Genomic DNA, 115,343 nt, shown 5'->3' on the forward strand with positions numbered 1-115,343 from the left:
CTGACAAACCTTGAAAGTGATGAACGACATAACCTTTTTGTACCGGCCAGAGGTGGTATTGGAGAGGCTCTGACTGTACAAGCCAACTCAGTTTCTGCTATGATGGCAATGAGGTCAAATGGTGAACATCGGGCACTTTATGTCCCAGAACAATTAAGTTCTGACACGTATCGTTCCCTTATGAAGGAACCCTCAATCCTTGAGGTGTTAAACTTGATAAGCCATGCTGACTGTGTTATTCATAGTATTGGGCGTGCTTTGCATATGGCGGCTAGACGCAAGATGAGTGAAAATGAAATCTTGATGCTAAAACAAGCCAATGCAGTCGCTGAATCATTTGGTTATTTCTTTGATGAAACTGGTAAAGTGGTCTATAAAGTGCCACGGATTGGTTTACAATTAAAAGATTTACAAAAGGTGCCAATTATTTTAGCTGTTGCCGGTGGCAAAACTAAAGCTAAAGCAATTAATGCGTATATGCAAAATGCACCAAAACAAACGTGGCTTCTAACTGATGAAGCTGCTGCAAATGAGATTTTAAAAGGGGTAACCCTTTAAAATAAAAAACCTGATTTTCATAAGGAGGAAATCGCAATATGACAGTTAAAGTAGGTATTAATGGATTTGGACGTATCGGCCGTTTGGCATTCCGCCGCATCCAAGACGTAGACGGAATTGAAGTTGTTGCAATCAACGACTTAACAGATGCGAACATGCTTGCACACTTGCTAAAATACGATACAACTCAAGGACGTTTCAACGGTACAGTTGAAGTTCACGATGGTTCTTTCAACGTTAACGGTAAAGAAGTTAAAGTTTTAGCTAACCGTAACCCTGAAGAATTACCATGGGGCGAACTAGGTGTAGAAATCGTATTAGAATGTACTGGTTTCTTCACTTCTAAAGAAAAAGCTGAATTACACTTAAAAGCTGGTGCTAAACGTGTAGTTATCTCAGCTCCTGGTGGTAACGATGTACCAACAATCGTTTACAACACTAACCATGAAACACTTACAGGTGACGAAACAGTTATTTCTGGTGCTTCTTGTACTACTAACTGCTTAGCTCCTATGGCTAAAACTTTACAAGACAAATTTGGTATCATCGAAGGCTTGATGACAACTATCCATGCTTACACTGGTGACCAAAACACATTAGATGCTCCACACCCTAAAGGCGACTTCCGTCGTGCGCGTGCGGCTGCAGCTAACATCGTACCTAACACAACTGGTGCTGCTAAAGCTATCGGCTTAGTAATTCCTGAATTGAACGGCAAATTAGACGGTGCTGCTCAACGTGTTCCAGTTCCAACTGGTTCATTAACAGAATTAGTAACTGTTTTAGATACTAAAGTTACTGCTGACGAAGTAAATGCAGCAATGAAAGAAGCTTCAGACGAATCATTTGGTTACACTGCTGACCCAATCGTCTCTTCTGACATCGTTGGTATGACTTTCGGTTCATTATTTGACGAAACTCAAACTAAAGTAATGACAGTTGGCGACAAACAATTAGTTAAAACTGTTGCTTGGTACGACAATGAAATGTCTTACACTGCTCAATTAGTTCGTACTTTAGAATACTTCGCTAAATTATAAGATTCGCTTACGTGTAATCTAATGTAGTGATTTTAAAGCGGGGAAGCGACGCGCTTCTCCGCTTTTTTTATGAGATAAATTTAGGAGGCAAACATACAGATGGCTAAAAAAACAATCGAAGACATTCAATTAAAAGATAAAAAAGTTTTAGTCCGTGTTGACTTTAACGTGCCGTTAAAAGATGGTGTAATTGGTGATGATACACGTATCAAAGCTGCTTTACCAACTATCAAATATGTAATCGACAATGGCGGCAAAGCAATCTTATTCTCACACTTAGGTCGTGTGAAAACACAAGAAGATAAAGCTGGCAAATCTTTAGCACCCGTTGCAAAACGATTGGGCGAATTATTAGGTAAAGAAGTAACTTTCGTACCTGAAACTCGTGGTAAAGAATTAGAAGACGCCATTGCAAATATGCAAGACGGCGATGTTTTAGTATTTGAAAACACACGTTTTGAAGATATCGACGGTAAAAAAGAAAGCGGTAATGACGCTGAATTGGGCAAATACTGGGCATCTTTAGGCGATGTATTCGTAAACGATGCATTCGGTACTGCTCACCGTGCCCATGCTTCTAACGTTGGTATTGCTTCAACAGGTATCCCAACTGTTGCTGGTTTCTTAATGGAAAAAGAAATCAAATTCATCGGTGAAGCTGTTGAAAATCCTAAACGTCCAATGATCGCTATCTTAGGTGGCGCTAAAGTATCTGATAAAATCGGTGTAATTGAAAACTTGATTCCAAAAGCGGACAAGATTTTAATCGGCGGTGGTATGACATATACTTTCTACGCAGCTAAAGGTATGGCAATTGGTAAATCATTAGTTGAAACAGACAAAATCGAATTAGCAAAAAGCTTAATCGAAAAAGCTGGCGACAAATTAGTTTTACCAATCGACAATATTTGTGCAGCAGAATTTTCAAATGATGTGCCAACTGAAACTGTTGAAGGCGAAATAAAAGGCGATGTTATGGCTTTAGATATCGGTCCTGCATCTATTGCTTTATTTGCTGAAACATTAGCTGGAGCAAAAACTGTTGTTTGGAACGGACCTATGGGTGTGTTTGAAATGTCTAACTTTGCTAATGGTACAATTGGTGTTTGTGAAGCAATTGCTAACCTTGAAGATGCAACAACAATCATCGGTGGTGGTGATTCTGCAGCAGCAGCTGAACAATTAGGCTTTGCTGACAAATTCACGCACATTTCAACTGGTGGTGGTGCCTCTCTAGAATTATTAGAAGGTAAAACATTACCAGGTTTAGCTGCTATTAACGACAAATAATTTAAAGTTGAAATGGTCTTGAAAGGGGAACCTTTTGAGCTAATTTTACGAGTAAATTTTTAAAAGAGGAGTTGCACAAAATGCGTAAACCAATTATCGCCGGAAACTGGAAAATGAACAAAACCTTATCAGAAGCACAAAGCTTTGCAGAAGCAGTGAAAACTGCGGTTCCTTCAAAAGATTTGGTAGATTCTGTGATCGGTTCACCTGCTTTATTCTTAGCACCATTAGCTTGGAGCTTGAAAGATTCTGAAGTACAATTATCTGCTCAAAACTGTTTCTGGGAAAACGAAGGAGCCTACACTGGTGAAAACTCACCAGCTGCGATCGCAGACCTTGGCGTACAATATGTGATCATTGGTCACTCAGAACGTCGCGAATATTTCCACGAAACAGACGCAGAAATTAACAAAAAAGCAAAAGCAATTTTTGCCAACGGTATGACACCAATCTTGTGCTGTGGTGAAACTTTGGAAACTTACGAAGCAGGCAAAACTGCTGAATGGATCGAAGGTCAAATCACTGCTGGTTTAGCTGATTTATCTGCTGAACAAGTTTCAAGTATGGTAATTGCTTATGAACCAATCTGGGCAATCGGTACTGGTAAATCTGCTGATGCTAACATTGCAGACGAAATCTGTGGTGTTGTACGTCAAACAGTTGCTAAATTATATGGTTCAGAAGTTGCTGATAAAGTACGTATCCAATACGGCGGTTCAGTTAAACCTGAAAACATTGCAGAATACATGGCCAAAGAAAACGTTGACGGCGCATTAGTCGGCGGCGCAAGCTTACAAGCGGATTCATTCTTAGCCTTATTAGATGCAGTTAAATAATCTAACAACAACATTAAAAAAATGAGTTTTAATTTGCAGAAATGCATAAAATTCACTAAAATTGTGGATGAAGGGTTTTAACCCTTTTGAAATACAAATCAAAGGAGAGAGACAAACATGTCAATTATTACTGATGTTTACGCACGCGAAGTCCTTGATTCACGTGGTAACCCAACAATCGAAGTAGAAGTATACACAGAATCAGGTGCTTTTGGTCGCGGTATGGTTCCTTCAGGCGCTTCAACTGGTGAATATGAAGCCGTTGAATTACGCGATGGTGACAAATCTCGTTATGGCGGCAAAGGCGTTCAAAAAGCCGTAGACAACGTAAACAACATTATTGCAGAAGCTATCATTGGCTACGATGTTCGTGACCAAATGGCTATCGACAAAGCAATGATCGAATTAGACGGAACTCCTAATAAAGGTAAATTAGGTGCCAACGCAATCTTAGGCGTTTCAATCGCTGTAGCTCGTGCAGCTGCTGATTACTTGGAAGTACCTTTATACCACTACTTAGGCGGTTTCAATACTAAAGTGTTGCCAACTCCTATGATGAACATCATCAATGGTGGTTCTCACTCAGATGCGCCAATCGCATTCCAAGAATTCATGATCTTACCTGTAGGTGCACCTACATTTAAAGAAGGCTTGCGTATGGGTGCTGAAGTATTCCACGCATTGAAATCTATCTTATCTGAACGCGGCTTAGAAACTTCAGTCGGTGACGAAGGTGGTTTTGCACCTCGTTTTGAAGGTACTGAAGATGCTGTTGAAACAATCGTTAAAGCAGTTGAAAAAGCTGGCTACAAAATCGGCGACGATGTACGTTTAGGGTTTGACTGTGCAGCTTCTGAATTCTACGAAAACGGCGTATATGACTATGCTAAATTCGAAGGTGAAGGCGGAGCAAAACGTACTTCAGAAGAACAAGTTGCTTACTTGAAAGAATTAGTTGAAAAATATCCATTCATCATCACTATTGAAGATGGTATGGACGAAAACGACTGGGAAGGCTGGGAAAAATTAACAGCTGAACTAGGAGACAAAGTTCAATTAGTTGGTGACGACTTGTTCGTTACAAACACTGAAAAATTATCTGAAGGTATCGAACGTAACGTTGGTAACTCAATTCTTATCAAAGTTAACCAAATCGGTACATTAACAGAAACTTTCAATGCTATTGAAATGGCTAAAGAAGCTGGTTACACAGCAGTTGTTTCTCACCGTTCTGGTGAAACAGAAGATTCAACAATCTCTGATATCGCTGTTGCAACAAACGCTGGCCAAATCAAAACTGGTTCTCTTTCACGTACTGACCGGATTGCTAAATACAACCAATTATTACGTATCGAAGACCAACTTGGCGACGTTGCGGAATACAAAGGCGTTAAATCTTTCTACAACTTGAAAAACAAATAATCTGGTAATGTAAAAGCAGCTATACCAATTTTTCAGAAATGATAAAATTAGTGTAAAAAGTGTTTCTACTTTTATGTTCTAGTATTATTGCTAAGTGCCTTTCTTATGTCAACTAATGACATGAGAGGGGCATTTTTTTATGCACTATGAACGATTAGTAAAGGAATACTTGTTAGAATTGAAATTGGAAAATTATTCAAAAAGAACGATTGAGTCTTATGAACAACATCATCGAAAATTTATAGACTATTACAGAAAAGAAATTAGTTCACCGATTTTAATTGAAGATGTTTCAAAAATTCATTATAAGTTGTTCATCAGTTTTTTATTGGATTGCCAATTAAAAAGTAGTTATATAAATGCAATTTTAAAAACTCACAAAGCTTTCTGGAACTATTTAGTAGCTGAGAAAGTAGTCAAAGTTAGTCCTCTGGAAACGATAAGGTTATTAAAGGAAACAAAGCCATTATTAACTACATTCAATGATAAAGAAGTAAAGGATATGCTGAATGTGTGGAAATTTGATACCTATTTAGGAGCAAGAAATAAGTGTATTATTGCTCTTTTAGCAGATACAGGTATACGTGTATCTGAACTATTAAATTTAAAGGATACAGATTTAGCTGAAAACTATATCCGAATATTAGGAAAGGGGAGTAAATGGCGAGTAGTGCCAATCTCATCTGAATTAAATTATTTTATTACTCGATATAGAAGGATTCGAGATAGTCATTTTTATACACTTAGAAATTATCATGGCAAAACAAGAAAATTAGATGAACAGCTATTTTTAGGGAAAACAGGAAGAAAAATTAAGACGGTGACGAATATTGAATTGATATTGAAAGAAACAGGTAAGAGAGCAGGCGTTAGGGCAACTGTTAGGTGTAGTCCTCATACACTAAGGCATTATTGGACGGTAAAGAATTTGCAGATGGGGCAAGATATTTTTACAATAAGTAAGATGTTGGGGCATTCCAAACTAGATACAACGAAAATTTATATCAGTAGTATCACGGATGAACAATTAGTAGATAAAGCGGTAAAGACAAGTCCTTTGGGTAGTATACTTTAAATTAGTAGTCAAATTCAGGAGAACATGCTTAAATAGTGTTCTCCTTTTGATTTTCATATATTTAATCACTTGTGATTGTGTGTTCTACAAATTTGCAACCTCCAGATTATGATGCTATAAAGGTCCTTAGCAGGGATACTTTTATAATTAGTATCCATCATGAATCCTATTCTATCAATGTTTTATTTTTGATTTATAAGGAAATGGATACTTTTATATTGAAATGCACTATAAGTATCCATAAATAGTGCATATTTGGGAGGTAATTTATGGGACAAAAAAAGATTAATGTCAAACCGATAAAAAATAAAGAAACGCTAATTCAATTTGGAGAAGAATTACAAAAGGGCAAACACGGAAAAAGAGATTTTTTGATTATGGCAATTGGAATAAAGACAGGGTTACGGATTTCAGATATTCTGAACTTAAAGGTATCTGATGTGAAAAATAAGATACAGACAGAAATTGTTGAAATAAAGACTGGTAAAAAAAGAACTCTTCATCTGAAATCATTAACATCAAACATTATTGATTATTTAAATACAGAACATAGTGCGGAATCTGAGTGGCTATTTCCAAGTCCAACAGATAGTAGTAGACATTTAGCCAGTCATCAGTATTATAAAATCCTACAGAAAGTTGCAGATAATCTAGGGTTAGATTATATTGGCACACATACACTTAGAAAAACATTCTCTTATTTCTTTCTAAAACAGAATAAGGGTGATATTGTTACTCTGATGAAGATTTTAAATCATAGTAGCCAAGCAGTAACTTTGCGATACGCAGGAATTGAAGAAGAAGATATAAAAGCTAAACTTGAAGATTTTGACCCGTTTAAGTAAGTAAAAGCACAATCATTTAAGATTGTGCTTTTTGCTTGACTCGTTTTAATTGAATAGTATTATACTTTTCCTTATTCAAATAACTCTGAAAATACAAGACATCTGCATTATCATAATCTGCTTTGTCATTAGAAAGATAAATGGTATCCTTAGAGTTTTTGTGCAAGGTTAAATAATAGAAGAAGTCAACTACAGAATAAATTGCTCGTAATGTATATTGATTATTTTCTTTCACAAAATAACCAAGGGTATTAGAATCATTCAGATAAATCAAAATATCATCCCGAATAAGTGTGGTATTATTTTCCAAGTTTCTAAATGAGACATCTGCTAAGTTGGATTGTATGGCAGGGATATACTCTTTATTAGGAATAGCTAATATATCTACAGTATCTATAGAAGTTGTATAGTAGCGTTTTTCTAGCATATCTGAAAAAGAAGCTACTCTAATTGGGAATTTAGTCAATTCGTTGATGATAAATTGACTAAAATACTTTCTATCTTCTTCAGAAGATAATTGATTGAACCGGTTATTTGCAAGTTTTTTTATAGATTTATCATTTTTATAGTTATATTTACCTGAAGCAAATACTGAAAGATAGAGCTGTTTATTTTTATCTAGGGAATCAATTACTTGAATTTTATTGGTATACAAGCCAATTGAAACCAAATATTGAACGACCATTGACTGCAAGTCTAAATCCTTCATATGTTTCAAGTCATATTTATCAACATAATAAAAATGTTTATTTAATTTTCCTTTAGAAATGATTTTATTCTTTTTTAAGGTCTTTAATCGTGCTTCTAAGCTGATGCGATTGCATTGCAAGAGCTTAATCAAGGTGTTCTCATATATTCCGTTTGATTGGGTAATGATGTCTACTAATTCCTCAGAGTCAATTGCTCGTTTGTTGACAAAAAGTGTGGTCATATACACTCCCTCCTATATTTTTATCTGTTAATTTTTTAAAAGTATCTATTCTCGAAACTATCCATTAGTAACCCTACACTCATAACTATCCATTCTCATTTCTATCCATCTGTAAGAGGTGTGATTCACATAGAAATTTTTTAAAATTCTTCATGGGCAGCTGTTTTTGAAAATTCACGGAGGTTTCCATTGTAATTTCTCCGAATTCACATCAAAATTGGCATAGTTTTCAAAAAGTTATCACAAAAGTTCTCATTTTGTTATCATCTATTTTTTTGGAAAAACCTCTTTTTTAGGGTTGATGGAGGGTTTAGGTAGGGTATGAAAATTAATAAATGTAAGGATTATGAAGGGGTTCATAATTTAGTAAAGTATCCCTGATTTAAAAAGTATCCATCTCGTAATTATCCCTTTTATTAACTATCCATCTCTATTTTATCATCTAAAAGTAGGAGATGGAAATTTGAACGTTGAGTGCAAATTTACTTGACTATAAAAGTAGTGTGTTCTAAAAAAATCCTTAACAAATTTTGTTAAGGATTAATATTTTACTGAATGAACATAGTTAAATTTAGATTAAGCATTTCGCTTACTGACGAATAATTTTAAAATTATTTCCGAATTGTTCGATATAAAGACCTTCTCCATATTTAGTTGAGATTTCTATATATTGACCAATTACAAAAGTATTCTCCATGTTATGGTTTGTTGTAGTTGCATCATATCTAGACAAGGTGTTTGGTAGATAAAATGTTTGAACTAAATTCTTATTGGTAAAAGCAGTATAGCCTAAAAAAGTTACACCTTCAGGAATGTATACCTCAGTAATTTTAGTATTAGTAAATACAGAGTCTTTTATCTCTTTTAAAGTATTTGGTAACGTTATTTTTTCTAAATTCGTAGCATTCAGACCAAAAAGATTATCCAATACTGTAGCACCATCAGGTAAATATAATTCCTTTATTTTTGAACCGTCTAAGAAATTGCTTTTAAATATATGAGAACCATCAAATCCTTTTTCAAAATTTACTTTTGTAACTTTAGTATCCGAGAATGTTGTGCTAGAAATGTAGGTTATTTTTTTACCATCTATTTCTTTTGGAATTGTTATCTCAGTTTCTTCGCCAGTATAATCATATATAAAGGCTTCATTACCATCAGGGAGTGTTTTAAAGTAAACAGATTCAGTAGGATTTTCTTCAGTGATATTTCCAATTAAATTATCTTGAGATTGCTCTAAACTATCAGTAAAAATTCCTGATAATGTAGGTTTCAACGTATCTTTAAATAATATATAACTAATCAATACAAAAATACCAAAAATTATTATACCAACGACTATGAATAGTCCTTGACTTGTTCCATTTGTCATGAAAAATGACCTCCTTTTTTGTTTTTTAATACATATGTTATTATAGCATATAATGGAGTTGATATAAATTTTTTAATACACTATAAATGTTGATATATAGGTTCATATAGACTATTCTTATTAAGAAAATTGGGAAATAATAGAAAAGTAAAGTGATGATTTATTTACTAGACAATTGTTATTTTTTATGTGATAATAAAACTACCTTGACGAGAACCATTTGAATAGCCTCTATGGTTTTAAATGATTTTTTCATTTACCCTGTCTATTTCCCAGTAGTCAGGGTATTTTTGTATTTAAAAAGAAATTATTAAACTAAGGAAAAGAAAGGAGGAGACCTCGCATGAGAAATAAAACGATTGGCTATATTCGCACTAGCAAAAATACGCAGGACTTAGGACTAGAAGTGCAGAGAAAGGCATTGGAAAAGTTTGAACCTGATGAATTATTTTCTGAGCAGATTAGTGGAAGAAAGGAACATCGAACAGAACTTGACAAAGCATTGAAACGTTTAGAAAAAGGAGATACCTTACTAATTTATAATTTAGCTCGGTTAAGCAGGTCATCTAGGCAATTGGTAAATCTGATGTCTGAACTGAATGAGAAAGAGATATATCTGAAAAGTATTCAAGAATCCATTGATACCAGAACAGCGAGCGGACGACTATTCTTCACCGTTTTAGCAGGTATAGCAGAATTTGAAGCAGAAAGTATTAGTTTACGAACAAAAGAGGCGTTAGCTAACTCGGATAAACGACTAGGGAGACCACCAATTAAGAAAAGTAAATGCAAAAAAATTATTATTTTGTATACAGAAAATCAGCTATCACTGAAAGAAATTGCAAACAAATGTGGTGTGTCTGAGAAAACTGTTTATAACATTGCTAAAAAAGCAGGCTTGTCCAGAAAATGAGACTTGTCATTTCAAGGGACAAACGATAGAATTTAGTAGTATAAGTTGGTAATTAACCGGCAATAAATCAACGTTTTTTACCGATACCAAATTAAAAAAATAATTTACATAAAAAAGACGATTGTATCAACATTTCAGAAGTTGATTCAGTGGTCTTATTTTTGTGCAGAAAAAACGTTGATTTTTTGCATCAAGAAAGTTTAAGAAAGGATTGAAATAATGGCGTTAAAGGGCGGAAGGATTTTTCAAGAAATGATAGAAGTACCTGACGAAAAAGAAAAAGGGTGTGGCTGTATTGGTTGGATAGTATTATTAGTAATTGTCATAACCATTTTGATACATGTATTGGATTTTGTTTTCCAACATCTGTTTATTTCCTTTTTGTTTGTTGCTGGAATAGTGTTTGTGATTAATTTATTTAATAAAAGATAACAGAAGAGGTGAATAAAATGAAAAAATGGATGAAAATGGGAACAGCGTTAATTGGAATTGTTCTGATAAGCGGTGGAACAGAAGCTTATTTATATTCACAAATAAAAGAACCAGTGGTAGCAAAAGCAGTTAATAGTAATTCTTCGACAATTAAAGAAAAACCTATTGAAAATGAAAGTAGTTTTAACAGTAATATATCGATAGATTCAACTGAAAAAGTTGAAGAATTAAGTGCGATAGATGAATTTAAACAGTTGCAAAACGATGAAAGTCACTCTGAAGTATCATTAGAAGATAAAATAAAAATCGATGATGACAGGTTCAATACGAATATTGTTGTAAATCAACAAGATATTTATGAAGCTTTTGAGATGGATGGATTAAATGTAGGCACTTTATTTTATAATGGGAATCCTAGTGCTTCAAACCCATTTTTTTATATAGGTAACTCTAAAGCCGAAGTAGTCGAGGCAACAGTAATTGGTTCAAATCTACAAATTGACAGTAGTAAATATGATAAATTTGTGACTCTGCTTTTAAATCAAGGTTCTGGTGAAACAAATTATTATTTAGTAACTCAAAAAGCTGATGAAATAATAATAAGTTTACACACTGTAAAAGACTTGGTAACAGAAGAAAATCGTGTAGAAAAAGCATTACTGGTAGTAAAACCTATCCATTCAAAGGAAGCAACGGACACAAGAGATATAAGTAAAATGTTAAGTAGTCTAGAAAATGAGGAAGCTCCATCACTTGCAGTTTTAAACAACCAAATGAGTATAAATGGAAAAAATACTTCTCATTTGGATAACGTATATGTCTCACTAACCGATAATAATGAACCTATTTATTTATACAAGCAAGTGTTTGATGGTGCTTTAGATAAATTTGAACAATATTTTTTCACTATTGCAATGTTTGACCACTTTTTCATGTAAGGAGAATAGATGAATACTAATCAATTAGCCCGAAAGAAATATGTTCAAAATAAAGTGAAGAAAGTATTTGTTCAAGCGAATGTAACTATTCCTAAAGTAGTAATCAATAAAATAGCTAAGGCTCTATACACGGAATTTACAAATTTATCTATTGAAGAACAAGAGAGAGTATTATTCAGTGAAGAATTAGTAGCTTGTCTTTGGGAGAAACATGTAGTAACAAAAGAAAAAGAATTGTTAGAAGAGATGTGAGTAAAGTCATGTCTCTTTTTTTTACAAAAATCTATCTCAAAAATATTGTCAAAAACCACTTAAAAAATGACCCTTTAAAAAGCCAGTAAAATCAAGGGTTTTCTACTTGTTGACAGAAATACAAGATTATTGTAATATCAACGATTTTTCAATGGATTTTTGAAAAAACACCTCTCAAACGACACGAAAAAATTTTTGTGGGTAATTCTACGCTTAAATGAATCTGAGAGGTGTTTTTTTAATATGTAGATATATATATAATTAGAATAAACCTTGATATATCAAGGTTATTAAGTTCTTTTTATCTATTTAAAAAAGTCGTAGAAAAAGGGAAGTTATAAAAGATGATTTTTGATAAAAAGCCACTAATTATTTTTTAGTGTCTGATTGTGACAGAATTACTTTACTTCAGATTGAAATGATGATATAGTCCGGCAACAATGATTAATAAAATAATTAATGGAGGATAAATATATGAATGTAAAAAAATTAACAGAAGAGGAATTGATTGAGAAACAAGAAAAGGTAAAAGCTTTGCTACATATCTTAGATAAAATTTACGGAGTTAAAATGACTGTGTTTTCTAAGGCAATCGGTATTCATAACCAAAACTTGCATAATTTTAGAAAAGGAAAACGTGGATTGACAGAAGAAAAAACGGTGCTTTTAGAGAAAGTAATTGTTAGAAAATACGGAAGATTACTAATGTTGGAGGACAGTGACTATGAAAGTTTATCTAAGTAATATTCCGAATAAAGAAAAACCCAATCAGTATATGGTGAAAAAGATTTCTAATACGATTATGAATAATCTAAGAGAAATAACAATACAAGAATTTGCAGAAGAATTAGCAGTAAATGGAAAAACAGTGGTTTTAGCTGAATTATCAGAAAATAAGTTATCAAAAATGACGAAGATTGTCGGACAAGAACTAGTGATGTTGGATTTTGATAATAAGGATGAAAATAATTTCTATACTATCGAAGATTTAGAACAAGACACATTTATGCAAGAAAATGCTTGTTTTATTTATCGAACATTTAGCGATATATATTCTGAAATTGATAAATTTAGAGTGGTCTTTCATTTAGACAAATTGGTGACTGAGAACCAAGTGATAGAACAGATTTATCAATCTTTATTTAAAAAGTATCCACAAGCAGATAGTAGCGTTGGTCAAACCAATAGATTATTTTTTGGAAGCAATAGTGGCTATGAAGTGATTGATTGGGATAATCGGTTAGATACTATAAAATTAGCAGAGGTAAGAAATACAGATATTTCTAAAGAGGTCAAAGCTATAAGTGGTGAAATGATTGATGATTCTATACCTAATTATGAATTATTAAAATTAGGTAGATTGGATATTGTTAAAAATAAACTAGGAGATAATTATAAACAAGAATTTCCTGATGATTATAATGCAATGAACTATTTTAAATCATTAGACATGAGAGAGTTTCTTGAATTATCTGAAGAAAATCCATTTTTTGATATTTTCCATAAAGAAGATAATCCTAGTGCAAGTGTGTTTTATGCTGAAGAACATGGCATTTATCTATATAAATGTTTTTCTGCCAGCAATAAGTATTGTGGGAATATTATCTCTTTACTGGAGCGTTATTTAAAAATATCTTCAATCGAAGTAGTTAATTTATTAGTAGAACTTACTGGCTCGACTGTAACAAATACTTCACAACTAGGTCAAAGTAAATTTAATGCTCAAAAATTTAAGCGAGAACTACAATCAGGAGAATTAAAACAAACGTATCCTGAACTCTATCAATATTTTAGTAAATATCAAGTTGAGATTCCTATTGTTTTAGACTTTATGTATGATTATGTTTATATGGATGATAATGGTGAACTAAGATATTTAAATTATTACAGCATTAAAAATCTGGCAAAGCAATTAGCTAGAGTAACGAACCAAAAGAAAGTAAGCTTAGATAGGACAAGAAAAATTCTTTATCATATGATTGTTACTGAGATTGTTAAAAAGAAACCAGAAGCAGAAATTCCTAAGGATATATTTAATGGTTTGATACTGGAACAAAAGAAAGATTGCACTAAGCTAAGAACGAGTAACATCTACGAACCAACAAACTTGACGGATGAAAACACAGCAGTTAGTGAAGGAATCGCTAAGGTTTTAAGAGAAAATAAAGTAACAGTCGGTAGTTTAAGTTATGAATTGGTATATAGACTTTTTGGAGAAGAAAAGGCTTATCAGGATTTTCCACAATCTTATAAACCACTTGTTGAACAGAAAAAAATAAAGATGAGTAAAGCAGACAGTAATTTAAGCCAAGCAAGTGAGAAATTGGAAAAAGCTTCAGTTAGAATTATCATGAACGAGATAGAAGAAAAAGGATATGTATACGAAAAGGATGTTATTTCTAAGTTAGCTAAAGCAAGAAGATTAAAGGTTCGTGACACTGCAGAAAGATTTAAGAAACTAAGAGCGGATATATACAATAAATATGGTTTAAATACGTGTAGACTAACTAAAGAATTGTATAATCAGTTAGGGATTAAGGAGAAGTATTCATCTAAGAATGTTATATATAAAGTGAATTAGCATATTAGACAGGTAGTGTTTCTATCTGTCTTTTTCTATTAGAAATCATTGATAATAAAGGGTTATTTCTATATATTAAGAATATTATCTCTTTTATATCAATTCAAAATTGCGTATTGAACAAGAAAAATACGTATAGTTTTCCCTAGAAAATACTGGCATAATTGATAGAAATCATTATACACATCTATATAGGATATTCCCTCTAGATGTGTATAATGAGGAGGCTTATAAAAGCCAATAAAATCAATAGAAAACTACGTGTTTTTTCTAAAATCAATACGCACTTTTTATATTCCCTCTAGATGTGTATAATGGGAAGGTCAAAAAAAGTCAATAGATTCTAGGGTAATTTAACTGTTTTCACACATATCTTTACGCAAAAACTTATTTACACTTGATAATTGTGTGATAAAAATAGCTATAAAACGTTGATATATCAGTGTTTATATTTTATGGTGACAGCAAGATGTCATCTTGCTTACTTAATCGATGTGCTTAGGTTCAGTAAAATAGCTAAAATTTACTCTTTACCAGTGATTATGTATTTTTATATATAACGAAATTCTATATTTATCTCTTTTTGATTTAACTAAATGAAAGTACTTAGATAATCTATAAGAGCCTCTATCTAACAACAATATACATAATATTATATAAAATGAATTAATGAAGTTTTTAGATAATAAAATAACTCTAAATGTGTTTTAAACAGCATATATTATCTTTAGAGAGTGTTAGAAATTATTTTCGATAAATTATACATAAAAATTTAAAACGTCTTAGAACGTAAAATAAGCAGCATAGAATCAATTGTAGAAATCCATAAAATATTTTTGAACTTTTAAATAGTAAAATGACTTTGTGGATATTAATTTAAATCATAATCTGATGGAAAGATAAAAATTTTACTTGTACCAGTTTTATGATTTGAAAAACTATATGTAAATATTGATATACAAACGTTTAAGTATAGTTTATGAAAATCTTCGATACAAAAAACACCTTTCAGATAACTTTAAGCGTAGAATTACCCACAAATTTTTCTTCGTGTCGTCTGAGAGGTATTTTTTGAAAAATAGTCCTTTAAAAGCTTGATTTAACAATAATCTATTGATTTTGTCAACAAGCAGAAAACTATTGATTTTACTGGCTTTTTTGAAGGTCGATTTTTAAATGGATTTTATCACAAAATTTGAGATAAAAAAATCATAATTATGAATAGCCAATTTAGATTAATTTCTTTAATTCGGTTGCAACAATTTCAGTGCTGATAAAATATTCTGGTGTTTGCTTTGATAAGGAGTATTTGCCAATACTTTCAAAGTAGTCGGTTGCAGATTTGTTTGAAAATCAATAGCTTCAGTAAAGAATTGAAAATGTTGAATCATGTTATTGTTGATACTGAGAATTGAACGATTATAAGTTTGAAGAAATTTCCAATCTACCAGCTTTTAGAAAATACTTTTAATTTCAAGAGGTTTGAAAATAGAGGCAATGCTTTTTTTGGTGGTATGATATTCATAATGTCCTCTAAGTGATTTTCTTTTTTATATCAGATGAACTTCTGTTAGGAATTGATTAATATACGTTTGTTGAAAGCAATAAAATACCCTTTACTTTTTTATTAAATATAACAATTAATTGGATTTATATAAATAAGTAAAGTTAGATGTGAAGTGTTGATACGACAGTTAAAATTGCAATTTAAAAATGACGATGATACTATATAAATATAACATGAATATTCATTATTCTTGTATAAAATTTTATATTAAAGGAGGTCATTTTTCATGACAGATGGAGCTTCACAAGGACTTTTTGTAATCGTAGCGGTGGTAATTTTTGGTATTTTTGTATTAATCGCATATCTTTTATTCCGTGAGACACTAAAAGATTCATTGGAAGGAATCTTCAAAAACGCAACTTCTGCTGCAGAATCAAGCTTGAGTTATGTGAAACCAAAAGGTTAAAACATAAAAAGTGTTCTACAAATTTGCAATTATAGAAATAGGATGTTATCTTATTTATAGAGATGCGAAACAAAAAAAGTCATATTTAAATTAAGAGAACAGTCTAGTCCACTGTTCTCTTTCCTTTTGGGCGAGTAGATTATTCTGCTTGTCTTTTTAGTTATTTTACTTGGTATTAAAAGCCTATCATAATATAATGAGAATGTAGGTTTTTCAATTTAGGATGTGAAAATTGTGAAGAAAAATGATTTTGGAAAGGAGAAGAAGGTAACAAAGCAACAGAAAAAAATACAAGATGCGTTTGATAATAAGCGTAAGGTAGAAGTTATTCCTGCAAAAATATCTGATTCGCATATCCAGAAGAAAAGAGTAGCTGCATATTGCAGAGTAAGCACGTATGCAGAATCCCAATCAGGGAGTTTCGAGCTACAAATACAATCGTATAAAGAGAAAATTAGGTTGAATCCTGAATGGAAACTAGTTGATATTTATGCGGATAGAGGAGCATCGGGTACCACTATCAAAAAAAGAGAACAATTCAATCGTATGTTAAATGATTGCCGATTGAATAAGATTGATTTGATTATTGTGAAAAATATTAGTCGATTCTCAAGAAATGTATTAGATTTTATTTCAATTTACAGGGAATTGAAAGCGTTAACTAATCCTGTAGGAGTATATATTGAAGATTTGAATATAAATACTTTAGATACTACTAGTGAAACATTATTATTAATGTTAAGTGTAGTAGCACAAGCAGAGAGTGAACAGAAGAGTGAAGCTATTACATGGTCTATTATTGAACGATTTAAAAAAGGATTACCTATAATTCCCACACATAACTTCTTAGGATTTACTAAAGATAGATTTGGTAAGGTTGTTATTGAGGAATCAGAAGCTGAAATAGTTCGTTTCATCTATAAAAATTTTCTTGAAGGAGTTCGGGCTGTTGATATAGCAAGTCTTTTAAATGAAACGAATATACCAACTGTAGCAGGCAATAAGTGGAAATCTTCATCAATTTATCGTGTGTTAAGAAATGAGAAGTATTTTGGCTTAGTTATCATGCAAAAGACTTTTACCGTAGATTGCTTTACACATAAGAAAAAAGTCAATCATGGTGAGAAGCCCCAGTATTTATTGAGAAATGGGTTACCTGCTATTGTATCTGAAGAAGATTGGGAATTGGTTCAAGAATTATTGTTAAATCCAAGAAAAGGGTTCAAAAAGAAAGTTGTCAAAAATATTGAAAAACCTAGGAATTTTGTTTCTACTATTAAGTCAGGTGTATTTAAAGGATTTATTGTGATTGATACGAAATGGACAAAAGAAGAAGTCGCTGAAGTATTGTCGAAAGGAGAACACCAATAATGAGTAAAATAAATTTTGACGATTATAATTTTGAAGTAATTAGCGTAGAAACGACTGGTAGTTATTTGTTGACTCTCAATAAAAATTCGTTGACGTTTGATAAATCAATCGCAGAAGCATTAGGTTATACAAGTCACGTAAAACCACTTTTAGATAGAGAAAATAAAGTGTTTGCTATTCAAGCATGTAAAGCAAATTCTCTAAAGTCTATTCCGTTTTCAAAACCTGAAAGTCAACAAAAAGGAAGTATCAAGATGCAATATGGTGCAATAAGAAATTTACTCAGGTCACTAATGGGAGATAAATGGAAAGAAGAGATGAGGTATCAATTTAAAGGAGATTTAATACCTGACAAAAAAGCTATGATTTTTGAATTAGAAAAGTTTGAAGAATTATCGCCGTTCATTCCTAGGAATACAAAGTAAATATAAGTTCTAAAGACAGGCATGGTCATGCTTGTCTTTTATTTATACATGACTTATACGAGGCTGCTTGCTATAATTAGAAAGGCAAGATTATGATTAGGGGCTGACAAATGGATACTCGATTAATGCAACAAATTAAAGATATTTTAAAAGAGTTCCCGCAATATTGGAACGGTGAAGAGCTACAAAGACCAATGGTTATTGATGATTTGAAAAATTATGATGCTTTGTTAATTTCAGCATTATTAAAAAATCAGAAAATTAGAGAAAATTATTCGATAAAAGCTGGAGATGTCGTTATTTTTAAAGTGCAAGAATTTATTGACATTTTGAGATATAAAGATTATTGGACAGATAGCTATACTAAATATTCAAATACGATTGGACTATCAAGTGAGGGGAAATATCTTCAATATAATACAGATGTGGTGTTAGATTTTCCTTACAAAGACTGCATTTTAGAAGGTGGTATGACCAAAGAAGATACTGGAAAAGAAGAAGTTTTCTATAATGAAGTCATTGCCAGAGATGAAATAGATACCCTTTTAGCACCGAAAGCATTTGTGAATGTAAAAAAATATGATTCTGATGGTGAACATAAAGTTGACTCTTTTAGTAATGAAGATAATTTAATTATTAAAGGTAATAATCTATTAGCTTTGCATTCATTGAAAGAAAGATATGCAGGGAAAGTAAAATGTATTTATATTGACCCACCATACAATACCGGAAAAGATGGATTTCAATACAACGACAAGTTTAATAGAAGTTCTTGGCTAATTTTCATGAAAAATAGACTTCAAAGTTGTTATGACTTACTAACAAATGAAGGTGTTATTTTAGTCCAAATAACTGACAAAGAAGGTCATTATTTAAAGGTATTAATGGATGGTATATTTGGTGAAAATAATTTTATCTGTCAAATTATTTGGAAAAAGCGTGGTGGTGCCCCTAATGATAAAGTGATTGGGGCTGTTCATGAATATATTCTGATGTATGTCAAAAATGTTGAACAGTTAGAAATATTCAAAATGAAAAGAAATAAAGAACAACTTGCTAGGTATAAAAATCCTGATAATCATCCCAAAGGGGCGTGGGCATCAGATAACCTAATGGCAAATGTCAAAGGTGGACGTTATGTAAAATCACTTTATTATCCTATAATAAATCCAAATACAGGAGAAGAATTCTATCCAAGTTCAAATGGTAATTGGCGATACAATAAAGCCAGAATGCAAAATTTACTTGATAATGATGAGATTTTTTTCGGTATTGATGGGAAAGGTAGACCTAAACTAAAAAGATTTTTATCTGACTTAAAAGATGGCGTTCCTTATTCTACAATATGGGATGATATACCAAAAGGCAATTCTGGAACTAAGGAAGTTCTAGGTTTATTTGGAAGTGTGAATATTTTTGATACAGCTAAACCAGAGGGACTAATTAAGAGAATTCTAGATATGACTACTAAAGAAAATGATATAGTCTTGGATTTTTTCATGGGTTCAGCAACAACCCAAGCTGCTGCTATGAAAATGAATAGAAGATTTATTGGAATTGAACAGATGGACTATATCAATACTGTTTCTGTTCCAAGGCTCCAAAAAGTAATTGAAGGAGAACAAGGCGGAATTTCTAAAGATGTCAATTGGCAAGGTGGAGGTTCATTTGTTTATGCTGAATTGATGGAATTAAATCAATTATATATGAACAAAATTGACCAAGCATCTACCAAAGAAGAATTGGCTGAATTATGGGATGAATTAGATAACAATGCTGATTTGAACTTCCAATTGGATAAAGAAAAATTAACTAATGAATTGTTAAAAGAGCAAGACGAAGAGGATTCTATTACTTTTAATGACCTAACTTTTGACGAACAAAAAGAAATTTTCAAAAAAGCATTAGATAAGAATCAATTATATGTTCCATATTCTGAAATTGAAGATGCAAATGTTATCATATCTGATGATGATAAATTCTTTAACCATAGTTTTTATAATGGCGAGGTGGACTAGTCATGGTAAAAGAACGGTTATATGAATGGTTAGATAGAGAAATGAGAACCATTACTTATGCAATGAATACCCATGAAGTTCCTAAATATGTAAAAGCTAATTTAAAAGATGAACTTCGTCCTTATCAAGAAGAAGCCTTTAGAAGATTTCAATTTATGCAAGATGATAATTTACTTTCAGGCATTAGTGATGCAGGCTTTCAAAGAAAACATTTGCTTTTTAATATGGCTACTGGTTCTGGGAAGACTATGGTAATGGCAAGTTTGATGTTGTATTTATTCAAAGAATTTAACTATCAAAACTTCATTTTTATTGTAAATACAGATGCGATTATTAAGAAAACACATGAAAACATGTTAAACAGTAGTTCTAGTAAATATCTTTTTAATCCAAATGGTATTTTTATTGATGGCGAACAAATTATGATTCAATCAGTAGCTAACTTTCCAACAGTAAAAGATAAAAACACTATTTATCTAAAGTTGACTACCATTCAAAAAATTCATGGAGAATTGAATAAGCCTAGGGAAAATGGTATATCTCTAGAGAGTTTAGAAGAGGAAGATATTGTCATATTAGGTGATGAAGCCCATCATTTTAATGCTTCCACAAAGAAAGAAAAAGAGCAAGAAACTTCTTGGGAAAATACTATTAACAAAATGCTGTATCAGAGAAATAGTAATAAACTCTTAGAGTTTTCTGCAACTATTAATATGGATAATAAGAATATATCACAAAAATATAGTGATAAAATTCTTTACAAATATGATTTAGGCGAATTCATGAATGATAGGTATTCCAAGAATGTATTAAGACTTCAATCTTCTGATAATGATGATGAGAAAATGAAAGATGCTATACTTTTAAGCCAATATCGAAAATTAATTGCTAGAGAAAATGGTATATCTTATTTCAAACCAATTGTCATGTTTAAATCAAGCAAAATTAAGATTTCTGAGGAAAAACAACAAGATTTCAATACTATCATAGAGAATTTATCTGTTGAAAGTTTATCTAAATATATCAATCAAAGGCAAACAACTGTATCATCGAATTCCACACTTTATAAAGCTTTTTCTTATTATTTAGAACAGGATTTAGATAGTGTTATTCGAGAAATTCAGGAGGATTTTGAACCCAGAAACATTCTAAATGCAAATGAGAAAAATATGTTGAGTGTTGATAATGCTGTATTACTAAATAGCTTGGAAAACATCAATAATCCCATACGAGTTATTTTTGCAGTAGCAAAGCTTAATGAGGGGTGGGATGTTTTAAATCTGTATGATATTGTCCGCATATCAGAAGGTGCAGGAGTAACTAGAACCGCTACAGATAGTGAAGCACAATTAGTTGGACGTGGTGCCAGATATTTTCCATTTGAATATGAAAGAGAAAAAAGCTACCAACGTAGATTTGATAATGTGAATAGTGACTTGCGTTTCTTAGAAACGTTGCACTATCATACGATTAATGAAAAAGGTTATTTAGCTAATCTTGAAAAATCAATGAATGCTGTTAATTTGATTAGTTCTAGTGATGAAACTATTCGTTATCTCTCTACAAAATTAAAAAATTCATTCAAAAATTCCCCAGTCTATAAACAAGGAAAACTATTTATAAACGAAAGTAGAGTTACTACTTCTGCAGATTTCAACTCCTTAAAAAAATTTGCTATACCTGATGTGTGGGAAATTGAGTATATCGGTTCAACGATTGAGACGGATTACCAAGGAAATATAAAACAAGTAGATACCTTGGAAAGAAATATTGAATTTTTAACAGTAGACAAAAGATTCTTTAAAAAGGCATTGCAACGAAATCCGTTTTATAAATTCTCCAATTTAAAAAAATTTCTACCTATGCTTAAATCTAAAAGCGAGTTATTAACAAGTAATGATTATTTTAATGGAATGAAAATTAGAGTTTCTTTGCCTAATGGGCAGACTATTTCTAATTTATCTGCTTATGAAAAAATTGATATTTTAGATAAGTTTTTAGGTTTTTGTGAAGATAAAATTCGTAAAAACTATAAAAAGAATTTGGGTTAAAAGTATTTAAACCAATACCTATCAATGAAACTTTATCGGATTATGAAGTAGTTGTTCCTAAATATGAAACTGGCTATATTTCCCAACATATTGATATTTATAATATGAAAGGGAAGGATAAAAACTGGTATGTGTATAATGAGGCTATTATGAATCGTTTAGAGTATGACCTAGTAAAATTGATGGGGAGCTTTATTCAAGAGTTAGAAGCTAAATATCAACAAGTGTATCTAATCCGAAATGATGAAAAATCGACTCGATATAGATTAACTGAGTTTGATGGAACAAGAGGATTTATGCCTGATTTTATCCTCTATTTGGAGAACCAAGAGTTCGTTTATCAAGTATTTATCGAACCTAAAGGTGAGGATAGGGAAAAAGAAGATATTTGGAAACAAGAAATGCTTTATGAAATGAATAAGCAGATAGAAATTATTGGGGAAAATAAAGATGTTTGCTTATATGGCGTAAAATTTTATAATGCTAAGAATAAAGAAGAATTTATTCATGAATTGTCTGAAAAAGTAAATGATGGAAATTCTTTGGATGGTAAATTAGATTTGTTTATGGAATAGGTATGAATAATCTATAACTGGGAATAATGCGAAATAATTTTTAAGATAGACTCTTTAATTCGTTAAAATATAACTTTTATTAAATTAAGGAGTCTATATTATTGATTGGAGTAGATAAGTTTGAATATCCAAAAAGCATTAATCGAGCTAACGATAAATGGAGTAGTTACTTGTAAACAGCTTGCCGATTTTTACGATACTTACCACAAAAATAAAGAATTTATGGATGCAGTTGATTTTCTAAGTGGAAGTATTCAAATAGATATGGGGCAATTAAAGGACGAATTGTATGCTTCTGAAGATTCACATGTATTAGGGGCTGTGGAATATATGCAAAAACATTATCCTTCAGCAATCTTATTGATAGATTTAATTCCTAAAAATAAGAGAAAATTTATTCACTAGTTACTTGGAATGTTCAAATCTCTAATATAAAAAATATTAATTAGTTATGCACAAGTTTCCAGTATTGCAAAGTAGAAACAGTAATTTTTATGTTTCTACTATTATATACTGGAAAATCTAGACATCGTTTGATAAGATGCTAGAGACATAAGAAATGCAACCTAAAGATTGTAGATAGCTGACCAGTATTTATAGTTTCTCGATTGAAAATGCTGATTTATCAGCATTTATTGAGAAGAAGAGCAAAAGAAAGTTTTAAGTGCTGTTGCAACAAACCGCTGGTGAAATCAAAGGGAATAACTTGCGAAGCAACGTTATTCGATGGTTCATTGTCTCGTACTGACCGGATTGCTAAATACAACCAATTATTACGTATCGAAGACCAATTAGGCGAAGTTGCTGAATACAAAGGCGTTAACGCATTCTACAACTTGAAAAACAAATAATCATTGCTAATTAATTAGTGAATTGAAGCAATTTAAAGCCTGTGAGAATTTTCTCATAGGCTTTTTTGCTATTTTAGGCTATTAAGGATACCAATTTTTGCGTACTGCCAGTTTTCACGTATTGCTAAGTACAAAAGGTGCCAAGTTAGTCATACCTGCGTATTAACTAGATGAGTTAAAAAATATAAAAAAGGCTATTAAGCAAGCACGATTAATCTCAACATTAGTTGACTGGAAAAGCTATTTGCCATTTCGTTGAAGAAAATTTGCGCAAGTAAAACCCTATGCGTGTTAGGCTGTAGTTGAATAAAAGAAAATCGTTAGTGTTATGACAAATCCCATCAACTACTAACACCGACAATATGACTTGAAATACGGTCACAAATCAGCAAAGCCATTTCGTCAGCACTCTCAATCATACCGCCATTACACCAACTTCTGATAACATTAAATAAGCCGCCAGCAAGGAACTTGATATTATACGATCGATATTTTGGTGAACATTCTATATTGCATACCAATTTTTCAGAGAATGATTCTAGAAATTCAACTAATTCAGATAGAATGAGTATTGCCGAAGTTGATTTAAATATTGTGATAAAGAAATCCTGTTCTTGCCGCAAAGTTTCAAAATATATCCGTGTCAAATTAAAATTATCAACGTCCTCTTCAGTAAGACTATTTCTATACTTGTTATTGATTTCCCTAATCTGACATTTTACTACATCTTCTAAGCTATCGTAATTTCTGTAAAAGGCCATTCTAGAAACACCAGCTTTATTAGCTACCTCGCTAACTGATATCTTGTTGTAATCTTTATTTTTGGCGAGCAATATGAGAGCCTGAGAAATAGAATTTCTTGTAAGTTCCTTTTGCTCTTCATTATATGAATTGGACATAACAAAGCCTCCCGTTCTGTAACATCGCTGTGTATAAGAATTGCTTATTTCAATAGCAAAAACTATACTACAAATCACAAGGCGTTACAACTGAAACGTCAATTCGATATTGGAGTGATTTTATTGTGAAAACTTGGTTTATAACTGGTGCTACAGGTGGGCTTGCAACAGCTGTAATTAAACAATTACTTGAAAATGGTGACAGGATTGCGGTTACTTCCAGAAAAGAGGGTGCTTTTGACGACTTGAAAAAACAATATGGTGATCAGCTTTGGCAAAGTTCATTAGACTTATCCGATGAAGATGATGTAAAGCGTACTGTAAACGCGGCATTTAATGATCTTGGAAAGATCGATGTTTTACTAAACAATGCTGCATATGGTTTGTATGGTGCTATCGAAGAAATTTCTGAGCGGCAAATGAAAGACGTTTTTGAAATCAATCTTTTTGGCTCTTTGAGAACCGCAAAAGCTTTTCTTCCTCATTTTAGAAAACAGGGTGGTGGACAAATCATACAAATATCAAGTATGGCTGGCCATTATTCTACACCTGCAATGGGAATGTATAGTGCCTCAAAATGGGCTGTTGAAGCTGCTTTTGAGGCTTTGTCACAAGAAGTTGCTCCCTTCAATATTCGTGTAACAATTGTGGATCCTGGCGGTATAAGAACTAACTTTGTTGGTAGAAATGGTGCTTTTGGCGATCGTTTATCTGCCTACGATAATACGCCGACAGGAAAAATTACGGATATCATGCAAAATGGCTTAACTGGAGCAAGTCAAGCAGAAATTGATTCTTATCTTAAAACAATTGCAGGGGATCCCCAAAAAATGGCGACAAAGATTGTATCGCTTACACAAACCGATACTCCTCCGTTAAGAATAGTCTTAGGTAGTGACGCATTTCAAAAAATTCATTCTAGCTTAATCTCGCGAATTCATGCTCTAGAAGAAAATAAAACATTATCATGGTCTACTGACGCAGACGATTACACTAAATAGTGGTGTTAGGATGATTTAGTGGACACAGATCTTTTAGGTTAGTTTTCTGTTCAATTCTAACATAAAAGTTTTCTGTGTTTTTGAGAACGTTAACCTTTTTAAACTTATGGTGGAAAAAATTATCAGGTATAGCCGACCGGATTGCTAAATACAACCAATTATTACGTATCGAAGACCAATTAGGCGAAGTTGCTGAGTACAAAGGCGTTAACGCATTCTACAACTTGAAAAACAAATAATTATTGCTTAGTTTAAGACCACAGACAGTTTTGTCTGTGGTCTTTTTTTGTCTCTATGCAAAAATATAAAATTCTACACGAATAGTCATTTTAAAGAAGTTGATTTCTGTCTGCTTCATACTCAGATTTTCTTATAGGTGTTTCTAATTCTTATTTAACAGGAAGCGGTATTTTTATTTGTCGTAGAAAGATTAGCGCACAAGCGATAAAGACAACGCCTAAAACAGCAGGGGTTACGTGGCTAAAGCGATAAAGTTGCCCAACAACAATAGGACCGATAATCCGTGCCAAAGCTTGGATGCTTTGGGCACCACCTTGTACTTGTCCTTGGGTATTTTCATCAGCAGATTTTGACAGCAGGCCGTTAAATGCAGGGCCAAAGATAGCATCGCCTAAACTAAAAATTATCATGCCTAAAACAAAAATGATTGCCTGATGGGTAAGATAGGCGCTACCAATAAAGAGATAGCCGAAAATTTCTGCTATCATACCCAAGGAGATAATTTTTTGATCGGAAAAATGTTTCAAAAGTAAAGGCATAATAAAGGTTTGAGATAGAATATCTAAAATACCGATCAGCGAGAATATCAGACCGATAATTGTCGGCTTCCAAGCAAAAGTATCGATTGAAAATTGTGAAAAAATTGCCTGCAAGCCGCCATTAGGTAACCAAAGTAAAAAGGCGGTAAATAAAAGGCGATTAATGATGGGTAACTTTAAAATTGTAAGCAATTGCTTTAACGGATTCAATTTTTGAAAAGAAATGTTTTGACTTCTTCTTTCTTGTGACAAGCTTTCAGGCATAAAAAAGAAACCATAAGCTGCATTCAATAAGCTAATTGCGGCCCCAACAAAAAATGGGGTGCTGTTACCAAAATTAGCTAACAAGCCGCCGATAACTGGTCCTAGTGCGGTACCAATACCTACAATGGCGCTAATCCAGCCAAAATATTGTGTTCGTTTTTCAAAGGGCGTAATATCGGCAAAGTAAGCGAAAATCGCTGCAATTTCACCGCCGGTAATGCCGTCAATGATGCGTCCTAAGAACAATAGCCATAACGAGCCACCGACACCAAAAATACTATAACCAATGGCAGCCCCAATTAAACTGATAATCAAAATCGGGCGTCTACCAAAGTGATCACTTAATGCACCTAAAATCGGCGCTGCTAAAAACAGCGCGGTTGCATAAGCTGCGGCTAAACATGTTACAACGCTTGCTTGTTGACTAACCTTAACATAAGGTGCGACTAAAAATGGTAAGACTGGATTTACAATCGTTAGGCCTAGTCCGGTTAAAAAGACTGAAATAAAACCAAAAATTAATGCATGTTTATTTGAATAAGAGTGGTTCATCTAAATTTCCTCCAATGTAATTTTGTTTCTTTGTTAACAAAAACGAGTGTAAAACTTTTATGTTTCTTTGTCAACAAAAAAACCACACGCATGATTTACTTTCAAGTGTGTGGCTTTTACAAATTATTGATTAGAGTAAGCTAGGGAATTAGCGGGATTTTGGCAATTTTTTCAAGTGTTCACGGTAGCGGCCGATAAAACGAAAAACAGTGTCAAATTCTTCATCGGTCATATTCGTAAAAACTTCTTTATCACGATTGGCAAAGCGCTGATGTAGCATTTGGTGGGTTTGGTTAATGTGTTCTCCTTGAGTTGTTAAACGAAAATAGATTTCTTTTTTATTTTCAGGTAATTGATAACTGGTGATTAACTCTTTTTCCATTAGTTTTTTAGTTAGTTTACTAATGGCACCGCGGGTCATATAAGTAGCATTGGCTAACTTGGTCACGTTGGGATGAGTGAGTAATCCGATTTTTTCAAGCAACTCAATTTCGTTTAGTTTATACCCTTTTAAGGCACTTTGCATTTCTGGTCGATTGAGCCAAACTAATTCATTCGTTAAATCCATCAGTTGACCCATCAGTACTTGTTGACGCTGCATAATTTTCACCTTCAATAAAATATGTTCTGGCGTAAGTATAGCATGTTTTTTATCGGTACCAACGTAAAAGATTTAAAAGAGAAAAATAAAAGGTTGAAAAAAACGATAAAAAAACATCAATTTTCTATTGTCATTTTGAAGATAATTGCGTATAGTTAATTGCGAGTGAGAATCATTATCAATTAGATAGTTAGGATTGTGCATGTGAAAAAAATAGGAATCTTTTTACTTGTCATTTTATGTCTGTTTTCAATTTTTATTGGTGTGGGAGAAATGCACCTTACTGGTTTGATAGCTGGAACCAAGAGCCAATGGCTTCTTTTAGAAGAAACGCGTTTACCTCGGACTGTCAGTATTGTTTTAGCGGGAAGTATGCTAAGTGTTTGTGGTCTTGTGATGCAAAAGGTATTACAAAATCGTTTTGTTTCTACGAGTTCGATTGGCATGATGGACTCAGCTCGTTTTGGAATCTTACTAGTCATGTTATTTATGCCCAACAGTAGTATCTTGCAACGTTCCTTTGTTGCTTTTATTTTTAGCTACATTGGTGTTTTAGCTTTCCTATTTTTGACCCGGCTATTGCCAAAAAATAACCCATTAATCGTTCCATTAACAGGCATGATGTTTGGTAATGTGCTTGGTGCACTTGCCAATTTTTTTGGCTATCAATTTCAGTTGGTGCAAAATATGTCTTCTTGGTTACAAGGAAATTTTGCGACAATTATGAAAGAAGATTATCGTTTGATTTATTTAACGATCCCGGTGTTTATCATTATTTTTTTGTTGTTACAACAAATTATGGTGTTAAGTTTAGGTGATGATTTGGCACAAAATTTAGGAGTGAATGTTAAATTAATGCAGTTTTGCGTCTTGGGCTTAGTCGCATTAGGCTCGAGTGTTGTTTTAATCATGGTCGGCAGTATCCCTTTTTTAGGGATAGTCGTGCCAAATCTTGTGACGTGGTATTTCGGAGATCATTTGAATCACTCTTTGGGTTTTACTGCCATTTTCGGTGCAAACTTCTTATTAATTTGCGATTTATTGGCCCGCGTGTTAATTGCCCTCTACGAGTTGCCGGTTAGTGTTGTCGTCGGGGTGATTGGTGGCATTATTTTTCTAACGTTAATTATAAGGAGGCGCAAATTTGCATGAAAATTTATGGGATAAAAGTTCTATTGCTAACGCTTTTAGCCTGCCTTTTAGTAGGACTATATCTAAGTTATGGGACATATGGAAATTGGTCTTTTGCCTTGGAATTGCGAGGAAAGAAGCTTTTAGCCTTCATCTTAGTTGCGATTTTAACCACAGTTAGCACGATTACTTTTCAAACATTGACGCAAAATAAGTTTTTAACCCCTGGTATCTTGGGAATTGATCAGTTATATGTACTGGTGCAAACAGGCTTGTTTTTTCTACTAGGTGGTGTGAATCTCTTGGCAGAAAAGTCAACGGGATTGTTTTTATTGAACATTATCTTAATGGCAGGACTCAGTGTTGTTTTTATTGTTTTTTTTCTAGGAAAATCAGGAAAAGACTTATTTACTCTCTTACTAGTGGGGATGGTTGCCTCAAGCTTATTTTCAAGTATTAGTACTTTTTTGCAGGTTTTAATGGATCCAAATGAATATGATTTATTGCAAGGACGGCTTTTTGCTAGTTTTAGTAATGTTTCAAGCCATCATTTAGTTATCAGCGCAGGATTATTGCTGATCATTGTCGGGTTTTTCTGGTATTTTACCCCTGAGTTAGATGCCTTGCACTTAGGAGTCGATCTAGCTGTCAATTTAGGGATTTCGGTTGCTTTTTTACAAAAGGTATTGCTATTTTTGATTGCTGCCGCTACTGGAATTGCTACGGCTTTAGTAGGCCCCACAATCTTTTTAGGTTTTGTGATTGCAACCATTAGCTATGAAGTCTTCCCTAAGGAAAACCATCGCCAGCTTTTTGTAGGAGCCAGTTTAATTGCGGTAATCTTTTTAGTTGGCGGCCAATTTTTATTAGAACAAGTATTTGGCTTAAAAACGACAATCAGCATTTTAATCCAATTTATTGGGGGATTATTTTTTATCATTAAAATTATTTTGGAAAGGAAAAAGGCATGATTGAAGTTAAAGAAGTAAGTAAAGTGTATCAACAAAAAATTGTCTTAGATAAAATTGAACTCCAACTTCCTAAAGGTGAGCTCGTTGCCTTTATCGGTCCCAATGGTGCCGGCAAAAGTACCTTGTTAAGTATTATGAGCCGCCTGCAAGGTGAATTTAGCGGAGAACTTTTTATTGATAATGGTGAAATCAGAACATGGCATTCCAAAGAATTAGCCAAACGACTGGCCATTTTAAAGCAGAATAATCAACTTCAAGCACGCTTAACAGTAGCCGAATTAGTCGCGTTTGGTCGCTTTCCGTATAGTCGTGGTCGTTTAAATGAAGCAGATAAAAAAATTGTATCTGCGGCCATTGCTGCCATGTCTTTGACAGATCTCTCGGCAGCTGAGTTGCAAAATTTATCTGGCGGGCAATTACAAAGAGCCTATATCGCCATGATTTTAGCACAAGATACAGAATATATTTTATTAGATGAGCCATTAAACAATTTAGATATGAACCATGCTAATCAGATGATGCGCCTTTTAAAAAAATTAGTAAAAGAAACAAATAAAACGATTTTCTTAGTTATTCACGATATTAATTTTGCTGCCGCTTTTGCCGATACCATCGTCGCCTTGAAAGACGGTGCATTATTCAAGATAGGGACAGCCGCAGAAGTCATTACTTCTGAAGTTTTAGGTGAGCTTTATGAAATGGAAGTACGGGTTTGTGAGTTGATGGGAAAACGAGTCTGCATGTATTTTGACGCAACAGATATTAGCGGTTAACCGCTTATCAATAACTTTTTTTGGGAGGATATGATGAAAAAAACAGTTTTAATGGTGATAGCAACGGTGATGTTGGTATTAGCCGGATGTAGTAATAATAGTAGTGCCGATACAAAAGAGTCAACGGCTGCAAAAGATAAGAGTGAAGTGACAATTCAAGATGCTAATGGCAAAATAACCGTGCCCAAAGCGCCAAAAAAAGTAGTCGTCTTTGACAATAGTGCTTTAGATACGATGAATGTTTTAGGTGTTGGCGATAAAGTAGTGGGTGCTGCAACAGATAACTTGCCTGATTTCTTACAAGACTATAAAAAAGTTGAATCTGCAGGTGGAATTAAAGAACCAGACCTGGAGAAAATTAACGCATTAAAGCCCGACTTAATTATTATTTCAGGGCGGCAACAAGATTTTCAAAAAGATTTAGAAAAAATTGCGCCCACAATTTTCTTTTCAACGGATAATAACGATACGTGGGGCTCGATTCAAAAACAAATAAACGCCATTGCTAAAATCTTCGATAAAGAAGCAAAAGCGAAAAAAGAAATTGCTTTGTTACAAGAAAAAATTGATGCCACACATAAAAAAGCCTCTACTAGTGGAAAGGCATTGGTATTATTAGCAAATGAAGGCAGTATCTCAGCTTATGGTAAAGGTTCTCGTTTTGGCATTGTCCATGATACCTTTGGCTTTAAAGAAGCTGATGATAAAATCAAAGCTTCAACCCATGGACAAAATGTTTCTTATGAATATGTATTGGAAAAAAATCCTGCAATTATCTTTGTCGTAGATCGCACGAAGGCAATTGGTGGGGATGATAGTCAAAATAACGTTGCCGCTAATGAATTAGTGAAACAAACAGATGCTGGCAAAAATCAAAAGGTTATTAGTTTAGATCCAAGCGTTTGGTATCTGGCAGGTTCAGGTTTAGAGTCTGTTAAAAGCATGCTTGAAAATGTCAATCAAGCCTTTTAATACTCTTCAAAAAGCGTATCTTAGTGATTGTAACTAAGGTGCGCTTTTATTATTGCGAATTTGTATCGTTTGTATTATAATTTATAATACAAAGGGGTGAGGGCATGTTATTAGAGATCAACACACGTTCTGAAATTCCAATTTACCAGCAACTAAGCGAGCAAATAATTATGGGAATCGCAACTGGCGAACTTGCAATCGGTGAAAGTTTGCCAACGGTACGACAATTGGCAGACGAATTAGGCGTTAATACGATGACGATTTCAAAATCGTACAATCAATTAAAAGAAGCGGGCTATTTAATTACCGACCGCAGAAAAGGCTCCGTTGTGACTTTGCCGCAAGCTTACCAAGAGACAGACAAAACAGACTTAAAAAAACGATTGGCACAGCTATTAGCAGAAGCCAAAATTCACCAACTAAAAGAAGTGGAATTACAAACGTTTGTTGCTGATATCTGGTCGAATTTTCCAGAACTGGAGGAAAAAAAAGACTAGCTTTATCTGCTTAATAGAAAGAAGGAATGAAAAATGCTTGTTGTGATTTTAATTGGGGTACTTATTTTTGTGAATGTCATTATGGCTTTTTCATTGGGACTCGCAGCTAAACCCCACAAAAATGTTATTTTGGAAAATACATTGCCAAAAGAAGTCTTGGAAAAACAAGAAGTCAAGGCTTTAACCAAAAAGTATCGGTTGCGTTTATGGCAGATTGCAGGGATTTTTAGTCTATTGAATTTTACGATGTTTTTGACACAGTATGAATCTTTTTTAATGACTCTATTTTGGCTGTTACTGCTTATTCCCATGGGTGCTTTTTATGGGACCGAGATTTTTTATATTCGTCAAATGGCGCAACTGAAAGCAAAAAAAGGGTGGCAATTACCAGTAACTCCTATTTTGGTTGATACCAAGCTAACTCAGACTAAAAATCGAAAAATGCTTGGTTTTAAATATTTAATCCCTGCCTTTATTTTGTCTGTTGTCTTAGCTTTAATCATGTTGAAAAGTCAAAATGATAATGCTGTGATTTTATCGATTTCTTTGGTTGTTGGAGGGCTGATTTCTGCAGGTCTTTTGTACAGCGTGAAACGTTTGCCCGTCTCTGCACCAACGAAGGATGAAGCCATTAATCGACAATATAACGATTTAACTAAGCATGACTGGTCAGTTGTTGCCGTTGGCAGCGCTTATGGTATCTTAGTTGCCTTAGTAATGCCCTTTTTTGCGAGTCAATTAAGTGGACTTTGGGCCCAAATCACGGTTTGGCTACTTTTAATTCTGGTGGTTGGCTTTAGTTTTTTACTGGTGGCCTATTTAATTTCACTGCGGAAAAAACAAGATGCACTTTTAAGCCAAGTGACAGAATTTCGCTATCAAGGAGAAGATCAGTACTGGCGTTTTGGTGTCTATATTAATGAAAGCGACCATCGTTTATTATTACCGGACCGAATTGGGTTGAATATGACCATGAATTTAGGTAGACCGATGGGTAAAATTTTTATGGGGGCAATTGTCCTCTTGGTAGTGGGCGTATTATTTGCTACTTTAATTCCAATTTATTTGATGGATTTTACCAAAGATCCTTTTCAAGCAGCGTTAAAAGAAGATGAATTAGTTTTAAAGGCGCCTTTTGCTGCTACTAGTGAAGTCAAATTAGCCGATATTCAACAGGTGACCTTGGTTGACAAATTAAAAAGTCCAGTAGAGCGTACGAGCGGTTACGGTGGTGAGGATTACAGTACTGGTTATTACATGGTTGCTGATAAAAAGGCGACCCTTTATTTAGACAACCGTTCTTTGCCTTTTTTAAAGATTACAACTAAAAATCGTGATTATTACTTCACTTTTAAAGAAGAACAGAAAACCAAACAACTCTATCAAAAATTAGTAACGAAACTTCAATCATATAGCAAAGCGTAGACAAAAGAGGTCTGCGCTTTTTTTGTGTAAAGGAATTCATATTGGCACTTTTAAAAGTTTTATTTTTGGACAATGAGTAAAAAATGTCTAAAAAATAAGGTGAAAAAGTAGTTTATTTTTGCACAATGAAATCTTCAGGGCTATTCTTAAATCAGAGGAAAAATGACCGGTTTAAAGTTTCAGTGAGAGGAAGTGACAATGATGAAAAAAGGATTACTACGTTTAGGCATTGGGGTTGCAGTTTTATCCCTTGGGGTTGCCTATATTGCTAAGAAAACAGGCTTTTTTGAAGATGATAGTCATTTGTATGACGAATTTGAAGCATAACAGGAGGCACTTTACCTGCTGTAATGTTTTGATTGGAGGGAATTACGATGAGAAAAAACAAAGCGATTATGATTGGTGCCGGACTTGCTAATATGGCGGCTGCGGTTTATTTAATTCAAGAAGGAAAATGGTCAGGCGATAAAATTACCTTTTATTCATTGGATGATCATGGCTCAAATGATGGTTCACCCTTAAAAGATGCAACCGATGAATATTGGAATAAAAACCACCCTTTAGAAAATCAAAAAGGTTATATTGCCCGTGGTGGTCGGATGTTGAATTATCGGACGTATGTTGATTTGATGGATCTTTTAGAACGCGTGCCATCAGTGACAGAAGAAAATATGACTGCTGCAGAAGATACGCGTGATTTTGATGCCAAACATCGTACATTTGACAAAGCACGGTTGATGCAAGGTGGCAAAGGGATTATCGATGGGGGCCATTTAGGTTTTAGCAATAAAGATAGAATGTTGTTAACAAAACTCATTGCTATGCCAGACTCAGAAGAAGAAAAATTGGATAATGTGACGATCGCAGAATATTTCAAAGATTCACCGACATTTTTTGAAACAAACTTTTGGTATATGTGGGAGACTACTTTTGCTTTTCGGACAAAAAGCTCAGCCCAAGAATTACGTCGTTACATGCATCAAATGATTTATGAATTCACTCAAATTGAACATTTAGTTGGGGTGAATAGAACGCGCTACAATCAATATGAAAGTATCATGTTACCATTAATCAACTATTTAAAAGATCAAGGAGTTACCATTGTTTTAGATCGTTTGGTAACAGATTGGGAATTTAAAGAAACAACAATGCAAGATGAAATTACTGTTACTGGTCTGCACATGCTAAACACTCAAACCAACGAAGAAGAATTTGTCCCAGTCGATGACGATACAGCGGTCATTTTCACGAATGGTTCGATTACCGATGCGGCTACAATGGGTGACTATACTACTCCGGCTGTTGAAAATATGGATTATGGTGCAGCTTCTAGTCTTTGGAAAAAAGCGGCTGAACGTTTTTATAATCTTGGAAATCCAGATAAATTTTTTGCCGATCGTGACGCTAGTGAATGGGTCAGCTTTACATTGACAACAAAAGACCATTTGCTATTAAATGAGATTGCGCGAATTACTACACAAGAACCTGGTAATGCCTTGAATTCTTTCTTATCAACAACTCCGATTACGCCGTTAAATCAAGTGGATGTGAATATGTCGATTGTAGTCCACCATCAACCGCATTTTACGACGCAAAAACCAAATGAAACCGTAATTTGGGGCTACTTCTTATATCCACGCCGCAGAGGTGAATTTGTCGATAAACAATACATTAAAATGACAGGCAAAGAAATGGCGCAAGAATTGATTGGTCAACTATCAAAAGTTGATCCAGGTCCGGTCAATATTAAAGAACGAGAAGCAGAAATTTTGGACAGTATCATTAATAATATCCCTGTCTATATGCCTTATGCTTCGGCTTTATTTAACAATCGGGCGAAAGTTGACCGTCCTAAAGTAATTCCTAAACACAGTACCAACTTGGCTTTCACGGGTGAATTTGTGGAACAACCTTACCAAATGATTTTCACAGAACAAAGTGCTGTACGCTCTGGTGAAATTGCGGCTTTCCATTTTGCAGGTATTCCAATGAGTCGTTTGGTTAAAACACCGCGTTACGACAAGGATTTACCAACTTTATTACGAGCCGCTAAAAAGATGTTTGAATAAAAGTGGGGTTGGCGTTTAAGTTTTGCTGAAAAAGCTTTAAACATGAAACCTGTAAGAAGAATTTAAGTAGTGTCAAGGTGGGCACTGCTTAGATTCTTTTTTTGTCTAAAAGTAGTATTTTTTTTTCAAGAAAAACATTGATTGGAGCGTTTTAGCGCTGTCTGGTCTTTCAAAGGGCTCTGTTTTATGATTCCTTCAGCTTTTCCTATTGGGCTTATTATTTTTGGGTAATTGTTGAAATTTTCAAAAAATTCATGACAAAATCCTGAAAGTGTTGTACCATAGCAAAAAGCACCTTAAGAATAGGTCAAAGGAGAGTGGTTTGGCATGAAAATAAACTGGGATGAATTGGGTTTTGATTATATTAAATTACCTTATCGTTTTATCGCCCATTGGAAAAATGGCGCGTGGGACAGCGGTCAATTAACAGAAGATGAATATTTGCCCATCCACGAAGGCTCTACTGCCTTACATTATGGTCAGCAATGTTTTGAAGGTTTAAAAGCCTACAGCAGAAAAGATGGAAAAGTAAATTTATTTCGAGCCGATCAAAATAGTGCCCGCATGAATAGGAGTGCGCGGCGCTTGTTGATGCCTGAGGTACCAGAAGAGCTTTTTCTTGGTGCAATTAAACAAGTTGTGGCAGCAAACCGTGAATTTGTGCCACCTTATGGTACTGGTGGTACGTTATATATTCGTCCATTATTAATTGGCGTGGGACCAAATATTGGTGTTCACGCAGCACCAGAGTATATTTTTACTGTTTTTTGTATGCCGGTGGGAGCGTATTTTAAAGGTGGTTTGACGCCAACGAATTTTATTGTTTCTGATTATGATCGGGCTGCGCCAAATGGAACCGGAGCTGCCAAAGTTGGTGGTAACTATGCGGCTAGTTTATTACCAGGCGAAAAAGCACAAGAACGTAACTTTTCAGATTGTATTTACTTAGATCCCGAAACGCACACAAAAATTGAAGAAGTCGGTTCTGCCAATTTCTTTGGAATTACCAAAGAAAATGAGTTTGTAACCCCAAAATCACCATCGATTTTACCAAGTATCACCAAATATTCTTTATTGTATCTAGCAAAAGAGCGCTTGGGATTAGAAGCTTTAGAAGAAGATGTGCCAATGGATAACTTGGATCGTTTTAAAGAAGCTGGGGCTTGCGGCACGGCCGCGGTTATTTCACCGATTGGTGGTATTCAATTTGGGGATGATTTTCACATCTTTTATTCTGAAAAAGAAGTCGGACCCGTTACACAACAATTATATGATGAATTGACTGGCATTCAATTTGGTGATAAAAAGGCGCCGGCAGGTTGGATTATTACGCTTGCTTAAAACGTAAAAAAAGCAGTAGCGAAATTTCGCTACTGCTTTTTTGTTCACTTTACTTTTTTAATAAGTCAGCTAAGTTTGGCATGTCATGAATTTCATAACGTTCTTTGAATGCTTTGATTTGTTCTGCTGAGAAGTTATTTGGATCAAGTTCCATTGCATCAACCGGGAATGGACGATCGTTTGCAATTTTCACTTCAATAACAACCGGACGATCACTTTCTTTTGCCGCATCAAAAGCGGGGGCTAATTGATCGTAGTCTGTAATTGTAAAGCCTTTTGCTCCCATTGCTTCGGCTGCTTTACCAAAATCAACGTCATATAAATCAACACCAAAGATTGCTTTATTGGTTTCTTCTTGTTCTGCTTCAATGAAACCAAGTGAATCGTTCGTTAAGATCACGTTAATGATTGGTAATTTGTATTTTACTTGCGTGATGATATCTTGCATATTCATAGCAAAACCACCATCACCATTGATTGTGAAGACTTGACGATCTGGGTAACTTAATTTAGCACCAATTGCACCTGGCACCGCATAGCCCATCGTAGCAAACCAACCAGAAGTTGTAAATTGTTGTTTGCCGTTCATTTCCAAATGACGAACGGAATGTGTCGTAACATTCCCGACATCAACAACGAAAATTGCGTCATCTTCAGCAATTCGATTAATTTCTTTGTAAACGGGTTCTGGACGCATTGGTTTGCGGGCATCATCGTAGAAACTACGACGCCAATTATGCCAGTTTTTAATATTTTCTTGGTTTGCTTTGTACCAATTGTCAGCAGAGCGCGCTTCTCCAAGTTCAGTTAAACGTTGTAAAGTTAAAATACCATCACCTAAAATCGCAACGTCAACATCATGACGACGTCCAAATTTTGAACCATCAATATCTACTTGAATGAATTTAGCGCCTTTGTTGAACATAAAGTTACCAAATGGGAAATTGCTACCAACTGAAATAATTAAATCAGCACTAAGCAAGGCTTCATTAGCAGGTTTAGTTGCTACACGTGCAGCAGAGCCTAAATAATTTTCATAGTCATCGTTAATAATTCCCTTAGCTAAAACTGCGGCTGCAACCGGCATACTAAAGTGTTCAGCAAAAGCTTTAACAACATCGGCGCCACCGCGAACTCCTTGGCCGATATATAAAACAGGTTGTTTTGCTTCTTTAATTAGTGGCAAGGCAGCTTTTAATTGGGCTTCATTTGGTTGAATTGTTGCAGTTTGATATGTTGCAGCCGTTGAAACGAAGTTGTCTTCAATTTCAGCATAGCCGTAATCAACGGGAATAGTAACGACAGCGACACCACTGTGGCGATAAGCCGCTTTAATTGCTTCATCGATTACAAATGGCAAACTTTCAGCATTCATAACCGTCCGATTGTAAACACTAACATCTGCAAAAATTGGATTTTCATTTAATTCTTGGAAAGCGTTGGTGTTCATAGCTGTTGATGCAACTTGACCAAGTAAGGCTAAAACAGGGACGTGATCCATTTGGGCATCATATAGACCGTTGATCAAATGTGTTGCACCAGGACCCGCAGAACCAAAGACAGCACCGATTTTGCCAGTTACTTTTGCATCAGCTGCAGCAGCTAGTGCCCCAGTTTCTTCATGACGGACTTGAATATATTTGATATGATTTTGTTCATCGAATAAAGCATCCATTGTGGAGTTGAAGGAACCACCAGGTAATCCGTATAAATGATCAATTCCCCAATCTTCCATGACTTTTAACATTGCGACGCCGGCATTGATTTTTGTCATTTTAAACACTTCTTTCTTATTTATATCGCGCGCTTTAAAGAACGCTCGTTTTATTGACCTGTCTTTATGTTACCGCCAATTAAAAAAAATTACCAATAATCTTACTCAAAGTAAGTAAAACGCCTGCAATCATTTACTTAATTACTGCTTGTGGGAATAAAAGGCGCAATTAAGCCTGCAAAAGCTTCAATATTTCGACTTTGAATAATAATTTTTCCTTGACCAGAAAAGCGATTCACTAGCCCTTCACCTGTTTTAAAACCAAAAGTGCCAGAAGCAAATTCAATGTGATAATCAAGGGACTTACTCCAAGCTAAGACATGCTCATTATCAACAACAAACTGTTGACTACCATCCATAGTGATTTCTACGAGATCGCCAAATCCATTGATCAGCATCATCCCTTCACCAGCGGTTTCCATAACGAATAAACCACCAGTACCGCCTAATAAGGCACCTTCTAATTTTTGACGTTGCATCGTATAAGAGACACTACTCTCACTGGCTAAAAAGGCCCCAGTATTTAAACGCCATTGTGTTGGACCAATTGGCAATTCTCGAATAGTACCAGGAGTCGAAGGCGCAATCGTAACTTGGGCATTCTCTGCATCTCCTTTTACTTTAGTAATAAAGAAGCTTTCACCACTGGACAATGAGCGACCAAGGGCTTTCATCATACCGCCGATTCCTTTTTTACCATTACTATTCATGTGACCTTCTAGTGTAACTAAACCATTGTGATAAACCATTGAACCTGGTTCGATTTGAACTTCTTCACCTTCTTGTAGTGCAATATCCACTAAGGGAAAAACCGAAGTAGAGCTTAATTTGTATTTCATTTGCTAACCTTCTTTCCTCATTCATATTATTATTATATGACAAACTTGCTTTTGGGCAAAAAGTTAACTTCTGACAAAGAAGAGGGTTATTTATGGTGGTTTGATTTTTGAAATGATAAACTAAATGCAAAGAGAAAGTTTATGTGGGCAGCTGAATTGTTGAGTTTAGATAGAAATAGGTGACGTGGATGTTGATGATTATTGGAATAGTTTTAGGAATAATAGTAATTGGGTTGCTGTTTTATTACCATTACTTAAGGCGTTGGGCGCGTTTTTTTGTCGATGCCATTGTCGAAAGAGACAATCATTGGTATTTGTCAAAAGGACAGCCGTCATTAAATCCAGATGCAAAAAAAGAAGAGCCTACTGATGATCTTTACAATTTTTGGTTAACTGAATATGAATGGGGCGCACTTAGTTTTGACCAAGAAAAATTAGTGGCTTCAACTTTTTTGCAAGATAGTAGCCGGTGGGTCATTTGTGTCCATGGTTATCGGAGCACGGGCTTTGATGAGATGTCAGCCCAAGCTAAAACATATTTTGAAGCAGGGTATAATGTTTTAGTCCCAGACCTTAGAGCCCATGGCCGCAGCAGTGGCAAAATTATCGGCCTGGGGTGGTTAGACCGTCTAGATTTAATTACTTGGATTAATTTAATTACAGAAAATAACCCACAAGCAGAAATCATCTTACATGGTGAAGGGATGGGAGCGGCTGCGGTATTGATGGCCAGTGGGGAAAAATTACCGCCTCAAGTAAAGCTATTAATTGCCGACAGTAGTTACACTTCCGTTTATAGTGCATTTAAATATCAACTCCACCGCTTAACCAACTATCCGGTTAATCGCTTTATGGGGCTGGCAAATCAATATGCCAAAAAAAGGAATGGCTATTCATTACTAGAGGCATCTGTCAGCCGACAGTTGGGGAGCAATCATTTGCCAGTTTTGTTTCTTCATGGCCAAGAAGATCAATTTATTCCAGTGAAAGAAACGGTTACCTTAATGGAAGCCACCGCCGATAAAAAAGAGCTTAAAATTTTTGCAGGAGTAGGGCACTTAAAAGCTAAAAAAGAACAGCCTGAAGCTTATTGGCAGACAATTTGGTCATTTATTGAAAAAAATTTAGGGTAGTGTAACGTAAAAGTGACAGGATCTTTTTAAAAGGATAATTATTTGTCTAAAAATGACACTACTGATAAAATGTAAGTGGTTATAGTTCTGATTAATACGCATTAATTAGAGTAGCGACACTTAAATTAAAGGAGGCAATCAGATGGAAGGTAATAAAATCGGTGGCCAAGAAGTCACAGAAGAAATGCTAGTTGCTGATGGGTATCGTAAGTACTCCGGCAAAGATATCGATATTTATTATAACAAAGACATTTGTGCCCATGTTGGCAATTGTGTTCGCGGAAATGGTGCAGTCTTTGAAGTCGGGCGCAGACCGTGGATTTTAGCAGACAATGCCAGCGCCGATGAAGATGCACGCGTTATTAATACATGTCCGACAGGGGCATTAAAATTTATTCGGAAGGATGTTTAAAATGGAATTTAAAGAAGAAAAAGACCGCTTTGCAGTATATGACGATGGAAAAGAAATTGGTGAAATGACTTGGTCACCTGCTGATAATATGATGATTATCGATCACACTTTTGTTGACCCAGCATATCGTGGCCAAAAAATTGCTGAACAATTAGTATTGCATGGTGTAGAACGTGCACGCCGGGATGATTTAAAGATTATTCCACTATGCCCATTTGCCAAAAAAGAATTTGCTGAAAAACCAGAATACGGTGACGTATTACGCAAATAATCTTTACCTATTAAACAGCACAACGAAGGTTATCTTCGTTGTGCTGTTTTTAGGTGGAGGAGGTAAGGTTAAAGTCTTTTTTAAAACTATTCCTTGTGGCAATCTAGCAGTATTTATGCTAAAGTAAACTAGATGAATTGTATTTAAGGAGGAAGCGGCGAATGTATAATTTTTTATTAGGCGTAGTGATTGTGCTTTCAATCATCATTATTATCGCTATCATGATGCAGCCGAGCAAACAAAATAGTGCAGCCAGTGCCTTTACCGGCGGTGCCGACCAATTATTTGGTAAACAAAAAGCCCGCGGTTTTGAAGCCGTGATGCAGCGTACAACAGCAGTTTTGGGCGCTATTTGGTTAATTTTGTTATTTGTATTAGCCTTTTTATCATCAAAATAAACGGATAAAACCGATCATTTTTTGGCTGAAACTCATGGCGTATCCAGCGTCAGGTTTCAGCCTTCTTTTGTTTTTATGGTAAAATTGGGCTATTGAGGTGAGAAATCGTGGAAAAAAAACCAGCATCATTTTTTACAAAAAAAGGAAAGAAAGCTGTTTTGCTCTTTCATGCATATTCTGGCAGTCCCAATGACGTCAGAATGCTGTCACGAGCATTGGAAAAAGAAAACTATACTGTCTATGCACCACTTTTTTTGGGGCACGGTACTATGGAGCCCAAAGAAATTTTAATGACAGATTTTAAAAGATGGGAAGAAGATGCCGAAAATGCTTTTTCTACATTAGTTAAAGAAGGCTTTGAAGAAATTGCTGTTTTTGGCCTATCGATGGGTGGAATTTTTGCCATGGACTTATTAACCAAAGGCTACCCAGAGATTGTAGCAGGCGGTGCTTTTTGCTCGCCTTTATTTAAAACAGAAAATAATGTCGAAGAAAACTTCCTATTATATGCTAAACAAATTTATCAACGTCAAAAAATTAGTGGTGATATACTAGCAGCAAAGCTAAGTGAGCTAAGACCACTAGTAAATAAACAATTGCAAAATATTGAAGCGCTAGGAGCGCGAGTTAGTCAAAATCTTTCTTCTGTACAGGTGCCGGTTTACTTGGCCCAAGGCGGTGCCGATGAAATGATTGATGCAAAAACGGCATATAAAACTGCCGCAGCATTAAGACAAGTAGATGTAACATTGGACTGGTACGCCCAAAGTGGTCACGTCATTACCGTTGATCCGGTGCACCAACAATTTGAAAAAGATGTTATCCACTTCTTAACTAAGCTAAATGAAAAGAGGTAGAAAATGAAAGCAACAATCAAAGAGCAGATTTTAACTTTTCTAGCTACAAGTAATAAGAAAAGTTTTTCTGCCGAAGAAATTGCCGAAGGTTTAAAGCTGCAAAAAAGTAACGATTTTAAAGTGCTCATCCAGACAATCGCTGTGATGGAACGAGAAGGTACTATTGTCTTTAATAAAAAAGGTAAAATTAAATTACCACCTCAAAAAGTATTGGTGGAGGGGACTTTTCGCGCCAATGAGCGGGGATTTGGTTTTGTGACCATCGATCCTGAAGAAGATGATATTTTTATTCCAAAAGAAGCCACAGGTTTTGCCATGGATGGCGATACAGTTGCCATTGATATTGTGAAGGTCTCTGATCCTTTTTCTGATCGTGGTGCCGAAGGGCAAGTCGTTGAAATTAGACAACGGGCGGTCAAACAAATCGTGGGTGAATTCACGTTATTTGATGAAAGTGAAATCGCAGAAAGTGATTTGTACGGTAGCGTGAAACCAAAGGATAAAAATTTTAACGGCCTAAGAGTTTTAGTTGCTGCTGAGGGTATTAAACCAGTAGACGGCAGTATTGTCATTGTGGAGATTACCCATTACCCAGAAAAAGGCTATCCGACTAGCATTGAAGGTATCATAAAACAAGTTATCGGCCACAAAAACGACCCAGGCATGGATATTTTATCCATCGTTATTAGCCATGGCATTCCAACCAGTTTTCCAGCTAATGTCTTAGCCCAAGCAGACAAAGTACCTGAAACAATCAACCCTGCTGATTTTCCAGAGCGGACTGATCGCAGCGACCAATTGATCGTGACAATTGACGGCGAAGATGCAAAGGACTTAGATGATGCAGTTACTGTAAAAAAATTAGCAAACGGTAATTTTTTCTTAGGTGTGCATATCGCAGATGTCTCGTATTATGTAACAGAAGGTAGCCCGCTGGATCAAGAAGCGTATGAGCGAGGGACCAGTGTCTATTTAACCGATTGCGTTATTCCAATGATTCCCCAACGGCTGTCAAATGGTATTTGTTCTCTAAACCCGCACGTGCCTCGTCTCACTATGAGTTGTGAAATGGAGATTGATTCAAGTGGGAAAATTGTCAAACACGCTATTTTTCCAAGTATTATCCAAACTAATGAACGAATGACCTATACGGCAGTGAACGCGATTATTGAAAATCATGACCCAGAAGTCTCCCAACGGTATGAAAAATTAGTACCGATGTTTTTTGAAATGGCGGAGTTACACCATATCTTGGAACAACGCCGGATACAAAGAGGAGCGGTTAGCTTTGAAGATCGCGAAGCAAAAGTTTTAGTAGATGAAGATGGTCATCCCAAAGATATTGTTTTGCGGAGTCGCGGCATTGGGGAACGTTTAATTGAATCCTTCATGCTAGCAGCCAACGAAACAGTAGCAGAGCACTATAATAAGTTGCATTTGCCGTTTATTTATCGTATTCATGAAGATCCAAAAGAAGAAAAATTGCAACGCTTCTTTGATTTTACTGCCGCTTTGGGGATGGTAGTTAAACATACTAAAGGAAGTATTACACCAAAAGATTTGCAAAAAGTTGTTGCTGATGTGGCAGAACGTCCCGAAGCAATGGTTGTGAACATGATGTTGTTACGTAGTATGCAACAGGCAAAATATTCTGAACACAATGCAGGCCATTATGGCTTAGCGGCAGATTATTATACACACTTTACTTCACCGATTAGGCGCTATCCCGATTTAATTGTGCATCGTTTAATTAGAAGTTATGCAAGCACTACGGATAAAAAGATGCAAAGTAAATGGCAAGAAAAGCTGCCAGAAATTGCCCATCATTCTTCTGATATGGAACGTCGGGCTGTTTTGTGTGAGCGTGAAGTTGACGCTATGAAAAAAGCTGAGTTCATGCAAGCACATATTGGTGAAGACTTTGACGGAGTTATCAGCTCGATTACGAAATTTGGTATCTTCATTGAATTACCGAATACAATTGAAGGTATGATCCATATTAGTAATTTAAAAGATGATTACTTCCATTTTGTTGAACAACAGCTGGCACTCGTTGGCGAAAGAACAGGAATGACTTTTAAAATTGGCCAAAAAGTACGGGTAAAAGTGACCAATGCAAATCCTGAAACCAGAGAAATTGATTTTGAATTGGTTTCAGCAGAAGAAGTTACCCAATTACCACGTCCACAAACGAGTCGGAAAAATCGCGGTGGTAAAAAAATCACGAATCCTGCTAACTTCCGCAAGAAAAATTCTACAACTAAAGCTAAGACCGGTGATAAAAAAGGTCAACTAAAAGTTGATTTAGGAAATAATAATAAGAAGAAAAAAGGTAAAAAACCGTTTTATAAAGGAGTCAAAAAGAAAAAACATAAATAATGAAAAGCGGTTGGGACAAAGGCGTTGGGCTTATCTGTAATTGAAAGCAGGATTATAGGAATGTCTCAGCACCTTGTTAGAAAGCTCTGACAGTGCTAAGGCAGTCAGATCAATGTTTTTTCTTGGGGAAATTTTAGCGGCCTTTATAAATAAAAAAGCACAGGAGGTGGCTTATATGCCAAAAGGCGAAGGTAAATTGATCGCCCAAAATAAAAAAGCCCGCCACGACTATACAATTATTGATACGTTAGAAGCCGGGATTGTTTTACAAGGGACAGAAATTAAGTCAATCCGCAATGCTCGCATTAATTTAAAAGATGGTTTTGTTCGTGTTCGCAATGGGGAAGCATTCTTATACAATGTCCACATCTCACCTTATGAACAAGGCAATTTATTCAATCACGATCCACTGCGGACACGAAAACTTTTATTACACCGTAAACAAATTGATCGTTTATATGGTGAAATGAAAAGTGCCGGGATGACCGTAGTCCCGCTTAAAGTCTACTTAAAAGACGGTTTTGCCAAAGTCTTAATTGGCCTTGCTAAGGGGAAAAAAGAGTATGATAAACGTGAAACATTAAAACGTAAGGATCAAGAAAGACAAATAAGCCGCGTTTTAAAAAACTATTGAAGAAATTTGCATTTAACAGGGGCTATTGCTTTATAAAGTTGGGTCTTTTTGATAGCATTTACTCAGACGGTGTGTCAAATTTCGCTTTTTTAGTTAATGATTCGTTTTACTGATTATAGGTATTACACATTTCTATTAGTCATTTTGCTAAAACTGTCAAATCTTACTGAAAATCTTTTGAAATTTTCTATCCGTGGTGGTATGATACCCATTGGTTATCATGCCAAAAGCATTAGCAGCACTTATTTACCAGCTTTTTTAGCTGGAGCATACGTATGAAAAGAGGTGAGAAATATTGAAAGAAAAACCACTCGTTTTCAATATTGGTCCCATCTGGTTTGATGGCACCATCCTTTTAATGACACTTATCACGTGTGTTATTGTCTTTACACTAGTTTTTGTTTGTACACGGAATTTACAGTTAAAACCAAAGGGCAAACAAAACTTTATTGAGTGGGTAATTGATTTCGTTCGCGGTATCTTAGGAGATAACCTCCCAAGTAATGAAGTGAACAACTTCCATTTATTATCATTTGCCTTGTTTCTATTTGTTTTTGTCGCCAATGAGATTGGTCTTGTGACGAAAATTGTTGTCGGTGAAACAACTTTTTGGAAAAGTCCAACCGCGGATCCCTTTGTGACATTGACATTGGCATTAATGATGATTGCGATGACCCATTTCTTCGGGGTGCAAAAATTTGGGTTGAAAGGTTACTTTAAAGTATCATTTTTACAACCCGTGGCCTTTTTGCTACCAATTAAGATCATCGAAGAATTTACCAACATCATTACCCTGGGTTTACGTCTTTACGGGAATATTTTCGCCGGTGAGGTTTTGCTTGGCTTAATTGTTGACATGTTAAACAATGTTGGCTGGCTAACGCTTCCTGTAGTTATTCCATTAGAGATGATTTGGATTGGCTTCTCATTATTTATAGGCGCCATCCAAGCGTACGTATTTGTCACCTTATCCATGGTATTTATGGGTCACAAATTGGAAACAGAAGAGTAGATTCAAAAGACATTTATCAACTGGTTTGACGACAAAATGCAAAAACATTTATCCGGTCGTCTCAACTTTATAATTTAGGAGGAAAAAAATTATGAACTTTATCGCAGCAGGTATCGCAATCGTCGGGGCAGCTATCGGAGCTGGTTATGGTAACGGGAAAGTTATCTCACAAACTATCGAATCTATGGCACGCCAACCAGAAATGTCTGGTCAATTACGTTCCACAATGTTCATCGGGGTTGCGTTAGTAGAAGCTGTGCCTATTTTAGGTGTGGTTATTGCTTTGTTACTTGTGTTCATGGGCTAAAACCACGAGAAAAGCAGAAACGGATGCAAACTGTTTTTGCTTTTTTGCCATGATACGGCAACCTTAAATAGTAGAAAAGGAGCTTACGCTTATGCTAAATATTGTATTAGCAGAAGTCGGGAATACAACTATCAGTAGTATCGTCGTTGTATCCGGTTCTTTCTTATTGTTAGTTGCACTTTTAAAGCACTTTGCTTGGGGCGCAATTTCAGACATGATGAAAAAACGGGAAGATAAAATTGCTAACGATTTAGATTCCGCTGAACAATCCCGGACTAAAGCAGCTAAGCTTGAACAAGAACGTCAAACTCAATTGATGTCTTCCAAAAGCGAAGCAGCTGAAATCATCAAAAATGCTAAAGACAGCGGCGAGCTCAGCCGTCAAAATATTTTAAACGAAACCAAAGAAGAGGTATCTCGTTTGAAAGATAAGGCAAAAAGTGATATTTCCATGGAAAGAGATGCTGCAATGACAAGTGTTAAAGACGATGTAGCTGAACTTTCTTTACAAATTGCCGAAAAAATCTTGAACAAAGAGCTATCGCCAGAAGCCCATGAAGCATTAATTAATCACTATATTGAAGGATTGGGCAACCATGAAACTCGATAAATACACGGTAGGCAAACGCTACGGTAAAGCGTTGTTTGAGCTGGCGGCAGAAGAACGGGTTACCGATGCTGTCTACCAAGATTTGCTTAGTTTGAAAAACGTTTATGAAGCAATTCCTGATCTTGGTAATATGCTGAGTGATGTTCGTTTGAACTTAGGAGCAAAACGCGCTTTAATGGACAAAATCGTTTCCGAATTTGACGGAATCACCAAAAACTTTTTAGAAGTTGTTTTCCGTTATAATCGCATGGATGATTTAATTTTAATCATCGATGAATATGAACGCCGTTATGATGAAGCCCAAAGCCTAGTTTTGGGTACGGTGACAACCGCCGTGACTTTGTCTAGTGAGCAAAAAGGACAATTAGAAGAAAAAATTGCCAGCTTATTGGGCTATAAAAAAGCAAATTTGGTTGAAAAAGTTGATCCCAATATTTTAGGCGGGGTCGTGGTGGAAGCCAACCATCAAGTAATTGACGGCAGTGTAAAAAGCCGATTAGAACAACTACGATCGATGATTGGTAGATAAGTTTAATTAAAGAGGTGAAACAAATGGCCATCAAAGCAGAAGAAATCAGTGCTCTGATTAAAGAACAAATTAAAAATTACCAGAGTGAACTAGCAGTCGAAGAAATTGGGACTGTAACTTACGTTGGTGACGGGATTGCCCGGGCTCACGGTTTGGAAAATGCCATGAGTGGTGAATTGCTAGAATTTTCCAATGGTTCATTTGGGATGGCGCAAAACTTAGAAACAAACGACGTCGGGATTATCATCTTAGGCGACTTTGAGACCATCCGCGAAGGCGATAAAGTAAAACGTACTGGGAAAATTATGGAAGTACCAGTTGGGGATGCTTTAATTGGTCGGGTTGTAAATCCATTAGGTCAACCAATCGACGGTCTAGGTGCAATTGATACCAATAAAACACGCCCAGTGGAAACATTAGCACCAGGTGTTATGCAACGACAATCCGTTTCTGAACCTATGCAAACTGGGTTAAAAGCCATTGACGCTTTAGTGCCAATTGGTCGTGGTCAACGGGAACTTGTTATCGGGGATCGAAAAACCGGTAAAACATCCATTGCGATTGATACAATTATCAACCAAAAAGGTCAAGATATGATTTGTATTTACGTGGCAATTGGACAAAAAGATTCAACAGTTCGTGCACAAGTGGAAACATTACGTAAATATGGTGCCTTAGATTATACAATCGTTGTTTCTGCTGGGGCATCACAACCAGCTCCATTACTATACATCGCACCGTATGCTGGTACGGCTATGGGTGAAGAATTCATGTATAACGGCAAACACGTATTAATTGTTTTTGATGACTTATCAAAACAAGCTGTTGCTTATCGTGAACTCTCTTTACTATTACGTCGTCCACCAGGTCGTGAAGCTTATCCAGGGGATGTTTTCTATTTGCACTCTCGTCTATTGGAACGTGCGGCCAAACTTTCTGATGAATTAGGTGGCGGTTCAATGACCGCGTTGCCATTTGTGGAAACGCAAGCCGGAGATATCTCTGCTTATATCCCAACCAATGTGATTTCAATCACCGATGGACAAATTTTCTTAGAAAATGATTTGTTCTATTCTGGTGTGCGACCTGCTATTGACGCTGGTTTATCAGTGTCACGGGTTGGGGGCTCTGCTCAAATTAAAGCAATGAAAAAAGTTGCGGGAACGCTCCGTTTGGACTTAGCTAGTTATCGTGAACTAGAAGCCTTTACACAGTTTGGTTCTGATTTGGACCAAGCGACCCAAGCAAAACTAAATCGTGGTCGCCGTACCGTAGAAATTTTGAAACAAAAATTACATGCACCATTAGCTGTTGAAAAACAAGTTATCATCTTATATGCCTTAACCCACGGTTTTATTGACAGTATCCCAGTTAACCGTGTCTTGGATTTTGAAGAAAACTTGTTTGAGTATATTGATGCAAACCATGCTGATATCTTTGAAACTATTCGTACAACCAAAGATTTACCGGCTGAAGATCAAGTGGATGCAGCAATTAAAGAAGCAAAAGATATCTTTATGGCTGCCGGCAATAGTAGTAGCGGTTCTGCCAAAGAAACTGTCGCTTCAATCGAAAACGAACGTTCTTAAAAGAGGTGAGATAAATGGGAGCTTCCTTAAACGAGATTAAGCAACGGATTGCTTCAACGAAGAAAACCAGTCAAATCACCAACGCCATGCAAATGGTATCGGCGGCTAAATTGACCAAGTCTGAAGCTCACTCAAAACAGTTTCAAATTTATGCCTCAAAAGTTCGGGAAGTAGTAACGCATTTGACTGCACAACAGTTAAATGATATTTATTCTGCCGGCCCACAAGATGGGGTGAATTACAATAGCATGCTGATTAGCCGTCCGGTAAAAAAAACCGGCTACATCGTGATTACCTCTGATGGTGGTTTAGTTGGTGGCTACAATAGTTCAATTTTAAAACAAATGATGTCGATGTTAAAAGAAGACCACCAATCAGCCGATGAATACGTGATGGTAGCTATTGGCGCGACAGGAGCTGACTTTTTTAAAGCACGGGGAATTAATTTGGCATATGAATTGCGTAATTTGTCTGACCAACCAAGTTTTGAAGAAGTTCGTAAAATCGTTACCATGGCGACAACAATGTATCAAAATGAAGTCTTTGATGAATTATATGTGTGCTACAATCACCATATTAATTCATTAACGAGTCAGTTTCGAGTTGAAAAAATGTTGCCAATTGTTGACTTGGATCCAGAAGAAGCGGAAAGTTATGAACAAGAATATTTGTTTGAACCTTCCAAAGAAGAAATTCTAGATCACTTGTTACCACAATATGCTGAAAGTTTAATTTACGGTGCAATCGTTGATGCGAAAACCGCTGAACATGCAGCCGGAATGACAGCTATGAAGACAGCAACAGACAATGCGAAAAATATTATCGGTGATTTGACGATTTCTTATAATCGCGCACGTCAAGGGGCAATTACCCAAGAAATTACCGAAATTGTAGCGGGAGCTTCGGCACTCGATTAATGATTTCGTGAGTGAATGGAGGAAAACAGATGAGTTCAGGCAAGATTGTTCAAGTAATCGGTCCCGTTGTTGACGTGGAATTTTCTTTAGATCAATCATTACCAGACATTAACAATGCCTTGGTTGTCTATAAAAACGACGAGCAAAAAACCAAGATTGTATTAGAAGCTGCCTTGGAACTAGGTGATGGTGTAATTCGAACTATCGCCATGGAGTCTACCGATGGTTTGCAGCGGGGAATGGAAGTTGTCGACACTGGCAGTTCAATCTCTGTGCCAGTAGGTAAAGATACTTTAGGTCGTGTATTTAACGTTTTGGGGGATACAATCGACTTGGAAGCACCTTTTCCAGCTGATGCTAAACGTAGTGGTATCCATAAAAAAGCACCTGATTTTGATGAATTAAGCACTAGTACAGAAATTTTGGAAACTGGGATTAAAGTTATCGACTTACTAGCCCCTTACTTAAAAGGTGGTAAAGTTGGGTTGTTCGGTGGTGCCGGTGTTGGTAAAACCGTTTTAATCCAAGAATTAATTCATAATATTGCCCAAGAACACGGCGGGATTTCTGTTTTTACCGGTGTTGGTGAACGTACCCGTGAAGGTAATGACTTGTATTATGAAATGAAAGAGTCTGGCGTTATTGAAAAAACTGCCATGGTCTTTGGCCAAATGAATGAGCCACCAGGTGCCCGGATGCGGGTTGCGTTGACTGGTTTAACAATTGCGGAATACTTCCGTGATGTAGAAGGTCAAGATGTATTGCTCTTTATCGATAATATTTTCCGTTTTACGCAAGCCGGCTCAGAAGTATCTGCCTTGTTAGGCCGGATGCCATCTGCTGTTGGTTATCAACCAACACTAGCAACTGAAATGGGACAACTGCAAGAACGGATTACTTCAACGAAAAAAGGTTCTATTACGTCTATTCAAGCGATCTATGTACCAGCCGATGACTACACTGACCCTGCGCCAGCAACAGCATTTGCTCACTTAGATGCAACAACCAACTTGGAACGTAAATTAACAGAACAAGGGATTTATCCAGCGGTCGATCCCCTTGCATCATCTTCTAGTGCTTTAGCACCAGAAATTGTTGGTGAAGTTCACTATGAAGTAGCCAGTGAAGTCCAACATGTCTTGCAACGTTACCGTGAATTACAAGATATTATCGCCATCTTAGGGATGGATGAATTGTCAGATGAAGAAAAAGTCTTGGTCGCTAGAGCGCGCCGAATTCAATTTTTCTTATCACAAAACTTCCACGTTGCCGAACAATTTACCGGACAACCGGGTTCTTATGTACCCGTTGCCGAAACAATTAAAGGCTTCAAAGAAATTTTAGATGGGAAGCACGATGAATTACCAGAAGAAGCCTTCCGTAATGTCGGTACAATTGAAGAAGCGGTGGAAAAAGCGAAAAAACTAGGCTACTAGAAAGGGGTGCACCATGGAATACTTAACTGTAAATGTGGTAACACCTAATGGTTTAGTTTATGATCACCACGCTAAAATCGTTGTTGCCAACACAACGGCTGGTGAAATTGGTATTTTACCAAAACACGCACCGATTATTACACCTTTAGCAATTGATGAAGTTCGGGTAAAACGTACCGATTCTGATACCCATGTTGACTGGATTGCGGTTAACGGCGGCATTATGGAAGTGCGAGATAATGTGGTATCCATTATTGCCGATAGCGCTGAGCGGGAACGTGATATCGATGTTTCTCGGGCTGAACGCGCCAAACAGCGGGCTGAACGTATGATTGAAGAAGCACGGGAAAAAGAAGATGTCGATTCTTTACGCCGAGCGACTGTTGCTTTGCATCGGGCTATTAATCGGATTAATGTTTCAAAACATCAATAATAAGCAATGATGCCTAACCGCAATTTTATACTTGGTAGCAAATTGTGAGGACATCATCTATCTGTAAATAGACTGTGATAAAAATTTATCGCAGTCTATTTTTTACATAGCGTAAAATAAAAAATACGTTTTACGGATACATTTTACAAAGTGTTATTTTGTTTTGTCATATTTTCAACCTTTTTGTTTTGCAGGAAAAGCAAAATAAGCTAAAATTATAAAAGAGACTTTTAAAAAACGCTTTAAAGATTTTTAAAATATTTCTGTTTTTTAAGTTACTATTTGTGGTACTATGGAAGTGTTGAATTTTTTACTCAGGAGGAAGAAGGATGCAAGTATATGGTGTCGATGCAATTGTACGGATTATCAGTCACTTTGCATTTGTTTACTTAGCCTTTTGGGGATTGCGGTCTTTACGATTGGATACACTTTTCAAATCGTTTCAGACGGCCCAAATCAGGATTGTTATTTTGATGTTAGCCATTATCTTGGGCTATCTGACAAGTAGCTTTTTCTTGGAAATCCTGAATTTATTGAAGAATACTTTTCTTTCAATTGTCTAACGAATACAAAAAACGTACTTTATGAAAAAGTTATGGTATAATAAAACAGATTTTGAGTGCAGAAGCATTCAGGCTATTTTCTGGAGGGAATTTTATGGAAGAGATTATCGTTCAAAGTGGTAATCAATTAAAAGGTACTGTCAAAATTGAAGGCGCAAAAAATGCCGTTTTACCAATCTTAGCTGCAAGTCTATTAGCAGAAGAAGGGACTACTACTTTACGTAATGTGCCAATTCTATCTGACGTTTTAACAATGAATGAAGTTATTCGCCACTTAAATTTGGACGTAGATTTTAATGAAGCTGCAAACGAAGTGACGATCAATGCTTCTCGTCAATTAGAAATTGAAGCACCTTATGAATTAGTCAGCCAAATGCGGGCATCTATTGTTGTTATGGGACCATTATTGGCGCGTAACGGACATGCTAAAGTTGCGATGCCTGGTGGTTGTGCAATTGGTAAACGTCCAATTGACTTACATCTAAAAGGGTTCCAAGCTTTAGGTGCTAAAATTAACCAAAAAGATGGTTATATTGAAGCAATTGCCGATGAGTTACACGGCAACACAATTTACTTGGACTTTCCAAGTGTTGGTGCTACGCAAAATATTATGATGGCTGCTGTTAAAGCAAAAGGAACAACAATCATCGAAAACGTGGCCCGTGAACCTGAAATTGTTGATCTTGCGAATGTCTTAAATAAAATGGGAGCACAAATTTTTGGTGCTGGTACAGAAACCATGAGAATTGAAGGCGTGGATCATTTGCACGCAGTTAACCATTCAATCGTTCAAGATAGAATTGAAGCTGGAACTTTCATGGTGGCCGCAGCAATGACAGAAGGTAACGTTTTAATTCAAGATGCCATTTCAGAACATAATCGTCCTTTAATTTCTAAATTAAGCGAAATGGGTGCTGAAATTATTGAAGAAGAAGGCGGAGTTCGCGTTATTGGACCTAAAGTATTAAAACCAACAGACGTGAAAACAATGCCTCACCCAGGTTTCCCAACAGATATGCAAGCTCAAATGACTGCAATCCAAATGGTAGCACCAGGCACAAGTATCGTAACAGAAACCGTATTTGAAAATCGTTTCCAACATTTAGAAGAAATGCGTCGTATGAATGCTCATGTGAAAATTGATGGCAATGTGGCTGTCATTGAAGGTGGACATGAAATGCAAGGTGCATTAGTTTATGCAACGGACTTACGTGCTGCAGCGGCTTTAATCTTAGTTGGTTTACGTTCAAACGGCATTACCCGCGTTCGTAATTTGAAATATTTAGATCGTGGCTATTACAACTTCCACAAAAAATTACAAGCTCTAGGTGGTAATGTGGAACGTGTTGAGATTGAACACAAAGCAGCTAAAAGTGCTGCTACAATTGCTTAAAAGATAGAGGTGTGACTGGATGAGATTAAATCGTTATATTATTACGACTTTAGTGAAAATTCTTTTTGTCCTTTTACTTGCAATGATTATGTTCATTATTGGAACGATGATTGGCTATGGTGGAATTGGTGAAGGAATGCCATTAAAAGTTTTTTATCCAGGACTCTGGACGCATATTTTAGATTTTATGAAATAAAAACTGTTAGTCGACCGTATATGGTCGACTTTTTTTGTGTTGTTTCATACCAAGGGGCGAAATTTTCCTAATAAAAATTAACTATTTTAAAACAACAGTGGGGAAAATTAGTATTGATAACGCTTTATTTTTTGTCTTTTTTGTAAAACTAACGTAATAAACAGCGGTTTTTGGGTCGATTTCCCAAATTTCATGTAATCGTGATTTTATAACTTGTGATAAAAGCGTTCTCAAAAAAACTTTCTGAATTGAAAATTACGCTTTTGTAATAATTTGAAAGCCTATAGTAGCAAGGCTTTTGCTCATTGATTTATGCTTATAAGACAAATATTTCGTTTGTAACAAAAAACAGCAGCGTTTCTTTTTTCTTGTCAAAGAGGTTTAACTCTCTTGTAACCTATCAGCTAAAAAGAGATGCTATGATACTTCTCGTGGAAAAATTCAATTTAATTGTAATGGTACAAGTTAGACCATTAGAGTTTTTATATTTTTGAGGAGTGTCGATTAATGCAAACCCGTTTATTACCAATTTTAAGTGCAACGATTGTGATCGCCGTAGGTAGTATGTTACCTGTTTACGCAGCTGAAAATGAAACGGCTAGTCAGCCAACACTTCAGACTGAACTTGTTTCAAAAGCTGAAGCAACTAATTTATCAAGTTCACTGTTAGTGGAAACAACAAATAATAAAGCTGTTGATTTAGTCAAAGCAGATATTAAAGCAAAAGAGGCCGCTAAAAAAGCCGCCGCCGAAAAGGCAAAAAAAATCGCAGCGGAAAAAGCCGAAAAAGAAAAAGCAGAAAAAGAAAAGGCAGCACAAGAAGCAAAAGAAGCTGCCCAACAAGAAACAAAAGCGCAGCAAGCAAATGAAAGCCAACCAAGCGGTCAAACAATGATGATGGAAGCCACAGCCTATAGTTCAGATCCAGCGGATGCTTTAGGTGGCGGTTCTGTCACTGCAACTGGCCAAAACTTACTTGCCAACCCAATGGCGGTAGCTGTTGATCCAAGTGTAATTCCATTAGGAACGCATTTATATGTTGAAGGTTATGGCGAAGCTTACGCTGTGGATACCGGTTCAGCAATTCAAGGCAATATTATTGATGTTCATTTTTCGACAGCAGGCCAATGTGAAGCTTGGGGACGTCGTCAAGTGAAAGTAACAATTTTAGGATAGTAGTTAAAAGTTCAAGTTCATGTGACTTGAACTTTTTTACTTGTAACAGTTTTAAAATTGACGTATGCTTTGGCCAGTGGCAATCATTTCCAGAAAGGATAATTTACATGAAAAAAATAATGATTGGACTGGTACGGGGGTATCAACGCTTTATCTCTCCTTTGTTTCCCCCCAGTTGTCGTTATTACCCTACTTGTTCGTCATATATGATTCAAGCAGTAGAAAAACATGGAGCCTTAAAGGGTGGTATTATGGGGACTGCAAGAATATTACGCTGTCATCCTTTTGTAAAAGGCGGCCTAGATTATGTGCCGGAAACTTTCTCTTTGCGTCGGAACCCTAATAAACCAAAAGAAAGTAAAACACAACTTCATCATCACCATCATTAGCGCTAAGAGCTAACCATTCTCTTGGCGTTTTTTTATTTGCCGAAACTAACGAGTTTCAAAAGAAAGCTAATTTCCTCTATTGAAGGGAAAACAACCGGCAATGCATGGCTTAAAAAAGAATACCTGTCTATAGCTAAATAGTAACCAAGGAATTTTTGGCAGATAACAAAAACAGGTTTAGCGTATTAGATCACTTGTTATAGAATACCTGAAGGTAGACTATCATTACATGTTAGCTAAAAAAGTATTTTAGCTGTTCTGGTCATGAAGGAAACTTCAGTTTTTTTAGCGATTTTTAATGGGTTTGAAGCGTTTAAAATAAGTTGCGTGCTTAGAATATCGTTTGGCTTAACTGAATTTAAATGATAAAATTATTAAAAGAAGATAATAAAAAACTTTGTTTGTTGTTTTTTTACAAAAGCAGTTCCTGATGTTTGTGTTAGTTTGTCATGTTTTCGATGCTTTTGAAATATGTAAAAGGCTTACATAAAATAATTTCGCAATAATTGATGAAATATTCTGAATATTCATTGACTTTGTTCTGAATTTTCAGTATATTTTATAACATATCTCATCGTCCATGGCGGTGTCATGATTATTTTATGAAAACAGCTTGTTTTTAGAAGGCATAATTTTTAACTTTATTGGTTAGCCAAAGCTTTGGGTAAATTTAATATTTATATAAATAGAAGTTTTGGTGTAATCAAAAAATTTTTGCAGAGAAAAAGAGGAGGAATAATATGAAAAAGAAATTTGCATTTTTGTTTACGGGGTTAGTGTTGTTATCTGCATGTAGTGCAGCGCCAAAAGGAGGCGGAGCCACAGAAGGTTCTGCTGGAGGAAATAAACAAGAAGGCGATACGATTAAAATCGGAATGAACATGGAATTATCCGGTGCAGTGGCAGCCTATGGAAATGCTGAAAAAGAAGGTATTGAATTAGCAGTCGAGCAAATCAATGCCGATGGTGGTATTGACGGCAAAAAAATAGATTTAATCTCAAAAGATAATAAATCAGATAATAATGAAGCAGGAACTGTCGCGACTAACCTAACAACAAACAGTAAAGTTGTGGCGCTGATTGGGCCAGCGACATCTGGTGCGGTAAAATCTGCATTACCAAATGCAACTAAAGCAGAAGTACCTTTAGTTACACCATCAGGAACAGATGATGCAATCACAAAACAAGGGGATAAAGTCCAAGCTTACGCTTTTCGTTCTTGTTTCCAAGATAGCTTCCAAGGGAAAATTTTGGCAAAATATGCCCATGAAAACTTAAAAGCAGATAAAGCGATTATCTTAGGTGATAATTCCAGTGATTATGGTATTGGCTTAACAAAAGCCTTCAAAGATGAATACAAAGGCAAAATCGTTGCGGAAGAAAACTTTACAGAAGGTGACAAAGATTTCCAAGCAGTCTTAACAAAAATCAAAGACAAAGACTTCAACGTTTTATACATTCCGGGCTACTACACAGAAGCTGGTCTAATTATCAAACAAGCGCGGGAAATGGGAATTGAAACACCAATTGTGGGGGCTGATGGCTTTGGTGATGCCAAATTGGTAGAAACAGCTGGTGCTAGCAATGTCACAAATGTCTTTTACACAGGTCATTTCTCAACGAAGGCTCCGGCAACAGACAAGGTAGAACCTTTCATTAAAGCTTTTAAGGAAAAGTATGGCAAAGAACCATCTTCATTTAATGCATTAGCTTATGATGCTGTTTATATGGTAAAACAAGCGATTGAAGATGAAGGGTCTGCTGATTCAAGTGCGATTAAAAAAGGTTTAGAAAACTTGAAAGATTTTAAAGGGGTAACAGGAGAAATGACAATTGATAAAGAACACAACCCTGAAAAATCAGCCGTAGTCCTGGGCTTAACAGATGGAAAAGAAACTTCAGCGGAGACAGTAAATCCGTAAATAAGAACTTTGAAAGGTTGGATAAAGACAGCTGTAGTAAACGATCAGTCATTTGTTTTTAGCATACTGTTAAAAGACAGGCGCTTTCTAAAATAAATGAGGGATACTTTTACTGCAGCGGGACTTTTATCTCAACCTTTTTTTAAAAGATAAATGGATGTGATGAGATGGAAACGATGATTCAACAATTAATAAACGGCTTATTTTTAGGCAGTATATACGCATTATTGGCCTTGGGCTACACAATGGTTTATGGAATCATCAAGTTAATTAACTTTGCCCATGGTGAAGTTTATATGATTGGTAGTTTTATTGGCTATTTTTTGATTAATCTTGGCGGATTGGGATTTTTCCCAGCCCTTTTGATTTCAATGGCGGCTAGTGCGGCATTAGGTGTAGTGATTGAGTTTTTGGCATATCGTCCGTTGCGTAAATCAACTCGAATTGCTGCTTTGATTACAGCGATTGGGGTATCTTATTTACTGCAAAATGTCATGATTTTCTTCTTTAGTCCAGATGTGCGGGCTTTTCCACAAGTAATTAAACGGGCAACATATAGCTTTGGTTTTATTAAAGTCAGCAATATTCAGCTTTTAATTTTAGCAGTCTCAGTTATTTTGATGGTTTTATTACAATTAATCGTAAAGAAAACGAAGATGGGAAAAGCGATGCGGGCAGTCAGTGTTGATCCAGATGCTGCTCAATTAATGGGAATTAATGTGAATCGTACAATTTCTTTTACCTTTGCCTTGGGCTCAGCTTTAGCGGCTGCTGGCGGAATGTTAATTGGTCTTTATTATAACTCGATTGATCCCATGATGGGGGTTACGCCAGGGTTGAAATCTTTTGTTGCCGCCGTATTAGGGGGAATTGGGATTATTCCTGGTGCAGCTTTGGGGGGCTTTGTAATTGGTCTAATTGAGACAATTGCAACGGCGTTAGGCTTTTCTGATTTTAAAGATGCTATTGTTTATTTAGTTTTGATTTTGATTTTATTAATTCGGCCGGCAGGAATTTTAGGCAAGAATATTAAAGAGAAAGTGTAGGTGACCAGGATGAAAAAGAATTTGAAATACAATTTAACCTGGTTAGGCTTGGCTGCTTTAGTCTATGTGGTTTTGTTAGTTTTGTATAACACCGGTGTAATTACCATGTTTACTGACCGGATTATTGTCAATATTGGTATCAACATTATTTTGGCTGTGGGTTTGAATTTGATTATCGGTTTTTCTGGTCAGTTTTCTTTAGGGCACGCTGGGTTTATGGCGATTGGCGCTTATTCCGGTGCTATTATGTCCATTAATAATCCTACTTATGGCGGCTTTTTTACTGGCCTCTTATTAGGAATGGTGATTTCAGGCGCGGTGGCATTAGTAGTCGGCGTTCCAACACTGCGATTAAAAGGCGATTATTTGGCGATTGCAACATTGGGAATTTCAGAAATTATCCGTATTTTAATTGTTAACATGCGGGATATCACCAATGGTCCAACCGGAATTTTTGGTATTTTACAATTTACCACTTGGGAGACGGTCTACGTCTTTGCCGTATTGACGATCTTAGTCGTGGCAAATTTTGTTCATAGTGGTCCTGGTCGTGCGACATTAGCTGTGCGCGAAGACGAGATAGCAGCCGAGTCGATGGGAGTTAACACAACTAAGTATAAGGTCGTTGCCTTTGTGTTAGGGGCTATTACGGCTAGTATTGCCGGCACGTTATTTGCCGGTTACCAACAATCGGTTTTTCCAAAAGACTATGGCTTTATGAAATCCATTGATATATTAATTATTGTCGTCTTTGGTGGGATGGGCTCAACGACAGGAGCAGTCGTTTCAGCGATTGTCTTGGGCGTTTTAAATATGTTCTTACAAGACTTTGGTTATGTTCGTATGATTGTCTACGCACTAGCGTTAATTATCATTATGATCTTTAAACCAAGTGGCTTGTTGGGAACTTGGGAATTTTCTGTTAAGAAAATTTGGCAAAAATTCACAAAGGAGGATGATGCAGATGCCTCTATTAACAGTTAAAAATTTGACGAAAAACTTTGGTGGCCTGGCTGCAGTTTCTCATGTGAATATGGCGTTGGATACTAATGAATTAGTAGGGTTGATTGGCCCAAATGGTGCAGGAAAAACGACACTATTTAACTTATTAACCGGTGTTTATGAGCCTAGTGCCGGTGATGTGTTATTTTCACCGCAAGGACAAGTTGAAAAGTTAAATGGCGTTAAACCTTACCACATTGCCAAAATGGGATTATCTCGGACGTTTCAAAATATTCGTTTGTTTAAAGACTTAAGTGTTTTAGATAATGTTCTAATTGCGATGAACGCCAAGCATCAAGAAGGTTTTTTTACAAGTATTTTACGTTTGCCGAGATTTTACCGTAATGAAGATGCGCTGAAACAAAAAGCAGTGGAGCTACTGGCAATTTTTGGTTTAGAAAGTAAATTAACAACTTTAGCTAAAAACTTGCCCTATGGCGAACAACGGCGTTTAGAAATTGTGCGGGCTCTAGCAACAGAGCCAAAAATCTTGTTTTTAGATGAACCAGCAGCAGGAATGAATCCGCAAGAGACAGCCGAATTAACGGAATTAATCCGTAAAATTCAAAAGGACTTTCAGCTGACCATTTTGCTAATTGAACACGATATGAGTTTGGTGATGGATGTGTGTCAGCGGATTTATGTTTTGGAGTACGGTCGCATTATTGCTGAAGGTGAACCAGAAAAAATCAAAAAAGATCCCCGTGTCATAAAAGCGTATTTGGGAGGGGATATGTAATGTTAGAAATTAAAAATTTAACTGTCCATTACGGTGTTATTGAAGCGGTTCATGATGTGTCATTTAATGTCAATAAAGGGGAGATTGTTTCTTTAATCGGTGCCAATGGTGCTGGAAAAACAACAATTTTACGGACAATTTCAGGTTTATTACGTCCAAGCCAAGGTGAAATTACGTTTAAAGGACAAAGTATTATCAAAACGCCGCCACAAAAAATTGTGGCAGCTGGGTTATCTCAAGTACCAGAAGGACGCCATATTTTTAGTGGTTTAACGGTACAAGAAAACTTAGAAATGGGTGCATTTTTACGTAAGGACGGGGAGGTAAAACAAGATTACGAACAAGTTTTTCAAAAGTTTCCGGTTTTAAAAGAACGCCGCAACCAAGATGCCGCAACACTTTCTGGTGGTGAACAACAAATGTTGGCTATGGGGCGCGCTTTAATGTCAAAACCTGAATTGCTTTTGTTAGACGAGCCGTCAATGGGACTCGCGCCGATTTTTATTAAAGAAATCTTCAGTATTATTGAAGAAATCAAAGAGCAAGGTACGACGATTTTACTTATCGAACAAAATGCTAAAATGGCTTTGTCTATTGCAGACCGCGGGTATGTCTTGGAAACTGGCAGTGTTGTTTTAGATGGCACAGGAAAAGCATTATTAGCCAGCGATGAAGTGAAAAAAGCTTATTTAGGGGGTTAGAAGATGAGTGTTAGTGATTTTATGACAAAAAACTTAGTAATAGTAGCACCAGATACACCTATTTTTGATGCGATTGATTTAATGAAACAACACGATATCCATCGTTTGCCCGTTTTGCAACAGGATAAATTAGTCGGATTAATTACAGAAGGCATTATTCAAGAAGCGATGCCTTCAAAAGCCACAAGTTTAAGTGTCTATGAAGCCAATTATTTGTTAAATAAGACGACCGTAGGCGATGTCATGGAAAAAAATGTGCTGACCATTGCACCAGATGCATTGCTAGAAGATGCCATTTATAAAATGCGGGAAAATAAGATTGCTGTACTACCAGTAGTAGAAAAAGAAGCAGTCAAAGGAATCATAACCAATAATGATATCTTCGCGGCCTTTTTAAAAATTACTGGCTACAACGATGGTGGAACCCGGATCAGCTTACAAATAGCCGATGATCATGTGGGGATTTTAGCAGAAATTACCAAACTTTTAGCCGAGCATGATTTTAGTATTTTAACGATTGTCGTCAATCGGATGGAACTGGCTACAATTGTTGAAATTCAAGTTCAGTCTCGTAATGTTGAAAAAGTTAAAGAAGTACTAACAGAGGCCGGTTATTTGGTAACTGCAGCAGTTTTAACCAATACGCATAATATGTAAGAAAGATTACAACCCAAACAAAAAATGCACGTACCTTTTAGCGGTTAAAGTACCAAGATGAGAAGGGGAGGCGGACTTGTTTGGGTTTTTCATTTCCTTTTTATACCCAACAAGATAAGAATATGATAAAATACTTTAGCGAGGTGAGAAGTGTGACGAAGAAAAAAGATATCGAAGTTAAAGTAGAAGAAGTAAAAAAAGATATTAAAGGTAAAAATTACACCGTCAACCAATTATCAATCGGTAAAAAAGTTATTGGTGAAATTTTGACTATGGGTGAAAAGAATTACGAAGCTTTCTTAGGAAAAGAGGATCTAGGAGCTTATAAATCCTTAGATTTAGCGGTGGAAGCTGTGTTATTGCAACATAATTTGCATGACTAAAATTTCTGTAAAAAAAATTGAAATTACCACTTGCATTTTTTAGTTATCTTTTGTATCATAACTAAGTCAGGTTGATTAAAACCTTTCGGAGGAGTAGCGAAGTGGCTAAACGCGACGGACTGTAAATCCGTTCCTTAGGGTTCAGTGGTTCGAATCCACTCTCCTCCACCATTGGGGTATAGCCAAGCGGTAAGGCAAGGGACTTTGACTCCCTCATGCGTTGGTTCGAATCCAGCTACCCCAGTTTCAAACGTATCTTCAATTGAAGATGCGTTTTTTTGTGCAATAAAAATCTCGCTTTTGTTTTTGAAAAAGCTATTTTCAGACCAGACTTTGTGCGTAAATAGGGGCTAGAATTATATTAATGTTTTAGACCATACGTTACATCTTAAACTTGCTTTTTTTTAAGGTGACAGGTCCTCTTACGTGGATACGAAAAGTAGTAAAATTAAATTTACTAAATGTTACTAAATAAATTGACGTTCCTGCTGATCACCGCTATACTAAAAAAGAGATTGAAAAGGCTTTTTTTCATCGAGATAGTAGATAAACAAAGGAGCGGTGCAGATGGCAACAGTTACAAAGTTAGACAGTAAGGCATTCGGGACGTATTATGAAGTGAAAAATGAAAACGGCGTAGTTTTGGGGCTACATCCTTTTGGGGCGCGTGCCATTTCGTTAGCATTACCAGTCGATGGTACTTTGCGTGATGTATTGGTTGGATGCAAGACAATAACAGACTACAAAGAAAATAGTTATTATAATGCTACCATTGGCCCGGTCGCTGGTCGCATTGCCGGCGCACAGTTTGAATTAGATGAAACAATTTACAAAACAGAGGCCAATCAAAAAGGCAATACATTACATGGTGGTTTTGTAGGATTTGACGCGCGAAATTGGGAGGCACAAACCTTCACTAAGGATAATGAGGCTGGTGTTATCTTCACATTAAATGATCCGGATGGCAATCACGGTTTCCCTGGTAATTTAGCGGCAAAAGCAATTTATACTTTAACCGATGATAATCAATACAGTTTCAAATTTGAAGCAACCACAGACAAAAAAACTTTGTTCAATCCAACCAATCATGGTTACTACAATTTGACGGGTTCGCCCAGTGAGTCAATTGATACGCATAATTTACAAATTAACGCACATTTTGTTGCTAAAACCAATGATGACGTCACAACAACTGGCGAGAAAGTTGCGGTCGCTGGTACAAAATTTGATTTTGTGACAGGTGCTAAAATTGGCGAGACGCTTTTAGATGATCCTTTTTTGATTGATGAAGGTGCCCAAAAAGCATTAACTTTAACTGCACCAGATGGAAAAGTTGCCTTAAGTTTGATGACACAAGCTCCAGCAGTAGTTATTTATACCACTGGCACTGGGGAAGCGGGGACAGTAATGAAAAACGGCGTTATGGCAAATCACGGGGCAGTGGCGATTGAGCCACAAGGGGTGCCTGGTACTGAAATTTACCCTCAATTTGGCAGTATTACTCTGACAGCTGATAAACCTTACACAATGGAAAGTACTTTCAAATTAATTTTTTAAAAATAGGCACAAAAAAACTTCACTAAAAAATTTGGTGAAGTTTTTTCTTGACTCATTTACGTTTACGGATGTAAACTTAAAAAGAAGTTAAGATTACACTTGTAAACGAGGTGAGGATAACATGATGACAGAACCTGTCAAAATCAGCGATGCAGAATGGGAAGTGATGCGGGTATTATGGACAGTAAAAGCTGCAACTGCGCATGAGATTGCTGAAATTTTAGGTGATAAGATGGATTGGAAGCTTGCTACGGTAAAGACACTATTAGGACGGTTAAGTAAAAAAGAAGTAATTCGGAGTGAGGCAGAAGGTAAAAAATTTATTTATTACCCCAATGTATCAGAAACTGCAACTGTTCGCAGTGCAACCGAAAATCTTTTTTCTCACATCTGTGCCAAAAAGATTGGTGTAACAATCGCTGACTTAATCAACGAAGCAGAATTGACAGCAGCAGATATTGCGGCAATTAATACTGCGCTACTTGCCAAAACACCAGTAGCAAGTATTGCTTGCAATTGTATTCCTGGTCAATGTGAATGTAGTCAACATCAAGTCAAAATAAATCATTAAAAATTATGAAAAGAGGAAATCAAGATGAAACAAACATTTAATATTAGTGGTATGAGTTGTGGGCATTGTGTCGCAAAAGTAGAAGGTACAATCAATGAATTACCAGGCGTGAAAAAAGTCAAAATTAATTTAAAGAAAAACAACGGCGTGGTGAAATACGATGATAGCCAATTAACCGATGAAAAAATTATTGCAGCAGTTACGGCGGCTGGTTATCCAACTGAGGTGGCCTAATGAATAATGAGCAAGTCGCAACCTTTGTCATTACAGGGATGACCTGCGCCAATTGTTCAGCTCGCGTTGAAAAAGAATTAAAGGCACAACCAGGAGTTGCGCAGGCGACAGTCAACTTGGCTACGGAAAAAGCTACCGTACAATTTAATGAAACCACTGCCGAAGCGTTAATTAAAAGTGTGGAAAACATTGGGTATGGTGCAATTTTGGATGATGAAGCGCATCGGCAACAAGTAGCAGAAAAGAAACAAGCACGAATTCAAAAAATGCGACGGGATTTAATGATTAGTGTTGTTTTAGTTGCCCCTTTAATGGTTGCAATGATTGCGATGATACTTGGTGTTGATGCCTCCTGGGTGCACTTTTTCCATCGTCCTATCGTGCAGTTGATTTTAGTTGCCCCGATTCAATTTGGTGTTGGGCTACGCTTTTATAAAGGTGCTTATCATGCTTTAAAAACCAAAGCACCAAACATGGATGTTTTGGTCTCTTTAGGTACTACGGCAGCTTTTATTTTGAGTTTTTATAATGGTTTTTTAGGCGGTGATCCCCATGAACTTTACTTTGAAAGTAGCGGAATGATTATAGCCTTAATTTTACTTGGAAAATACTTGGAAACTACTGCAAAAAATAAAACTAGTTCTGCCATTAAGCAATTGATGCAACTACAAGCAAAAACCGCGCGGGTGGTCAATGAAGATGGGAGCCAAAGTGAAGTAGCCATTGCATCTGTAAGACAAGGAATGCAAGTAATTATTCGCCCTGGAGAGCAAATTCCCGTAGACGGCATTGTGCTTAGTGGTAAAACGACCGTTGATGAAAGTATGCTGACAGGGGAAAGTATGCCTGTGGCAAAAACAAGCAGCAGTACTGTTTTTGGCGGGACTGTTAACAATACCGGCCAATTAGTGATTAAAACCTTGAAAGTCGGCGATGAGACAGTTTTAGCTCGGATTATTCGTATGGTTGAAGATGCCCAAGGACAAAAAGCCCCGATTCAACAAATTGCGGATAAAATTTCAGCAGTGTTTGTACCCAGCGTTTTAGCAATTGCTATGGTAACATTAATTGTAACAGGACTTGTGAGTGGCAATTGGCAGGAAGCTTTAATTCATAGTGTTGCTGTACTAGTTATTGCGTGTCCGTGTGCTTTAGGGCTGGCAACACCAACTGCAATTATGGTTGGGACTGGACTAGGCGCTAAAAACGGTATCTTAATTAAAGGCGGAGCGGTATTGGAACAAGCTGCGCAACTAAATGCCATTGTCTTAGATAAAACGGGAACAATTACAAAAGGAAAACCTACTGTAACGAATTTGCAATTAGCCACAGCGGATTTATTAACTGTTTTAGTTAGTTTAGAAGCTGCTTCAGAGCATCCCTTAGCCGGTGCAATCGTTGATTATGGCACAGAAAAAAATATTCAAGCCGTAAAGGTTGATCACTTTGAAGCATTGCCTGGTTTGGGGATTGCCGGACAAATAAATGATAAAACTTATTTTGTTGGCAATGCGAAGCTTATGGCAGAAAAAGAAGATTGTGACAACTACCTTTCAAAATTAAACCAATGGTCAAAAGAAGGTAAAACAGTCATGCTGGTTTCAGATGAAACAAATGTTTTAGGGGTCGTAGCTGTAGCTGATGAAATCAAAGCAACTTCCAAAGCGGCAATTGCAACATTACAAAATCATGGGATTGCAGTCTATATGCTAACAGGTGACAACAAGGCCTCAGCTGAATATATTGGTTCACAGGTGGGAATTTCTGTTACGAATGTTTTTGCTGAAGTTATGCCAGATGAAAAATCTGCCAAAGTAGCAGAACTACAAGCAAAAGGTGCATTAGTAGGTATGGTAGGCGACGGAATTAACGATGCACCTGCGTTAGCCTTAGCTGATGTTGGTATTGCAATGGGAAGCGGAACAGATATTGCCATGGAGACTGCCGATGTAACGTTGATCCACAGTGATTTAACCTATTTGGATCAAATGCTGCAATTGTCAAAAGCGACAATAAAAAAAATAAAACAAAACTTATTTTGGGCATTTGTTTACAATACAATTGGTATTCCCTTTGCTGCTTTAGGCTTTTTAAATCCGATTATTGCTGGCGGGGCAATGGCCTTTAGTTCAGTCAGTGTTTTACTAAACTCACTTAGTCTGAATCGATTAAAACTAGAAAAGAGGGAGTAGTGATGAAAGACGCAAAAGATGTAGATGAAAAAAAGCAGCCAATGAATCATGATAAAGCGGCAGCTATGGATCATATGGCTCACATGGATCACATGGATCACAAAGGTCATCAGGAAGATGAAAAGGGTGGAAATTCTGCTGAAAACACCCAGATGGATTCCAATCATAATATGACCGGTAGCAATCCTAATCATATGGATCATGAGCACATGAATCATGAGCATATGGAACATGAACACATGAATCATGGGCACATGAATCACAACCATGGTGATCATGGGCAAATGCACCATGGAATGAGTCATGGTGATCACGATATGCAGCATATGGATCACGATATGGGTGGGATGGACCATTCTATGCATATGGGAAATTTCAAACAGAAATTTTGGCTTTCTTTAGTTTTAGCAATTCCGATTATTATCCTTTCACCGATGATGGGGGTGAGTCTGCCTTTTCAATTTACTTTTCCTGGTTCTGATTATGTCGTTTTAATTTTGGCTACGATTTTATTTATTTATGGTGGTCAACCATTTTTAAGCGGAGCTAAAATGGAATTACAAATGAAAAATCCTGCAATGATGACCCTAATTGCCATGGGGATTACGGTATCGTATATCTATAGTCTTTATGCATTTATTGCCAATCACTTTTTACACACCGAACATGTGATGGATTTCTTCTGGGAATTGGCGACCTTAATTGTGATTATGCTGCTGGGGCATTGGATTGAAATGAATGCTGTCTCAAATGCCAGCAGTGCTTTAAAAAAATTAGCTGAATTACTACCAGATACCGTGACAAGAGTTAATAAAGCGGGAAAAGAAGAAAAAATCTCGCTACAAGAAGTCCATGAAGGTGACACGTTAATTGTTCGTGCTGGGGATAAAATGCCAACAGACGGTCAGATTTTAAAGGGTGAAACAACTGTTGATGAGTCTGCCGTTACTGGTGAGTCCCGAGGTGTGATCCGTAAAACTGGAGATCAAGTTATTGGCGGATCTGTTAATGGCGACGGTACAATCCAAATTGAAGTAACCGGTACTGGTGAAAATGGATATTTAGCCAAAGTGATGAAAATGGTCAAAGACGCCCAAGCTGAAAAATCACATTTGGAAGCTTTGTCAGACAAAGTAGCAAAATGGCTTTTTTATGTCGCTTTAGTCGCTGGGGTATTGGCATTTGTCGCTTGGCTTGTAGCAGCGGATCTGCCAACGGCACTTGACCGCATGGTGACAGTCTTTGTAATTGCGTGTCCCCATGCTTTGGGTTTAGCAATTCCGCTTGTAGTGGCACGTTCAACTTCTCTAGCTGCCCAAAACGGGTTATTGCTAAAAAATCGGAATGCTATTGAAAATACGCATGATTTAGATGCAATTCTTTTAGATAAAACAGGGACCTTAACAGAAGGTACTTTTGCGGTCACCGGCGTTGAAATATTAGCCGCAGATTGGCAAGAAGACCAGGCGCTACAATATATTGGTGCTTTAGAAAAAAACGCCAATCACCCAATTGCAACCGGAATTATGAAATATATTGAAGAAAAAGAAATTGAAGTTTTAAAAGGCGAAGATTTAAAAAATATTGCTGGTGTCGGCTTGTCTGGTGTCGTTAATAACACCCAAGTTCTAATAGCAAACGACAAAGAGCTAGCAAAACGCAAACAAACAGTTGATAAAAAAACGTTGGCACCTTATTTAACACAAGGCAATACAATTAGTTACTTGTTTGTTGATGATAAATTAATTGCCCTCATTGCCTTAGGGGACAAGGTAAAACCGGAAGCAAAAACCTTTATTCAAGCGCTAAAAGATCGTGGTGTTGAGCCGGTTATGTTGACTGGTGACAATCAAGAAGCCGCTACAGCTGTTGCCAATTATTTAGGCATTGATAATTTTCATGCAGGGCTATTACCCGATGGCAAAGAAAAAATTGTTAGTGAAATGACGAATGCCGGTAAAAAAGTAGCTATGGTAGGAGATGGCATTAATGATGCTCCAGCCTTAGCCCGCGCGACAGTGGGAATTGCGATTGGTGCAGGGACCGATGTTGCAATTGACTCTGCTGATGTGGTCTTGACTAATAGTAATCCAGAAGATATTTTACACTTCTTGGATTTATCAAAACAAACCCGGAACAAAATGATTCAAAACTTATGGTGGGGTGCAGGCTACAATATTGTGGCGATTCCTTTAGCTGCTGGTATTTTGGCACCAATTGGGATCATTTTAAGCCCAGCTGTGGGAGCGATTTTGATGTCTTTAAGTACGGTTATTGTGGCTATTAATGCCATGACTTTAAAAATTAAAAAATAGTCATTGAAACTGTAAAGTCATAGAAATTTTATGATTTTACAGTTTTTTTATTCGTAGAAAAAACTTTTAGCCTAGTCAAAAAGTCAATTTTAAGCCGTTATTTGAAAAAATAGCGTGCATATTTGTTGTAGGTGTGTCAGACTTTATTGTTTTTTGTGGCAATATGCACAGGATTTGCTAAAATGAAATAACAATAGAAAAATCATTTGCCTCATCTAAGCTTAGGTGTGCTATAATGTGTTCGTTGAACTACTTTGCTATGGAATTGATAAATACTAAATACGCAGGGCGGCTTGCTGACTGCCTTTTCTATAGTGGGAATTTTTCAAGGAGGAAGCAAAATGGAACTGAAAAAGTTAGAGGTGCCGACGACTTCTATTACCGAAGTGAAAAAATCTCCAATGGATGTTTTTAATCAGGCTCGAGAAGCGGGAACAGCAGTTTACGTTTTTAATCGGGAAAAAGTAGCCGGTGTAATGTTGACTCAAGAACAATATGAAAATCTATTACAGGAATTACATAATCGTCCAGAAGTGGAAGAGGATGATTTACAAACAGCCGATGGTCTAGAAGAATTTTTAGGAAAAATGCGGACTGCTTTGATTACAGGTTCTGTAATTTCAGCTAAAAATTTAGATGAGCGGATGGTTGCCCTCGGTTTTATTACCCGTAAGACCGGTTTTGGCGGTGTTGTGGATATGATATCTGAATTAAAAGAAAGCGGCAAAATTGTCTATCAGTTACGCAAAAAACACGAAGGTAAAACGATTGTCGCAGAAATTATCGGAGAACAAGATAGCACCTCTAGTTTATTTGACAAATTGATTATTAAAAAGATTCATTTGAAAGAGTCTTAAAATAATAGCATTACTTGTTAAACGTGGGGCGCTGAATTTTTAGAGTTTTTATGAGGCAAATAAAGGCTTCAAGTTACTTATTCGTGTAAGTAACTTGAAGCCTTTTTATAATTTATAACGCTATTTAAAAAGATGTACTTGTAAGGTCGTCGCCCAAATAATACCAATAATTTGCGGGATTAAATAGAGGACAGACAAAAGTAATACTAAAAATGCTGGGTTAAAAGGTTGGTAGAAAAAGTGCCATTCAGGATGTTGATTTTGCAAAATAACGGAAAAAACAGTAGAAAGAATATTGCCTAAAAACCATAAGAATAACTGATCACAGGCTTTAAAATAAAAACCGACACCAAATGAAAAAATTAGTGTGATTAAAAAGCCAAACATCGAATGAAAATATGTATCAAGAAGTAAGGATAAGTAGACAAATGGAATTGCAAAAAACATGACGGGTAGTTTCAAAAATGCTTTTGACATCGGGCACCTCCTAGTTTAAGATGAATTACAAGTAACGGTGTTTTTTTAGTTATAATTCATTTTAGGTACTAAAAATGATAAAAACAACGTTATTTAATCATTTTGTTTTGAAAGTAATAAAATTCTTATTTTCCTCTTTGTTAAATAAAATAGAACGTTTTTTATTTTTTCGAATTTTTCGAATAAGACTGAATTTCATATGGAAGTAATTGTTATATTTTTCAGATCGATAAATGATTGTTAAAGCACTACAGCCAGCAAGTTTAATTGTTATCAAATCAGTAAGGAGATACTTTGATGATTGAAGCAAGTCAAATTTTAGATAAAATGAAGAACCAAAAAATTAACTATGACTACGTTTTACGGAAAATGATTACCCGTTGGGAAGAAGAAGAAAAACGCCCCACAATTTTGATTCATAGTTGTTGTGCTCCTTGCAGTACGTATACTTTAGAATTTTTAACACAATATGCAGACGTTACGATTTATTTTGCCAACTCCAATATTCACCCCAAAAGTGAATATGAGCGGCGTTTACTCGTACAAAAGAAATTCGTCGCCGATTTTAATGAAAAGACCGGCGCTGAGGTGGGGTTTATTGCTGCCGATTATAAACCCAATGAATTTTTAGCCATTATCAAAGAAAACCACCTACAAGATGAACCAGAAGGTGGCAAAAGATGTACGGCTTGTTTTCAAATGCGCCTCGATTTAGTAGCAGAAGAGGCGTTAAAGCTGGGGTATGATTATTTTGGCAGTGCCCTGACAATTTCGCCAAAGAAAAATGCGCAATTAATTAATCAGATCGGGATGGACATTCAAAAAATTTACAGTGTGAATTATCTACCAAGCGATTTTAAAAAGAATAAAGGTTATGAACGCTCTATTCAAATGTGTAAGGAATACGATGTCTTTCGTCAATGCTATTGTGGCTGTGTTTTTGCTGCCAAACAACAAGGGGTAGATTTAAAAGCTGTGAACAAAGAAGCCAAAGCCTACTTAGCACAACAGTCAGAGCTGACTCATTAAAATTTTGCCACTTTAAACCGTACTAAAGACTGAAACACACAGTTTTTAGCACGGTTTTTCTGTATTTTGTACTGCATTTTATTTTTATTGAAAATTTCACTGCCGCTTTTTTTCATTTTATGGTAGGATAAAACATAAAACGTGATACAGTATCAAGGTTATTCATAAAAAGGAGTGGAGAAGATGGATTTAACAAAACGCTTCAACAAACAAGTTTATCAAATTGCAGTTTCTTTAATCCGCCAGTTTGATGAAAAAGTTTCCGGCATTGAAGATATTTTGAAATTGACTTTAGGAGAACCAGATTTCAATACCCCCGATCATGTCAAAACAGCTGGTAAAGATGCCATTGAGCAAAACTTCAGTCATTATACCGGAATGTCTGGCTTAGCAGACGTCAGGGAAGCCGCTGCTCTTTTTTTAAAGCAGAAATATCACGTCGCCTATGATTACACTTCAGAAGTTTTAGTGACAATTGGTGCTACAGAGGCAATTTCCGCTTCATTGTTAGCTGTTTTAAATCCTGGCGATAAAGTACTATTACCTGCCCCTATTTACCCTGGGTATGAACCGGTTATTACCTTAGCCGCAGCCCAACCTATTTATATGGATACAACTAGTGATAATTTTGTTTTGACACCAAAAGTTTTGGAGGAGCATCTAATTGCCCATGGGGATGCTGTTAAGGCAGTAATTTTAAACTATCCAAGTAATCCTACTGGAGTTACTTATTCCAAAGCAGAAGTTAAGGCTTTGGCGGACGTCTTAAGAAAATATCCGGTATTTGTCATTAGTGATGAAATTTATAGCGAACTTTCTTATGATGAAGAGCATGTTTCGATTGCCGAATTTTTACGGGAGCAAACTATCTTGATTAATGGCCTATCGAAATCTCACGCCATGACCGGTTGGCGAATTGGTTTTATTTTTGCACCAAAAGAGTTGATCCAAGAAATCATTAAAGTTCACCAATATTTGGTAACCGCTGCTTCTACAATTTCACAAAAAGCGGCAGTTCGGGCTTTAATTGAGGGAATTGACGATGGTTTAATCATGAAAGAAGAGTATCGCTTACGGCGGGATTTTTTATATGAAAAAATGACAGCACTGGGTTTTGAAGTAGCTAAACCCTCCGGTGCGTTTTATCTTTTTGCCAAAATTCCTGCACATTTGGAACAAGATTCCATGAAATTTTGTATCGATTTAGCACAAAAGGCCAAATTAGCTGTTATTCCTGGGATTGCTTTTGGAAAAGAAGCAGAGGGGTATATTCGCTTAAGCTATGCTTCTAGTATGGAAAAATTAGTTGAAGCGATCGACCGCTTGACTGCTTATTTGGAAAATTAATGAAGATAAAAAGATGGTCACCAATTCTTTTGCTTTCGTTTACAAGACGAAAGCAAAGATTTGTTAGCCATCTTTTTTAGATTATAAAATTTTTTTACCACAGTTGTTCTTTGTTACTTTCAAAGAGTTGACGGTTTTTTTGTTAAATTTCGACTTTACGCATCAGACGACGAGTAGCCCAGTATTCTAAATCACTTAATAGAGCACCGATTTTTAGCAAAACTTCTTCGGATAATTCTTGCCGCATACTAACGCTAGATAAAAAGCGGCTGTGATAATTTGATTCTTGGTTTAAAAATGAGGTGGCAAAAGCATTTAGTTCTTCTTCTAAATTGACACTCGTGTCCTCACCTGAATAGTGAAGCCAAAATTCAACGGCGTAGCCGTAATGAACAAGTTCATAATCGGGATTTAAAAAGCACACAGGTAAATCTTCAAGTAATAGTTTCAGCTGGTTATAGTGAGTGCTTGTTGCAAAGTGGTGAACACAGAAGTTTTCAAATTGAGAATTAGGTAGCTGTACGAGTTCTTTTAAAATCGGGGAGCCATAGCGTTTCTTCTGTTGTAGTAAACGGGCTTTTTCAGCTGCCCATAGTTCTAAATCCCGCAGTAATGGTTCTAGTAAAAAGAAGCGATATTTTGCCCCTAATTCAATGTCTTTGACGATGGCTTGATAATTTTTGGGTAAATAGCTGTTTTGCTCAAAAAAAGCTTGGACGTGGCGTGCAACAAAATTTTCTTTGTCAACAGGAGCAAATTGTTCCCATAAAATACTTGCATACCCCATTACATATCGGTTACCGTTACCGTCTTCTTTTGGCACATAGGCGTATTTTGGCATTGTCGCCAAAACGGAACCATTTTTTTTGTTTTTAAGATAATAAACGGAAAAGTCTACTTCTTCACCGTCAAAATATTGGGTGATTTTCTCTTGAAAAGTGACAAAATCCATCTGTTCTAAAAGACGTGTCGTTTGTTCTTTACTTAAGTGCATCAGCGCCCCTACTTTCGGAAGTTTTCGTAATCTCATCTTAAGTTAATTGTAATTTAATTATATCGGGTATTTAGACAGAAGTAAACTAATGTAAAATAGATGCAAAGTAAATGAATGAAATGAAAGAAGGTTTTGAAATGAAATATGCTATAACCGAGTTTTTTCGTCGTTATCGTCAAGGTATTATTTTTTTTGAACAATTGCTCTTCATTCCGACAATGGTCATGATGTTAGCGGTGGGCATGCAGTATTTTGTTCGTTTTTTTCTGACTTTTATTGCAGTCGGAATCTTTTATAGTGTGATTCATTTTTTTGTACATAAAAAGCAAAGTAAAAAAGAGCGCCTTTATATTTTATTACATCCCAATCACGATCAACGTGAGAATGTTTTATTCATTGTGTTAACATTATTTTTGCTTTATGCATTTATTGTCTTTAACTTTATTAGATAATAAAAAAGTCAAAAGAATTCTGCAGCTTAAAGCCAAAGGAGCAAAATTTGCAAAAATGGCTTTTTGTTTTGCACATTTTAACTTTTAACTAAAGAGGGAAACGTGAAATAAGCCAGTTGGAAAAGCTTTTTTCACTCCTGTAACAGGACAGATAAAAAACCACTTATGAAAAAATCATAAGTGGTTTTTTTAATCTTCAAAAAGTAACTTAGAATTATTTAACTATTTATTCAAATAATTGAATAAACCGCCAATGGTTTTGTCGTCTAATTCAATTTCTTTGCCGTCTAATAGTGCTTTGGTTACTTGATAGTTATCTTGTAAGTCTGGCACTTCTTTATATTGCGCCCCAACAAAATCACTAGCTTTGTCGTATTTTTTTACTTCTTCATCTGAACCGGTTACGATGTAATGAATTTCTAACATGATTATCAATTCCTTTCTTATGTAACACAATTGTCTTTACAACTTTTATTATATTCCTTTTTTTTAAAATGAGGGTGAAATAAGCTCATGACAAATTGGTTTACGTAAATTTTACAATGCTTGATAAAATCTTTACACACTGCTTATATCAAGTTTACAAAGCTTGTGTAAACTGAATTTGTAATTAAAGATAGGAGTGGAAAACGTGAAAAAAGTATATTTAGTAGCAACTGCAGTGGCAGCAACTTTATTATTAGCGGCCTGTGGGAATGGTAATGCAAAAACTGGAGAAGAAAATAAAACAAGCGGTGCAAAAATTACCGCGGTTGGTTCAACAGCCTTACAACCATTAGTTGAGGCAGCCAAAGATAGTTTTACTACTGAAAATCCCAATTATCAAATTACTGTTCAAGGTGGCGGAAGTGGTACAGGGTTGAGCCAAGTTGCTGCTGGTGCTGTAACGATTGGCAACTCAGATGTTTTTGCCGAAGAAAAAGATGGTGTCGATGCAAAAGAGCTAGTGGACCACAAAGTAGCGGTTGTAGGAATGGCTCCGGTAGTAAATAAAGACGTCGCAGTCAAAAATATTTCCCAACAGCAATTAATTGACATTTTTACTGGTAAAATTACCAACTGGAAAGAAGTTGGCGGCAAAGATGAAAAAATTGCAGTCGTTAATCGTGCTTCTGGCAGTGGGACCAGAGCAACTTTTGAAAAATGGGGACTTGATGGTGCAACACCGGTGCAATCCCAAGAACAAGATTCTTCTGGCACCGTGAAAAAAATAGTCGCAGAAACACCGGGGGCTATCAGTTACTTGGCGTTATCTTATATTGACGATAGTTTACAGGAACTTTCTGTTGATAATGTGACGCCAACCCCAGAAAATATCGAAACAAACAAATGGAAAATCTGGTCTTACGAACACATGTATACAAAAGGTGAACCAGACAAGGATGTAAAAAAATTCTTGGATTATCTACTAACCGATGAAATTCAAAACGGTCCTGTAAAAGAATTGGGTTACCTGCCAATTACCACTATGAAAATTGAACGTTCTGTTGACGGTAAGGTGACAAACAAATAGTCACACTCCTTTTAAGAACTAGTTAAAAAAGCTACTGACAATAAATTTTGTCAGTAGCTTTTTGCCGTTTAGCTCTATTTAGAGCTTTGGTAGTGTCACGGTGAAGGTTGAGCCAACACCGGGGTGACTTTCTAATTGGACTTTGCCTCCAAGTTTTTCAACAGATTCTTTTACAATGGCTAAGCCTAAACCGGTGCCGCCGGATTGTCTTGCGCGGGCTTTGTCTACCCGATAGAAGCGTTCAAAAATGCGTTGTTGATCATCGCTGTCAATGCCAAGGCCTTGATCTGAAACGTTTAAGGTTAAATTATCTGCTAGAGTATAGCTAATTGTAATTTTTTTAGCTTCCGGTGTGTACTTAATTGCATTTTCAATTAAATTTTTAGCAATCGGATAGAAAAGTTCAACTTTTGTGGACCAGACTAAAGCTTGATCTCCTACTAAATGAACACTTAAATTTTTCGCTTGAATTTGAGCTTGATAACTTTCCAAAATTTGGGCTAAAAGTTCCGCGACAGTGATGTTTTGAATCGGGTAATCTAGGGCTTGACGTCCTTTTGAAAGCTGAATGATATCTTGGATTAAAGCTTGCAGCCGTTTGGCATCTTTTTCCATAATGCGTAAAAATTCTGTCGTTGTCTTTGGATCGTCTTTGGCACCATCTAGGAGCGTTTCGGTAAAGCCAATTAAGGAGGTGACAGGTGTTTTTAGTTCGTGGGAAACATTGCTGACGAAATCTTGCTGCATTTTTTCCAGTTGGCGCACTTGTGTCATATCATAAGACATCACTAAAATTTGCCGTTCTTCATTAAATAAACGCAAATCAATATCCAGCACGCGTTCACCGTTTTGATGTAAGGTAATTTCATCATGTAAAAAAGGATTATTCGGTGAGATGCGATAGACTAGCTGAATAAGTTGCGGATCTTTAATCACTTCGGCAAAATTAACTTTTTCTGCTAGATTTTGAAATAAGCCAAGTTGCCGTTTCATTTCAGGGTTGATCATGACGAGTTTGTTTTCACTATCGACAATGAAAATACCAATCATTAAATCGTTTAAAAGTGTATGCAGCTTGTGTTCGGTTGCAGAATAGGCTTTATACGTGTGGCTCATTTGTTCGCTTAATTGATTTAAGGCTTGATAAAGCTCTTCCCATTGCGGCGTGGTTTGCATAATTGTTTCAGTACGGGTGGGATTAGCCACCATTTTTTTGATCGCTGGCAATAAAGTTTCTAAAGGCCGATTTTTTTGGCGTAAAAAATATAAGACAAAAATGGTAATCAACAAGCACAAAATCACATACACTGTTAAAATTGAATTTCTAACGCTACTAGCAGCGGTCATAAAAGTTGTAGTGCTTTCGGCGATCCGTAAAATACCAATTAAATGATTGTCTTGCTCCACAGGTAACGCGACATAGAGTAATTCTTTTTTTAAAGTGGCACTTTTTCGCAGCGAAGTACCCAATTTTCCTCCGGCTAAGACGGTTTTTACCTCGGGACGATTGGAGCGGGTACCTAAAAGATTGCTATTAGAAGTATCAAAAATAATTTTACCAGTAGCCGACAGATAAGTTACCCGTTCATCTACGTGTTCAATATAGTGCTGACTCAATTGACGTAGACTCGCTTCGTTATAATTTTCTTCTTTTGCCATTCGTAACAGTAGATTCCCTTTTTTTTCTAAGTAATTCTCTTGTTGGCTTAAGACCTGGTGCTCAAAAAAACCACCAATTAATTGCCAGGCTCCTACAAAAAGCACGAGTAATGTTGTAATCCACAGCAAATATTCTAAAACACGCCGTTTTTTCATGCTTTGGGCTCCTGAAATTTGTAACCAAAGCCTCTAACTGTTAAAAGATAGCGGGGATTTTTAGGATCTTCTTCAATTTTTTCCCGTAAATGTGAAACGTGGACATCCACGATGCGACTTTGACCGGCAAAGTCGAAATTCCAGATGCGGTCTAATAGCGTATCACGGTCAATCACACGATCTTTTCGCTTCATAAAGTAGACGAGTAATTCAAATTCTTTGGGGGTTAAAAATATCTTTACGTCGTTAACGGTGACTTCGTAATTATCCATATCCGCTTTAATTGCACCAATCTGTAAAATTTCTCCGGTTAATTCATCGTCGGTATCTTTTGGCTCATTGGCGCGCAACGGAGTTTCAACTGGACGCATCCGTCGAAAAATAGCTTTCATGCGGGCCAAAACTTCTCTGGGACTAAAGGGTTTAGTCAGGTAATCATCAGCGCCGATTTCTAAGCCTAAAATTCGATCAATCGTATCATCTTTTGCCGTTAATAATAAAATCGGCGTTTCTTTTTTTTCTTGCCGTAATTTTTTCGTAATTTCAATGCCGTCAATTCCCGGCAGCATAATATCTAAGATAATAAAGTCAAAATCTTTGGTTAAAGCCAATTTTAAGCCAGTTGTACCATCTGTGGCAGAGGTCACAACGTAACCTTCTTTTTCTAAATTAAAGGTCAGCAATGTGACGATGGAAGGTTCATCGTCAACGATTAACACTTTTTTCATAGCAAACTCCTTTGCGGTGTTTTTCTTAGTCGCATACCTGCGACAGATGGTTTTATTTTAGCATAGAAAAGCGGTGGGGACTATTTAAGGAAGGGAAATAATGCTATAATAAAGGGCGTTAAATTGACTTTTAAGAAAAAAAGAATGGCTTTTGTTGCTAAAATTTTAGCTTTGTGTATAAAAAATCGTGCTGTTGTTTAAGGAGGACATATGATTGGAATTAGTGCCTGTTTAGGTGGCGTTTTTTGCCGTTATGATGGTAATACGCAAACAATCCCACAGCTGCAAGCTTTGGTGGCAAAGAAACAAGCAATTATGATTTGTCCTGAGGTTTTAGGTGGATTAAACACTCCAAGAGATCCGGCTGAAATTATCGGCGGCGATGGATTTGACGTCTGGAGTGCGATGCGGTGGTTGTTTCTTGTCAAGGCGTCGATGTGACCGCCGCATATAAAGCAGGTGCGATACGCGCTTATGAAAAATTAAAAGCTCTGGATGTTACGCAGGTAGTCTTAAAAGAGGGTAGTCCTTCTTGTGGCAGTCATCAAATTTATGATGGTGCCTTTAGTGGCAATAAAGTAGCTGGTGTCGGGGTTGCAACTGCCTATTTTGTAAAGCAAGGCATAGAAGTTTATTCAGAAAACAATTATCATCAACTGATCACAATAGCTACCAATTAACTAATTTTTCATGACAGGAGGAATCTCATGGAAATCGAAAAGACAAATCGTATGAATGCATTATTTGAATTTTATTCTACGCTTTTGACCGAAAAGCAGATGAATTATATGGAGTTGTATTACGCCGATGATTTTTCACTAGGGGAGATTGCAGAAGAATTTCAGGTGAGTCGTCAGGCAGTTTATGATAATATAAAGCGGACGGAAAAAATTTTGGAAGATTATGAGCGCAAGCTTCATTTATTTTCGGACTATATTGTTCGCGGCGAAGTTTTAGATCGGGCAGAAAGCTACATTAAGGCCCATTATCCTAAAGATGCAGAGCTGCCGCAATTTTTGCAGGAACTGCAAGAAATCGATGAATAGTTTTTAGTTGAAAGGAACGAATAAAATGGCATTTGAAAATCTAACAGAACGCCTGCAACAAGCCATGAGCAAGTTGCGTAAAAAAGGAAAGATTACTGAGGCTGATGTCACAGAAATGATGCGGGAGATCCGCTTGGCATTACTAGAAGCCGACGTTAATTTAAAAGTTGTCAAAGAATTTGTTAAAAATGTACGTCAAAGAGCAGTCGGATCAGAAGTTTTAGATAGTCTATCACCAGCGCAACAAATTGTTAAAATCGTTGATGAAGAACTAACCAAGACTTTGGGAAGTGAGACTGCAACCTTAAATAAATCACCAAAAATTCCGACGGTTATCATGATGGTGGGGTTACAAGGGGCTGGTAAAACAACATTTGCTGGTAAACTTGCCAACCAACTGATTAAAACGGAAAAAGCCCGACCACTAATGATTGCCGGTGACGTTTATCGTCCAGCGGCGATTGATCAATTGAAAGTTTTAGGCCAACAATTAAATGTTCCAGTATTTGATATGGGAACTGATGTCAGTCCAGTGGAAATTGTGCGCCAAGGGATGGAATTAGCACGGGAAAAGAAAAATGATTATGTTTTAATCGATACAGCGGGTCGCTTGCATATTGACGAAAAGCTGATGGATGAATTAAAACAAATCAAAGAAATTGCCCAGCCCAATGAAATTCTTTTAGTCGTAGATGCTATGACAGGGCAAGATGCGGTTACAGTTGCAGATAGCTTTAACCAACAACTAGGTATCACGGGGGTCGTGATTACCAAATTAGATGGGGATACCCGAGGTGGTGCCGCCCTTTCCATTCGTCAAGTGACTGGTGCACCAATTAAATTTACCGGTACTGGTGAAAAATTAACGGACTTAGAAGTTTTCCATCCCGACCGGATGGCGAGTCGTATTTTAGGCATGGGGGATATGCTGACCTTAATTGAAAAGGCGCAACAAGATTACGACGAGAAAAAAGCGGAAGAATTAGCGAAAAAGATGAAGGAAAATACCTTTGACTTTAACGATTTCATTGAACAAATGGATCAAGTCATGGGGATGGGACCTTTAGAAGATTTATTAAAAATGATTCCAGGAATGAGTCAAATGCCAGGAATTGAAAATGTTAAAGTCGATCCTAAACAAATCGCCCGCCAAAAAGCAATGGTGATGTCGATGACACCAGCCGAACGAGAAGATCCGGACTTGTTAAATCCAAGTCGCCGTCGCCGCATTGCTGCAGGTTCTGGTAATTCAGTGGTTGAAGTGAATCGCATGATTAAGCAATTTAAAGAAGCCCGTAAAATGATGCAACAAATGACAAAAGGTCAAATGCCGGCGGGAATGGATCAGATGTTTGGTTCTGGCATTAAAGGTAAAATGGGCAAAATGGCTATGAACCGTATGATGAAAAAACAAAAGAAAAAGAAAAAACGTAAATAAACTAATGGGCTAAAAGGCTTAGTTTATTATGATGATACCCGAATACTATATCCTTTTTTACTGCTTGTTTATTTCAAACAACACGTCTGTAAGAAAGGATATAAGCTGTTCGGGTTTTTGTATCTTTTTTTAAAAGGAGAAAATAAAAATGCAAATTGAAACCAAACGTCTTATCTTGCGTCCGTGGGAAAAAGGGGAAGAACACTTTTTAGCAGAATTTTTACAAGATGAGCGGGTGATGTATGCCTATGAGGGCGCTTTTTCTGATGAAGAAGTGAGCAATTGGTTAAATTGGAATTTAAAGCTGTATCAGGAAAAAGGCTATAGTCTCTTGGCTATGATTCGCAAAAGTGATGGTAAAATTATCGGCGAATGCGGCTTAACTGATCAACTCGTGAGTGGCAAAACCTATTTGGAAATTGGCTATCATTTGATTTATGACGCTTGGGGTGTGGGCTATGGGATAGAAGCAGCTAAAGCAGTAAAAGAATATGCGTTTAGAAATTTGGGAGCATCAGCCGTTGTTTCCACTGTCCGGGATACGAATTTAGCTTCAATGAATGTTGCTATTCTCAATGGCATGGTGGTAAAAGAGAGTTTCATTAAAAATTATCGTAATGTGGTGATGCCGCATTATTTGTTTATGGCGACAAAATAAAAAAGTGCAGGATTTGCTATTAAAGCATAAAATCCTGCACTTTTGCTCGTATAAGAAAGTATAAGTTTTTCACAGGTAAAAACACTCACATAGCAGTTATGACCACATCCAGCCTTTCTAACGAAAATGCTGTAATGAAAAGGCGATTTAAAGGAGTTCGGAAAGCTTTTTTTAATATCTGGCTTCACAAACGAGCTTATGAGAAAGTTCGTGAAGTTGTTTAGCTTAATTTTCCTCTTGTAACGATAATAATTGTTTAATCGTTAATAAGACACCATTCTCGTCGTTACTTTTACAGATGTATTTGGCAGCTGCTTTAGTTTCTTCAAAGGCATTACGCATTGCAAAACTAAATTCACCAGCTTGCATAAGCTCTAAGTCGTTGTGACCATCGCCAAAGACCATTGTTTCTTGTGAGCTGACCTGTAAAATTTGCTGCAATTCTTCAACTGTGTGTCGTTTGTGTACGCCAAAATTGGTAATGTCAATCCAAGCTGCTTCAGAAGCCACGATGTAAGCTTGTTTTTCAAATTCAGCTAACTGGGGTGCCACTTCATAACTTCTTAATTTTCCATCGTAAACGGTAATTTTGACAAAGTCATCGTTAATTTCTTGGTAGTCTGCTATTTTTTCAACTACTTCGTAAGATCCCCGTACCATTTTTTCACTTTCAGCTGAAGTGTCTTCACTAATAATGGCAGCTGTTTGCGTACAGGCAATAATCGTGAAGTCCTGATGGATACTTTGTAGTTTGGCAATAATTTTTTTGCCAATGGTATTAGGTAGTAAGGATTCATACATGTACTTGTCTTTGTGTTTAATTCGCGTGGCGCTATCGCCTAAGATCCATAAATCTTCACTACCAACATTTTTGAATAAAGCTTCTACCCGTTCGCATTGCTTACCTGTACATGGGGCGAAGATAACATTTTGGCGGTGCATGATTTGGCGCACTTCTTGATACAAATTTTCGTCAAATTTACTTTGACTGTTTAAAAAAGTACCATCCAAATCACTAATAATCAGTTTAATCATGATTTTTCTCCTCAAATTGTAATCGGTTACTGTTATTAGTATAGCAAATAAAAGGGTAAAAAAATAAAACGTCGGGGAAGATTCCACGACGTTTTACAAATGTTTGCATAAATTATTTATTTTTTGTAAATTTTTGTTCTAAAAGTTAGTTCAGTTCTACTCCGTGTTTTTTACTACGATAATGGTGCCAAGCAGCTTTAAGGGTAGAAAAGAAGACTAGTACATAGAGCATAATACCGAGTAAAACAAGCGTTACAAGCGTAGAAATAATTGTGCTAAACAATGAAATACGTTCAGGAGTATCTAGTAACATCAAGTAACTTTGCCATGGATTCGTAAATGTGTTCAAACTAATAAAGCCGGTGAAGACCCACATTAAAAACCAAACGGGCCAACGAGAATCACGATGAAGTAAGTAATCTCCGTCGTTTTCTAGGGACAAAACAGTAAATTTGCGATAACTCCACCAGATAAATAAGAAGGCTGCAATTAGAAAAATCGGAATCATCCACCAATAGCCACCGGTTTTACCAATGCGATAAATAAACAAATTTTCCAAATTAAAGGGGAAGCTCCCGTATTCTTTGAAGGTAAAAAGATTTAAAAAGTTTGTAACAGAACCAGGAGTAAAACTAGCAAAAAATACAAAGACAAGCCAAGTCAAAGGACCGAATACTAGATTTCCCACCATTGAACCAATAAATATACTTACGGCAAACAACAAAGTAGCTAAACTAAAACTACTAAAAACAGCATGGAGTAATTGACTCCAACTGGCATTTAAATAGGGTGCTGGAATACCGATTTTTATATATGTCACATAAAAGAGTTGTCCCAGTAAGAAAATCGCTAAAATAGGTAAGGCAACATACAGCAATTTCGCCCTAAAAAGCTGTTTACGTTTTTGTGGTAGTGCAAATAAAAAACGATTAAATGCGGTCTTCTCATCAATAAAGAAAAGTAAAAATCCAGCTAAAGCAACCAGAAAAATATTTAAAATAGTAAAATCGCCACCAAAGCGAGTGTAATAAGTTGTTTTGGCATCATATTTTTGTGCCTGTTTAGCAGAAATATTGTGTTCTGAGTAGGCGGTACCATAGACATATAACTGATCTTGTACGTAATCTTTACTTGAGGTATAAGGTACATCTTTTTCATTTTCTTGATTCCAATAAGTGAAAGATTCCGGATGCTCCTTAAAGTCTTTTTCAAATTGAGAAGAGTGATAGTAGTTATTTTGTGATTGCCAATTAGTAACAGTGCTATGGGCATTTAAAAAGTAAAGTCCAAAAGTTATGACAGCAAAGGCAATTAAAGCTTTACCGTAGCGTTTTAAATAGATTTTCTTTAACATAATAAACTCCTTTCTTAAACCAATAGTTTTTCTTTTTGCAAATTGGCTTCAAAAAGATCTTCTAGTGTTAGCGGTAGTTCTTCAAAAACTAATGGTTCATAGCTTTTAATGGTAGCGGCTAATTCAGCTGTGTAATTTTCAAAGATTGCGACGATTACACGTCCTTGGATTGTGACAAGCTTTGAGTTTTCTTTAACGATTGGTGGTATCTGTTTTGTGCGGAAAACAAGCTGAATTTTGCGGGCATTGGCACGCATATTTTCTAATTTATAGTCTTTTGCAATCGTTTGACCTTTAATCAGTAGTGCCCGATCGATAATCCCTTCTAATTCTTGCAGATTATGAGAGGCGATTAATGCGCTACGGCCGTCTTCTGCTAGATGAGTTAATAGTAAGCCGATTACTTTTTTGCGGACAATGATATCTAGGCCATCAAAGGGTTCATCTAATAAAAGATATTTGGCACTAGATGAAATTGCTAAAATCATTTGATAGAGTCCTTGCATGCCTTTAGACATTTTGCGATAGTGTAGTCGTTGATTTAGACCATGTTCTTTCATTAATTGCAAGTAAAGGTCTTGATTAAACTTAGGATAGGCGGTGCGATAAAAATCATTAATCCCTTGCAGTGGATAATATTTTAAAAAGTTATCCAACTCATCAATATAAAAAATTTCAGTTTTTAATTTTGTATCCTGGGTAATATTTTGACCATTGATCGTGATGCTTCCTTCATCTGGCAAATAATTACCAGCGATGGTACGAAACAAAGTCGTCTTGCCAGAGCCGTTGCGGCCAATCAACCCAACAATCTCATTTTCATGTAAGGTAAAATCAATATCAGTTAAAACAGTTTTTGTGCCGATTATTTTTTTTAGCTGGGTTAATTTCATTGTGTGCCTCCTCCTTTTAACTGTGGTTCTTCTAACCAACTAATCAGTTCATGTTTGGTCACTTGCAACTGCATGGCCTCAATAATTAATGCTTGAAAATTTTGCTTTAGCTGCTGGATACGAAATTCATCACGGGGGATATTTTCGGTATTTTTAATGAAAGTACCCTTACCTTTAACGGTTACAATTACATTTTCCACTTCTAAAACTTTATAAGCTTTACTGATGGTATTTGGATTCATCAATAATTCTTTAGCCAGTTCACGCACAGACGGTAAGCGATCGCCAGGCTGCAAAATACCAGTGACAACTTGCTGTTTTATCCCTAAAACTAACTGCTCGTAATAGGGTTTGCTACTGTTTTTATCAATCGTAAGCATAAGTGTGGGCAACTCCTTTCTTACTGTTAAATAATTAAATGAATGGTAAAGTAATGACCTTCATCGTGTGTACTAGTATATGTAGTACACCTAGAAAAAGCAAGTGTTTTTTGTTTTATCTGTTAAAATAAAGAAAAATGAGGCAAGGAGAATAAACATGAAGCGATGTGACTGGGCCGAAACTGGTAATCAGGCAATGAAAGAATATCACGATGTCATCTGGGGCGTACCAGAATATGATGATCAGCAATTATTTCGCAAATTGGTTTTGGATAGTAATCAAGCGGGGTTAAGTTGGCAAACGATTCTAAATAAAAGTGTTGCTTTTGATGAGGCCTATGAAAATTTTGAAATTGAAAAAGTGGCTGCTTTTGATGATGAGAAAATTGCAAGCTTAATGGGTAACGCTGGCATCATTCGAAATCGGCTTAAAATTACAGCGGCGATTAACAATGCAAATTGCATTTTACAAATTCAAAAAGAGTGGGGAAGTTTTTCAGCATATTTGTGGCACTTTGTCGCAGGCAAACCGGTGGTGCATTATTTTAAAACGAGTGAAGAAATACCAACAAAAACACCACTTTCCGATGAAATTACCAAAGACTTAAAAAAACGAGGCTTTAAATTTGTTGGCAGTACAATTATCTATGCTTTCTTACAAGCTGTGGGGATTGTAAACGATCATCTTACAATTTGTTTTCGTCACGAAGAAGTACAAGAAAAGCTGTGATTTTTACTGTAGCTAAAAGAATAAAACTGAAGTGTTCAAAATGAAATAATAGCTCGTAAAGTACGATAGATAGATATCAAAAAGACCTGTGACCACTAATAGTCACAGGTCTTTAAATATAGTTTGGCAATCTTTTTTTACTATCTAACTAATACCAAAAAAATATTATTCAGCCGTTAATTTATTGAAGAAGGCGATGTATTTATCTACGATTAGTTGGAAGAATTTAGCCGTATCTTCAATAATCGAGCCATCTTCTTTAACAAGATTATGAATGCCACCAATATAAGCTTCTGGTTGTTGCAAGGTTGGCATGTCTAAAAAGACAAGCGATTGACGGATATGATGGTTGGCACCAAAACCGCCAATGCCACCAGGAGAAGCGGTAACCACAAGAGCTGGTTTGCCACCCCAGACACTAGAACCCATCGGACGTGAACCAACATCTAAGGCGTTTTTTAAAGCGGCAGGGACAGAACGATTGTATTCAGGTGAAAAGAAGAAGACGCCATCTACTGTAGCCACTTCACTTCGTAGCCGTTTCCAGCTTGCGGGCATATCGTTTTCATTTTCCAAATCTTCGTTGTAAAAAGGCAAGTCTGAAATTTCAATGAACTTTGCTTCAAAACCAGCGGGCAATAATTTTGCAAATTCTTTGGCAACGGCTAAGTTGTAAGAATCTTTCCGTAGGCTACCGACGATAAAACCAATTGTTTTCATAAATCATATTCCTCCTATAGTTTTATAACTGTGATAAATGCTTTCGTTACAACAATCATAACAAGAAAAGTATGAAAAAAACAAAAGATAAGTCTTGTTAAAAAACGAACGCTATTTTTAATTGGAGCTAGTGGAAATTCTTTAAATGAATGTTTAAAAAATTTTATTTTAGCTGTAAAGAAAAAACTCTTTACACCAAGTGAAAAACCTGTTAAACTACCTCTTGTGATTAAATTATATGGAGGTGGAATTGTAATGGCAGTAAAAATCCGTTTAAAACGTATGGGTTCTAAAAAGAAACCTTTTTACCGTATCGTAGTAGCAGACTCTCGTTCTCCTCGTGATGGACGTTTCATCGAAACTGTAGGTACTTACAATCCTTTGATTGACCCTGCAGAAGTAACAATCAAAGAAGATTTAGTACTTGATTGGTTGCAAAAAGGTGCACAACCTTCTGATACTGTTCGTAACATCCTTTCAAAACAAGGCGTTATGAAAAAACACCACGAAGCAAAATATACGAAATAAGGTGACCAATGATGACTGATTTAACTGATTTAGTCTTGACGATTGTTCGTCCGTTAGTTACTCAGCCTGATCTTGTTAAACTTAATGTTGAAGAGTCAGCTGACTTTTATGAGTATAATTTAAGCGTGGCACCAGAAGATATCGGTCGTATTATCGGCAAACAAGGGCGAGTAGCCAAAGCTATTCGTACAATTGTTTACGGTGTACGTACTGAAGGTACCAAAAAAGTCCGTCTAAACATTCTAGATGGAAAGTAGATAAAGATTAAGGCAGTTCCTTTTTGGGACTGTCTTTTTTTTCATACTCAAGACGGAGGACAAGAAATCTTTTCTGATAGATAATAAAAGAAAAGTCAGGAGGAAAAAAAGATGACACAATGGCTTGTAATTGTAGCAATTATCATTATTTTGTTTATTATTTTTAAATTAGGCTCCTTTTTATGGCGTCTTTTAGGGCTAGCTATGGCAATTTTTTTGGTATGGATTTTCAAAGACGATATTGCCAACTGGTTTAATCAAACAGTTACACACATTAATGCCGATGGAATTGATTCTGTTTTAAATAGTAGTGTAGACTTTGTTAAAGAAACGTTTCATAATGTTAGTAACTGGGTTTCAGATAAGATTGGGTAGCCTTTAAGTCGTATTGATTGTCAATTGTCTTCAAATTGAGTACGCTTAATTTTAATCAATAATCTTTTTTTGATTGATTGGAATCGCTCAAAAATTTATGTCTTAAATTTGGAGGATTAAAATGAAAAAGATAATTTTATTGGGGGCCTTACTTTTAACCCTGACAGCTTGTGCAAGTAAAACACCAGCTGCCAATAGTGAAGAAGATAAAAGTACAGCACAAACAAACGCAACCACTACGACAACAGATAAAAATTCTGAAACAAAAACAAAGTCAAGTGAAAGTACTAAAAACACGACGAAATCAAGTTCAAGTGAGAAAAAGGCTGACGCCTTAGCCAAATTAAAAAAAGAAAATCCGAAGACCTTACTGCCAACTAATATTCCGCGGGATGAAAATCGTGCTTTGAATATTGCGATGGATAAGCAAAAAGACAGTTTGGCGGTTTTGTATTATATTATGGATACACCACTGGTTTTAAACGATCAATCTTTAAACCAGCAAACACCCTTTGCCCGTTATAAAATGGAGCAGTTTGCCAGTAAAGATGCCGCTAAAAAGGCGGTCAACTACCAATTTGATGATGGAGGCCAAAAAGTGGACTTGGGTCATGATATTACCGCCTATAGTCAAGGTGCGGCAGGCTCAACTTATTTAAATTGGAAAGAAGGCAACTGGTCGATTGTGCTGCGGGCAAGTAATGTTAATGGGCAAGATGGTACAGCCTTAGCCAAAGAAGTGGTAAATTATTTAGAAAAAGCCATGTTACCTGCACCAAAAAGTGTTGGACAAATTACCATTGATATGGCACAAAATGGTTATGAAAGCAATCAGGTCGTCTGGCAAGCAGACAAAACGGTTTATACTGTCACCCATGAAGATACAATTCCTGCCTTGGAGATGGCAGTTTCTATGAATAAATAAAAAATAAAATACGGCGAACTTTATGCTCTACAAACGAAATCAATACTGCTAAAGTTAAATTTTTGGCGGCAATTTCTTCGTTCGTGGAGCTTTTATTGACTCTAAATATGAAAAAGCTAATGTTGGTAGAAAAGAAATTGCTTCTGAGTAAAATTAAAAATGTTATAATAAAAATACATTTGGGAAGTTATGTGGAAATGGTAATTAAAAAAGTGGTGAGACAAAATGAAAGTTTATCGTGAATTAAATCTTTTAGAAGATGAAAAAGTTATCAAAAAGTTAAACATAGCTGCCTTGGTAATTATGGCGATTTGTTATGGTGTGCTGTTGTTGCCGCCATTTAATCAGCATAATTTTCAAAGTATCTCATTTTTACTAGAAATTGGCGCAATTATTATTAGTTTTTTGGTGATTGTCATTATTCACGAAGGCATCCATGGTATTTTTTTCAAAATCTTTAATTTGAAAGGCCAAGTAAAATTTGGTTTTAAAAATGGTATGGCCTATGCTACAAGTCCTGGTTCACTGTATCCTAAATGGCAATTTTTCATGATTAGTATTGCCCCATTTGTATTGCTTACAACTGGCTTGTTACTGATTATGAATACTTGGCCTTATGCATGGCTACGTCTTTTAGTGGCAGCCCATAGCGGGGCATGTGCGGGTGATTTTTATTGGTGTTATCTCCTTTTAAAGACCCCTAAAAATTTATTGGTAGAAGATACAGAGGTTGGCTTGACCTTTCACGAAGTAGGCTAGAAAACAAGCAGTAACCGTGATAAAATAAATCAGAAATTCTACTTGAGAGAAAGAGGCTATTAAATGGAATATTTAAATGTAGGAAAAATTGTCAATACCCATGGGATCCGTGGCGAAGTTCGTGTTATCTCATTAACAGATTTTCCCGAAGAACGGTATCAAAAAGGGGCAACCTTGCTTTTATTCAAAGAAGGTATGCCTCCTTTAAGCTTGACTGTAGCAAGTCATCGCCGCCATAAAAACTTTGATCTATTAACTTTTGAAGGTTACCCTAATATTAATGATGTCCAAAATTTTCGCGATGGTATTTTAAAAGTGAACAAAGAAGATTTAGCTAATTTGGAAGAAGATGAATATTATTATCATCAAATTATTGGATTGACAGTTTTGGATGAAAATAAGCAAGAAATTGGCAAAATCAAAGAAATTTTATCACCGGGTGCAAATGATGTCTGGGTCGTACAACGTAAAGGTAAAAAAGATGCCCTAATTCCTTATATCGCGTCAGTTGTGACAGGAATTGACTTGGACAATGGTGTGGTCAATGTTGAACTGCCAGAAGGGTTGATCGACGATGAGAATTGATGTCTTAACGCTATTTCCCCGGATGTTTGAAGGACCAATGGGTGAATCTATTATTGGCAAAGCGCAAGACAAAGGATTATTGGAGATCAATGTTTCTAATTTTCGCGATTATGCCAATAATAAACATAAAACAGTAGATGATTATCCTTATGGTGGCGGCGCGGGGATGCTTTTAAAAGTACAGCCGATTTACGACAACTTAAAAGTAATCGAAGCAAAAACACCAACTGTCAAAAAAAGAGTGATCTTGCTAGATCCTGCGGGCAAAAAATTTGATCAAAGCGTAGCAGAAGAGTTTTCCAAAGAAGACCATTTAATTTTTATTTGTGGTCATTATGAGGGGTATGATGAACGAATTAGGAGTTTAGTGACAGATGAAATCTCTTTGGGGGATTATGTTCTAACTGGAGGCGAGCTAGGGGCGATGGTCATGATTGATGCCACAGTTCGCTTATTACCTGATGTTTTAGGAAATGAAACCTCGGCTCAAACGGATTCTCATTCCACAGGTTTATTAGAGCATCCGCAATACACCCGGCCAGCCGAATTTGAGGGAATGAAAGTACCAGAAGTTTTGATGAACGGCAATCACAAGTTGATTGCGTCTTGGCAATTAAAAGAATCATTGCGGCGTACTTATTTGCGTCGTCCCGATATGCTAGCCCAATTTCCTTTAACAAAAGAAATGGAAAAGCTATTAGCTGAAATTAAACAAGAAGAAGCGTAAAGGTATTAAAAGTCAACCTTGTTTAAGTGTGTGCTCGTTAATTACTGTTGGTTGTATAGAGCAACCACAGTGAATGACGAGTTTTTTTGATTTTTTTTATCGGTGTGTTTTTTATAATTGATATGCTCAATAAAATTTGATGTTAAGTTTAAATTTCATAAAAAACTTTTCTCTTGGTACAATTAAAAGAGATATCTTGATGAGAGGAGTCCTTTTTATGGCGAAAAGTAGTGTGCTAAGCAATGAGGAACTTTATGAAAAGATTTCTGCTAGTATCAATATCAAAAAAGAAAATTTTGTCATCTTGATTTGTGCCATTTTTATTGCTTCAATTGGCTTAAATATGAATTCACAACCGATTTTAATTGGTGCAATGCTCATTTCGCCGTTAATGGCACCAGTTCAAGGCTTAGGGCTAGGTTTGGGAGTTTTTGATAGTCGACTGACAATTCAAGCATTACGCCTATTGGTTTTAGAGGCGCTATTTGCTGTTGTAACAGCAACGCTTTATTTTTGGTTTTCTCCTTTAACTTATGCTAGCAGTGAAATTTTGGCTCGAACAGAACCAACGATTTGGGATGCACTAATTGCAATTTTAGGTGGAACCGCAGGGATGATTGGTGCTAGACAAAAAGAAGCCAATAATATCGTACCCGGTGTTGCGATTGCTACAGCTTTAATGCCGCCACTGTGTGTGATGGGGTATGGTATTTATACCCAAGCGTGGTCAATCTTTTTGGGAGCCGGTTATTTATTTTTAGTTAATGTTGCCTTTATTATGATTACAACGTTTATTGTCGTACGGGTATTGCATTTGAATTTTCGGATGCAGGTGGATACTACAAAGCAAAGACGCCGCCATTATATGATGATAGGGGCTGCAGTTCTCATTGCCATTCCAAGTTTTATCTCAGCAGGAACGCTAATTCAAACTGAAATGTCGCAACAAAGGGCTAAACGTTTTGTCGCTGAAGCGATGGCAGATTACTATATTTTAAATCAAAATATTGACGGCAAGCGACATCAGTTAACCTTAGATTTATTGGGAACTAAGCCTGCAGGAGCCGAATTAGAAGATTTGGCTAAAAAACTTAGTGATTATCATTTAGAGGATTATCAGTTGGTGATCAATCAAGTGGCAAATAACGAAACGGTTAACATGCAAGACATTGACCGTTATATTGATCAAAAGTTACAAAATCAAAATGCAGCCAAAGTCGTTACGAATCAGGCTGAAAGTGCGTCATTAACTGAAACACTAAGTGAAATTAAACGCCAACTTTTTCTTGACTATGCAACTCAGGTAATAAAGGTTAAAACAGATAGGTTAACTACCAATAAAATAGAGACAGGGCAAATAATCGTTACTATCGCTTCAGAGGTGACAAAAGAGCAACAAGAACAAATACAAGCTACTTTAGATAAATTAATTGCAAATAGCGACTATGCCATTAAAAACGTCATAAAAAAAGGAAAATGACAAGAAAATCTTCTTTACATCCTGATTTGATCTATGGTAGTATACTTTAGTGAGTGTTTCACTCAACTATTACGATAATCCGCTGGGGTGTGTCATCCTATGATTGTTTGGAAATAAGGAGAATGATAAAAATGAATCCATTGATTCAAGAACTAACTCAAGAACAACTACGTACTGATATTCCTGCTTTTCGTCCTGGGGACACTGTTCGTGTTCATGCGAAAGTTGTCGAAGGTACAAGAGAACGTATCCAGTTATTTGAAGGTGTTGTAATCAAACGCCGCGGTGCTGGTATCAGCGAAACTTACACTGTTCGTAAAGTATCAAACGGTGTTGGCGTTGAACGTACTTTCCCATTGCACACACCACGTGTTGCTAAAATCGAAGTAGTTCGCTACGGTAAAGTTCGTCGTGCAAAATTGTACTACTTGCGTGCTTTACACGGGAAAGCTGCTCGTATCAAAGAAATCAGAAGATAAACACGGAAAACTTCCTTGGAAATCTGAAATCTGTGAAAAGTCCTTGTATATCAAGGGCTTTTTCTTTTTTCTCTATCACAGTTTTAAGCCATTTTTGGCTGTTTTGGTTCATTTTTCACCCATATTCCCCTAAATTGTCCTAGATTGTCCGACATTGACTATCAGTGTCGTCAAAATAGGGCAAAATTTAGTAGTCAGCTTGACGACAAATATAATACGAAAAATACCAAAACATTTACCGAATTTAGCAACTTTTGAACCCAAGTTTCTCAAAGGGTCAGCTACTAGCAAAAAAGACAAAACATGTACTTTTCTACTAAAAAGTTGATGTGATAGGCTTCTATCTAAATAATTATTAGGAGTTTTTATCGTGAAGCAAAATGATGGACGTATCATTTGGAAAAATCAAAGTGATTTAAAACTGATTTTAACAATTAATGAATTCATCGAAAAACATGGAATTAAATCTAGTCGTCAATACCAGAAGAAACTATCAGAAAATCCAAATTCGGCACCAAGTATGTGGTTTATTAATAAAAAATATGGATCATGGGAGAATTTGTTGATTAGTATAGGACGAGAAAATACTGGTTATGGGAAATGGGCTAGAATGTCAGAACAAGAATTATTGGAAATAGTAGAATCCTTTATTAAGTGTGAGAAGATAATCTCCCAACGAATGTACGAACAAAAATCGGTAGGGAAGGATATCCCTTCACTTAGTACTGTTAAAAAGAGACTAGGAGATATACGTCCACTTTTTAAAGAAAAAAATGATAGTCCTCGATTTACTGATTTCGAACTGATGTTAGAATTAAAAAATGAAATAATCCGATTAAAACTACAGGATGATTTATCAATGACGAAATTTCGGAAACTCGTTCAATCACCGAGGCTGCCGTCAGTTGATACAATAATGAAAAGAACAAATAAAAATTGGGAGGAATTAATGGCAGAGATAGGGTTTGATTATCGAAGAATCAAAATCTATAAACAGAGAAACAACTTATCTAAAACAAAGAAAACTAAATAGTAGCACTCTAAATCAGACGTTCAAAACTAAAAATTTGAACGTCTTTTTTATTACCCAAAAACGAAAGGAGATTTATTTTATGAAAAAGCCAAGATTTAAGAATTGGCGCTTGTTTGCGGCGTTAGCTTTATTAGGTCAAACACTTGGGGGATCAATTAGTCCAATGATTGCTTTTGCCGAGAAAATCACCCATCCACAAACGGTGACGGTTGAACTGGATTTAGCACATCAATATGCTGTTGAAGGCACTTTTAGTGACGGCCGTCCTATGTCAGAAGTCACCGTTCCGCACTATGCTGTCTACAATGGTGTGAAACAAGATATTTTCTGTATTGAGCCAGGGGTGCCGATTTACAATGAGTACACTCCTGGATATGAGAAGAATCCATTACCATCTATGCCGGAAAAAGCAAAACTAGTTTCTGTATTGTGGAAGAATGCCGGCACGGATGTGGATACCCATATTGTGGCTCAGAAGATGATCTGGCAAGAAGTCAATGGCTACACGCTTCACTCCATCAAACGTTCCGATGGCAGTGCCGTAAATATCGCCGCCATTGAAGCAAAAATTAATCAAGCAATCGCCGACTATCAGAAGAAACCAAGCTTCCATAACTCCACGGTGAAAACTGTGTTAGGTCAATCGGCAACTGTGACCGATACGAATGGCTTGAATTTATCGGAGTTTGATGAGGTTGTCGAAAATACCGCCAACATTGATTATCGGGTGAATGGCAATCAATTAGTGATTACCCCAAATGCCAATTCAAAAGAGAGCGGTGTGTTAACGCTAAAGAAATCCGCCGGTACCGGAACGCCTGTGGCTTACAAAAAAGCGGGCCAACAGACCTTGATGGCGGGGGCGATTGATAAGCCCAATACCTACACAATCAAAATTGATGTGGAAACAGAAGGTTCTTTAAAAATCAAGAAAGTTGATAAGGAATCTGGCGACGTGGTACCGGGAACGGTTTTCCATTTGAATTTTGGAAAAGCTTTACCGGAAAAAGATGTCACAACGGATAAAGACGGAGTAGCGACATTGGTTTATCACTTTGTTCTTGGCTGGCTAATCACTGTATTCATTGGTTGGATGGTCATCTTTTATTTTCAAGAGCTTAGGTGGCTAGATTTTTCTAGTCTATCCCTTTCCACAGCTGAAATTGCTTGGTCTATGAAGGGCTTAGTCCGTCTACTGGGAAGTCTAGCACTTTCAGGAAGCATGTTCTTGCTTTACATTCACTTTTTTCACGATCATTGGCGGAGTTTGTGGCACAGGCAGAAGCTAGCCCGAATGATTCTAGAAAACCATTGGTATGAAGTAAAACAGACTCAAAGCGAGGGCTTTTTCAAAGACCTCAATAATAATCGAACCAAAGAGACCATCAGCTATTTCCCCAAAATTTATTATCGGATGAAGGGTGGGTTACTTTCCATTCGTGTTCAAATTTCACTTGGTAAATATCAAGATCAGCTCTTGAAGTTGGAAAAGAAATTGGAAAGCGGGCTGTACTGTGAACTAGTGGAAAAGGAACTCAAAGATTCTTATGTGGAATATACCTTGCTTTATGATATGATTGCCAATCGGATTGGGATTGAGGAGGTGGTGGCAGAAAATGGTACTTTACGATTGATGAAAAATCAAGTGTGGGCCTATGATTCCTTGCCGCATATGTTAATCGCTGGCGGCACTGGTGGAGGCAAGACCTATTTCTTACTCACGATTATTCAGGCGCTACTAAAATCTGATGCCGAACTATTTGTCCTTGATCCAAAGAATGCGGACCTGGCAGATTTGGCAACAGTGATGCCCCACGTGTATTCTCAAAAGGAGGAGATTTCGGTGTGTGTGGAGGATTTCTATGAACGCATGATGGCTCGTAGTAAGGCGATGAAAGAAATGCCAAACTACAAAACAGGAGAGAATTATGCCTATCTTGGTCTTCCGCCCAACTTTTTAATCTTTGACGAATATGTCGCATATATGGAAATGTTAACGACGAAAGAAAGTGCAGTAATTTTGAACAAGCTCAAACAAATTGTGATGTTAGGTCGTCAGTCTGGTTTCTTTTTGATTCTGGCGTGTCAAAGACCGGATGCGAAATATTTAGGAGATGGGATTCGCGATCAGTGTGCGACATGTTTCTAACTGAAAAGGTTAGGCACTTAAAAGAAGAAAACATAAGTTTCCTTTTAAGGAGAACTGATATTTTGAGCAGTGGAATGATGGGGTAACGCCCTGAAACGCTCCCTTAATACTCCGACTGGCTGTTTAACATATAGCTGTTAGATGGTCAGAAGCTCGGTGAAGTCGGCTGAAAGTTACCGTAAATATGATAAATTCATATACGAAAGTTGTTCAGAGGTGAATGATGTAACCTATAGGTCGGAGGTCTATAAAATACTCACGGTGAGAATGTAAGTAATACTACTGACGAACTTGCGAATGAAAGAATCTATACACGGACTGTATAGAAATGTACAGGATTCTACCGTATCAACGGAACAGAATGTATGTTGTGGTTTAGTAAGATTATTGGTTATGAACAACCATGCAATGTTACAGGCATTGGAAATATACAGGTTCAAAGCAAGCACCTAAAAGTATATATAAAGATAAAAATATCGAAACATGGGAAGCTGGCAATGTGGAGGAAACTATATTCCATTGAAACATTTGTGACGAAGAATAATAAGCACATTTATGCCAGTGAAAGTGGTGGCACAGTACCAATGAGGATATAGAAATATATCGGAGGAATAGCCACTAGTCAAAAGAAATCGTTAATTAAATGATGTATTTCATAGAATCGAGTAAGACAAAATAAACACTACAACCTAAGTAAACAAAGGTAGTGGTGCTATGAATAAAGTAAAAACAAATAAAACACTTCGTCATAGTGAATACTATGGCATGACACAAATATTTGATGAACTGTATGTAAAAAGTGATAAAAAAGAAGTTTTTACAGAGCTCATGACAATTATTATGAGTGATGAAAATATTCGACTAGCATACAGAAATATCAAGAATAACAAGGGCAGTTATACAGCGAGTACCGATAAGAAAAGTATTCGAGACATTAAAACACTGTCAGAAGATACCTTTCTAACTGAGGTTAAAGTTCTTTTTCGCTGTTACAAACCACGAGCAGTTAGACGTGTAGAAATTCCCAAACCAAATGGAAAAACACGCCCTCTGGGCATTCCATCAATCTGGGATAGGTTAATACAACAGTGTATTTTACAAGTCTTAGAACCGATATGCGAAGCTAAATTTCACAATTATAGTTATGGATTTCGACCAAACCGTTCCACACATCATGCGATTGCTACCTGCAATCGACTGGCAAATAGGGGGAAGCTACACTTTGTAGTAGATGTTGATATTAAAGGATTCTTTGATAATGTCAATCACTCTAAACTTTTGCGTCAAATGTGGACGATTGGAATCCGTGATAAATGGCTATTAGGTATTATTCGATCCATGCTAAATGCTCCTATAGTCCTACCAACCGGTAAAGTCGAACACCCTAAAAAAGGTGTACCTCAAGGTGGTGTCCTATCCCCTTTACTATCTAATATCATATTGAATGAATTAGATTGGTGGGTTGCTTCACAATGGCAAAATACCACGATTGAGACAGAAAAGATTATGGATAGGCGAGATAAAGGCAAAGGCATTGATAAGACTAATCAGTATCGGGCATTAAGACGAACAAACTTAAAAGAAATATACATTGTTCGGTATGCTGACGACTTCAAAATCTTTTGTAGAAAACGAAGTCATGCAGATAAAATATTTCACGCAACGAAAATGTGGCTTAAAGAACGGTTATCACTTGAAATTAGCGAAGAAAAATCCAAAATTGTCAATCTCAAAAAAGGTAAATCAGAATATCTAGGATTTGAATTAAAGCTAATCAAGAAAGGTAAAAAATACGTAGTCGAAAGTCATATGAGCAAAAAATCAATGACAAGAGTTAAAATCCAATTAAAGAAACAATTACGTAAAGTTGCCAGACCGAAGAATCATTGCGAACAAGCAAAAGAAATTGGATTATATAATTCTATGGTGATTGGAATCCATCAATATTATGGAATTGCAACCTGTGTAAATCTCGATTGCAGTAAAATAGCCTATACACTAAAACCGTTCATCAATCACAAACTGCCGACAAAGAAACATGGAAAGATATTAAATACATTTATCAAATCGAAGTATGGAAAAAGTAAAGAAATGCGATGGTTGAATAATGTGCCAATTGTACCGCTCAACTATGTTCAGTTTAGACTTGCTGTCCCCCTATCAGAGGGAACTTGCAAGTACACTGAAAGTGGACGAAGCAAGATACACAGTAAATTAAAATTAGACCTAGCCCTTTTACTTCACATGATGAGAAATAGTAATTATGAAAGAAGTATTGAATTTGTGGATAACAGAATATCTAAATATTCTGCTCAAAAGGGAAAATGTGCTATCACGGGTAAATTTCTCGAATACGAAGAAATCCATTGCCACCATATCGTACCAGTAAAACAACAGGGTACAGACAAATACAGCAACCTCATTATTATTCACAAAAATGTTCACGCATTAGTCCATGCTATCGAAGAAAAAATCATACACAAATACCTGAATGTATTAAATCTAACCAATGAACAAATAGAAAAACTAAATGAATTACGTGTCAAAGCTGGTAATAGTGTTTTAACAGTTTAACTTGAAAAATATATCATACTTAACATTCTTTTGATGGAACGCCGTATGAAGTGAAAGTTTCATGTACGGTGTGAAGCGGGGGAAAATCTGGAGATGACATCAAAGGATTACCTATCGCTATTTAATTTTCGTGTGGCTTTAGGTCGCATGAGCGAGCTTGGGTATTCCATGATGTTTGGTGAGGTTGAAAAAAATTTCTTTATGAAACGAATCAAAGGGCGAGGGTATGTGGATACAGGTGGGAGTGTGATTAGTGAGTTTTACACGCCATTAGTTCCAAAAGGGTATAACTTTCTAGAGAGTATCCAGAAGATTATTCAACAAAATCTACTTTCGAAAAGTAAAGGGAAGTGAATTTTTTACGAGTTATTTGTAAAGTAAAAGGGCCTTAAGCTAAAAAATGACACCAGTATCGTTCACAATAGAGATTCGTTTTTTTGTGAATGTTCACAAAAAGTGCTATACTGAGGATGAAGGGGTGGTGAATATCATGAGAAGCGATAAGAATACAATTATGAATGTCAAAAATTGGTTAGATAAGAACGATTATTCACAAGCGTGGTTAGCCGATCAAATGGGAGTGGCTAAATCCTTAATTAGTCAAATTTTCAACGGTACTCGAAAACTTCAAACTACTCATATTATTAAAATTTCAGAAATCACAGGTCTTTCTATTGCTGAACTGGCTAGTTCAGACCAAAAGACTTGTACTCAACTGGTTTATTCGTTAAGAGGGAAAATATCTAATGAAAATGGGCAACGCGCCTTGGATCAATTGTTATTAGATTCAGAGCATTTTGTCCAGTTATTAGCAAAGTAGGTGTTTTGAATAGATGGATGCGCAATTGAAGGATTTATCTGAAACTATAGCAGAAGCTTATGCAGTAAAGTTTTTAGCGGATAACGTTGGTGGAGAGATTTTTTTAGGTGGGGATATTGAGCAAATATTGGCAGATCGCGCCTATCTTGTATATCAAAGTGTTGACGATCCTAGTTATTTTGGAGCAGCTCTTCATTTAAATGGAAGGCATATTATCGCAATTAACACAAATCAACCCCTTAGAGTCCGTTATTATAGTGCGGCCCATGAGTTATGGCACTTGCAGTTTGAATCGGGTGAAATTGCAATAGGCGAAAAGCAAATTGATCAAGAACGAGCTGCGGATCATTTTGCAGCAGTCGTAATGTTGCCTAGTAATCTATTGAAAAATATTAAGAATAATTTTAAAAAAGATGATGAACGCTTAGTTTTTAAAATTGCCGATCTTTCTTCTATGCCTTATCAAGCGGTTACTAGAAGGCTGGTTGAGTTGGGGTATAAATTATCTTCAGACTTAAAATCACGAGAAGAAGCTGAATGGATTCAGGTAAGAGAACGGATTGATTTGGTTCCTAGTGTTTTAGATAAAGCAGATAGCTTTGTACAATTTCATGCTTTTTTACAAGAAGTAGATGAGAAAGTTAATAAACAAGAGCTTACTTTAGAAACAGCGGCGAATTTGGTTAAACATGTTGACGCAAAGAAAGCAGAACAATATTGGAAAAAACGACAAGAAATTGTCGATAATTGGGACCCTGATGACTAATCGAACAAATAAAGTTTTCATCGATTCAAATATGCTAATGTTCGCCGCAGAATTTCAGAAAGCAGATGTTTTTGAATGGATGGATCAGTTATATGGCGAAATTTATATTCATCAAGAAGTTTTGAACGAACTCATTTTGCCTAGTATAAAAAGCAAAATTGAAACTTTTCTATCAACAGGTCGATGGAAATTATTTGAACCAAGAATAATTCTTTCGGAATTAGAATTTGATATTTATCAAGAGCGATTATCAGATGTAAAAGATGCTTTTAGTCAAATGCGCTTAACTGCTATTGAAGCAGGTGAACGAGTTAAATCAACAACAGATTTAGGTGAAATTGCAACTCTAGCTGCTTGTATGATGATTAGTGCGCAAATCATTTGTAGCAATGATTTTGACATTCGCAAAATTGTCGAACAAGAAGATTATTGTGTTTCTACGGATGAAGCAGACTTGCCAATCATACAAGATTCAGCAGAAGATTTTTGTTTCTATTGTTATAAAAATGAAATTGCTAGTCGGAAGGATGTTCGGAAATTTTTCGGTCATATTTTTCGAGAGACACCTGGTGTACGAAAGCAAAAAATGGAGCAGTTAGATAAGCGATTGCAGTAATTTTTTCAATCGCTAAAAAAGAATAGAACAGTTCAAAGCCAAGAGCAAAATGTTCTTGGCTTTTTTCTATGGAATGAATGAGGTGAGTTATGAATTTTCTAGATTTATTTGCCGGTATTGGTGGCTTTCGCTTAGGCATGGAACAAGCAGGCCATCAGTGTATCGGCTTTTGTGAGATTGATGAATTTGCCCGGCGGAGTTATAAGGCAATCCATGATACAAGGAAGGAGGTGGAAATGCATGACATTACAAGTGTATCAGACGAGTTTGTTCGATCACTCGGACCAGTTGACATCCTTTGCGGCGGCTTTCCGTGCCAAGCTTTTTCAATTGCGGGAAAGCGGCAAGGATTTTCCGATACTCGAGGTACTCTCTTCTTTGAAATCGCTCGGTTCGCCGCTCTTCTCCGACCTAAGCTTTTATTCCTTGAGAACGTCCGGGGATTGCTCAATCACAAAGGAGGGGCTACGTTCGAGACGATCCTCCGAACGTTGGATGGATTGGGGTATGATGTGGAATGGCAAGTGCTTAACTCAAAGGCCTACGTTCCCCAAAGCCGCGAGCGGGTCTTCCTTATCGGACATTCTCGAGACGCATGTACCGAACAAGTATTTCCTATCATTGGATCGTCTACAACATCTGATCAAAACATCCGAAACTTGGTAAATATCAATCCATCCAATCGCGGAATGGGTGGACAAGTTTATGGTTCAGATGGTGTTGCCCCAACCTTAACAGGCGATGAAGGAAGCAAAATTGCGTTACCAGCAAATGAAGGCATATCGGTGGCGGGGATGTTGCCGGGAAATTTTGAACAAGGCAATCGCGTTTATGAAGTAACTGGAACAGCCCCCACCTTATCAACGAAACAAGGTGGAACGAAGATTATGATTCGAAAAAATAAAACAGAATACCAAGAGGTGAAGCCAGGGGACAGTGTAAACCTGGCTTTTCCTAATTCCACAAGTCGCCGAGGTCGTCTGGGGAAACAAAGTGTTCATACTTTATTAACAGGAGATCAACAAGCAATCGTCACGGATCAGTATCAAATTCGGAAACTTACGCCAAGAGAGTGCTGGCGGCTTCAGGGCTTTCCGGATTGGGTCTTTGACCGTGCATCTCGAGTCAACTCAGATAGTCAATTGTATAAACAGGCCGGAAACTCTGTGACAGTTCCGGTCATTTTTGATATTGCCAGAAGACTAAGTTGTACCGTGAAATGAAGCATGAAGACATTAACGAACGCGCGATTGTTTTGCATAAAGTAGCTGATTACATGCGCAATCACAAAACAGAGTTAGCCGAAGTGATGACTTTAGAAATGGGTAAATTAATTTCGGAGTCTGAGGGTGAAGTTGAATTGTGTGCGATGATTGCAGATTACTTTGCTGATCATGCTGCTGAGATGTTAGCGCCAACTTTATTGCACACCAGAGCAAGTGGTGAAGCAAAAGTTTATAAGCATTCTACCGGTGTCATATTAGCTGTTGAACCATGGAATTTTCCTTACTACCAGATTATGCGCGTTTTTGCACCGAACTATATGGTTGGCAATCCTATGATTCTTCGCGATGCCGCTAATATTCCTTGGTCTGCACAGACATTTGCAGAGATGGTGATTAAAGCAGGTGCTCCGACCGGTTCTATCACCAATTTATTTATGAGCTATGACCAAGTGGAGGAAATTATTGCTGATCTCCGTATTCAAGGCGTTGCTTTAACGGGGTCTGAAAGAGGCGGTGCTTCTGTTGCAATGGCTGCTGGCAAAAATTTAAAGAAAAACACGATGGAACTTGGTGGCCAAGATGCTTTTATTGTTTTAGCAGATGCTAATATGAATGATGTTTGTGATATTGCTTGGCGTGCACGTTTATATAATGCCGGTCAGGTTTGCACCTCATCCAAACGGTTCATTGTGCTGGATAATGTATACGATGAGTTTCTAGAAAAGTTAATCGCAAATTTCGCTTCCGTTAAACCCGGCGATCCAATGGATAGAGCAACAACACTGGCACCAATGAACACGAAACGGGCTAAAGAAAAATTACAACAGCAAGTTGATGAAGCAATTGCTGCTGGGGCAACTGTTGCTTATGGCAATCAACCAATTGATTTATCAGGTCAATTCTTTATGCCTACTATTTTGACAGATATTACCCCCGATAATCCGGCTGCACATACCGAAATGTTTGGTCCAGTGGCACAAGTTTATCGCGTTCACAGTGAAGAAGAAGCCATTAAAGTGGCTAATGACTCACAATATGGATTAGGTGGAATTGTCTTTAGTGGTGATCCCTTACATGGGGAAGAAGTCGCTGCGCAAATCGAAACTGGAATGGTCTTTGTTAATAACTTTATGACATCATTACCAGAATTGCCCTTTGGTGGTGTTAAAAACTCTGGCTATGGTCGAGAAATGAGTGAACTAGGTTTGATGGCGTTTGTCAATGAACAGCTTATTGTTACAGCAAGCCATCCGGATTTGAACAATGTTGCTGGTGGGTTAGTTAAAGTGGATTAAATTTCATAGAATTTAAATATGCCAACTATTACTATGAAGGGTATATTGAATTCAAAACAGAAGATTTGAAAAAAATACCTCTAAAAGTTTCCCGTTGTAGGCAGCGTACTCGGCTTATAACGGGATTTTTTACTTTGGTAAGACTTATAATTTCATATGAAATCTAAAATCACTATATAGAGGATAAGGTATTGGTATCATATTTCCTACAAATAGGAAATATTTATGATGCGTTTTTAACACTGATTATTATTTCAGATATTGATAATTATTTAATAAGGTTTTTGGAGATGAAACGCAAGGGGACATGAGTGGCACAGTTAATATCCCCATTCATTGAGAATAACAACGCTTGATACTATAGATCAAAAATAGATAAAATATCCTTTTAAGTAGTCTACATTGATACTTGAAACGATATTTTTTTACTATTTTATTGATGATGTCATCTATTAAGTTCAAAGGAACAATCTTGAGATGAGTTGGTAACAAGGAGTGTAAAACAGGAATAGCTAAGGTTTGTTTTTGCGTATGACGGAATATATGGGTCGTAATATGTTTATTAAAACTAAGTTTATTATCAATATCAATTCCTGCTCGTTTTGGATTACCTTTTCGATTTAATTTTCCATTTTCAGGTGAGTTGAGGAAATTGTTAAGGACACTATAATGAAGAGGTGTTTCATTATAGTCGGGTTTATGACGACTTTTGGAAGTAAAAATCCATCCATTATCTTTATAATCAGGATTGAATCTTATATGTTGGTGATTTAACTCAATTTCCTCTTTAAGAATTTCTATAGCCCTTTTAGATAATTGGACATTTCGGTAACTTTGTAAGTTTTTTACATTACCTTCATAGCTATTTTCTGCAGCTCCTCCGTGAGTGGACTGACTAATAATGATATTTTGCTTTTCAAAATATTGATAGGCACCAATATTTTGGAGTTTTCGACTCTGTAAGTCAACAGGGCCATTAGTTAGAATACCTATTGGGATGTGGTTTTTATGTAGAGCCAGCAGTAGTTGATGTATCTCAGGAATCATCGTAATCTGATCGAGTTCATATTCATAGTCAGCTTGGAAGTCTAGAGCTTCTGTCCTAGAAATACTATCGATGCCAAATTCTTCCATAGTCTTCTGACAGCGAAAAATTCTAAGCTGCTCAATACTGATGAGTTTTTTCGTGTATTTAGGAAAAGCAACATCAGACCAATATCTGAAACGTTTGCAAATGTTATCTATTTGTTGGATATCAATCGTTGGAAAACATTTCTCAACGCTACGTTTAAAGGGGAGTTGATGGTCATAAAGAGTGTCATCAAGGTCAAAAACAATATTTTTATAAGTCATAATTCTAGTCCGCTTTTAAAATAGTAGTGTACTGGCTAAATTCCTCTAAGTGTTGAGGGCTAATCTGGTTATCTGTAATGATGGTATCGAGTTGATCTAGATTATAGAAGTTAAAGAAATCGTATCGATCGAATTTAGTACTGTCTACTAATAAGAATTTTTCTACAGCATTGTTTAGGGCAAGTTGTTGAATCACACCTTCCTTGTCACTATATGTAGCAATAGAATTATGGGTAACAGCATTTGCACTAACAAAAGCTTTGGCAAATCTCATTGCTTTTAAATTTGTCGAAGCCATTGAACCTACAAAAGCTCCAGTTATTTCTCTATATTCACCGCCAAGAAGCAATAAATCAATGGTTTCGCTATCATTTAGAAACAAGAACACAGGGAGACTATTTGTAATGACACGAATTTTATAACCTTTACGACCTTTCAATTCTAATGCCAGTTGTTCAAGTGTAGTTCCGGGTCCAATAAAAATAGTATCGCCATCTTTGATTAAAGAGCAGGCTTTTTTAGCAATGTCAATTTTTTCTTTTGTATTTAGACTTTTCTTCTCGATATGTGTCTTTTCAAGTGGCTTTTTAGAGGAAAGCAATTGTGCACCACCATGAGTACGTGTTAAAAGTCCATCAGCTTCTAGAGCATCAAGGTCTCTACGGGCTGTCATATCGGAAATATCTAGTTCATCTATTATTTCTTTTATGGTTATGGTCCCATCAATCTTTAACATATCTAAAATTTTTTCTAATCGTCGTTTTTTGTTCATATGAAAACTCTTCTTTCATAAAGTAATTTTTTTCCAAAGATAATTCTCTTTTAATTGTATCATAAAAGACAATATTTTCAAGGTAAAACAAACAATTTCAAACAAAAACAAATGTTAGATGATGAAATAAGAACAGAGGATTGACGTATATTAGCTTAGGTCAGATTTTGTATAAGACGAAAATAAAGTAGGACCTCTTAATCAGTAAGTTATAGAAAGTAAAAGACTTTTGTAATACTTGAATAGATATTTCACGTCCATTTTGTGATGGATTAAATGAACAAAAATGAACAATAATTTAACGGTGTTATCTATTTTTTTAAAAAACAAATAAAAAAACAAAAAATAAACAAAAAAGCGTTGCTTTTTGTTTGAATGTTTGATATTATATAAACAAAGAAATGATGAAAACGTTATTTCGAACATTTTGCAAAATGTTTTCTACTTCTACGTAGCATTTCTTTCTAAAATTTAGGAGGTAGTCAAAATGGCTATTGTTGTTGGTGCAGATCTCAAAGGTACGAGATTAAAAGATGTTGTGAAAAATTTTCTTGTAGAAGAAGGTTTTGAGGTAATTGATGTGACTAAGGACGGACAAGATTTTGTTGATGTTACCTTGGCAGTTGCCTCTGAAGTAAATAAAGATGAGCAAAACTTAGGTATTGTAATTGATGCTTATGGAGCTGGTCCATTCATGGTAGCAACTAAAATTAAAGGTATGGTTGCAGCAGAAGTTTCAGATGAACGCTCAGCTTATATGACACGTGGACATAACAATTCACGAATGATTACGGTTGGCGCTGAAATCGTCGGTGATGAGCTTGCTAAAAACATCGCTAAAGGTTTCGTCAGTGGTAAATATGATGGCGGACGTCATCAAATCCGAGTAGATATGCTTAACAAGATGTGTTAAGAAAGGAGTTAAGGAATGAGAATCGCAATTGGATGTGACCACATTGTCACAGATGAAAAAATGGCAGTATCAGAATTCTTGAAATCAAAAGGACATGAGGTCCTTGATTTCGGGACATATGACCACGTACGTACTCACTACCCTATCTATGGTAAAAAAGTCGGTGAAGCAGTAGTAAGTGGTCAAGCAGACTTGGGAGTATGTATCTGTGGTACAGGTGTCGGCATTAACAATGCAGTCAATAAAGTTCCAGGTGTTCGCTCAGCGTTGGTTCGTGATATGACATCAGCTATGTATGCAAAAGAAGAGTTAAATGCGAATGTTATCGGTTTCGGTGGAATGATTACTGGTGGTCTTCTTATGAATGACATCATTGAAGCTTTCATTGAAGCTGAGTACAAACCAACAGAAGAAAATAAAAAATTGATTGCAAAAATCGAACACGTTGAAACACATAATGCACATCAAGCAGATGAAGATTTCTTTACAGAATTCCTTGAAAAATGGGACCGTGGTGACTACCACGATTAAGGTATAACAAATGATTCTGACAGTCACACTAAATCCTTCAGTAGACATCTCTTATCCTCTAGAAACATTGAAAATTGATACAGTGAATAGGGTGAAAGATGTTAGTAAGACAGCTGGTGGAAAAGGCTTAAATGTTACTAGAGTCTTGTATGAATCTGGTGATAAAGTTACTGCTACAGGTTTCTTAGGTGGTAAAATTGGTGAATTTATTGAAAGCGAATTAGAACAATCTCCTGTTAGTCCAGCTTTTTATAAAATCTCAGTAAACACTAGAAACTGTATTGCTATCTTACACGAGGGTAACCAAACAGAAATTTTGGAACAAGGACCAACAATTTCTCATGAAGAAGCAGAAGGCTTTCTTGACCACTATAGCAATCTTATTAAACAATCAGAAGTTGTGACAATTTCAGGAAGTTTACCTTCAGGACTTCCCAACGATTATTATGAAAAACTTATCCAACTTGCTTCGGATGAAGGAGTAGCAGTCGTTTTGGATTGTTCAGGTGCACCTCTTGAAACAGTTCTAAAATCGTCGGCTAAACCTACTGCCATCAAACCTAATAATGAGGAACTTTCACAGTTGCTTGGAAAAGAAGTAACAAAAGATATTGAAGAACTCAAAGACGTTCTTAAAGAGTCACTTTTTAGTGGTATCGAATGGATAGTGGTCTCATTAGGTCGAAACGGTGCCTTTGCAAAACATGGTGATGTTTTCTATAAGGTAGATATTCCTGATATCCCAGTTGTTAATCCAGTCGGATCAGGGGACTCAACGGTAGCTGGTATTGCATCAGCTTTAAATAGTAAAAAAAGTGACGCTGACTTATTAAAACATGCGATGACATTGGGTATGTTAAATGCTCAAGAAACAATGACAGGGCATGTGAATATGACTAATTACGAAACACTAAACTCACAAATTGGAGTAAAAGAGGTATAAAAATGGTACTTACAGAACAGAAACGCAAATCTTTGGAAAAAATTTCAGATAAAAACGGTGTTATCTCAGCTTTGGCATTTGACCAACGTGGTGCTTTGAAACGTTTGATGGCACAGTATCAAGATACAGAACCAACTGTAGCTCAAATGGAAGAACTAAAGGTTTTGGTTGCTGATGAACTTACAAAATACGCTTCTTCAATGTTGCTTGACCCTGAATATGGACTTCCAGCAACAAAAGCATTGGATAAAGAAGCAGGTCTTCTTCTTGCCTATGAAAAAACAGGTTATGATACATCAAGTACAAAACGTTTGCCTGACTGCTTGGATGTTTGGTCTGCAAAACGTATCAAAGAGCAAGGCGCTGATGCCGTTAAGTTCTTACTTTACTATGATGTAGACAGCTCAGATGAACTTAACCAACAAAAACAAGCTTATATTGAACGTGTTGGTTCTGAATGTGTCGCTGAAGATATTCCTTTCTTCTTGGAAATCCTTGCTTATGATGAAGAAATCTCAGATGCAGGTTCTGTTGAATATGCAAAAGTGAAACCTCGCAAAGTCATTGAAGCGATGAAAGTTTTCTCTGATCCACGCTTTAACATTGATGTTCTTAAAGTAGAAGTACCAGTTAACGTTAAATATGTCGAAGGTTTTGCTGATGGTGAAGTGGTTTACAGTAAAGCTGAAGCTGCTGACTTCTTTAAAGCACAAGAAGAAGCGACTAACCTTCCATACATCTACCTAAGTGCAGGTGTATCTGCTAAATTGTTCCAAGAAACATTGCAATTTGCTCACGACTCAGGTGCCAAGTTTAATGGTGTGCTTTGTGGACGTGCTACTTGGGCAGGATCTGTAGAACCTTACATCAAAGAAGGTGAAAAAGCAGCACGTGAATGGTTGCGTACTACTGGATTCGAAAATATTGATGAACTTAACAAAGTTCTTGTTAAAACAGCTAGTCCATGGACTGATAAAGTATAGTAAAAACATAAAACGGAGGATATTGTTATGAACAGAGAAGAGATGACTCTCTTAGGGTTTGAAATTGTTGCTTATGCTGGAGATGCTCGCTCTAAACTTTTAGAAGCGCTTAAAGCGGCTGAAAATGGTGATTTCGCTAAGGCAGATAGTCTTGTAGTAGAAGCAGGAAGCTGTATTGCAGAGGCTCACAATTCTCAGACAGCTATGTTGGCTCGAGAAGCTTCTGGGGAGGAACTTCCATACAGCGTTACCATGATGCATGGTCAGGACCACTTAATGACTACTGTCTTATTAAAAGATGTGATTCATCACCTCATCGAACTTTATAAAAGAGGAGCAAAATAATGCATAAACTCATTGAACTTATTGAGAAAGGGAAACCGTTCTTTGAGAAAATCTCTCGAAACATCTATCTTCGTGCTATTCGTGATGGATTTATCGCTGGTATGCCAGTCATCCTTTTCTCATCTATCTTTATCCTTATTGCCTATGTCCCAAATGCTTGGGGATTCCACTGGTCAAAAGACATTGAGACCTTCTTGATGACTCCTTATAGCTATTCGATGGGTATCCTAGCATTCTTTGTTGGTGGTACTACCGCTAAAGCTTTGACGGACTCAATGAACCGTGACCTACCTGCGACCAATCAGATTAACTTCTTATCTACGATGCTAGCGTCTATGGTAGGGTTCCTTTTGATGGCAGCTGAGCCTGCAAAAGAAGGAGGCTTCTTGACAGCCTTCATGGGAACAAAAGGTCTTTTGACAGCATTTATTGCAGCCTTTGTGACAGTTAATGTTTACAAGGTCTGTGTGAAAAATAATGTTACTATTCGTATGCCTGAAGAGGTTCCACCAAATATCTCTCAAGTATTTAAAGACTTGATTCCATTCACTGTATCGGTTGTTCTCCTTTATGGACTTGAACTCATTGTTAAGGGAACTCTTGGTGTAACCGTTGCAGAATCAATCGGTACCCTTCTTGCTCCTCTCTTCTCAGCTGCAGATGGTTACCTTGGAATTACACTTATCTTTGGTGCTTATGCCTTCTTCTGGTTTGTTGGTATCCACGGTCCTTCAATTGTCGAACCAGCAATCGCTGCTATCACTTATGCCAATATCGATACCAACTTGCATCTTATCCAAGCTGGACAACATGCAGATAAAGTTATCACTTCTGGTACTCAAATGTTTATTGTTACCATGGGTGGAACAGGAGCCACATTGATTGTTCCATTCTTGTTCATGTGGATTTGTAAATCAGAACGTAACCGTGCCATCGGACGTGCCTCAGTTGTTCCAACATTCTTTGGGGTTAATGAGCCAATCTTATTTGGTGCACCAATCGTATTGAATCCGATTTTCTTTGTACCGTTCATTTTCGCTCCGATTGTCAACGTTTGGATCTTTAAATTCTTTGTTGACACATTGAACATGAACTCATTCTCTGCCAACCTTCCATGGGTTACTCCTGGTCCGTTGGGAATTGTACTCGGTACTAACTTCCAAGTTCTATCATTTATCTTAGCCGTACTCTTGGTAGTTGTTGATACTATCATTTATTACCCATTTGTTAAGGTATACGATGAACAAATTCTTGAAGAAGAACGTTCTGGTAAAACAAACGATGCTCTTAAAGAAAAAGTAGCTGTAAACTTCAATACTGCTAAAGCAGATGCCGTTCTTGGAAAAGCAGGCGTTGCTAAAGAAGATGTAGCAGCAAACAATAATATAACAAAAGAAACTAATGTCCTTGTTCTTTGTGCAGGTGGAGGTACAAGTGGCTTGCTTGCCAATGCCTTGAACAAAGCAGCAGTAGAATACAATGTTCCAGTCAAAGCGGCAGCGGGTAGTTACGGTGCTCACCGTGAAATGTTGCCAGAGTTTGACTTGGTTATCTTGGCTCCACAGGTCTCTTCAAACTTCGATGATATGAAGGCTGAAACAGATAAATTGGGCATTAAACTTGCAAAAACTGAAGGAGCTCAATATATCAAATTGACACGTGATGGACAAGGTGCTCTTGCATTTGTTCAACAACAGTTTGATTAATAAATTTGTAAAAGTTATTTGAGACGAGATTATTCTTTCAGTTCCTTATAATATTGTTAACCATATCATTGCATTTCATTTCATTTCCTTGGTTTCCGGAACTCAGAATATCGTCTCAAATGCTTTTTTTGAAAGGATTTATAGTTATGACTAAAACACTTCCTAAAGATTTTATTTTTGGTGGTGCTACAGCTGCTTATCAAGCAGAAGGTGCGACTCACACGGATGGTAAAGGCCCAGTTGCATGGGATAAGTATCTTGAAGATAATTATTGGTACACAGCAGAGCCTGCAAGTGATTTTTACCATAAATATCCTGTTGATTTAGAATTAGCTGAAAAATATGGCGTTAATGGTATTCGTATTTCAATTGCCTGGTCTCGTATTTTCCCAACTGGCTATGGCGAAGTAAATGAAAAAGGTGTTGAATTCTACCATAATCTTTTTGCCGAGTGCCACAAACGTCATGTTGAGCCATTCGTGACTTTGCACCACTTTGACACACCAGAAGTTCTTCACTCAGATGGAGATTTCTTAAACCGCGAAAATATAGAACACTTTGTAGATTATGCCGCTTTCTGTTTTGAAGAGTTCCCAGAAGTAAACTACTGGACAACTTTCAATGAAATTGGCCCAATTGGAGATGGTCAATACTTGGTTGGTAAATTCCCTCCAGGCATTCAATATGATCTTGCCAAAGTCTTCCAATCACACCACAATATGATGGTTTCTCATGCACGTGCTGTGAAATTGTATAAAGATAAAGGTTATAAAGGCGAAATTGGTGTAGTACATGCGTTGCCAACCAAATACCCTTATGATCCAGAAAATCCAGCAGATGTTCGTGCCGCTGAGTTAGAAGATATCATCCATAACAAATTTATCTTGGATGCAACCTACCTTGGACACTATTCAGATAAAACGATGGAAGGGGTCAACCACATCCTAGCTGAAAATGGTGGAGAACTTGATCTTCGTGATGAAGACTTCCAAGCACTTGAAGCAGCTAAAGATTTGAACGATTTCCTTGGTATCAACTACTACATGAGTGATTGGATGCAAACCTTTGATGGTGAGACTGAAATCATTCACAATGGTAAGGGTGAAAAAGGAAGTTCTAAGTACCAGATTAAAGGTGTTGGTCGCCGAATCGCACCAGATTATGTGCCTAGAACGGATTGGGACTGGATTATTTATCCTGAAGGCTTGTATGACCAAATCATGCGAGTGAAAAATGATTATCCAAACTACAAGAAGATTTACATCACTGAAAACGGTCTTGGATACAAAGATGAGTTTGTAGATAATACCGTTTATGATGATGGTCGTATTGATTACGTGAAGAAACACTTGGAAGTTTTATCAGACGCAATTGCGGATGGTGCAAATGTTAAAGGTTACTTCATCTGGTCACTTATGGATGTCTTCTCATGGTCAAACGGATACGAAAAACGTTATGGACTATTCTATGTAGACTTTGACACGCAAGAACGCTATCCTAAGAAATCAGCTCATTGGTATAAGAAAGTAGCAGAAACTCAAGTGATAGAGTAATATTACTTGAAAATGTAAAAAATTGTTATCCGATACTTTAGAAAAAGTACAACACTTATTTAGACCAGGATTTGAAAAGGTATATATTGTTAGTTTCGAAGATTGTCCTATGATTCCTGAGCTTGAAGCTACCCCGTTGCTAAAATGTGGTAAATGGTATGTTTCAACTGGAAAAGAGTGGATTTGCCATTCTGATTTAGAGTTATCAGCATTTGAATGGGAATTTTTACAATCACTCGATGTAGAAATACGTGAGACTATTCACTTCGAGGTAAATTATTTGCCTTTCCAATAATAAAAAGAAAGGAATTAGTTGTGACTATCGAATTAAAAAACGAGTATCTTACTGTTCAGTTTAAAACACTTGGTGGTCAACTGACTTCGATTAAAGACAAGGATGGGATAGAGTATCTCTGGCAAGCTGATCCAAATTATTGGAATGGACAGGCGCCTATTCTATTTCCTATCTGTGGTAGTTTACGAAATGATTGGGCTATTTATAGACCTCAAGAAAGACCCTTTTTTACAGGTCTTATTCGTAGACATGGTTTTGTTCGAAAAGAAGAATTTATTCTGGAAGAAGTCAATGATAATAGCGTGACCTTTAGTATTAAACCAAATGCTGAGATGCTTGATAATTACCTATATCAGTTTGAACTGAGAGTTGTTTATACCTTGAATGGTAAATCAATTAGAACCGAATTTCAGGTAACGAACTTGGAAATGGAAAAAACAATGCCTTACTTTATTGGAGCCCATCCAGCATTCAATTGTCCTTTAGTAGAAGGTGAAAACTATGAGGATTATTATATTGAATTTAGTGAGGTTGAGTCTTGCTCGATACCAAAGAGTTTTCCTGAGACAGGATTATTAGATTTGCAAGATCGGACACCTTTTTTGGAAAATCAAAAGATTCTCGATTTGGACTACTCACTTTTTTCCCATGATGCCATTACACTTGACCAGCTCAAGTCTCGTAGCGTAACGCTTCGGTCAAGGAAGTCTGGTAAAGGTCTTCGAGTATATTTTGATGATTTTCCGAACTTGATTCTGTGGTCTACAACTAATAAAAGTCCATTCATTGCTTTGGAACCTTGGAGTGGTCTCTCCACTTCACTTGAAGAAGGTAATTTCTTAGAAGATAAAAGACAGGTAACGAAAATTTCACCTCAAGAAACTTCTAGAAAAATCTATGATATTACTATCCTTAATTAAAATTTGTTATTATTTGAGTCTTCAATAAGATTTGAATACTCTTACCTTGTGATGATAGATTGGTCTTCTCCGTGCCAGTCTTACATCGCAAGGTTTTTAAGTTTTTTGTGGGTCTATGTCAACTGTAGTGGGTGACGAAAAGCTAATATCTAAAGACAGTCTGGTAGTAAAAAAATAAGATTATTTACTACTTCTTGATTTAAAATAATAGTGGAGCCATTAATTTGTGGCAAATTTAATTTAATATTTTGCCTCAAATTAGCCACACTTTTTATAGAACTAAGAGGAAAAATGAAGTTTTCTTCCTATTAATATAGTTGTTTGAAATCTTAAATATAGCGTTTTACGATGTAATGGGAAGTATGGTGAATAAATCAACTATGTTCGTATGACAGAAGCACTTATTAGCCGTTTAAGCGATCAAGGCTATAATTTAGTGATTGAAGGAACAGGACGAACAACAGACGTTCCTATCCAAACAGCCACAATGCTTCAATCTAAAGGTTATGAAACAAAAATGTACGTCACGGCAGTACCGAAAATTGAATCATATTGGAATGGCAACAGTTTTTTTGACAAATTTTATAAGGTGCAGAACTTCTTTCCGTATGCTATTCCGATTGTCCTTGACAATGAGCCTCCTCGGATGTGACGATCTTCGGCAGAAGCTAACAGTTAAAGTTAGACTGCCTCGCTAGCGTTAGCACATCCGAGCTCATTATCAAGGATTCGCTGCGCCAATCTCTGGTTACGGTAACCAACCGGTGTCTCGTAGCCAAGTGTACCGTGCAACCGAAGGTGGTTCCACCAATTGACATAGTCAAATAACTCCAAATCCAATTGTTGTAAGGTTTCAAATGTGTATTGATAGACAAATTCTACTTTCAGCGACTTATAAGTTGATTCAGCTACGGCATTATCAAAAGGACAGCCTTTATGACTCAATGATCGATTGATGTCAAAAGTTGTTAATAATTCATCAATAGCTTGGTTATCAAACTCTTTTCCACGATCAGTATGAAAAATCTCAACCTCTGTCAGAGGTTGTTTGATACGGCTAAATGCTTTTTTTACTAGAACGGCATCTTTTAACTGATGAAGGATTTTGGTGAAACCTCAGGAGATTATTTATCGTAAGTTAATAAAAATAATAGAGTCAATAATCGTAAAAGAAATACGATTATTGACTCTATTTCTTTGTTTTGTGGGAGATGGATTGATCTGAAATCAGATTGTCTTTAGAAAGTTCATTACCTTGCAAAAAGAATATCACAATCAGGACGATGCGTCGTTTGGACCGGAATAAGTTTTCACTCTAACATACAAACAAAATACTTGCTCTGGAGTCTACTTCAGGGTTTAGACTAGGTTCTGTAATC

114 protein-coding genes, 2 tRNA genes and 9 pseudogenes (1 of these 125 cut by a window edge) are annotated in these 115,343 nt (G+C 36.4%); 105 read left to right on the forward strand and 20 right to left on the reverse strand.

Going from position 1 to position 115,343, the window contains the following annotated elements; translation table 11 throughout:
- The 7 genes from P3T75_RS04050 to P3T75_RS04080 all read left to right on the forward strand — a co-directional run.
- Window positions 1-558 carry the 3' portion of a sugar-binding transcriptional regulator gene (locus P3T75_RS04050; protein ID WP_206905071.1) on the forward strand. It extends 480 nt beyond the left edge of the window, so 558 of the gene's 1,038 nt are visible here — the last part of the coding sequence; the start codon falls outside the window, past its left edge; the stop codon is at window positions 556-558.
- Between the two features lie 38 nt (window positions 559-596).
- Window positions 597-1,598 (forward strand): type I glyceraldehyde-3-phosphate dehydrogenase, encoded by a 1,002-nt coding sequence (gene gap / locus P3T75_RS04055; RefSeq protein WP_206905069.1) that lies wholly within the window; start codon window positions 597-599, stop codon window positions 1,596-1,598.
- Between the two features lie 99 nt (window positions 1,599-1,697).
- On the forward strand, window positions 1,698-2,888 hold the full coding sequence (locus P3T75_RS04060) for a phosphoglycerate kinase (protein ID WP_206905058.1): 1,191 nt from the start codon (window positions 1,698-1,700) through the stop codon (window positions 2,886-2,888).
- An 80-nt stretch (window positions 2,889-2,968) separates the two neighbouring features.
- Window positions 2,969-3,724: a triose-phosphate isomerase gene (tpiA, locus tag P3T75_RS04065; protein ID WP_206905056.1), complete on the forward strand. Its 756-nt coding sequence runs from the start codon at window positions 2,969-2,971 to the stop codon at window positions 3,722-3,724.
- 117 nt (window positions 3,725-3,841) lie between these two features.
- Window positions 3,842-5,146, forward strand: coding sequence for a phosphopyruvate hydratase (eno, locus tag P3T75_RS04070; RefSeq protein ID WP_282462286.1), 1,305 nt, complete (start codon window positions 3,842-3,844; stop codon window positions 5,144-5,146).
- Window positions 5,147-5,285: 139 nt separating this feature from the next.
- Window positions 5,286-6,221 carry a tyrosine-type recombinase/integrase gene (locus P3T75_RS04075; RefSeq protein WP_231475225.1) on the forward strand — a complete coding sequence of 312 codons (936 nt, stop codon included), beginning with the start codon at window positions 5,286-5,288 and terminating at the stop codon, window positions 6,219-6,221.
- Between the two features lie 269 nt (window positions 6,222-6,490).
- Entirely contained in the window at window positions 6,491-7,066 is a 576-nt protein-coding gene (locus P3T75_RS04080) for a tyrosine-type recombinase/integrase (protein ID WP_233130604.1), read from the forward strand.
- A gap of 16 nt (window positions 7,067-7,082) precedes the next feature.
- On the opposite strand, the gene P3T75_RS04085 is transcribed toward P3T75_RS04080, so the two are convergent.
- Both P3T75_RS04085 and P3T75_RS04090 read right to left on the reverse strand, forming a co-directional pair.
- Window positions 7,083-7,997: a hypothetical protein gene (locus P3T75_RS04085; protein WP_104870475.1), complete on the reverse strand. Its 915-nt coding sequence runs from the start codon at window positions 7,995-7,997 to the stop codon at window positions 7,083-7,085.
- Window positions 7,998-8,586: 589 nt separating this feature from the next.
- Window positions 8,587-9,369 (reverse strand): leucine-rich repeat domain-containing protein, encoded by a 783-nt coding sequence (locus P3T75_RS04090; RefSeq protein WP_282462287.1) that lies wholly within the window; start codon window positions 9,367-9,369, stop codon window positions 8,587-8,589.
- A 343-nt stretch (window positions 9,370-9,712) separates the two neighbouring features.
- Between P3T75_RS04090 and P3T75_RS04095 the strand changes: the two genes are divergently transcribed.
- From P3T75_RS04095 to P3T75_RS04160, 14 genes and pseudogenes are all read left to right on the forward strand, one after another.
- Window positions 9,713-10,282 carry a recombinase family protein gene (locus tag P3T75_RS04095; RefSeq protein WP_282462288.1) on the forward strand — a complete coding sequence of 190 codons (570 nt, stop codon included), beginning with the start codon at window positions 9,713-9,715 and terminating at the stop codon, window positions 10,280-10,282.
- A 219-nt stretch (window positions 10,283-10,501) separates the two neighbouring features.
- On the forward strand, window positions 10,502-10,714 hold the full coding sequence (locus P3T75_RS04100) for a hypothetical protein (protein ID WP_005233820.1): 213 nt from the start codon (window positions 10,502-10,504) through the stop codon (window positions 10,712-10,714).
- A gap of 17 nt (window positions 10,715-10,731) precedes the next feature.
- The gene (locus tag P3T75_RS04105) at window positions 10,732-11,652 is read left to right on the forward strand and encodes a hypothetical protein (RefSeq protein WP_282462289.1); all 921 of its coding nucleotides are present in this window, start codon (window positions 10,732-10,734) and stop codon (window positions 11,650-11,652) included.
- A 9-nt stretch (window positions 11,653-11,661) separates the two neighbouring features.
- Complete coding sequence (locus P3T75_RS04110) at window positions 11,662-11,904, forward strand: hypothetical protein (protein WP_130760071.1); 243 nt, start codon at window positions 11,662-11,664, stop codon at window positions 11,902-11,904.
- A 474-nt stretch (window positions 11,905-12,378) separates the two neighbouring features.
- Window positions 12,379-12,648, forward strand: a complete 270-nt coding sequence (locus P3T75_RS04115) for a hypothetical protein (RefSeq protein ID WP_282462290.1) — start codon at window positions 12,379-12,381, stop codon at window positions 12,646-12,648.
- Window positions 12,629-14,485 carry a hypothetical protein gene (locus P3T75_RS04120; RefSeq protein WP_282462291.1) on the forward strand — a complete coding sequence of 619 codons (1,857 nt, stop codon included), beginning with the start codon at window positions 12,629-12,631 and terminating at the stop codon, window positions 14,483-14,485. The genes P3T75_RS04115 and P3T75_RS04120 overlap by 20 nt, the downstream gene beginning before the upstream one ends.
- Window positions 14,486-16,278: 1,793 nt before the next feature.
- Window positions 16,279-16,458 (forward strand): hypothetical protein, encoded by a 180-nt coding sequence (locus P3T75_RS04125; protein WP_119364748.1) that lies wholly within the window; start codon window positions 16,279-16,281, stop codon window positions 16,456-16,458.
- Window positions 16,459-16,689: 231 nt separating this feature from the next.
- Window positions 16,690-17,829 carry a recombinase family protein gene (locus tag P3T75_RS04130; protein WP_328517243.1) on the forward strand — a complete coding sequence of 380 codons (1,140 nt, stop codon included), beginning with the start codon at window positions 16,690-16,692 and terminating at the stop codon, window positions 17,827-17,829.
- On the forward strand, window positions 17,829-18,254 hold the full coding sequence (locus P3T75_RS04135; RefSeq protein ID WP_282462293.1) for a hypothetical protein: 426 nt from the start codon (window positions 17,829-17,831) through the stop codon (window positions 18,252-18,254). Before P3T75_RS04130 ends, P3T75_RS04135 begins: the two co-directional genes overlap by 1 nt.
- A gap of 110 nt (window positions 18,255-18,364) precedes the next feature.
- Window positions 18,365-20,272: a site-specific DNA-methyltransferase gene (locus P3T75_RS04140; RefSeq protein WP_282462294.1), complete on the forward strand. Its 1,908-nt coding sequence runs from the start codon at window positions 18,365-18,367 to the stop codon at window positions 20,270-20,272.
- A gap of 2 nt (window positions 20,273-20,274) precedes the next feature.
- A complete protein-coding gene (locus P3T75_RS04145) occupies window positions 20,275-22,323 on the forward strand; it encodes a DEAD/DEAH box helicase family protein (RefSeq protein ID WP_282462295.1) in 2,049 nt (682 codons plus the stop codon).
- Between the two features lie 104 nt (window positions 22,324-22,427).
- Window positions 22,428-22,898 (forward strand): hypothetical protein, encoded by a 471-nt coding sequence (locus tag P3T75_RS04150; RefSeq protein WP_282462296.1) that lies wholly within the window; start codon window positions 22,428-22,430, stop codon window positions 22,896-22,898.
- Between the two features lie 120 nt (window positions 22,899-23,018).
- On the forward strand, window positions 23,019-23,303 hold the full coding sequence (locus tag P3T75_RS04155; RefSeq protein WP_282462297.1) for a hypothetical protein: 285 nt from the start codon (window positions 23,019-23,021) through the stop codon (window positions 23,301-23,303).
- A gap of 323 nt (window positions 23,304-23,626) precedes the next feature.
- Window positions 23,627-23,749: pseudogene (locus P3T75_RS04160) on the forward strand (hypothetical protein); the annotation flags it as partial.
- A gap of 341 nt (window positions 23,750-24,090) precedes the next feature.
- Here P3T75_RS04160 and P3T75_RS04165 read toward each other — a convergent pair.
- Window positions 24,091-24,648: a TetR/AcrR family transcriptional regulator gene (locus P3T75_RS04165; protein ID WP_282462298.1), complete on the reverse strand. Its 558-nt coding sequence runs from the start codon at window positions 24,646-24,648 to the stop codon at window positions 24,091-24,093.
- 125 nt (window positions 24,649-24,773) lie between these two features.
- On the opposite strand from P3T75_RS04165, the gene P3T75_RS04170 reads away from it, so the two are divergent.
- Window positions 24,774-25,649, forward strand: a complete 876-nt coding sequence (locus P3T75_RS04170; RefSeq protein WP_282462299.1) for an SDR family oxidoreductase — start codon at window positions 24,774-24,776, stop codon at window positions 25,647-25,649.
- Between the two features lie 134 nt (window positions 25,650-25,783).
- Window positions 25,784-25,888 (forward strand): annotated as a pseudogene (locus P3T75_RS04175) (hypothetical protein); the annotation flags it as partial.
- A gap of 150 nt (window positions 25,889-26,038) precedes the next feature.
- Here P3T75_RS04175 and P3T75_RS04180 read toward each other — a convergent pair.
- Window positions 26,039-27,244 (reverse strand): MFS transporter, encoded by a 1,206-nt coding sequence (locus tag P3T75_RS04180; protein ID WP_282462300.1) that lies wholly within the window; start codon window positions 27,242-27,244, stop codon window positions 26,039-26,041.
- A 148-nt stretch (window positions 27,245-27,392) separates the two neighbouring features.
- Window positions 27,393-27,845, reverse strand: coding sequence for a MarR family transcriptional regulator (locus P3T75_RS04185; RefSeq protein WP_230709512.1), 453 nt, complete (start codon window positions 27,843-27,845; stop codon window positions 27,393-27,395).
- 204 nt (window positions 27,846-28,049) lie between these two features.
- Here P3T75_RS04185 and P3T75_RS04190 point away from each other — a divergent pair, with 204 nt between their 5' ends.
- The 9 genes from P3T75_RS04190 to P3T75_RS04230 all read left to right on the forward strand — a co-directional run bounded on the left by P3T75_RS04190 (window position 28,050) and on the right by P3T75_RS04230 (window position 37,024).
- The gene (locus tag P3T75_RS04190) at window positions 28,050-28,997 is read left to right on the forward strand and encodes an ABC transporter permease (protein WP_282462301.1); all 948 of its coding nucleotides are present in this window, start codon (window positions 28,050-28,052) and stop codon (window positions 28,995-28,997) included.
- Entirely contained in the window at window positions 28,994-29,947 is a 954-nt protein-coding gene (locus P3T75_RS04195; protein WP_282462302.1) for an iron chelate uptake ABC transporter family permease subunit, read from the forward strand. Before P3T75_RS04190 ends, P3T75_RS04195 begins: the two co-directional genes overlap by 4 nt.
- A complete protein-coding gene (locus P3T75_RS04200; protein WP_230709180.1) occupies window positions 29,944-30,720 on the forward strand; it encodes an iron ABC transporter ATP-binding protein in 777 nt (258 codons plus the stop codon). The genes P3T75_RS04195 and P3T75_RS04200 overlap by 4 nt, the downstream gene beginning before the upstream one ends.
- A 33-nt stretch (window positions 30,721-30,753) precedes the next feature.
- On the forward strand, window positions 30,754-31,692 hold the full coding sequence (locus tag P3T75_RS04205; RefSeq protein WP_282462303.1) for a siderophore ABC transporter substrate-binding protein: 939 nt from the start codon (window positions 30,754-30,756) through the stop codon (window positions 31,690-31,692).
- 104 nt (window positions 31,693-31,796) lie between these two features.
- Window positions 31,797-32,189, forward strand: a complete 393-nt coding sequence (locus P3T75_RS04210; RefSeq protein WP_282462304.1) for a GntR family transcriptional regulator — start codon at window positions 31,797-31,799, stop codon at window positions 32,187-32,189.
- 33 nt (window positions 32,190-32,222) lie between these two features.
- Window positions 32,223-33,614 carry a PH domain-containing protein gene (locus P3T75_RS04215; RefSeq protein WP_282462305.1) on the forward strand — a complete coding sequence of 464 codons (1,392 nt, stop codon included), beginning with the start codon at window positions 32,223-32,225 and terminating at the stop codon, window positions 33,612-33,614.
- Between the two features lie 201 nt (window positions 33,615-33,815).
- A complete protein-coding gene (locus P3T75_RS04220; protein ID WP_206904973.1) occupies window positions 33,816-33,941 on the forward strand; it encodes a methanol dehydrogenase in 126 nt (41 codons plus the stop codon).
- 47 nt (window positions 33,942-33,988) lie between these two features.
- Window positions 33,989-35,683 (forward strand): oleate hydratase, encoded by a 1,695-nt coding sequence (locus P3T75_RS04225; protein ID WP_282462306.1) that lies wholly within the window; start codon window positions 33,989-33,991, stop codon window positions 35,681-35,683.
- Window positions 35,684-36,010: 327 nt separating this feature from the next.
- Window positions 36,011-37,024 carry a branched-chain amino acid aminotransferase gene (locus P3T75_RS04230; RefSeq protein ID WP_282462307.1) on the forward strand — a complete coding sequence of 338 codons (1,014 nt, stop codon included), beginning with the start codon at window positions 36,011-36,013 and terminating at the stop codon, window positions 37,022-37,024.
- Between the two features lie 49 nt (window positions 37,025-37,073).
- On the opposite strand, the gene spxB is transcribed toward P3T75_RS04230, so the two are convergent.
- On the reverse strand, window positions 37,074-38,798 hold the full coding sequence (gene spxB / locus P3T75_RS04235; protein WP_282462308.1) for a pyruvate oxidase: 1,725 nt from the start codon (window positions 38,796-38,798) through the stop codon (window positions 37,074-37,076).
- 137 nt (window positions 38,799-38,935) lie between these two features.
- Entirely contained in the window at window positions 38,936-39,637 is a 702-nt protein-coding gene (locus P3T75_RS04240) for a TIGR00266 family protein (protein WP_206904968.1), read from the reverse strand.
- A gap of 188 nt (window positions 39,638-39,825) precedes the next feature.
- On the opposite strand from P3T75_RS04240, the gene P3T75_RS04245 reads away from it, so the two are divergent.
- From P3T75_RS04245 to P3T75_RS04415, 35 genes are all read left to right on the forward strand, one after another.
- Window positions 39,826-40,770 carry an alpha/beta hydrolase gene (locus tag P3T75_RS04245; protein ID WP_282462309.1) on the forward strand — a complete coding sequence of 315 codons (945 nt, stop codon included), beginning with the start codon at window positions 39,826-39,828 and terminating at the stop codon, window positions 40,768-40,770.
- A gap of 142 nt (window positions 40,771-40,912) precedes the next feature.
- Window positions 40,913-41,182, forward strand: coding sequence for a (4Fe-4S)-binding protein (locus tag P3T75_RS04250; RefSeq protein ID WP_206904966.1), 270 nt, complete (start codon window positions 40,913-40,915; stop codon window positions 41,180-41,182).
- A gap of 1 nt (window position 41,183) precedes the next feature.
- Entirely contained in the window at window positions 41,184-41,453 is a 270-nt protein-coding gene (locus tag P3T75_RS04255; protein ID WP_230709167.1) for a GNAT family N-acetyltransferase, read from the forward strand.
- A gap of 161 nt (window positions 41,454-41,614) precedes the next feature.
- A complete protein-coding gene (gene secG, locus P3T75_RS04260) occupies window positions 41,615-41,851 on the forward strand; it encodes a preprotein translocase subunit SecG (protein ID WP_071865626.1) in 237 nt (78 codons plus the stop codon).
- Between the two features lie 107 nt (window positions 41,852-41,958).
- Entirely contained in the window at window positions 41,959-42,708 is a 750-nt protein-coding gene (locus P3T75_RS04265) for an alpha/beta hydrolase (RefSeq protein ID WP_206904961.1), read from the forward strand.
- A 3-nt stretch (window positions 42,709-42,711) separates the two neighbouring features.
- Complete coding sequence (gene rnr / locus P3T75_RS04270; protein ID WP_282462310.1) at window positions 42,712-45,087, forward strand: ribonuclease R; 2,376 nt, start codon at window positions 42,712-42,714, stop codon at window positions 45,085-45,087.
- A 175-nt stretch (window positions 45,088-45,262) separates the two neighbouring features.
- Window positions 45,263-45,721, forward strand: coding sequence for an SsrA-binding protein SmpB (gene smpB / locus P3T75_RS04275; protein ID WP_206904952.1), 459 nt, complete (start codon window positions 45,263-45,265; stop codon window positions 45,719-45,721).
- 295 nt (window positions 45,722-46,016) lie between these two features.
- Window positions 46,017-46,733, forward strand: a complete 717-nt coding sequence (gene atpB, locus P3T75_RS04280) for a F0F1 ATP synthase subunit A (RefSeq protein ID WP_071865630.1) — start codon at window positions 46,017-46,019, stop codon at window positions 46,731-46,733.
- Between the two features lie 91 nt (window positions 46,734-46,824).
- On the forward strand, window positions 46,825-47,040 hold the full coding sequence (gene atpE / locus P3T75_RS04285; protein WP_016171491.1) for an ATP synthase F0 subunit C: 216 nt from the start codon (window positions 46,825-46,827) through the stop codon (window positions 47,038-47,040).
- Window positions 47,041-47,131: 91 nt separating this feature from the next.
- Window positions 47,132-47,650: a F0F1 ATP synthase subunit B gene (atpF, locus tag P3T75_RS04290; RefSeq protein ID WP_206904950.1), complete on the forward strand. Its 519-nt coding sequence runs from the start codon at window positions 47,132-47,134 to the stop codon at window positions 47,648-47,650.
- On the forward strand, window positions 47,637-48,179 hold the full coding sequence (atpH, locus tag P3T75_RS04295) for an ATP synthase F1 subunit delta (RefSeq protein WP_206904947.1): 543 nt from the start codon (window positions 47,637-47,639) through the stop codon (window positions 48,177-48,179). The genes atpF and atpH overlap by 14 nt, the downstream gene beginning before the upstream one ends.
- Before the next feature lie 23 nt (window positions 48,180-48,202).
- A complete protein-coding gene (gene atpA / locus P3T75_RS04300; protein ID WP_206904943.1) occupies window positions 48,203-49,768 on the forward strand; it encodes a F0F1 ATP synthase subunit alpha in 1,566 nt (521 codons plus the stop codon).
- A 14-nt stretch (window positions 49,769-49,782) separates the two neighbouring features.
- Window positions 49,783-50,685, forward strand: coding sequence for a F0F1 ATP synthase subunit gamma (locus tag P3T75_RS04305; RefSeq protein ID WP_206904940.1), 903 nt, complete (start codon window positions 49,783-49,785; stop codon window positions 50,683-50,685).
- Window positions 50,686-50,714: 29 nt separating this feature from the next.
- Window positions 50,715-52,121, forward strand: coding sequence for a F0F1 ATP synthase subunit beta (gene atpD, locus P3T75_RS04310; RefSeq protein WP_206904937.1), 1,407 nt, complete (start codon window positions 50,715-50,717; stop codon window positions 52,119-52,121).
- A gap of 13 nt (window positions 52,122-52,134) precedes the next feature.
- The gene (locus tag P3T75_RS04315) at window positions 52,135-52,554 is read left to right on the forward strand and encodes a F0F1 ATP synthase subunit epsilon (protein ID WP_206904934.1); all 420 of its coding nucleotides are present in this window, start codon (window positions 52,135-52,137) and stop codon (window positions 52,552-52,554) included.
- Between the two features lie 329 nt (window positions 52,555-52,883).
- The gene (locus tag P3T75_RS04320; protein WP_282462311.1) at window positions 52,884-53,117 is read left to right on the forward strand and encodes a DUF1146 family protein; all 234 of its coding nucleotides are present in this window, start codon (window positions 52,884-52,886) and stop codon (window positions 53,115-53,117) included.
- A gap of 94 nt (window positions 53,118-53,211) precedes the next feature.
- Window positions 53,212-54,510 (forward strand): UDP-N-acetylglucosamine 1-carboxyvinyltransferase, encoded by a 1,299-nt coding sequence (murA, locus tag P3T75_RS04325; RefSeq protein WP_282462312.1) that lies wholly within the window; start codon window positions 53,212-53,214, stop codon window positions 54,508-54,510.
- A 19-nt stretch (window positions 54,511-54,529) separates the two neighbouring features.
- Entirely contained in the window at window positions 54,530-54,706 is a 177-nt protein-coding gene (locus P3T75_RS04330; protein ID WP_016171500.1) for a DNA-directed RNA polymerase subunit beta, read from the forward strand.
- A gap of 507 nt (window positions 54,707-55,213) precedes the next feature.
- The gene (locus tag P3T75_RS04335; protein ID WP_230709161.1) at window positions 55,214-55,882 is read left to right on the forward strand and encodes a 3D domain-containing protein; all 669 of its coding nucleotides are present in this window, start codon (window positions 55,214-55,216) and stop codon (window positions 55,880-55,882) included.
- A 107-nt stretch (window positions 55,883-55,989) separates the two neighbouring features.
- Window positions 55,990-56,271 carry a membrane protein insertion efficiency factor YidD gene (gene yidD, locus P3T75_RS04340; RefSeq protein ID WP_282462313.1) on the forward strand — a complete coding sequence of 94 codons (282 nt, stop codon included), beginning with the start codon at window positions 55,990-55,992 and terminating at the stop codon, window positions 56,269-56,271.
- 740 nt (window positions 56,272-57,011) lie between these two features.
- Window positions 57,012-58,193, forward strand: a complete 1,182-nt coding sequence (locus P3T75_RS04345; RefSeq protein WP_282462314.1) for an ABC transporter substrate-binding protein — start codon at window positions 57,012-57,014, stop codon at window positions 58,191-58,193.
- A gap of 167 nt (window positions 58,194-58,360) precedes the next feature.
- Window positions 58,361-59,239 carry a branched-chain amino acid ABC transporter permease gene (locus P3T75_RS04350; RefSeq protein WP_206904916.1) on the forward strand — a complete coding sequence of 293 codons (879 nt, stop codon included), beginning with the start codon at window positions 58,361-58,363 and terminating at the stop codon, window positions 59,237-59,239.
- Window positions 59,240-59,248: 9 nt separating this feature from the next.
- Window positions 59,249-60,223: a branched-chain amino acid ABC transporter permease gene (locus tag P3T75_RS04355; RefSeq protein WP_282462315.1), complete on the forward strand. Its 975-nt coding sequence runs from the start codon at window positions 59,249-59,251 to the stop codon at window positions 60,221-60,223.
- Complete coding sequence (locus P3T75_RS04360; RefSeq protein WP_282462316.1) at window positions 60,204-60,980, forward strand: ABC transporter ATP-binding protein; 777 nt, start codon at window positions 60,204-60,206, stop codon at window positions 60,978-60,980. The genes P3T75_RS04355 and P3T75_RS04360 overlap by 20 nt, the downstream gene beginning before the upstream one ends.
- Window positions 60,980-61,681 carry an ABC transporter ATP-binding protein gene (locus tag P3T75_RS04365; protein ID WP_282462317.1) on the forward strand — a complete coding sequence of 234 codons (702 nt, stop codon included), beginning with the start codon at window positions 60,980-60,982 and terminating at the stop codon, window positions 61,679-61,681. The genes P3T75_RS04360 and P3T75_RS04365 overlap by 1 nt, the downstream gene beginning before the upstream one ends.
- Before the next feature lie 3 nt (window positions 61,682-61,684).
- Window positions 61,685-62,338, forward strand: coding sequence for a CBS and ACT domain-containing protein (locus P3T75_RS04370; RefSeq protein WP_282462318.1), 654 nt, complete (start codon window positions 61,685-61,687; stop codon window positions 62,336-62,338).
- Window positions 62,339-62,460: 122 nt separating this feature from the next.
- Window positions 62,461-62,721: a DUF2969 domain-containing protein gene (locus P3T75_RS04375; RefSeq protein WP_206905334.1), complete on the forward strand. Its 261-nt coding sequence runs from the start codon at window positions 62,461-62,463 to the stop codon at window positions 62,719-62,721.
- A gap of 87 nt (window positions 62,722-62,808) precedes the next feature.
- Window positions 62,809-62,892, forward strand: a tRNA-Tyr gene (locus tag P3T75_RS04380).
- 1 nt (window position 62,893) lies between these two features.
- A tRNA-Gln gene (locus P3T75_RS04385) sits at window positions 62,894-62,965 on the forward strand.
- 323 nt (window positions 62,966-63,288) lie between these two features.
- Window positions 63,289-64,278 carry an aldose epimerase family protein gene (locus P3T75_RS04390; protein WP_206904899.1) on the forward strand — a complete coding sequence of 330 codons (990 nt, stop codon included), beginning with the start codon at window positions 63,289-63,291 and terminating at the stop codon, window positions 64,276-64,278.
- A gap of 121 nt (window positions 64,279-64,399) precedes the next feature.
- The gene (locus P3T75_RS04395) at window positions 64,400-64,849 is read left to right on the forward strand and encodes a CopY/TcrY family copper transport repressor (RefSeq protein WP_206904898.1); all 450 of its coding nucleotides are present in this window, start codon (window positions 64,400-64,402) and stop codon (window positions 64,847-64,849) included.
- Window positions 64,850-64,873: 24 nt separating this feature from the next.
- Window positions 64,874-65,083, forward strand: coding sequence for a copper chaperone CopZ (gene copZ, locus P3T75_RS04400; RefSeq protein ID WP_206904896.1), 210 nt, complete (start codon window positions 64,874-64,876; stop codon window positions 65,081-65,083).
- A complete protein-coding gene (locus P3T75_RS04405) occupies window positions 65,083-67,275 on the forward strand; it encodes a heavy metal translocating P-type ATPase (RefSeq protein ID WP_282462319.1) in 2,193 nt (730 codons plus the stop codon). The genes copZ and P3T75_RS04405 overlap by 1 nt, the downstream gene beginning before the upstream one ends.
- 152 nt (window positions 67,276-67,427) lie before the next feature.
- On the forward strand, window positions 67,428-69,590 hold the full coding sequence (locus tag P3T75_RS04410; RefSeq protein ID WP_407649839.1) for a heavy metal translocating P-type ATPase: 2,163 nt from the start codon (window positions 67,428-67,430) through the stop codon (window positions 69,588-69,590).
- 341 nt (window positions 69,591-69,931) lie between these two features.
- Window positions 69,932-70,447, forward strand: coding sequence for a type II toxin-antitoxin system Phd/YefM family antitoxin (locus P3T75_RS04415; protein WP_206904883.1), 516 nt, complete (start codon window positions 69,932-69,934; stop codon window positions 70,445-70,447).
- 120 nt (window positions 70,448-70,567) lie between these two features.
- On the opposite strand, the gene P3T75_RS04420 is transcribed toward P3T75_RS04415, so the two are convergent.
- The gene (locus P3T75_RS04420) at window positions 70,568-70,924 is read right to left on the reverse strand and encodes a hypothetical protein (protein WP_282462320.1); all 357 of its coding nucleotides are present in this window, start codon (window positions 70,922-70,924) and stop codon (window positions 70,568-70,570) included.
- Window positions 70,925-71,221: 297 nt separating this feature from the next.
- Between P3T75_RS04420 and P3T75_RS04425 the strand changes: the two genes are divergently transcribed.
- Together P3T75_RS04425 and P3T75_RS04430 are read left to right on the forward strand one after the other, a co-directional pair.
- Window positions 71,222-71,953 (forward strand): epoxyqueuosine reductase QueH, encoded by a 732-nt coding sequence (locus P3T75_RS04425; RefSeq protein WP_206904880.1) that lies wholly within the window; start codon window positions 71,222-71,224, stop codon window positions 71,951-71,953.
- Between the two features lie 183 nt (window positions 71,954-72,136).
- The gene (locus P3T75_RS04430) at window positions 72,137-73,300 is read left to right on the forward strand and encodes a pyridoxal phosphate-dependent aminotransferase (RefSeq protein ID WP_282462321.1); all 1,164 of its coding nucleotides are present in this window, start codon (window positions 72,137-72,139) and stop codon (window positions 73,298-73,300) included.
- 142 nt (window positions 73,301-73,442) lie between these two features.
- Here P3T75_RS04430 and P3T75_RS04435 read toward each other — a convergent pair whose 3' ends face one another.
- Window positions 73,443-74,294 (reverse strand): hypothetical protein, encoded by an 852-nt coding sequence (locus tag P3T75_RS04435; protein WP_282462322.1) that lies wholly within the window; start codon window positions 74,292-74,294, stop codon window positions 73,443-73,445.
- Window positions 74,295-74,404: 110 nt separating this feature from the next.
- Here P3T75_RS04435 and P3T75_RS04440 point away from each other — a divergent pair, with 110 nt between their 5' ends.
- On the forward strand, window positions 74,405-74,746 hold the full coding sequence (locus P3T75_RS04440) for a hypothetical protein (protein ID WP_230709139.1): 342 nt from the start codon (window positions 74,405-74,407) through the stop codon (window positions 74,744-74,746).
- A gap of 222 nt (window positions 74,747-74,968) precedes the next feature.
- On the opposite strand, the gene P3T75_RS04445 is transcribed toward P3T75_RS04440, so the two are convergent.
- Entirely contained in the window at window positions 74,969-75,172 is a 204-nt protein-coding gene (locus tag P3T75_RS04445) for a hypothetical protein (protein ID WP_206904875.1), read from the reverse strand.
- Between the two features lie 205 nt (window positions 75,173-75,377).
- Here P3T75_RS04445 and P3T75_RS04450 point away from each other — a divergent pair, with 205 nt between their 5' ends.
- Window positions 75,378-76,259, forward strand: a complete 882-nt coding sequence (locus P3T75_RS04450; RefSeq protein ID WP_282462323.1) for a phosphate ABC transporter substrate-binding protein — start codon at window positions 75,378-75,380, stop codon at window positions 76,257-76,259.
- Between the two features lie 78 nt (window positions 76,260-76,337).
- Here P3T75_RS04450 and P3T75_RS04455 read toward each other — a convergent pair whose 3' ends face one another.
- Window positions 76,338-78,074: a sensor histidine kinase gene (locus P3T75_RS04455; protein ID WP_206904871.1), complete on the reverse strand. Its 1,737-nt coding sequence runs from the start codon at window positions 78,072-78,074 to the stop codon at window positions 76,338-76,340.
- Window positions 78,071-78,802 carry a response regulator transcription factor gene (locus tag P3T75_RS04460; protein ID WP_206904870.1) on the reverse strand — a complete coding sequence of 244 codons (732 nt, stop codon included), beginning with the start codon at window positions 78,800-78,802 and terminating at the stop codon, window positions 78,071-78,073. Before P3T75_RS04460 ends, P3T75_RS04455 begins: the two co-directional genes overlap by 4 nt.
- A gap of 210 nt (window positions 78,803-79,012) precedes the next feature.
- Between P3T75_RS04460 and P3T75_RS04465 the strand changes: the two are divergent.
- The 4 genes and pseudogenes from P3T75_RS04465 (at window position 79,013) to P3T75_RS04480 (ending at window position 81,944) form a co-directional block, all read left to right on the forward strand.
- Window positions 79,013-79,482: pseudogene (locus P3T75_RS04465) on the forward strand (DUF523 domain-containing protein).
- A 27-nt stretch (window positions 79,483-79,509) separates the two neighbouring features.
- Window positions 79,510-79,848, forward strand: a complete 339-nt coding sequence (locus P3T75_RS04470) for a putative DNA-binding protein (RefSeq protein ID WP_282462324.1) — start codon at window positions 79,510-79,512, stop codon at window positions 79,846-79,848.
- A 25-nt stretch (window positions 79,849-79,873) separates the two neighbouring features.
- Window positions 79,874-81,286, forward strand: coding sequence for a signal recognition particle protein (gene ffh / locus P3T75_RS04475; protein WP_206904860.1), 1,413 nt, complete (start codon window positions 79,874-79,876; stop codon window positions 81,284-81,286).
- Between the two features lie 148 nt (window positions 81,287-81,434).
- Window positions 81,435-81,944, forward strand: coding sequence for a GNAT family N-acetyltransferase (locus P3T75_RS04480; protein WP_282462325.1), 510 nt, complete (start codon window positions 81,435-81,437; stop codon window positions 81,942-81,944).
- Between the two features lie 225 nt (window positions 81,945-82,169).
- On the opposite strand, the gene P3T75_RS04485 is transcribed toward P3T75_RS04480, so the two are convergent.
- From P3T75_RS04485 to P3T75_RS04500, 4 genes are all read right to left on the reverse strand, one after another.
- Entirely contained in the window at window positions 82,170-82,979 is an 810-nt protein-coding gene (locus tag P3T75_RS04485; RefSeq protein ID WP_282462326.1) for an HAD family hydrolase, read from the reverse strand.
- A gap of 145 nt (window positions 82,980-83,124) precedes the next feature.
- The gene (locus P3T75_RS04490; protein ID WP_282462327.1) at window positions 83,125-84,333 is read right to left on the reverse strand and encodes an ABC-2 family transporter permease; all 1,209 of its coding nucleotides are present in this window, start codon (window positions 84,331-84,333) and stop codon (window positions 83,125-83,127) included.
- Between the two features lie 14 nt (window positions 84,334-84,347).
- The gene (locus P3T75_RS04495) at window positions 84,348-85,226 is read right to left on the reverse strand and encodes an ATP-binding cassette domain-containing protein (RefSeq protein ID WP_282462328.1); all 879 of its coding nucleotides are present in this window, start codon (window positions 85,224-85,226) and stop codon (window positions 84,348-84,350) included.
- On the reverse strand, window positions 85,223-85,606 hold the full coding sequence (locus tag P3T75_RS04500; protein WP_206904847.1) for a GntR family transcriptional regulator: 384 nt from the start codon (window positions 85,604-85,606) through the stop codon (window positions 85,223-85,225). Before P3T75_RS04500 ends, P3T75_RS04495 begins: the two co-directional genes overlap by 4 nt.
- 157 nt (window positions 85,607-85,763) lie before the next feature.
- Between P3T75_RS04500 and P3T75_RS04505 the strand changes: the two genes are divergently transcribed.
- Complete coding sequence (locus P3T75_RS04505; protein WP_282462329.1) at window positions 85,764-86,336, forward strand: DNA-3-methyladenine glycosylase I; 573 nt, start codon at window positions 85,764-85,766, stop codon at window positions 86,334-86,336.
- Window positions 86,337-86,501: 165 nt separating this feature from the next.
- Here the strand turns inward: P3T75_RS04505 and P3T75_RS04510 are convergent, their stop codons facing one another.
- Window positions 86,502-87,056, reverse strand: coding sequence for an NADPH-dependent FMN reductase (locus P3T75_RS04510; RefSeq protein ID WP_206904840.1), 555 nt, complete (start codon window positions 87,054-87,056; stop codon window positions 86,502-86,504).
- A gap of 255 nt (window positions 87,057-87,311) precedes the next feature.
- Between P3T75_RS04510 and rpsP the strand changes: the two genes are divergently transcribed.
- The 19 genes and pseudogenes from rpsP to P3T75_RS04605 all read left to right on the forward strand — a co-directional run.
- The gene (gene rpsP / locus P3T75_RS04515; RefSeq protein WP_016171544.1) at window positions 87,312-87,584 is read left to right on the forward strand and encodes a 30S ribosomal protein S16; all 273 of its coding nucleotides are present in this window, start codon (window positions 87,312-87,314) and stop codon (window positions 87,582-87,584) included.
- 11 nt (window positions 87,585-87,595) lie between these two features.
- Window positions 87,596-87,841 carry a KH domain-containing protein gene (locus P3T75_RS04520; protein WP_206904836.1) on the forward strand — a complete coding sequence of 82 codons (246 nt, stop codon included), beginning with the start codon at window positions 87,596-87,598 and terminating at the stop codon, window positions 87,839-87,841.
- Window positions 87,842-87,952: 111 nt separating this feature from the next.
- On the forward strand, window positions 87,953-88,216 hold the full coding sequence (locus P3T75_RS04525; RefSeq protein WP_206904833.1) for a hypothetical protein: 264 nt from the start codon (window positions 87,953-87,955) through the stop codon (window positions 88,214-88,216).
- A 121-nt stretch (window positions 88,217-88,337) separates the two neighbouring features.
- Window positions 88,338-89,141, forward strand: a complete 804-nt coding sequence (locus P3T75_RS04530; RefSeq protein WP_282462330.1) for a hypothetical protein — start codon at window positions 88,338-88,340, stop codon at window positions 89,139-89,141.
- Between the two features lie 225 nt (window positions 89,142-89,366).
- Entirely contained in the window at window positions 89,367-89,900 is a 534-nt protein-coding gene (locus tag P3T75_RS04535; protein ID WP_206904823.1) for a DUF3267 domain-containing protein, read from the forward strand.
- Between the two features lie 63 nt (window positions 89,901-89,963).
- On the forward strand, window positions 89,964-90,485 hold the full coding sequence (gene rimM / locus P3T75_RS04540) for a ribosome maturation factor RimM (protein WP_206904821.1): 522 nt from the start codon (window positions 89,964-89,966) through the stop codon (window positions 90,483-90,485).
- Window positions 90,475-91,212 carry a tRNA (guanosine(37)-N1)-methyltransferase TrmD gene (trmD, locus tag P3T75_RS04545; protein ID WP_282462331.1) on the forward strand — a complete coding sequence of 246 codons (738 nt, stop codon included), beginning with the start codon at window positions 90,475-90,477 and terminating at the stop codon, window positions 91,210-91,212. The genes rimM and trmD overlap by 11 nt, the downstream gene beginning before the upstream one ends.
- Before the next feature lie 217 nt (window positions 91,213-91,429).
- On the forward strand, window positions 91,430-92,692 hold the full coding sequence (locus P3T75_RS04550) for a TIGR00341 family protein (RefSeq protein WP_282462332.1): 1,263 nt from the start codon (window positions 91,430-91,432) through the stop codon (window positions 92,690-92,692).
- A 131-nt stretch (window positions 92,693-92,823) separates the two neighbouring features.
- Window positions 92,824-93,171: a 50S ribosomal protein L19 gene (gene rplS / locus P3T75_RS04555; protein WP_071864872.1), complete on the forward strand. Its 348-nt coding sequence runs from the start codon at window positions 92,824-92,826 to the stop codon at window positions 93,169-93,171.
- A gap of 370 nt (window positions 93,172-93,541) precedes the next feature.
- A complete protein-coding gene (locus P3T75_RS04560; protein WP_010740290.1) occupies window positions 93,542-94,204 on the forward strand; it encodes a hypothetical protein in 663 nt (220 codons plus the stop codon).
- 79 nt (window positions 94,205-94,283) lie between these two features.
- Window positions 94,284-95,249: pseudogene (gene ecbA / locus P3T75_RS04565) on the forward strand (MSCRAMM family collagen-binding adhesin EcbA); the annotation flags it as partial.
- Window positions 95,247-96,335, forward strand: a pseudogene (locus P3T75_RS04570) (FtsK/SpoIIIE domain-containing protein); the annotation flags it as partial. The pseudogenes ecbA and P3T75_RS04570, both read left to right, overlap by 3 nt.
- 732 nt (window positions 96,336-97,067) lie before the next feature.
- Complete coding sequence (gene ltrA / locus P3T75_RS04575; RefSeq protein ID WP_002297361.1) at window positions 97,068-98,927, forward strand: group II intron reverse transcriptase/maturase; 1,860 nt, start codon at window positions 97,068-97,070, stop codon at window positions 98,925-98,927.
- Between the two features lie 120 nt (window positions 98,928-99,047).
- A pseudogene (locus P3T75_RS04580) lies at window positions 99,048-99,281 on the forward strand (hypothetical protein); the annotation flags it as partial.
- A 136-nt stretch (window positions 99,282-99,417) separates the two neighbouring features.
- Window positions 99,418-99,747: a helix-turn-helix domain-containing protein gene (locus tag P3T75_RS04585; protein WP_051104514.1), complete on the forward strand. Its 330-nt coding sequence runs from the start codon at window positions 99,418-99,420 to the stop codon at window positions 99,745-99,747.
- Between the two features lie 13 nt (window positions 99,748-99,760).
- Window positions 99,761-100,513 carry an ImmA/IrrE family metallo-endopeptidase gene (locus P3T75_RS04590; RefSeq protein WP_010740284.1) on the forward strand — a complete coding sequence of 251 codons (753 nt, stop codon included), beginning with the start codon at window positions 99,761-99,763 and terminating at the stop codon, window positions 100,511-100,513.
- Window positions 100,506-101,129, forward strand: coding sequence for a PIN domain-containing protein (locus P3T75_RS04595; protein ID WP_010740283.1), 624 nt, complete (start codon window positions 100,506-100,508; stop codon window positions 101,127-101,129). The genes P3T75_RS04590 and P3T75_RS04595 overlap by 8 nt, the downstream gene beginning before the upstream one ends.
- An 89-nt stretch (window positions 101,130-101,218) precedes the next feature.
- Entirely contained in the window at window positions 101,219-102,352 is a 1,134-nt protein-coding gene (gene dcm / locus P3T75_RS04600; protein WP_282462334.1) for a DNA (cytosine-5-)-methyltransferase, read from the forward strand.
- Window positions 102,337-103,650 (forward strand): annotated as a pseudogene (locus tag P3T75_RS04605) (NAD-dependent succinate-semialdehyde dehydrogenase); the annotation flags it as partial. The gene dcm and the pseudogene P3T75_RS04605, both read left to right, overlap by 16 nt.
- Before the next feature lie 333 nt (window positions 103,651-103,983).
- On the opposite strand, the gene P3T75_RS04610 reads toward P3T75_RS04605, so the two are convergent.
- Entirely contained in the window at window positions 103,984-105,003 is a 1,020-nt protein-coding gene (locus tag P3T75_RS04610; protein WP_010740270.1) for an HAD family hydrolase, read from the reverse strand.
- Between the two features lie 4 nt (window positions 105,004-105,007).
- Window positions 105,008-105,775: a DeoR/GlpR family DNA-binding transcription regulator gene (locus tag P3T75_RS04615; protein ID WP_010740269.1), complete on the reverse strand. Its 768-nt coding sequence runs from the start codon at window positions 105,773-105,775 to the stop codon at window positions 105,008-105,010.
- A gap of 487 nt (window positions 105,776-106,262) precedes the next feature.
- Between P3T75_RS04615 and lacA the strand changes: the two genes are divergently transcribed.
- The 10 genes and pseudogenes from lacA to P3T75_RS13560 all read left to right on the forward strand — a co-directional run.
- Window positions 106,263-106,688 (forward strand): galactose-6-phosphate isomerase subunit LacA, encoded by a 426-nt coding sequence (lacA, locus tag P3T75_RS04620; RefSeq protein ID WP_010740268.1) that lies wholly within the window; start codon window positions 106,263-106,265, stop codon window positions 106,686-106,688.
- A gap of 15 nt (window positions 106,689-106,703) precedes the next feature.
- Window positions 106,704-107,219 (forward strand): galactose-6-phosphate isomerase subunit LacB, encoded by a 516-nt coding sequence (gene lacB, locus P3T75_RS04625; RefSeq protein ID WP_010740267.1) that lies wholly within the window; start codon window positions 106,704-106,706, stop codon window positions 107,217-107,219.
- Window positions 107,220-107,229: 10 nt separating this feature from the next.
- Window positions 107,230-108,162 (forward strand): tagatose-6-phosphate kinase, encoded by a 933-nt coding sequence (gene lacC, locus P3T75_RS04630; protein WP_067627794.1) that lies wholly within the window; start codon window positions 107,230-107,232, stop codon window positions 108,160-108,162.
- Between the two features lie 2 nt (window positions 108,163-108,164).
- Window positions 108,165-109,145: a tagatose-bisphosphate aldolase gene (gene lacD / locus P3T75_RS04635; protein ID WP_002290551.1), complete on the forward strand. Its 981-nt coding sequence runs from the start codon at window positions 108,165-108,167 to the stop codon at window positions 109,143-109,145.
- Window positions 109,146-109,172: 27 nt separating this feature from the next.
- Window positions 109,173-109,490, forward strand: a complete 318-nt coding sequence (locus P3T75_RS04640) for a PTS lactose/cellobiose transporter subunit IIA (protein WP_002290550.1) — start codon at window positions 109,173-109,175, stop codon at window positions 109,488-109,490.
- Window positions 109,490-111,196 (forward strand): lactose-specific PTS transporter subunit EIIC, encoded by a 1,707-nt coding sequence (locus tag P3T75_RS04645; protein WP_010740265.1) that lies wholly within the window; start codon window positions 109,490-109,492, stop codon window positions 111,194-111,196. The genes P3T75_RS04640 and P3T75_RS04645 overlap by 1 nt, the downstream gene beginning before the upstream one ends.
- A 146-nt stretch (window positions 111,197-111,342) precedes the next feature.
- On the forward strand, window positions 111,343-112,749 hold the full coding sequence (gene lacG, locus P3T75_RS04650; protein WP_010740264.1) for a 6-phospho-beta-galactosidase: 1,407 nt from the start codon (window positions 111,343-111,345) through the stop codon (window positions 112,747-112,749).
- A 22-nt stretch (window positions 112,750-112,771) separates the two neighbouring features.
- A complete protein-coding gene (locus P3T75_RS04655; RefSeq protein WP_002305107.1) occupies window positions 112,772-113,044 on the forward strand; it encodes a DUF3884 family protein in 273 nt (90 codons plus the stop codon).
- A 20-nt stretch (window positions 113,045-113,064) separates the two neighbouring features.
- The gene (locus tag P3T75_RS04660) at window positions 113,065-113,964 is read left to right on the forward strand and encodes an aldose 1-epimerase family protein (protein ID WP_010740263.1); all 900 of its coding nucleotides are present in this window, start codon (window positions 113,065-113,067) and stop codon (window positions 113,962-113,964) included.
- A gap of 385 nt (window positions 113,965-114,349) precedes the next feature.
- A pseudogene (locus tag P3T75_RS13560) lies at window positions 114,350-114,616 on the forward strand (zeta toxin family protein); the annotation flags it as partial.
- 29 nt (window positions 114,617-114,645) lie between these two features.
- On the opposite strand, the pseudogene P3T75_RS04670 reads toward P3T75_RS13560, so the two are convergent.
- Window positions 114,646-115,053, reverse strand: a pseudogene (locus P3T75_RS04670) (transposase); the annotation flags it as partial.
- Window positions 115,054-115,343 lie beyond the last annotated feature (290 nt).

The organism is Enterococcus montenegrensis (genome assembly GCF_029983095.1).
In the GTDB taxonomy this organism is placed as follows: Bacteria; Bacillota; Bacilli; order Lactobacillales; family Enterococcaceae; genus Enterococcus_C; species Enterococcus_C montenegrensis.

What these genes read in the sequence shown, in the direction of transcription:
- gap (WP_206905069.1), top strand. Translation starts at nt 597, where the DNA reads ATGACAGTTAAAGTAGGTATTAATGGATTTGGACGTATCGGCCGTTTG.
- P3T75_RS04060 (WP_206905058.1), top strand. Translation starts at nt 1,698, where the DNA reads ATGGCTAAAAAAACAATCGAAGACATTCAATTAAAAGATAAAAAAGTT.
- tpiA (WP_206905056.1), top strand. Translation starts at nt 2,969, where the DNA reads ATGCGTAAACCAATTATCGCCGGAAACTGGAAAATGAACAAAACCTTA.
- eno (WP_282462286.1), top strand. Translation starts at nt 3,842, where the DNA reads ATGTCAATTATTACTGATGTTTACGCACGCGAAGTCCTTGATTCACGT.
- P3T75_RS04075 (WP_231475225.1), top strand. Translation starts at nt 5,286, where the DNA reads ATGCACTATGAACGATTAGTAAAGGAATACTTGTTAGAATTGAAATTG.
- P3T75_RS04080 (WP_233130604.1), top strand. Translation starts at nt 6,491, where the DNA reads ATGGGACAAAAAAAGATTAATGTCAAACCGATAAAAAATAAAGAAACG.
- P3T75_RS04085 (WP_104870475.1), bottom strand. Translation starts at nt 7,997, where the DNA reads ATGACCACACTTTTTGTCAACAAACGAGCAATTGACTCTGAGGAATTA.
- P3T75_RS04090 (WP_282462287.1), bottom strand. Translation starts at nt 9,369, where the DNA reads ATGACAAATGGAACAAGTCAAGGACTATTCATAGTCGTTGGTATAATA.
- P3T75_RS04095 (WP_282462288.1), top strand. Translation starts at nt 9,713, where the DNA reads ATGAGAAATAAAACGATTGGCTATATTCGCACTAGCAAAAATACGCAG.
- P3T75_RS04100 (WP_005233820.1), top strand. Translation starts at nt 10,502, where the DNA reads ATGGCGTTAAAGGGCGGAAGGATTTTTCAAGAAATGATAGAAGTACCT.
- P3T75_RS04105 (WP_282462289.1), top strand. Translation starts at nt 10,732, where the DNA reads ATGAAAAAATGGATGAAAATGGGAACAGCGTTAATTGGAATTGTTCTG.
- P3T75_RS04110 (WP_130760071.1), top strand. Translation starts at nt 11,662, where the DNA reads ATGAATACTAATCAATTAGCCCGAAAGAAATATGTTCAAAATAAAGTG.
- P3T75_RS04115 (WP_282462290.1), top strand. Translation starts at nt 12,379, where the DNA reads ATGAATGTAAAAAAATTAACAGAAGAGGAATTGATTGAGAAACAAGAA.
- P3T75_RS04120 (WP_282462291.1), top strand. Translation starts at nt 12,629, where the DNA reads ATGAAAGTTTATCTAAGTAATATTCCGAATAAAGAAAAACCCAATCAG.
- P3T75_RS04125 (WP_119364748.1), top strand. Translation starts at nt 16,279, where the DNA reads ATGACAGATGGAGCTTCACAAGGACTTTTTGTAATCGTAGCGGTGGTA.
- P3T75_RS04135 (WP_282462293.1), top strand. Translation starts at nt 17,829, where the DNA reads ATGAGTAAAATAAATTTTGACGATTATAATTTTGAAGTAATTAGCGTA.
- P3T75_RS04140 (WP_282462294.1), top strand. Translation starts at nt 18,365, where the DNA reads ATGGATACTCGATTAATGCAACAAATTAAAGATATTTTAAAAGAGTTC.
- P3T75_RS04145 (WP_282462295.1), top strand. Translation starts at nt 20,275, where the DNA reads ATGGTAAAAGAACGGTTATATGAATGGTTAGATAGAGAAATGAGAACC.
- P3T75_RS04150 (WP_282462296.1), top strand. Translation starts at nt 22,428, where the DNA reads ATGAAAGGGAAGGATAAAAACTGGTATGTGTATAATGAGGCTATTATG.
- P3T75_RS04165 (WP_282462298.1), bottom strand. Translation starts at nt 24,648, where the DNA reads ATGTCCAATTCATATAATGAAGAGCAAAAGGAACTTACAAGAAATTCT.
- P3T75_RS04180 (WP_282462300.1), bottom strand. Translation starts at nt 27,244, where the DNA reads ATGAACCACTCTTATTCAAATAAACATGCATTAATTTTTGGTTTTATT.
- P3T75_RS04185 (WP_230709512.1), bottom strand. Translation starts at nt 27,845, where the DNA reads ATGCAGCGTCAACAAGTACTGATGGGTCAACTGATGGATTTAACGAAT.
- P3T75_RS04195 (WP_282462302.1), top strand. Translation starts at nt 28,994, where the DNA reads ATGAAAATTTATGGGATAAAAGTTCTATTGCTAACGCTTTTAGCCTGC.
- P3T75_RS04200 (WP_230709180.1), top strand. Translation starts at nt 29,944, where the DNA reads ATGATTGAAGTTAAAGAAGTAAGTAAAGTGTATCAACAAAAAATTGTC.
- P3T75_RS04205 (WP_282462303.1), top strand. Translation starts at nt 30,754, where the DNA reads ATGAAAAAAACAGTTTTAATGGTGATAGCAACGGTGATGTTGGTATTA.
- P3T75_RS04210 (WP_282462304.1), top strand. Translation starts at nt 31,797, where the DNA reads ATGTTATTAGAGATCAACACACGTTCTGAAATTCCAATTTACCAGCAA.
- P3T75_RS04215 (WP_282462305.1), top strand. Translation starts at nt 32,223, where the DNA reads ATGCTTGTTGTGATTTTAATTGGGGTACTTATTTTTGTGAATGTCATT.
- P3T75_RS04220 (WP_206904973.1), top strand. Translation starts at nt 33,816, where the DNA reads ATGAAAAAAGGATTACTACGTTTAGGCATTGGGGTTGCAGTTTTATCC.
- P3T75_RS04225 (WP_282462306.1), top strand. Translation starts at nt 33,989, where the DNA reads ATGAGAAAAAACAAAGCGATTATGATTGGTGCCGGACTTGCTAATATG.
- P3T75_RS04230 (WP_282462307.1), top strand. Translation starts at nt 36,011, where the DNA reads ATGAAAATAAACTGGGATGAATTGGGTTTTGATTATATTAAATTACCT.
- spxB (WP_282462308.1), bottom strand. Translation starts at nt 38,798, where the DNA reads ATGACAAAAATCAATGCCGGCGTCGCAATGTTAAAAGTCATGGAAGAT.
- P3T75_RS04240 (WP_206904968.1), bottom strand. Translation starts at nt 39,637, where the DNA reads ATGAAATACAAATTAAGCTCTACTTCGGTTTTTCCCTTAGTGGATATT.
- P3T75_RS04245 (WP_282462309.1), top strand. Translation starts at nt 39,826, where the DNA reads ATGTTGATGATTATTGGAATAGTTTTAGGAATAATAGTAATTGGGTTG.
- P3T75_RS04250 (WP_206904966.1), top strand. Translation starts at nt 40,913, where the DNA reads ATGGAAGGTAATAAAATCGGTGGCCAAGAAGTCACAGAAGAAATGCTA.
- P3T75_RS04255 (WP_230709167.1), top strand. Translation starts at nt 41,184, where the DNA reads ATGGAATTTAAAGAAGAAAAAGACCGCTTTGCAGTATATGACGATGGA.
- secG (WP_071865626.1), top strand. Translation starts at nt 41,615, where the DNA reads ATGTATAATTTTTTATTAGGCGTAGTGATTGTGCTTTCAATCATCATT.
- rnr (WP_282462310.1), top strand. Translation starts at nt 42,712, where the DNA reads ATGAAAGCAACAATCAAAGAGCAGATTTTAACTTTTCTAGCTACAAGT.
- smpB (WP_206904952.1), top strand. Translation starts at nt 45,263, where the DNA reads ATGCCAAAAGGCGAAGGTAAATTGATCGCCCAAAATAAAAAAGCCCGC.
- atpE (WP_016171491.1), top strand. Translation starts at nt 46,825, where the DNA reads ATGAACTTTATCGCAGCAGGTATCGCAATCGTCGGGGCAGCTATCGGA.
- atpF (WP_206904950.1), top strand. Translation starts at nt 47,132, where the DNA reads ATGCTAAATATTGTATTAGCAGAAGTCGGGAATACAACTATCAGTAGT.
- atpH (WP_206904947.1), top strand. Translation starts at nt 47,637, where the DNA reads ATGAAACTCGATAAATACACGGTAGGCAAACGCTACGGTAAAGCGTTG.
- atpA (WP_206904943.1), top strand. Translation starts at nt 48,203, where the DNA reads ATGGCCATCAAAGCAGAAGAAATCAGTGCTCTGATTAAAGAACAAATT.
- P3T75_RS04305 (WP_206904940.1), top strand. Translation starts at nt 49,783, where the DNA reads ATGGGAGCTTCCTTAAACGAGATTAAGCAACGGATTGCTTCAACGAAG.
- atpD (WP_206904937.1), top strand. Translation starts at nt 50,715, where the DNA reads ATGAGTTCAGGCAAGATTGTTCAAGTAATCGGTCCCGTTGTTGACGTG.
- P3T75_RS04315 (WP_206904934.1), top strand. Translation starts at nt 52,135, where the DNA reads ATGGAATACTTAACTGTAAATGTGGTAACACCTAATGGTTTAGTTTAT.
- P3T75_RS04320 (WP_282462311.1), top strand. Translation starts at nt 52,884, where the DNA reads ATGCAAGTATATGGTGTCGATGCAATTGTACGGATTATCAGTCACTTT.
- murA (WP_282462312.1), top strand. Translation starts at nt 53,212, where the DNA reads ATGGAAGAGATTATCGTTCAAAGTGGTAATCAATTAAAAGGTACTGTC.
- P3T75_RS04330 (WP_016171500.1), top strand. Translation starts at nt 54,530, where the DNA reads ATGAGATTAAATCGTTATATTATTACGACTTTAGTGAAAATTCTTTTT.
- P3T75_RS04335 (WP_230709161.1), top strand. Translation starts at nt 55,214, where the DNA reads ATGCAAACCCGTTTATTACCAATTTTAAGTGCAACGATTGTGATCGCC.
- yidD (WP_282462313.1), top strand. Translation starts at nt 55,990, where the DNA reads ATGAAAAAAATAATGATTGGACTGGTACGGGGGTATCAACGCTTTATC.
- P3T75_RS04345 (WP_282462314.1), top strand. Translation starts at nt 57,012, where the DNA reads ATGAAAAAGAAATTTGCATTTTTGTTTACGGGGTTAGTGTTGTTATCT.
- P3T75_RS04350 (WP_206904916.1), top strand. Translation starts at nt 58,361, where the DNA reads ATGGAAACGATGATTCAACAATTAATAAACGGCTTATTTTTAGGCAGT.
- P3T75_RS04355 (WP_282462315.1), top strand. Translation starts at nt 59,249, where the DNA reads ATGAAAAAGAATTTGAAATACAATTTAACCTGGTTAGGCTTGGCTGCT.
- P3T75_RS04360 (WP_282462316.1), top strand. Translation starts at nt 60,204, where the DNA reads ATGCCTCTATTAACAGTTAAAAATTTGACGAAAAACTTTGGTGGCCTG.
- P3T75_RS04365 (WP_282462317.1), top strand. Translation starts at nt 60,980, where the DNA reads ATGTTAGAAATTAAAAATTTAACTGTCCATTACGGTGTTATTGAAGCG.
- P3T75_RS04370 (WP_282462318.1), top strand. Translation starts at nt 61,685, where the DNA reads ATGAGTGTTAGTGATTTTATGACAAAAAACTTAGTAATAGTAGCACCA.
- P3T75_RS04375 (WP_206905334.1), top strand. Translation starts at nt 62,461, where the DNA reads ATGATAAAATACTTTAGCGAGGTGAGAAGTGTGACGAAGAAAAAAGAT.
- P3T75_RS04390 (WP_206904899.1), top strand. Translation starts at nt 63,289, where the DNA reads ATGGCAACAGTTACAAAGTTAGACAGTAAGGCATTCGGGACGTATTAT.
- P3T75_RS04395 (WP_206904898.1), top strand. Translation starts at nt 64,400, where the DNA reads ATGATGACAGAACCTGTCAAAATCAGCGATGCAGAATGGGAAGTGATG.
- copZ (WP_206904896.1), top strand. Translation starts at nt 64,874, where the DNA reads ATGAAACAAACATTTAATATTAGTGGTATGAGTTGTGGGCATTGTGTC.
- P3T75_RS04405 (WP_282462319.1), top strand. Translation starts at nt 65,083, where the DNA reads ATGAATAATGAGCAAGTCGCAACCTTTGTCATTACAGGGATGACCTGC.
- P3T75_RS04410 (WP_407649839.1), top strand. Translation starts at nt 67,428, where the DNA reads ATGGATTCCAATCATAATATGACCGGTAGCAATCCTAATCATATGGAT.
- P3T75_RS04415 (WP_206904883.1), top strand. Translation starts at nt 69,932, where the DNA reads ATGGAACTGAAAAAGTTAGAGGTGCCGACGACTTCTATTACCGAAGTG.
- P3T75_RS04420 (WP_282462320.1), bottom strand. Translation starts at nt 70,924, where the DNA reads ATGTCAAAAGCATTTTTGAAACTACCCGTCATGTTTTTTGCAATTCCA.
- P3T75_RS04425 (WP_206904880.1), top strand. Translation starts at nt 71,222, where the DNA reads ATGATTGAAGCAAGTCAAATTTTAGATAAAATGAAGAACCAAAAAATT.
- P3T75_RS04430 (WP_282462321.1), top strand. Translation starts at nt 72,137, where the DNA reads ATGGATTTAACAAAACGCTTCAACAAACAAGTTTATCAAATTGCAGTT.
- P3T75_RS04435 (WP_282462322.1), bottom strand. Translation starts at nt 74,294, where the DNA reads ATGCACTTAAGTAAAGAACAAACGACACGTCTTTTAGAACAGATGGAT.
- P3T75_RS04440 (WP_230709139.1), top strand. Translation starts at nt 74,405, where the DNA reads ATGAATGAAATGAAAGAAGGTTTTGAAATGAAATATGCTATAACCGAG.
- P3T75_RS04445 (WP_206904875.1), bottom strand. Translation starts at nt 75,172, where the DNA reads ATGTTAGAAATTCATTACATCGTAACCGGTTCAGATGAAGAAGTAAAA.
- P3T75_RS04455 (WP_206904871.1), bottom strand. Translation starts at nt 78,074, where the DNA reads ATGAAAAAACGGCGTGTTTTAGAATATTTGCTGTGGATTACAACATTA.
- P3T75_RS04460 (WP_206904870.1), bottom strand. Translation starts at nt 78,802, where the DNA reads ATGAAAAAAGTGTTAATCGTTGACGATGAACCTTCCATCGTCACATTG.
- P3T75_RS04470 (WP_282462324.1), top strand. Translation starts at nt 79,510, where the DNA reads ATGGAAATCGAAAAGACAAATCGTATGAATGCATTATTTGAATTTTAT.
- ffh (WP_206904860.1), top strand. Translation starts at nt 79,874, where the DNA reads ATGGCATTTGAAAATCTAACAGAACGCCTGCAACAAGCCATGAGCAAG.
- P3T75_RS04480 (WP_282462325.1), top strand. Translation starts at nt 81,435, where the DNA reads ATGCAAATTGAAACCAAACGTCTTATCTTGCGTCCGTGGGAAAAAGGG.
- P3T75_RS04485 (WP_282462326.1), bottom strand. Translation starts at nt 82,979, where the DNA reads ATGATTAAACTGATTATTAGTGATTTGGATGGTACTTTTTTAAACAGT.
- P3T75_RS04490 (WP_282462327.1), bottom strand. Translation starts at nt 84,333, where the DNA reads ATGTTAAAGAAAATCTATTTAAAACGCTACGGTAAAGCTTTAATTGCC.
- P3T75_RS04495 (WP_282462328.1), bottom strand. Translation starts at nt 85,226, where the DNA reads ATGAAATTAACCCAGCTAAAAAAAATAATCGGCACAAAAACTGTTTTA.
- P3T75_RS04500 (WP_206904847.1), bottom strand. Translation starts at nt 85,606, where the DNA reads ATGCTTACGATTGATAAAAACAGTAGCAAACCCTATTACGAGCAGTTA.
- P3T75_RS04505 (WP_282462329.1), top strand. Translation starts at nt 85,764, where the DNA reads ATGAAGCGATGTGACTGGGCCGAAACTGGTAATCAGGCAATGAAAGAA.
- P3T75_RS04510 (WP_206904840.1), bottom strand. Translation starts at nt 87,056, where the DNA reads ATGAAAACAATTGGTTTTATCGTCGGTAGCCTACGGAAAGATTCTTAC.
- rpsP (WP_016171544.1), top strand. Translation starts at nt 87,312, where the DNA reads ATGGCAGTAAAAATCCGTTTAAAACGTATGGGTTCTAAAAAGAAACCT.
- P3T75_RS04520 (WP_206904836.1), top strand. Translation starts at nt 87,596, where the DNA reads ATGACTGATTTAACTGATTTAGTCTTGACGATTGTTCGTCCGTTAGTT.
- P3T75_RS04525 (WP_206904833.1), top strand. Translation starts at nt 87,953, where the DNA reads ATGACACAATGGCTTGTAATTGTAGCAATTATCATTATTTTGTTTATT.
- P3T75_RS04530 (WP_282462330.1), top strand. Translation starts at nt 88,338, where the DNA reads ATGAAAAAGATAATTTTATTGGGGGCCTTACTTTTAACCCTGACAGCT.
- P3T75_RS04535 (WP_206904823.1), top strand. Translation starts at nt 89,367, where the DNA reads ATGAAAGTTTATCGTGAATTAAATCTTTTAGAAGATGAAAAAGTTATC.
- rimM (WP_206904821.1), top strand. Translation starts at nt 89,964, where the DNA reads ATGGAATATTTAAATGTAGGAAAAATTGTCAATACCCATGGGATCCGT.
- trmD (WP_282462331.1), top strand. Translation starts at nt 90,475, where the DNA reads ATGAGAATTGATGTCTTAACGCTATTTCCCCGGATGTTTGAAGGACCA.
- P3T75_RS04550 (WP_282462332.1), top strand. Translation starts at nt 91,430, where the DNA reads ATGGCGAAAAGTAGTGTGCTAAGCAATGAGGAACTTTATGAAAAGATT.
- rplS (WP_071864872.1), top strand. Translation starts at nt 92,824, where the DNA reads ATGAATCCATTGATTCAAGAACTAACTCAAGAACAACTACGTACTGAT.
- ltrA (WP_002297361.1), top strand. Translation starts at nt 97,068, where the DNA reads ATGAATAAAGTAAAAACAAATAAAACACTTCGTCATAGTGAATACTAT.
- P3T75_RS04585 (WP_051104514.1), top strand. Translation starts at nt 99,418, where the DNA reads ATGAGAAGCGATAAGAATACAATTATGAATGTCAAAAATTGGTTAGAT.
- P3T75_RS04590 (WP_010740284.1), top strand. Translation starts at nt 99,761, where the DNA reads ATGGATGCGCAATTGAAGGATTTATCTGAAACTATAGCAGAAGCTTAT.
- P3T75_RS04595 (WP_010740283.1), top strand. Translation starts at nt 100,506, where the DNA reads ATGACTAATCGAACAAATAAAGTTTTCATCGATTCAAATATGCTAATG.
- dcm (WP_282462334.1), top strand. Translation starts at nt 101,219, where the DNA reads ATGAATTTTCTAGATTTATTTGCCGGTATTGGTGGCTTTCGCTTAGGC.
- P3T75_RS04610 (WP_010740270.1), bottom strand. Translation starts at nt 105,003, where the DNA reads ATGACTTATAAAAATATTGTTTTTGACCTTGATGACACTCTTTATGAC.
- P3T75_RS04615 (WP_010740269.1), bottom strand. Translation starts at nt 105,775, where the DNA reads ATGAACAAAAAACGACGATTAGAAAAAATTTTAGATATGTTAAAGATT.
- lacA (WP_010740268.1), top strand. Translation starts at nt 106,263, where the DNA reads ATGGCTATTGTTGTTGGTGCAGATCTCAAAGGTACGAGATTAAAAGAT.
- lacB (WP_010740267.1), top strand. Translation starts at nt 106,704, where the DNA reads ATGAGAATCGCAATTGGATGTGACCACATTGTCACAGATGAAAAAATG.
- lacC (WP_067627794.1), top strand. Translation starts at nt 107,230, where the DNA reads ATGATTCTGACAGTCACACTAAATCCTTCAGTAGACATCTCTTATCCT.
- lacD (WP_002290551.1), top strand. Translation starts at nt 108,165, where the DNA reads ATGGTACTTACAGAACAGAAACGCAAATCTTTGGAAAAAATTTCAGAT.
- P3T75_RS04640 (WP_002290550.1), top strand. Translation starts at nt 109,173, where the DNA reads ATGAACAGAGAAGAGATGACTCTCTTAGGGTTTGAAATTGTTGCTTAT.
- P3T75_RS04645 (WP_010740265.1), top strand. Translation starts at nt 109,490, where the DNA reads ATGCATAAACTCATTGAACTTATTGAGAAAGGGAAACCGTTCTTTGAG.
- lacG (WP_010740264.1), top strand. Translation starts at nt 111,343, where the DNA reads ATGACTAAAACACTTCCTAAAGATTTTATTTTTGGTGGTGCTACAGCT.